This is a genomic window from Desulfocicer vacuolatum DSM 3385, from assembly GCF_900176365.1.
In the GTDB taxonomy this organism is placed as follows: Bacteria; Desulfobacterota; Desulfobacteria; order Desulfobacterales; family Desulfobacteraceae; genus Desulfocicer; species Desulfocicer vacuolatum.
Genome location: NZ_FWXY01000015.1, coordinates 1 through 115,343, shown reverse-complemented (window position 1 = coordinate 115,343; position 115,343 = coordinate 1). Strand labels below are relative to the sequence as shown.

Below are 115,343 nucleotides of genomic sequence, written 5' to 3'. Positions count from 1 at the left end.
TCCCTGTGTACCGGTGGTGGCATGGCCCCTGCCACAATCTTTGAGAGAGTTTAGCAAAGAGTTTTAAAAGATGAATATCAGCAGGATATATTTTTAGGTAGTGCTGCAGCCACATGAGGATCTGTGCAGAAGATGACGAATAATTCTGCTTCTGGAAATGCCAGCTTCATGTAAGTGCAGGACTACCAATTTTTATGATCAGTAGTCAAGTTTGCACTGGGCTCAGACTATTCTGACTTGCCAAAAATCCACAATATGAAGTGGTTTTCTTGAATTTGGAACCACATCATATTGTATGGTGAAATGGTACGAGCCCAGTATCGTCAAGTTCGAATTGAAAATTATTAAGGAGAGTGTCGCGTGAAAGAGGTTGTAATCGTATCGGCATGCAGAACGGCCATTGGAACATTTGGGGGTACCCTTCGTGATGTGTCAGGTGCCCACCTTGGCGCCATTACCATGAAAGAGGCGATTAAACGAGCAGGCATTGATGCTGCCATGATTGATGATGTTCGTTATGGCTGCTGCATGGAATCGGCAGACACCCTGAATACGGCACGGGTTGCATCTCTACTTGCCGGGATACCGGAAACGGTTACGGCTGCCACCATTAACCGGGTCTGTATTTCTGGAATGGAGGCGGTGATTTCCGGTATGGCCATGATTCAGGCGGAAATGGCCGATATTATTCTGGCTGGTGGTACTGAAAATATGTCCAGTGTTCCCTACAGTGTGCCCGGGGCAAGGTGGGGGTGCCGACTCCAGGATCAGACCTTTGTGGACAACATGATCCACCTGCTCCATTGCGGATCAAGAATCTTGCCCCATCCAGAAGAGGGACCGGTGGACGAGACAAAGGTGCCCTTGAGCATGTTTGTGGGAAAACCCTACATCATGGGTCACACCACAGAGTTCATTGCCCAGCATCTGGGAATCTCCCGGGAAGAGATGGATGAAGTGGCCTTAAGGAGCCATAACCTGGCTGAAAAAGCCACCCAGGAAGGGACATTCAACGCGGAAATCGTATCTGTGGAGGTGCCGAGAAAACGAAAAGATCCCCTCATTTTTGACAAGGATGAACATTTCAGGCCTGGTATGACCATGGAGATGCTTAAAGCGCTTCCCCCGGCATTTGTACCAGGTATCGGCAAGGTCACTGCCGGCAACTCCAGCGGCATCAATGACGGGTCAACGGGCATGGTGATCATGTCTGCTGAGAAAGCCGATGAACTGGGCATCACTCCCATGGCCCGCATCAAGGCCATTGGCAGGGGAGCGTGCCATCCTTCGGTGATGGGATTGTCCCCGGTGCCTGCCGTTGAGCACCTCATGGAAAACAGCGGTTTGAAAATTTCTGATTTTGATCTGATTGAAGTCAATGAGGCCTTTGCTGGGCAATATCTGGGGTGTGAAAAAGAGTTGGGCCTGAACCGGGAAATAACAAATATCAATGGTTCTGGCATCGGGCTTGGACACCCTGTGGGGTCCACCGGAGCCAGAATCATGACCACTTTGATTTATGGCATGCAGCGCCGGGGAGACTCTCTGGGACTTGCCACCCTGTGCGGCGGTGGAGGTGTTTCCATGGCCTGTGCTATTGAGATGATATAAAATACAACAGGGCTTCTAAAAATCTATTTTTCGGGTGATGATCGAGGTGCAGGAAGCTGGCGACGGTCTCTATCTGTTGCGTTGAAAGGTGCCGACCTCGGTGCCGCGTTTCGCTTTGCCGTCAATTGATTTTTTTTTGCTGGCCTGCTGTTCTTTACTGCTGACAGCAGGCTCTCACATACCTGTTTCAGGCTTGGTTCTAAGTTGGCCCACTTTGGGTAAAACCGACTATATAGCAATATCTAAATAATTGAAATTTATGATGATATTTGATAATTAGCTATTTGATATATAACCAGTGGGCGAAGTTAGAACCAAGCCCCCTGTTTCCCCTTCCAGGTAATACAGGCGGCCCAGGTGTAGGTTTATCATCACCGGGTGATTGTTCTCTCTCTGTAGAATAATTACACTGGATCTTTAAAAATCGGTGTTCGTTTTTCAAAATTGGCAGTAATGGCTTCTATTTGGTTTTCTTTTCCCATCAATGTCATTTCCAATTGCGATTCTTTTAAAAGTCCTTGGCCTTCGTTGGCACCGTGCCACACCTGGTTGAGCAGTGATTTGGCGGCCCTTACTGCAGTTGGCGAATTTGAACTGATTTCCCTTGCCAGCGACATGGCCTCCTCATGAGGGTTTTCACAGATTCGTGTTACAATGTTTAATCTGGCAGCTTCTTCGCCGTTAATGGTTTTGCCGGTGAAGTAAAGCTCTTTGGCGACATCAATGGGAATAAGATCCCTGAGGTTCTGGGAGGCAGCCATGTCTGGAATAAGTCCCCATTTCATCTCCATGAGAGATAGTTTAGCATCAGGTGTACAAAATCGGATATCGGCACCCAGGGCAATCTGACATCCGCCACCGACGGCAACGCCGTGGATGGCTGCAATGACCGGCATGGGAAGTTTTTTCCAACCGTAAGTGATAAATTGCGGTAAATTAGTGTTGGTATTCTCATATCTTTTTTCAAGATCCTTCAGGTGGCTGGCTTCACCGGTGGTCATTTCTGTGAAACTTGCAAAGTCAAGTCCTGCACAAAATCCCTTTCCTTCTCCCGAAAGTACAACCGCTCGAATTTTTTTTTCCAGGGAAAGCATTTTAATGGCATCCGCCATTGCCATCATCATTTCATAATTTAATGCGTTATATTTTTTCGCACGATTGAGCCTGATATCCGCCACATGATTTTCAATTTTTATGGTGACTAATTTTGACATGAAAAGATTTTCCTCGTTAGATTATAAATTGAAATTTTTTATGCTTCAACATAACACTTACAATTGGCGAGGCTGGTGCGCCCTTGCCACAACTTGTTCTTGAGTCGCATTCACATTATTCCATTGTCCCTATTTCTCCGAAGGTCTTTTTCTTGTTATCATTGATCATTTGTGCAGGCAGGCTACGTCAACATGTTTCTGCACATCTCAACTACCATGGCTTCAAACAACAGGGGAAAATCTCTGTATTCACCTGTATGATTCAAATTTGTTGATTTTAAGAGGTACTGATACCCCCGAAAATAGGGGATATAATATTTAGGTAGATACGATTCCATCGTATTTGAAAGAACCGTCAAATAATAAAGTTATAATTTTCATATAAAACAGTGGCAAGGTATATAGCTGTGTAACCCGCCTTAAATAAAGAGAAATCAATATCGGCACAATATTTGCTTATAAAACAAATTAGTTAAAAACTCAATTAGTATAATCTATAGAATTAAGATCATCAAGATAAAGAGTAACTAAACGTATTTTAAGGAGCAAATAATATGGATTACGACGTGATTATTGTCGGGTGCGGATCGGGTGGATATGAAGCTGCTCTCCTGTGTTCTCAGCTTGAAGGCAAAACAGCGATTGTGGAAGCTGAAGAATTCGGTGGAACCTGCGTTAACAAGGGGTGTATCCCGTCCAAAGTATGGCACAAAGCTACAAAAATATGGACTGACATCAATGAAGGTGAGGCCTTTGGAATCAGCGTATCTGAAAAAAAGATCGACCTGAAAACGGTTATTGACCGAAAGAAGGGCATATCCAGTGACATCAGAAAGGGCATGGAAGCCACGTTGGAAGGCAGCGGCGTTGACATAATTAAAGGAAAGGCGATTTTTAAAAAACCTTTGGAGGTCGACGTTGACGGTATTGTCTATACCGCCGGGAAAATTATTTTCGCAACAGGCAGTACTCTCTCTTTTCCAGATGTTGCAGGAGTAAAAGAGGCGGCCATCACCACAGATGATGTCCTTGAAATGGAGAAACTTCCCGATTCAGTTCTAATTTACGGTGCAGGATATATTGAGGTCGAAGAAGCAGGGTTGCTGAGTGCACTGGGTACCCGTGTTACCCTGGCATTTCAGGGAGCAAGGATACTTGAGAAAGAAGATCACGAAACAAGCCAGAGAATTAGCCAGGTATTAAAGGAACAGGGTGTAAATATAGTTGCCAGGGCCACCCTGGCCTCGGTTGAAAAAAAAGATGACGATTTCATTTTTTCCTTTTCCGGTGCCAAGGATATAATAATTGAGGCAACCCGCATTCTCGTCTGTTCCAGAAAACCACGCGTGGAGGCTATGGGGCTCTGTGACGCAGGAATTGATTTGAATGACGAAGGAGGAATCAAAGTGAATGATCACCTCGAAACTTCAGTCAAAAATGTTTATGCCATCGGCGATGTCACTGGCGGTTGGATGTTGAGTCATGCTGCCTCAGCCATGGGCTTGGTTGCCGCAAAAAACGCCATGGGAGAACACCACAAGTTTCCGTTTAACCTTGTTCCCAGAGGAATCTGGACGATTCCGGAACTGGGTGCAGTCGGGCTTTCAGAAGAAGAGGCGGAAAAGGAAGGGTATGAGGTTGAGGTTGCAAGCTTTCCTTATTCAATGAACGGGCTTGCCATGTGCAGAAATGAACAGGAAGGTGCCGTTAAAATAGTTGCAGATGCAACCCATGGGGAAATTCTCGGGGTTCACATTATCGGCTCCCAGGCAACGGAATTGATCGGGGAAGCGGTATTGGCCATGCAACTTGAAGCAACAGTTCAGGAATTTGCCAAAAGCATGAGGGTCCATCCAACATTTTCGGAGGCTGTAGTTCTGGCAAGCCGCGGGATGGATATATAACTGCAAGGATTACGAAAATCTAACTGCCAGTATCAAAGAACTAAACTATTGAATCGGAAGGATAATACCAGATGGCTACAGAAGTCAAAATGCCCAAATGGGGTATGACGATGAAAAAGGGCAAAATCACTAAATGGATAAAAAATGAAGGGGATCAGGTTGAAAAGGGTGATGAACTTTTTGAAGTCGAAACAGAAAAAATCACCAATACGGTTGAATCCATTACAAGCGGAACGCTGTTCCAGATCCTTGTGCCGGTGGGAGAGAGCGTCCCTGTAAAATCTGTCGTTGCCCTTATTGCCGATGAAGGCGAACAGCTTGAGCGTGTGGAAGCTGGCGGAGCCGGATCTACAGCCGTTTGTGGGGGGGAGTCCGCACCAGCGAAACCGGCAGGACCAATTAAAGCAAGCCCGGCAGCCAAACGGGTTGCAAAGGATCTTGGCGTTGATCTGACTTTGGTCAAGGGAAGCGGCCCGGGTGGACGGATTACCGAAAAGGATATTCAAGAGTATCAAAAAACATTGTCCAGACTGCCCAAAATCACCCCCCTTGCAAAGTCAATGGCAGACAAAGGGGGGATTGATATTTCGGAATTGAGCGGTACAGGTGATGGCGGTAAGATCACCAGGGAAGATATTGAAAAGGCCCTTGCCGGTGCGTCCGATGCGCCAGTGGCCCAGGCACCTGAAGCCGTTTCTCCGGCCGAGACGGCAATGGCGTATTCAGGTATGCGCAAAGCCATTGGCGACAATATGCTTGCCAGTCTTCAGAATGCAGCCCAGCTTACCTGTTTCACTGAGGTTGATGTTACAGAAATGGTGCGGTTCCTTGAGCAGGTTCGAGAGGAACATAAAAAAGATGCAACAATCAAGATCTCGTATAATGACATCATCGTTCTTGCTGTTTCACGGGCTTTGAAGCATCACCCGATCATGAACTCGACCCGTGATGAAGAAGAGATCACTTTTCATCATGACACGAACATGGGAATCGCCGTGGCTGTGAAAGAGGGTCTAATCGTACCTGTGCTTCAGAAAGCCAACCAAAAGGGGCTGATCGAGATCGCAGCCGAAGCCAGGCGATTGGCAAAAAAAGCCAGGGAAAACACCCTTGATATGGACGATATCTCAGGGGGAACATTTACGATTTCAAATACAAGCATGATAGAGGTCGACGGTTTTACGCCGATCCTGCGTCCGCCGGAAACCGGCATCCTGGGGGTTGGCCGGGTAAAAAGAAAGCCTGCAGAGCACAAAGGGGAAATTGCATTGCGCTGGATGATGGTTCTCAGTTTGACCTACGATCACTGCGTTGTTGACGGTGCCCCTGCCCATGCTTTTCTTGCCCATGTGGGCCGGTATTTACAGAATCCGTATTTAATTATGAGCTAAGAGGGTATGGAGATGAGCAGAAACCGTAGTTGCAGCTTGGATATCCGTGATCTGGGAATGACTGCCTATGCAGAGGCGTTCAAATACCAGAAAGAACTGGCCGCTGGCAGGGCCGCTGAAAAATCAGGGGATTGCCTGATACTGACGGAACATTTCCCCACGGTGACCTTGGGACGAAGCGGAAGCACTGCGGATTTGTGTCTGCCTGAATCAGAACTCAAGATGAGAGGAATTGATACTGTTTATGTGGATCGCGGCGGTAAAGCAACCTACCATGGGCCGGGACAATTGGTTGCCTACCCCATAGTCAAGTTGAAAAATCAAGATCTCCATGCCTACCTTGAGAAATTGCTTGGTTCGGTTAAGGCAACCCTTGGGGTATTTGGCATTGACTCGGAAAAACAGACTGGAAAACCGGGTCTGTATGTCGGTGATGCCAAAATAATGAGTGTCGGTATCGCTGTCTCCCAATGGGTGACGTATCACGGCATTGCATTGAATGTAAATAATGATCCATCCTCGTTCAATTGCATTGTCCCGTGTGGTCACCCGAATCAGAAAATGATCTCCATGGCCAATATCCTCGGTCACCCACTGGATATTGAACAGGTAAAGCTGGAGTTTATCAGGCAATTTTCCTGTAGGTTTGAGTATTTTTGCGATCATAATTCAGAAAGGCAGGCGGCACGATGAACGGAACCCGTCATCCCCATTGGTTGGTCCGGAAGGCCTATGATGAGGCATCCATCGAGAAAATGGAATCCATGCTCAACAGTGCATGTCTGGCAACCGTATGCCAAAGTGCTCATTGTCCCAATTTAGGCGAGTGTTTCAGCCGCGGTACAGCCACCTTCATGATACTTGGAACACAATGCACCAGGAACTGCCGGTTCTGCACTGTGGATACGGGGGCACCCTCGCAAATAGATCCTCTTGAGCCGGAACGGATAGCCGAAACGGTTAAAACACTTGGCCTCAAATTTGTTGTGGTTACTTCGGTAACGCGGGACGATCTTCCCGATGGTGGCGCAGCCCAGTTTGCACACACCCTGGAGCAGGTACGCATCCATTGTCCGGGCACGAAAATAGAAGTGCTGGTTCCGGATTTTAAAGGATCCCTGGCATCGTTAAAAACAGTCCTGAACGCCCGGCCGGATATGTTCAATCACAATATTGAAACCGTGCCCCGTCTGTATGAATCGGTAAGACCCCAAGCGATTTACCGGCGTTCTTTGTCCGTACTTGCCTATGCTACCTGGTACAGAGTTCCGGTAAAGTCGGGGTTGATGCTGGGGCTGGGTGAAACAAAAAAAGAGGTGCACAGGGTGTTGAAAGATCTTAAGCGGGTCGGATGCACCCACCTGACCCTGGGGCAGTATCTGGCCCCGTCGGATCACCATTTTCCCATTGACCGGTATGTTTCCCCCGAGGAATTTCAAGACTGGGAAACCATTGCCCTGGAGATGGGGTTTAAAGGCGTTATGTCGGGACCATTGGTAAGAAGCTCATATCTGGCACATACCATGGCCTGAAATAAAATTTAATACGGGTTCAGGAGAGAACTTCTGAATCACTTAAAACAGAAAGAGAGGTTACGTTAATGAATCTTTCCAATGAAGAAAAGGTTGGCATGTTCGCAACCATGTTGCGTATCAGAAAATTTGAGGAGAAACTGGAGGAGCTTGTTCTGACCGGAAACATCTCGGGTTTTGTTCACCTGTACATTGGTGAGGAGGCTGTTGCAACGGGTGTGTGTTCCGCGCTTAAGATTTCAGATTACATTACCAGTACTCACCGCGGTCACGGCCACCTGATTGCCAAAGGGGGAAAAACCGATTTGATGATGGCCGAGCTGTTTGCAAAAAAAACCGGCTATTGCAAGGGTAAGGGTGGATCCATGCACATTGCGGATCTGGAACTGGGAATACTTGGCGCCAACGGTATTGTCGGCGCCGGACCGCCAATCGCTGTCGGGGCTGGTTTGGCATCTAAATATAAGGGCAACGATAATGTCAGTGTCAGTTTTTTCGGAGACGGTGCCTCCAACCAGGGAACCGTGCATGAAGCGCTAAACCTTGCTTCCATTTGGAAGCTGCCGGTCATTTTTGTCATAGAAAACAATTGTTTTGCAGAGTTTACACATCAGGCCGATCATCAATGCTGCAGGTTGGTTTCCGAACGTGCTGAAGGGTATCGCATCCCCAGTGTGGTTGTGGACGGAAATGATGTCCTGGCTGTCTATGAGGCCACCCAGGAGGCCGTAAAAAGTGCCAGGGAGGGAAAGGGGCCGACCATGATCGAATGCAATACCTATCGCATCAAGGGGCATTATGTTGGTGACCCGGAAACATACAGGTCCGAAGAGGAAAGGGCATCATGGCAGAGCGCGGATAAAGATCCTATTTTGAGATTCGAAAAGAGACTGTTGGATGAAGACATCGCTGATCAGAATACCCTGGACAGTATCAGACAAGAGATTCAGGATGAAATTGAAAAAGCGGTTGAGTATGCAAAAGAGAGTCCTGCCCCTGATATTTCCGAGCTTATGAAGGATGTGTATGCATAACAGACGGTTCGTTTAGTTTTGCTCAAACTTACAAATTCCACAAGCGCCGTGTGCGTGCGTGAATGAATGAAAGGAAGGACAAATCAATGGCAACTATGAAATTAGCCGAGGCTATTAATCAGACCATCGTGCTTGAAATGGAACGGGATCCGGATGTGCTTGTTTTAGGTATAGACAACTGTGCCGGTGGGGTTTTAGGTGTAACCGGAGGCTTAAAGGATCGGTTTGGAGAGAACCGGGTTCTGGATACCCCGATTTCGGAAGGTGGGTATCTTGGTGCTGCCGTAGGTGCTGCTGCCGTGGGCTGCAGACCTGTTGTTGAACTGATGTTCGTGGATTTTATCGGGGTCTGCATGGATCAATTGTTCAACCAGGCAGCAAAAATGCGTTATATGTTCGGTGGTAAAGTCAAAATTCCGCTGGTATTGAGAGCTGCAACCGGTGGCGGGGTCGGTGCTGCTGCACAGCACTCCCAGTCACTGGAAGCCTGGTTCATGCATATTCCCGGTTTGAAGGTGGTGTACCCCAGCACGCCTTACGATGCAAAGGGTCTTTTGGCCTCAGCCATCCAGGATGACAATCCGGTTGTATTTCTGGAAAACAAGGCTCTCTATGCATCAGAGGGGGAGGTGCCGACAGAAGCGTACACCATACCCATTGGAAAAGCTGACATCAAGCGGGAAGGTTCGGATGTCACTGTTGTGGCAACAGGTCAGATGGTCGGTAAAGCGCTGATGGTGGCCGAAAAAATGGCTTCAGACGGCGTCAGTGTTGAAGTTCTTGATCCAAGGAGCCTTCTTCCCCTTGATGAAGAGGCGATCCTCACATCGGTAAAAAAGACCCAGCGACTGGTAATCGTACACGAAGAGGTTGCGTTTGCTGGATCCGGTGCTGAAATCGCGGCTATGGTTGCAGAAAAGGCGTTTGATTACCTTGACGCACCCATTAAACGCGTTGCTGCACCGTTTTGTCCTGTTCCTTTTGCAGCCGGACTTGAAGCAGAGTATATACCCAGCGAAAATAGGATTGTTGAGGCGATTAAAGCTATTTTGGAATAGTCGACAATTACTGAAAAAGCCTCTCTTTTATTAAACCGGGGTTCATGACGGCCACATACCCGGAAGGGTGTTCGAGACAGCACCCCGGTTGATAAAAAGAGCATAAACTGGATTTTTAACCTCTGATAGGTCCTTCGGCATAGCCACACAGGCCTGGCATATATCCTGGGTTATGCCTGTACCAGAGATAAAAACGCCAGTGCGGTTTTAAAGGTTCTTATATCAAAAACGCGAAATAGGCAGAATTTTAACTATGAGACGGTTCATCACATCCATTGCACTGTTAGGTGCGTTTTTCATTATCCCCTCCTTGGAGGTTTCGGCATCTTGGTTAATTGACCATGAAAGATTTCATACTTCGGTTCATGGGCAGATGGACTGCCTGGAGTGCCATCAAGACAAAACCGGCACCGGTGACCATCCTGACCCGGGAAGTGTTAATAAAACAGTCCATGCCTTTTTTAATGTTGAACAGTGTGTTGACTGTCATGACAGTGCTCTGGAAGAACTGGAAAGCGGGAACCACGGAAATGGGACAGGTAAAGTGTCCAAAGAGGACAGCAGCTGTATCCAGTGTCATGATCCCCATACCACAATGTCATCCGGCAGTGAAAATATAGATTTTTCAGCGCCTGTCTCTGAAAAATGTGCCGTTTGTCATGAAGTCCAGACGGATCTTCCCCCGGTTGCTGCACAAGAGGCGGTCTGTGCAGAATGTCATTTGATTCCGATCAAGGGAACCGATAAAAGGGCGGCCATGGTTCAGGATCTCTGTTTTTATTGTCATGGAACGGACGGTAAAACAGGGCATCATCCGGTTATTGACGTCCCGGCCTATTCCTCCACGCCCCATTCTGAAATGTCCTGCCTGACTTGTCATCCCTTTTCTGCCGGGTTCAACCATGCCGGGCAACCCACAGCAGATTGTAAAACATGCCATCTATCCCATAATAAAAAAACAATCCGTGACCCCCACGTAACGGTTTCCTGCGAGGCCTGCCACCTTGAAGGCGCATGGGCCGTCAGGGACGGTTTAACAGGTCAAATCTTGGGAAAAACAGTTAAATCGTCAGAAACCCAGGTGCATCATATGGCTTTGCCCGACGATGAAACATCCTGCAGTCGATGCCATTTTCGTGGAAACTCAGTGGGCGCCGCTGCACATATTCTTCCTGCAAAAGGGGTTTTTTGCATGCCTTGCCATTCAGCAACGCTGTCTGTAGAGGATACGGTTTCAATGATAACGCTCATTCTTTTTGCATTGGGTATTGCGGTTCTGGGTACTTATTTGTTTACCGGCTCCCGGCTTGCCGGGCAACAAGGGCAACAGGACCATGGGCACACCAAAGGTTCCGGAATCAAGGATATGATCAAAGTGATGATTGTTGAAGGGCTTTTTCAACGCCGCCTCTTTTTGAGATCCAGAGCCAGATGGATGATTCACAGCCTGATTTTCCATGCCTTTCTATTCCGGTTTTTCTGGGGGCTTTTTGCCCTTGCAGCATCTTCATGGGAATCTCAATGGGGTGGCCTCTCTTTTATGCTGAACAAAAATGACAGTATAACGGCATTGGTATTTGATGTGACCGGGTGCATGATGCTCCTCGGGTTGATTCTTTTTGTTTTTCTAAAGCATTCAAAAATGAAACATATCAACTTTGATGGTTTTCCAAAGCTTGATTGGCCAGCGTTTATTCTCCTTGGTGGTCTGATCGTTGTCGGTTTTGTTTTGGAGGGATTACGTATTGCCATGACCGGGAGTCCTCCAGGTGCCGAATATGCATTGGTCGGGTATTTCATCGGCTGGATACTCCCAGATGTCGATTTTACCGTAATCTATGGCTGGATATGGTATGCCCATGCAATTCTTACAGGATGCTTGGTGGTATATCTTCCCTTCAGCCGTCTGCGCCACATTGTTTTGGTGCCGCTGGCCCTGGCCATCACTGCAAATTCAAAAAAGGGTCATAACAGGCGGCCGCCCCAATAACCGCCATGGGCAGGCCGGGTTGCTTTTACCCGGATTCTTTCCCCGGCAGGGCATGAAAGTCACCCGTTGGTTTTAAACATGGTTCATATGAATAACGTATCATAAAAAAGAGAATAATTGCTGTGGCACACTTTAATATCAAAGAAAAATTACAGATGGAAGCCTGTACCGGTTGTTTGCAATGCGCCGAGATCTGCCCGGCAGTATTGTCAAGCAATGAGATCTGCCTATCCGGCGTTTACCGTCTTGATCAGTTGAAAAAAATTTTTCGATCGGAAAATGGTCCACTTAAATGGTTGTATAAAAATAATGCATTGACCAGCGAAGCCTTGACGGAATTTGCAGATACAGTCTACCGGTGTACGCTGTGCGGCAAATGCCAGGAGGTTTGTCCTGCCGGAATTGAATTAAAAGAGTTGTGGATATCCCTCAGGGAACATCTTGTTCAAAGGGATGCCTGCCCTGAAAAAGTGAACATGATTCGGGACAACCTTGGGGAGAGTCACAATGTCTTTGATGAAGATAATGAGGAGCGGGCCGACTGGGTTGAGGATATGCAGGATGCCCCGGATGACTGTTATATCAGGGAGAGTGCCGATGTCGTTTATTTTACCGGCTGCGTTTCCTCTTATTTTCCCATGGCCCAGAAAATACCCATGGCCACGGTTAAGATTCTTGACAAGGCGGGTATCTCTTTTACCCTGCTGGGTGAAGAGGAGTGGTGCTGCGGCTTTCCCCTGATCGGCGCTGGTCTTAAAGAGCACATTGGAAAGTATATCCGTCACAATATTGAATCAATCAGAAAAAAAGGGGCTGACACGGTGATTTTTGCCTGTCCGTCCTGTTATCAGATGTGGTTGGAATATTATCCGGATGAATTCAAGTTATACCATGTAACGGAATACATGGAGCAACTGATCAAAGAGGAGAAAATTTCCATTAACAGCCTGGATATTACCGTCACCTACCACGATCCCTGTGACCTTGGAAGGGGGGCTGGCGTTTATGACGCGCCAAGGAATGTGATCAAAGCGATTCCCGGCATCCGATTAAAAGAGCTGCCCCGTAACAAAAGCGCCTGTCAATGCTGCGGCGGTGGTGGAAATCTTGAGATGATCGACGCCGCCCTTTCCAGCGGTATTGCAAAACAAAAAGTTGACGAGATTGAGCAAACAGGTGCATCGGTTCTGCTGTCTGCCTGCCAGCAGTGTGTCAGGACTATTAATACCTATGTGAAAAGAAACAAAGTATCTTTGGATGTTATGGATATCACCGAACTCATAGCACAGAATCTTGCCGATTAACCCAAGATTCAAAATCAGGGGGATACCTGATCAGGAATTTTATCGTAAATAGTGCAAGATGATCTGGATGTTTATTAAACCGATACAAAGGAGAGGAACATGGAAATTAAAGATTACACACTGCCCGAAGAGTTATATTATGAACCCAATCATTACTGGGTAAAGGTTGAAGGGGATCTTTTGGTGATGGGGATGAATGATTTTGCCCAGAAGATGGCAGGAGAAGTTGTTTTTGTCCAGCTTCCCTTTGAAGGTAAAAAGTTGAAAGCAGGCAAAAAATTTTCCCAGGTTGAATCGGGAAAATGGCTTGGCAAGGTGTATGCCCCGGTGAATGGTAAAATTGCAGTATCCAACCAGGAGCTTGAAGTCAACCCCGGCTTGATCAACGAAGACTGTTACGGTAAGGGCTGGATGTTTAAAATCCAACCAAACGATATGGGGGAATTGGAAAATCTGATTCACGGACCTGATGCCATAGAGTCATGGATGCTCGAAGAAATAGAAAAATTTGTAAAAGAATAGGGATAAGAGGGCTGAAGCATGAAAACATGGAGATTGCTCGATACGCCCCCGATGACGGCGGCCGAAAATATGGCTCTTGATGACGCCCTGCTTGAGCTTAAGGGGAAAGGCCGATCGCCGAATACAGTGCATTTTCTTCAATTTGCACCCCGTTCCGTTTTGGTTGGTTTTCATCAATCCGTTTCAGAGGAGATCAGAACTGGATACTGCCGTGAAAAAGGCATAGAGATCAACCGCAGGATTACCGGTGGGGGAGCCATCTTTTTTGATGAAAGTCAGATCGGATGGGAAGTGATCTGTGATAAACAGTTTTTTAACCAGTCCTTTGTTACGGACAAACTGTTCAGCATACTTTGCGAACCGGTTGTCACGGCCTTGGACATGCTCGGTGTGAGGGCCTGCTTCAGGCCCAGAAACGATATTGAGATCAACGGCAGGAAAATATCCGGTACCGGAGGCACGGAATCCGAGGGCGCTTTTTTGTTCCACGGTTCTTTGTTGACAGATTTTGATGTTGATACCATGCTCAAAAGCCTTAAAATTCCGGTGGAAAAATTAAGGGACAAGGAAATTGATTCTGTAAAAGAGCGGGTCACCTGCCTGAAGTGGGAACTGGGGTACACGCCGACACCGGAGGAAATAAAGACCGCTATCTGTCGTGGCTTTGAAAGGCACCTGAAAATCAAGTTGGTAGCTGGCGGGCTGACAGATGACGAAAAGCTGCTTTTTCAGAAAAAATTGCCCTATTATCAGTCCAGAAGCTGGATAGACCAGGTCAAACCCCAGTATCACAAACGTGAAGCCTTTCAGGGAATTTATAAATGCAGCGCCGGCCTTATTCGACTTACGCTGGTGGTGAATCTGCTCAAACAGCGGTTGAAAGATATTTATATCACAGGGGATTTTCTCTCTTTTCCATCCAGTGCACTTTTTGATCTTGAATCCCAGCTCAGGGGGATGCGCCTGGACAGGGAACATATCAAACAAGAGATCTGCCAATTCTTCGACCAAGGCAAAATCCGGATACCCGGTATGACTGCCGTGGACTTTATCAAGCCCCTTGAGCTGGCCTTTGAGCAGATCTCCATCACCAAATCCGGGATACCCCTTGAGCACTGCAATTAGATGTGTGTTAGATGAACTTTTAAACTATGTTTTAAAATGTCTGCCTTCCAAGGCAATAATTCAAAATTGAAGAGGATAAATGGGGACTTCGATTAGCAAACAAGTATGCGATATCCTGATCATCGGTGCTGGACCGGCCGGATCTTCTGCGGCCATGACTGCTGCCGTGAACGGTGCCGATGTGCTGGTGGTTGATCAACGCACCATTATAGGGCAACCTGTTCAGTGTGCTGAGTATATCCCTGCCCAGCTGCTCGGAGAAGTCAATCTGGATCCGGATATTATTGTTCAGACCGTCCGGTCCATGAAAACGTTTTATCGCAGGCGTCTTGTGAAAAAGACAGATGCTTTGGGATATATGATTCACCGAGACCTTTTTGACCAGTCGTTGGCAAAAACAGCTATAAAGGCCGGGGCAAACCTTTTGACCGCTGCCCGGGTGATCCGGATGGAGAAAGGCGCTGTCATCATAAAACATAAAAACGGGCCGGAAGAAATTATTAATCCGTCGGTTATTATCGGAGCTGACGGCCCCCTTTCAATAACAGCCCGGTGGATGGGGGCCCAGAACACACATCTCATGGCCGGAATTCAAAAGCAGGTTAAACTGAATGCTCCGATAAATGCCACGGAAATTTATTTTGATCCGTTATTTTACGGTGGCTATGGATGGTTTTTCCCCAAAGGTAAGTATGCCAATGTCGGACTTGCAACCACACGCGGCAATCGAAGTAAATTGGGGAAAATGCTGAATTATCTGATTCATGAACTTGACAAAGAGGGAAAAATCGCAGAGGGGCTACGAAGACCCTGCGCAGGATGGATACCGGCGGGACCGCCGAGAAAGGTGGTCCGTGACAATATGATGCTTGTTGGGGATGCAGCCGGACAGACCCATGCCATTACCGGTGCCGGTATTCCCCAGGCTGTGATTTGCGGCAAAATGGCCGGCAAATGGGCGGCCCGGGCAGTAAAGGCTGATGATAACGGGCTGCTTAACGAGTATGAAAAAGAGTGGCGGGGGCAATTTGAGCGCACCCTTGTTCTTGCCAATTCACGTCGGGTCTATATGGAAGAAAACTGGAACCGCCTGGAAGATATCATGGAACGGTGCTGGGTCGCTTTTAAGGATTATCATGCCACATCTGACTGAAAAATTAAGATCTGCAAGGAAACTGTCCTGGAAATTCCTGGGGCCCAGTATTTCGTTCCATATTCCGGGGATGTTTCATTATGAGGGGGTGGCAGGGAAATACCCGGCCATGTCCATTACCGGCAAAGCGTGCTCGCTTCAATGCGATCATTGCAAAGGAAAACTGCTTGAGTCAATGATTGGGGCAACGAGCCCTTCAAAATTGTTGGAAAAGGCAATGGTCCTTGCCGAAAAGGGAAATCACGGGATTCTGATCAGCGGCGGCTGTGATGCCAAAGGTCGGCTTCCCTGGGATCGGTTTGCACCGGCTATTGAAACAATTAAAAAAGAGACCGGACTTTTTGTTTCAGTTCACAGCGGCATCATAGATACTGATTCGGCCCTGGGTTTAAAAGCTGCCGGTGTTGATCAGGCTTTGGTTGACGTGATTGGTGATGATGGAACATATGAGCGGATTTACGGCCTGCCCTTTGGGGTATCCAAAATTGTCAACACATTGGAAGCCCTGGCAAATGCAGGAATCGATATCATCCCCCATATCGTTTGTGGACTGGATTACGGCCGGATCAAGGGGGAGAGGGAAGCGATTAATATCGTGTCCCGGTTCAATACGCCCCTGGTTGTTATTGTTTCGGTCATGGCCCTGGGCGCAGAGTGGAAAAAATCATGGAAAATGCCAAAAGCCGAGGAGGTGGCAGAAATAATAGCAGATACACGCTTTGCCATGCCAAAAACCCCAATATCGCTGGGATGTGCCCGGGAACGGGGCAATCGGTTGATGGAAACCCTGGCCATTGATGCAGGGGTCAATCGCATGGCCATCCCTTCTGAGGAAGCTGTTTGCCTGGCAAAGGAGTACGGCCTGAGCATCTCCTATCACCCCACATGTTGTTCAGTAATGGCGCTGACGTCTGGCACTGAAGTTGCGAGACAAGATATGGAATCCACATAATTCATTAAGGACTCGTCAGTCATAAGTACTCACCATGGTTTGCTTTTAATCTTGGATAAATCGTTGAAATCATCGGGCTTAAGTCTTGAAAATCCATTTGGTTTGGTATGATGATTTCAAGATGTTATGGGAACTTATTACTCTGGCGTTAAGGAAAAAGGCAATATAAATGATTGGAAAAAAAAGAATGTATAAATTGTTTGCGGCAATGGTTCTCGCCTTGTGCTGTATTTCAACCCCTTATAGTTTTGCGTCCCAAAAATCAGACGGCTTGAAGCATCGGTTTAATGATCCTGCTTTAAATAACGCCATGGGAGCAGACGTCACCTTAGGTGAGGCATCCAATGGCGCGTTGGTTAACCAGACAGCCATTGATAATGCCAAGGCCGTCAAGTACCAGACAACCGAAATCTTTGAACTGTATGATGGTGTATATATTATGCCAGACCAAGTCGTTAATTCCGCCTTTATCATTGCTCCTGAAGGCGTGATTGTTTGGGAAACCGGTGAAAACCTCGGTGACGGGAAGCACTATAGAGAGGAAATTCGGAAAATCACCGACAAGCCCATTAAGGCGGTTATATACAGTCATTCCCACTATACACAGGGTACCTCAGCCCTGATACAAGGTGAATCGGATGTTATGATCATAGGTCACCCCAATCTCAATGAAAATATGAAGACCAGTGGCTTGGGTAGTTATTTTCCGGAATTGGAGCCGTTACAATTGGCCAGGGCCATGCAACAGGTAAATATGTTTTTGCCAAAAGAAGGGCCAGACGCCAAATACGGACTATACCTTGAACTTAATGAAAGGGGGTTTGTGCCTGTCAATACACCGGTGAAAAATGGGCAGATTCTCAATGTTGCAGGTATTGACCTGCAGTTTTTTACCGAAGGGGGGTCAGATACCGATGATTGTACAACCGTATGGATACCCTCTAAAAAATTGGTACTTAATAATTTGGTATGGCCATTTATGCCTAATATCGCCACGCCTCGCGGGTCAAAGTTCAGAGATCCGAGAATTTGGGTAAAAGGCCTTTCTGTCATGCGTGATCTTGAGCCGGAATTTTTAGTCAACCAGCACGCCGTCGCTTTGAAAGGAAAAGAAAAAATACGTCAATTAGTGACGGATTACATGGACTTTTTAAACCTGATCCTGGACCAGACTTTACGTGGTATTTTGAAGGGACTTGGGCCGGAAGAATTACGTGATTTTGTTGTTGTTCCCCCTCATCTTCAAGTCCATCCATGGCTGTTTGAAAGTTATGGTATCCAGTCTTGGATTTCACCGTATATTATGAACTATGCTCTTGGCTGGTGGGATGGTGATGCTGCCACACTTTTTAAATTGCCACCCAAAAATATTGCCGAACGTCTGGTTCCGGCACTGGGCGGACGTGACAAGGTTGTCCGTCTTGCAAAGGATGCTCAACAAAAAAAGGAGTATGCCTGGTCCCTTGAACTGCTTAATTATTTGTTGCGGATATCTGCTGATGATGCCGATGCGCTTGCATTAAAAGCAAATATTATGAGTACGATGGCGTATTCTTCCACATCCTCCATTGCCCGGTCCTATCTGTTAACCCAGGCCCGGTCCATCCGGAAAGAGGGGCCCGCTCCTGTTATCATACCACCGACAAAAGAGCAGATAGCATCCAGTCCTGATAAATTCGTTGATTATTATCGGGTAAGGCTGGATCCCATCAAAGCCCAGAATACAGACAAGGTACTCGCCTTTGATTTTACAGAAAATAATGAAAAAGTTTTTGCCCTGCATATCCGTAAAGGGGTTTGTGAATATATTCCTGATGTGAATGAATATTATCGCCCTGCTGATATCACTCTGAGTCTGGGAAGGCAGTCTTGGGCGAAGCTTTATCTGAACGAAATGAAATTACAGGAGTTGGTAGCGGAAAATGAGATAAAAATCAAGGGGGGGATCAGTGAGGCAACGACCCTGTTGAATTTGTTTGATCTTTTTTAAGAATCGAATCCATAGGGGGAAAGTAAATTGAGCACTGAAATAAAAGAAAGCCCGGCATATCTTAAAACCAGTCTTGCCGCCGCCATGACCCTGGGTTATGAACCCGGCCTGTTTTACCGGAACGCCAGACTATATTGCATAAATCTGCTTCTCACCTATTCTGATGGGTGTGCTGCACGCTGTGCATATTGCGGGTTGTCCGGAGAGCGGCCGGGAAACTATGATGACAAAAGCTTTATCCGCGTGAAATGGCCCGTTTTTCCCCTGGAAGATATCATTGACAGAGTAGAAGAACGGAAGGATCGGGTCAAAAGGTTCTGCATCTCCATGGTGACCCACGCCAGGGCTGTGGAGCACACCCTTGAGATTTCCAAACGGCTTCTGACAAAACTTAATGTTCCTGTTTCAGTGCTTCTGGCCCCCACCCTGATCAAAAAAAATGATCTTGAGGATCTCAAGGCGGCCGGTGTGGATAAAGTGGGCATTGCCATTGACTTGGCCACCCAGGAGCTTTTTGATCGGTATCGGGGCAGAGGCGTTGGCGGGCCACACCGGTGGGATGTGTACTGGAAATGTATGACGGATGCTGTTCAGGTATTTGGTGAGAATAATGCTGGGCCCCACTTTATGGTGGGAATGGGAGAAACCGAACAGGAAATGTGTGAGGTGATTCAGGTGTCCCGTGACATGGGGTGCAGTACCCATTTGTTTTCCTTTTATCCAGAGCCGGATTCCCCCTTGGCCGATCACAACCCGCCGCCCATGGATCAGTACAGAAGAATCCAGCTTGCCCGTTATCTTATTGATGGCAAGAAAGTCACAGCCAGTCAGTTTACATTCAACGGCCGGAACCAGGTGATTGATTTCGGCCTTGATAAATCAACCTTGGAAAAAATAATTCATGCCGGTGACGCGTTCCGTACCAGTGGGTGCCAGGGACGGGACGGTGAAGTCGCCTGCAACAGGCCATTTGGGAACTCCCGGCCCGGCCCTGATATCCGAAACTACCCATTCCCCCCTGAGGCGGAAGATGTTGAACGAATTCGTGCTCAAATGGGGTATTCTAAATGAGTTGCTGTTAAATATCAATTATCCGCCATATTTAAAAGGTTGGCTGTTGAATATGACGACAAAACGCGTTTTGTTGTCAGGCATCTCTTCTATGGTGTGCAAGACGGCATGGTCTGATATTTGCGTATTTGACTTTCAATTGTGGAAAAAAAGTTTTCAGGGGTATGAGAAATGAACGAATCCATCAAGAATATTGACAAACGATCACAGGAGGACGATATGACATTCATGAAAGGGGCTGTATTTTACGGAAACCGGGATATGAGGGTGATTGATATGCCCAAAGCCGCGGCCGGACAAGACGGTGTGTTGATCCAGGTCAAGACAGTAGGCATTTGCGGCACCGATTTACATACCTATAAAACCGGCATGTTCAAAGAAATGAGCATCCCTGCTGATAATGGAGTTCTCTTTGGTCACGAATTCGCCGGCAATGTTGAAGAGATAGGAGCAGATGCCCATCTGGAAGGGATCCAAATCGGTGATCGTGTAACCGGCATAACCTTTGGCGCATACGCAGAGTACTGTAGATGCGGACCTGAACTTTTAGGCGCCCCTCTGGTTTTCAAGCTTCCGGATCATGTCAGCTATGAAGAAGCCGCCACCACTGAACCTTTGGCTGTTTCACTATCTGCTGTTCGGCGGGCAGATCCGAAACCCGGCGAAAAGGCATTGATTATCGGGGCAGGTATGATCGGACTTGGTTGTATTCAGGTGTTAAAGGCTCTTTGTCCCCAGTGCGAGATAATTGTCAGCGATCTGTCCGAAAAACGGCTGAAAATGGCCAAAACCTTCGGTGCCGACCGCACCATTAATGTGGCCAATGAAGATGTGGTCGCAGTGATGAAAGGCGAGGGGGAAGAAAGTGTTTTGTATAACGCTAAGAGCAGCGCCCAGGTGGATATGGTTTTTGAATGTGCCGGTCTGGAAATCACCCTTAACCAGGCCCTGGAAATCACCAAACCCCAGACCGGTCGATTGGTGTGTGTGGCGCTTTACGAGAAGGCTTGCAAGGTCGATGTCAATCAACTGGTTACCAAGAACATAGACATCCACGGCCTTTTTGCCTATACCCCGGATGATATCAAAGACGCCATTGATCTCATGGCTTCGGAAAAAGTCGATCGAAAACCGCTGATCACCCATCGCTTTCCCTTGGCCGATATTAAAGATGCCTTTGAGACCCAGATAAAAGTATCTGAATCCCTGAAAGCAGTGGTTAATTTTTAGACAATGGCTTGATTCAGGGCGTTTTAGAGTGGATTGATATTTTGAATAAAAAGGAGTTTCAATGACAAAAAAAATTGCTTTAGTAACCGGTGCTGGCCAGGGAATCGGCAAGGCCATCGCCCTGCGGTTGTCCAGGGATGGTTTCAATGTGGCAATCAATGATATCAACGGCGTACTGGCCGAGAACGTTGCCAAGGATGTAAGAGAACAGGGGACGGATGCCATTGCCGTGCAAGCGGACATTGCGGTTGCCGAGCACGTTCAGGCCATGGTTGATAAAACAGTTGAGCACTTTGGCAGACTTGACGTTATGGTGGCCAATGCCGGAATTGTGCAGGTCGAGTCCATGCTTGATGTGAGTGAAAGTAACTTTGACAAACTATTTGCCATTAATGTCAAGGGGGTCTTGTGGTGTTCACAATCTGCTGCCCGCCAGATGATCGCCCAGGGGGGAGGCGGCAAGATCATTAACGCGGCCAGTGCCGCAGGACATGCCGGGGTGCCTTTAATGGGAACCTATAGCGCAAGTAAATTCAGTGTACGCGCCCTGACACAGGTGTTGGCAAAGGAGCTTGCCGGTTATGGCATAACAGTAAATGCTTATTGCCCCGGGATAGTGGAAACCCCCATGTGGGAAGAGATCGATGAAAAAATGGATGCGGCAACAGGGGCCGAAAAAGGGGCGTCCATGAAAAGTATTTTGGAGATGATTCCGCTGGGTCGGGTCCAAATCCCGGAAGATGTGGCTAACCTTGTTTCATACTTTGCTTCAAGTGATTCAGACTACATGACTGGACAGTCGGTATTGATTGATGGTGGGCTGTTAATGAAATAGAACCCCATGATTTTGATGCTGGTTTTTAGGGAGTCAGCAGTTTTCAATTTACCGTTTATCCAATGTGTCACTCACAAAATATGGTGGTCTAAATTTTGTATATGGTAAATCAATTAAGATCTGACTCCCTTAGATGAAAATGAAAGGTTTAAAACAAACTACTGCATAGTCAAAGCTAAGATTTAGGATGATACACCTTCCAGACCAGTGTGGCTCTGCCCTGTTCAGGAGCAGTTATCCTAAAATTAAGATTTGACGTTGCACAAAATTTGAAAAGGATAGTTAGCATGAGCCCAAAGACGAAACTATTGCCGAATAGAGTGATCTATCTTATCATACTCACTGTTTTTGCATTTCTGTGGGGTGGATTTCAGCAATGTCATGCAAAAGATGTCCCCCTTTTTTACCGGGGAGACTTTGACAATTACAAGACAACGGCTCCAAACGGGGCCATTGTACATAAAGATTATGCTGACTTCCTTTTTAGCGGCGATTACCATGGCGCAAAAGTTATAGAGGTAACCAAGGGCGTTTGGACGATTACCGGGTACTCCATATCCAATTTTACCTTTATTGAAACGGAAACAGGATTGGTGGCCCTGGATACGGGAAATAACATCGGATCGGGCCGAGAAGCCTTGAAGATGATACGCAAGTATTCCAGTAAGCCCATTATTGCCGTGATTTATTCACATCATCATTACACGGGCGGTACCACTGAGTATCTTAAAGAGGCCGCTGGAGAAATTAAAGTTATCGGGCATCCCGCCCTGGATGATAACCTGCAATCCACCGTCGGTGCTTTAGGCCCCATGCAATTCAGAAGAATCGGCATCCAGTTTGGCTTCTACCTTCCCAAGGAGGGTGAGGACGCCGCCCTGGTCCCCCAGGAACCGCTGTTTGATGACCCGAAACTGAATTTAAGCGGCCATGTACCGGTGAATACCCCTGTAAAGGATGGCCAGTCCATTAATATCGACGGCATGGATTTCACCTTTTACCATGCAGCTTCAGATACACGGGACAGCCTTGTCATTCATGTTCCAAAGTTGGATATGGTTTTGCACAACGCCGCCGTTACTCCGGTGGCATTCCCGCTTTACACCTTGCGTGGAACCTTCTACCGAGATCCGGTGGAAATGATAAGCAGTGTTGACAAAATTCGGGAATTGGATCCGCAATACTTGATCGGCTGTCACGGGCTTCCCACCTTGAATAAAAATGAAACCCGGGATCTAACGCTGGCTCATCGTGACTACATTTCATTTGTCTACAACCAGTCCATCCGGGCACTGAATAAAGGAATGACCCCTGAAGAGATAGTCAATACCATCCGCCTTCCCGAGCACCTGGTCAATCATAAATCATTGATACCGGCTTATATTGATTACGAATACGCCTTCAGAGCCCAATATCGGGGACTTGTGGGGTGGTACGCCGAAGATCCTGCAGACCTTCATCCACCTACCACCCAGGAATTAGGTCAGGTGTTCATCGAACTTGCCGGAGGCATGGACAAGGTCGTCACAAAGGCACAAGAGGCTTTTGATCAAAAGAAATATAACTTGACGGCAAAACTGCTGTCCTATGTTTTAGCGGTGGATCCGGAATATCTGACGGCGAAAAAACTGAAAGCCCAGGCACTTCGATCCATGGCCCAGGCCACCGTATCCGGGATACAGACAAGGAATTATCTGCTGACCAACGCCTTGCACCTGGAAGGTAAGCTCGATATTACCAAACCGCCGAAACACTCGCTTTTTGCCAAACCAAGCCTGGATGGGGTGATGAAAAAAGCTGCAGGCTCCTACGTTAAACTGCTCGAAACAAAAATTGATCCCGTGAAAAGTGCAGATGTTCAGGGGATTGTCTTGATAGCGTTTCATGATATGGACGTCAAATGGGCAGTACATGTCCGGCGCGGTGTTGCAGAGGTTTCATCCAACATCCCAAAGGCGGTTGACGGTACCCTCAGCATGACCCGAAAAACATGGGCAGAAATTCAGATGGGCATCACTGATTTTGACAGGGCGATTTCCGAAGGGGCCATAAAAATAGAGGGAGACAAGGAAAAGGTATCTGCAGTACTGAATTCATTTGGATAACCAGCCAACCAAGGTTTGCAACTTTTAGTGCCTTAATGAAATAAATTTTTGCAAGAAATTATTTCATTAAGGTGTCTTGGAAACTCAGAGCTTATTGATTTACCATTTAACAATCTCTGGTTGTTATTTATCATGGATAAGACCTCGAATAAACGGTAGATTTAAAATTGCCGACTCCCTTGGGATGCTCGGTTGAGTTCGGTAAAAAATAAAGGACTGTGATAAAACGATGATGAAAGATGGCATAAGGTTTGTTAAGGCCGGTGAGTTGAATTTTCGTGTTTTTGTACGGGGGCATGGGGTCCCGCTGCTGCTGTTGCACGGTTTTCCCGATAATCTGGAAATGTGGTCGAAAATGGTTCCTGATCTGGTCGCCGCAGGTTACAAAGTCATTGCATTTGATCAGAGAGGCTTTGGCGGAACAGATGCTCCCCCGGGACGTGCTTGCTATAAAATTGAAAATCTTGTGAATGATATTCCGCGACTTTTAAATGAGTTGGAGATCAAAGGCCCTGTTCATGTATTGGGTCACGATTGGGGCGCCATCACTGGCTGGTGTTTTGCCTTGTTTTATCCGGATATGGTCAAGTCTCTGCTTGCCGTTTCCGTGGGGCATCCCCAGAGCTACGGGAAAGCCGGTTTATACCAAAAGCTCATCAAAGGGTTTTATGTTCTTTGGTTTCAGGCTTCCGGAATGGCAGAATATTATTTACTTCATGGCGGTTTTAAGCGATGGATGCCCAGTCACCCAAAAGGTGAAGAGGTGATCAAGGAAATGTCCAGGCCTGGGCGGTTGACGGCATCGATAAATCTGTATCGGGCTAATTTGCTCGATGTGTTGTTAAAACCCTGGCCCCGATGTCGTGTACCGGTTTTGGGTATTTGGAGCGATGGGGATGATTACCTTACAGAAGAGCAAATGAAAAATTCTGAGAAATACATGGAAGCTGACTGGCAGTATCTCCGGATCAAAGGGGCAGGCCACTGGATTCCATTGGAGAACCCTGCCGTACTGACAAATGAGAGTGTGAGCTGGTTTTCCCGATGGGGCAATGATTGATAAAGTTGAGGGTAGAAATGGATTTAAAGATTTTTGGAACAAAAATCAGCTATACGGACCAGGGAAAAGGGCAACCCGTTTTTTTAATGCATGGAAATCCGGACACACGGCACAGCTGGAATGGGGTTATGGCGTTGCTGGGGGATGAGGTGCGCGTTATTGCGCCGGATTTTCCCGGTTTCGGAGACTCTGACCCACTGCCCGATGAATTTGATTTGGGGCCTGCAGGGATGAGCCGGTTGTGGGAAGCATTTTTCAATGCCCTTGGAATTGACGGACAGATTGTTGTTGCCGTTCATGACATCGGCGGACCGGCTTTTTTACCCTGGGTGACGGAAAACCCTCATCGTGTGCGGGGGCTTGTTATTACCAATACGTTTTTTCAAAAGGATTATCGCTGGCACGAGTGGGCCCGGATCTGGCAAACACCCATTATCGGTTCGCTGGCAATGATGGCCTTAAACAAACCGGTGGTTCGCTGGACCATGAACCGGGGTGGGGGGAATATTCCTGAGTGGTTTGTGGATGATACATACAGTCGCATGCATTCCATCATGCGTAGAACCGTTATCCGGTTTTATCGAGCATATGCAAAGCCCGATCTTATTTTTGACAATTGGGAGGAAACTCTTGGGGCTGCCCTTAAACAAATCCCCTCACAGGTGATCTGGGGAGACAAAGACCCTTATATTCCCAAGGGTTTTGCAGAAAAATTCGGAGTTAGAGTCACCCATTTACCCGAGCATGGGCACTGGGTATACATCACTGAACCCGCCATTGTTGCTGAGATGTTATTGGCATTTGCCCGATAAATCGCCGCGCGCATCCCATGCCTAAAGATGGTCGAAAAAAGCTGTGAACCTTAACCGATCATCTGTTTGATTTCACGTTCATATTGATCTGGATTCCAAGCTTTCTCATCCGTCCCCTCAGCGTGGAAGGGTTCATGTCTAAAAGTTCTGCAGCCCCTCCAGAACCTTCTATTTTACCTTTGGACCTTTTAAGGCTTTCAACAATATGCTGGATCATCATTTCATTCATTGTCAAAAACCGATCAGTATAAAAATTATCCGTTGCAACGGTGTCCTGGCAGGTTTTGTCTGAGGTTTCAGATAAATTGGGAATAACGATTTGCCCCTTTGGGCTGATAATCAGAGCTCTTTCGATAACGTTCTGCAACTCTCTGACATTTCCCGGCCAGTCATAGATTTGGAGTTTCGATAAATTATCCGGTGTTAAAGCCGGAATAGGTGATATGTTCATTTCGTTGCACTTGTTTAGAATGAAGTGTTCGGTCAGATAGTGGATGTCCTGCCTTCGTTTCCTTAGTGGTGGAATGGTTATAGGAAAAACATTGAGGCGAAACCATAGGTCCTGCCTAAATTCCCCGCTATTGATCATGGATTCAAGATTTCGATTTGTCGCTGCCAATATCCGTACGTCTATGGAGACGCTTCTTTCTCCACCCACCCTTTGGAGTGTCATGGTTTGAATAATACGCAGAAGTTTAACCTGAGCCATTAGAGAAAGTTCTCCGACTTCATCCAAAAAAATTGTGCCGCCGTTCGCCTGCTCAAAATATCCGCGTTTTAACTTATTGGCTCCGGTAAAAGCACCTTTTTCATAACCAAACAGCTCGGAATCCAGAAGGCTTTCAGGGATCGCTCCGCAATTGAGACTGATGAGAGGCGTATTTGAACGTGATGATCTCTGATGAATGGCATTGGCAATCACCTCTTTTCCGACGCCGGTTTCTCCGATTAAAAGAACCGGGCTTTGAAGGGGGGCAATCTTCGTGACCTGGGTTAAAACACGCCGAAGGCCGGAACTGGAACCAATAATTCTGGCGTCTTTTAAATATCCCAATCTTTTTTTTAATTCTTGATTTTCAGTTCTCAGGGATTCACGGTAATTGACCGCATCAATCAGGTTGAATAAATATTTAATTATGCCTGAAAAAACAGGGGCGATGTCCGCTGCTGCCCGGACATGTGCTTGTGTGTAACGGTTTTTTCCCAGACAGACTATACCAAGGAGTAAATAACGCCCGGGTTTATGTCCCAATAAAAAACCAATGGTAGAGAACACGCCTGGAATGCCGATATAGTCGGCTACCTCTTTCAAAACTTGGCTTTTACCCGAATCATTATAATAAGGAGTTGTGTTCTCCAGAAGCTGTGCTACTTCATGTCTGGCTTTCGAAGATAGCTTGACAGGCTCATCCACCATCATAACATGTCCTTCTGAATAAATGCATTTGTAGTGTAATACACCTTTTTCACTATCGTATATTGGAATATTCAACATATCAAAGGGGAAATGTTTTTTAAGAAATTTACCGATCTGACTAAATCCCTCATCCACGGAAGTCGTACTAAACACGTTTAACTGAAGGTTGTTGAGTGAATCCTGCATGGTGTCTCCTTGTGGATTATTGGATGCATTCCGTCTCATTGATGGGTACGCCTCATTCGTTTTTGCGATATCGGGTTGTCTTCAGAAGAAGAGCAGAATTTTGCTACTTAAGAAATATTTTCACGTTATTTATCAAGAATTTATTTCGTTAAGGTATTTATTCAGCTGGGCTGTGTTAGGAATTAATAAAACTCTTAATATCCGTCAAATATAAAAGAATTGTCAAATAGGATGAGACTTTATATTGAATTTGACGGATATTGTCAAGGCAAATCTTTATCAGCGTGTGAGTATGCTCATAGAGTCCGGCATATTCTTTGCATTGCTAACTATAAAAATAATGAGTATGAAAAATACAGTGTATAAGGTGGCAGTAAAAAACAACAGGTTTGAGTTTTTGAGCATGTGGATACTGTGTGAGCACTGTCGGTCTTAATAAAGCAGTTGCACGTCAGTATATCTGCAACCTCCCCAAAAAAATTAGATAACTATAGCTTGATTTGAGATAGTCCCAATGTTTTTTTCTAACTCAAAGGCCCCTTTTAGGGGGGGCTGAATCCACCCATTATGCGGATTGCGAGATTTTTTGCCGCCATATTAAATTGGGAAAACATCAACATTCCACTTATCAATGTGGGGCATATGAAAGTATCCTCTGTGACAACAACCATTTACACTAAGGAGGTCTAAATGATGAAGGAAGTTAAAAAGTTATTCTTGTGTTTGGGAGGAGCGCTGCTGTGTTGTCTTTCGACAGCCTCAGGCTCGTATGCATTGCAATTCGAATTCGGCGACAATCTTACCTTGGATTGGGACACGACCATGCGATACACAGTGGCATCACGTTTGCTGGATCCAGATGGCCAGTTGATTGCAAATCCCAATGGGGATGATGGCAACCGGAACTTTGATCAGTACAGCCTGGTTAAAAATCGATTCGATGTAATTACCGAGGGTGATCTCAACTTTGGAGAAGTCGGGTCGTTTTATTCGCTGGGTGTCTTCGCCCGTGCCCGTGCCTGGTATGATTTTGCCTATAACCAGAATAATGACCATAATTCTCCGCTTACCAACAACAGCGTGTCTGTACCCTTTGACGAGTTTACTAATGACACGGAAAAATGGCATGGAAAAAAAGCGGAAATGCTTGATTATTTCCTTTACAGCTCATTTGATATCGCCGGACGCAGTGCCAGTGTGCGCCTGGGGCAGCAGGCGGTGAACTGGGGCGAAACGCTCTTTCTGGTCGGAGGTGTAATGTCTTCCCAAGGGCCGATTGATGCCACAGGTTTCAACCAGCCCGGTGCCGAGTTGAAAGAACTCTTTTTGCCGGTCGAACAGGTCACCGCCCAGGTTGATCTGACGGACACTTTGAGTATCGAGGGGTACTACCAGTGGGAGTGGGAGCCGCATCGGCTCGATGCAGCGGGTAGTTATTTTTCAACCAGCGATATACTTGATGAAGGTGGGGAAAGTTTTATTCTTGTCCCCGGCGCTTTTGCCGCACAGCGTGTTGTCGATGAAGATGCCAACGACAGTGGTCAGTGGGGTGTGGCGCTGCGCTACCTGGCGGAAAACCTTTTCAGCACCGAATTCGGCTTGTACTATATCAATTATCATGACCAGCTGCCGATGGTTGTTGCGGGAGACTTTGTTGACCTGACTGGTGATGGCATTCCCGATGGGCCATCGACTTACCACCTGAAATATGCGGAAAATATCCATCTTCTGGCCGCAAGCTTTGGAACGGTTATCGGTGACACCAACGTTTCCGGTGAGGTGGCTTATCGCGAAAACGTACCGGTGCAGGTTGTGGGTGCGCTGCCAACCTACAAGGAGGCGGAAGTCATCCACTACTCGCTTTCCTGCATTCACCTGTTCGGGCCCAATCCATTTACGGATAAGCTAAATCTCTCTGCCGAGGTGGGTGCTGACCAGGTTATCGGCATGGATAAGGACGAGCTGTTTTCTGATAAATTTGCCTGGGGATTCTCTTTTACGCTTAAGCCGACATGGCAGAGTGTCCTGCCGTCACTGGACATTAGCGTTCCGATCAGTCTTGCCATGGGGATTGATGGTGATTCGGCTCTTGGTGCTTCATTTGTCGAAGATAAGCACAAGATGGGTATTACTTTTGACTTTGAGTATCGCACCAAATACATGTTTCAAGTCGGCTACGTAAATTTTTTCGGTGGCAATGACAGCAATGTCCAAAATGACCGCGACTACATTAGTATGAATTTTAAGTACTCGTTCTGATTTATGGAGATAGGATGTTTAAACACGTAATAATTTGGAGGACGTATTAATGAACCGTATGATATCAGTTATCGTTTGCATCATGTTAGTATTATCTCTGGGGATTGCACACGCCAAAGTAAGTCCTGAAGAGGCGGCCAGGTTGAAGGTTGACCTGACACCGGTCGGTGCAGAGCGTGCCGGCAACGCTGACGGCACCATTCCCGAGTGGACCGGCGGACTCAAAAACCCCCCGCCGCACAAGAAAGGTGAGTGGTTACCCGATCCCTTTGCCGATGAAAAACCGCTGTTCACCATCACCACTGAAAATTACAAGCAGCACGCTGACAAGCTGTCTCCCAGTCAAATTATGATGTTCGAAAAGAAGCACCCGAACTGGAAGATGGATATTTATCCCACGCATCGTGTTGTGAAACTTCCTGACTGGGTCGAGGAGAACACGTACAATAATGCCCTCAATGCCGAACTGGTTGATAATGGCAATGGCGTAAATGGTGCCTGCGGCGGTATCCCGTTCCCCATCCCCCAGTCAGGCGGTGAAATGGTCCAGAATACTTTGATGCGCTTTTGGGGCGACAGCATGAAGTTTTCTAACATTGGCTTCTCGGGGTACAAAAATTCTCCCGGGGTGAAAACCTTTGGCACGGAAGCCATCCTATTCCTCCCCTACTACCAGAAACAAGGTACCGATTGTAATGACTACCTGGTTTATTTCTCCAACCTTTATACGATCCCCTCGCGTCGAAAAGGAGAACGGATTGTTCTCAAAGATGCTCTCAATGCCAGTGAGACCCCCCGCCAGGCATGGCAGTACATACCCGGCCAGCGACGTGTGCGCCGCGCACCGACCATTGGCTTTGATACGCCGGATATGCCCATCACTACCTATGATGATGGATACATGTACAACGGCTCTCCAGAGCGCTACAATTGGAAAATATTGGGCAAAAAAGAGATATACATTCCCTATAACTGCTACAGCCTGGATTCTGCCTATGGGAGAGGCGTGCTGGATGAAAAGGACGTCACGCCGGGCTATCCTGAATCGGATCTGGTAATGCGCTGGGAGCTCCACAGGACCTGGGTGCTTGAAGGAACCGTCAAAGAGGACGAACGGCATATATATTCGAAAAGGCTCTTTTTCGTCGATGAGGATAGCTGGACCATAGCAATCCAAGACCGCTTTGATGCCAAAGGGAATCTCTGGCGGACATCTTTTGGTAATACTTATTTTGATTACGGTGGCTCTAAGACCACGCAGTCTCGACCGATGATAATGATGGATTATCTGTCCGGTGAATACACGCTTTGGTACCTATCCATAAAACCGATGGAAGTGTTGGATTCGCTGCCGGAAGGGTATTTCTCACCGCAGGGGCTCCGTAAAAGGGCCAGAAGATAATTGGTATAAGTTCCTGACTGCGGGTACATATCAACGTTGATGTGTCCTGCAGTCCATTTTAAATCGAAAAATATAAAAATGGGGAATTGGTGTATGTGGTCAGATAAAACAGACGACATGGGAAATTGGGTCTGGTTGCCGCGAACAGGCGGTAAGCTCAAGGCCTGTATGCTGCTGGTAATAATGCTTGCCTTCTGTACAAATGTCTGGGCCTTTGAAGATCCCATGGAATCTACAGCGATCAACTCTTCTCTTGCATCCAACTCTTTATTGCTGGATATCACGTTTTCCGGGGACAGGATCATTGCGGTGGGTGAAATGGGCCACATTATCTATTCGGATGATAACGGACAGAGCTGGCAGCAGGCGGATGTGCCGGTTCGGGTATTGTTGACCTCCGTTGTTTTTCCCGGAGGAGGGCAGGCAGGATGGGCGGCGGGGCATGCCGGCATTGTTTTGTTCAGCAGCGACGCAGGAAAAACATGGGTAAAACAGCTTGATGGTCGCCAGGTCAATCAGATCCTCGTCGATGCGTATAAAACCGCTGTGTCGGAAAAGAAAGATCACTTGGGCAGTGCATCCAAAGAAGAACGGGGCCGACTGCAAGCTGAATTGGAAGAACTGGAATTTCAGCTTTCGGATGCCATGGGTTTTGCCGAGGAAGGGCCGTCACGTGCACTCTTTGATATCTGTTTTCGCAATGAACTGGAGGGGTACGCCGTCGGGCCATTTGGGATGATTATTCAGACACTGGACGGTGGCAAGACCTGGACAAGTGAGGCGCCATCAATCGACAATCCCGATGCTTCCCATTTCATGGCAATTACATTTATCGACAATACTCTGTTTCTTGCCGGAGAGAAAGGATTTATCAGCCGATCCTTCGACGGCGGCAAGAGCTGGGAACGACTTGAAACGCCCTACAATGGGACATTCTTTGGACTCACCGGGGACGCCAGCGGCATCATGCTGGTCGGACTGCGCGGGAACGCTGTTGTTTCGTTTGACCGGGGCAAAAGCTGGTCTACTGTAAAAACGGAGCAAAAGACGACGATGTCGTCGGCAATGATCATCAGTGACGGACGCATCCTCGTCTCCCAATACGCGAAATCCCTCATGGTATCCAACAACGCCCGTACCCGCTTGTCGGCGTTGTCTTGGGTTGCTGGCAAATCCGTCTCATCTTTTGTTCTGGGGCATGATGGCTCTCTCATTACAGTCGGTGTCGGTGGTGTCACTCGCATTATTGATCCTGATTTTTCTGCAAAGGTAAATTGATATGAAAAAACAGAACGATCCAGCAATTGAACAGGATAAAGTTCCGTTTATAGAGCGGCTGGTTTTCGGCAACCGCTTGTTGGTGGTACTTATTTTTACCGCCCTGACCGTTTATTTTGGTTTTCACATGATGAAGCTGAGGCCTGTGGCCAGTTTTGAGCGGATGATCCCTGTTTACCATGAGTTTATCAAAAACGCATACAATCACTCCGATGACCTCAAGGGCCTGGCCAATACGGTGAGGGTCGTTGTCGAGACGACGGAGGACGACATCTTTACCAAAGATTACATGTTGACCTTGCGTGACATTCACGACGCTGTATTCTTTGTAAACGGGGTGGATCGACAAAACCTTCAGTCTCTCTGGGCTTCGGCTGTCCGCTATACCGAAGTGACAGAGGAGGGCTTTGAGGGCGGTACGGTAATGCCCAACAAGTTTGACGGTTCTCCGGAGGCACTTAACGAATTGAGAAACAATATTTTTCGTTCCGGACGGATCGGCTCTCTGATCGCAAACGATTTCAAGTCTACGGCCATTATCGCGCCGTTGTATGGACTCGATCCCCAGACCTCTGAGCCGCTGGATTACCAAGAATTCAGCCACAATCTCGAAACCCAGGTGCGGGAAAAATTCCAGAGCGACACTATCAAAATCCATGTTGTTGGATTTGCCAAGATTGTTGGTGACTTGATCGACGGCGCCACCCGCGTGGGTCTTTTTTTCCTTGCGGCCTTTCTCATTCTGCTGGGTCTGCTCTGGTACAATTCAAAGTGCTGGCGCAGTACACTCATACGCGCAGTCTCGTCCATTGTGGCGGTTGTCTGGCAGATGGGGCTGTTTCAACTGCTCGGCTATGGACTTAACCCTTACTCGATGCTGGTGCCGTTTCTGATGTTTGCCCTCGGTGTCAGCCACGGCATTCAAATGTTCAATGCCATTGTGCAACAACTGGTCAACGGGCATGGCAAACTCATGGCGGTACGACGGGCTTATCGTCAAGTCTATCTGCCCGGGTTGTCTGCTCTGTTTACCGATGGCATAGGGTTTTCACTCCTGTTCATCATTGCCATCGGTGTTATCCGGGACATTGCCATTGGGGCGACCCTCGGTGTGGCCATCGTGGCCCTGTGCGACCTGTGTCTGTTGCCGGTGCTGATGAGCTATGCCGGGATCAGCAGCAAAGCCGTCCATAAAATCGTTAACAGGGACGATAAGGAAAATCTCTTCTGGACATTGATCGCCAAAGTGACCAAACGCCCTTACGCCATTGGGGTGATCCTCAGTGCGCTTTTGTTGTTTGTCGGTGCATCCTATGTGCGCACGGATCTTAAGATCGGTGATCTCGACGCGGGAGCACCGGAACTGCGTGCGGATTCCAGGTACAACCTGGATAACGACTACATTATTAATAACTATTCCACCAGCAGTGACCTGTTGGTTGTCATGGTCGAAACACCCGAAGACAAGTGTACCGACTATGAAACCTTGATCAACATGGAGCGTTTGCAGTGGAAATTGCAAAACACGCCCGGGGTCCAGTCAACCGAGTCCATGGCCAATTTTATCAAGAACTATCTGGCCGGGATGAGCGAAGGCTCGCTGAAGATGTGGTCAATTCCACGTGATGAGACGTTTCTTCGGTATGCGTCGATCAAGGGGCTCTATGAAAATTGGGTTACCCAGAAGTGCAATTTTGCCCCGATCAATGTGTACCTCACAGACCACAAAGCGGAAACCCTGGAACGGGTTGTAGAAGTGGTTAGAGAATTCAGCAGTGAGGTAAGCACAGATGAGGTGCGCTTCCTGCTTGCCGCAGGGAACTCCGGCATTGATGCTGCCACAAATATCGAAGTGGAAAAGGCCAATACGCTCATTACCTGGGTCGTTTACCTGGTCGTCATTACTGTTTGTTTTGTGACGTTCCGCGATCTGCGGGCGGCGATTTGTATCGTTTTCCCGCTTTATATAACCTCGGTTCTGTGCGAGGCACTCATGACCAAGCTGGGAATCGGCATCAAGGTTGCCACATTGCCTGTCATTGCGGTGGGAGTTGGGATCGGTATAGATTACGGCATTTATATTTACAACAAGCTGAAATATTACCTGGATTTGGGCTTTGACGTGCACCGGGCCTATGCCGAAACCCTGAAAACCACCGGTCGGGCAGTGTTTTTTACCGGGGTGACCCTCGGTGTAGGGGTGGCAACCTGGGTGTTCTCTCCCATTAAGTTTCAGGCAGATATGGGCATCCTGCTGATGTTTATGTTCGTCTGGAATATGGTTGGCGCATTATTGGTTCTGCCGGCATTGGCGGTTTTTCTGTGCAAGTCTACAGACGTCAAAACGGATACGGATACAGATACAGATGAAATTGATGCAAAATTTCTTTTGGTTAAAGAAAGTATGAAAAATTAAGTTTTCGAAATATGGTACCTGCCAGATGGGTGATACGTTTTACTTCTCCGCCTGGCAGCTATCTTGGTAAAAAAACGATTACAGAACTAAAATTTTCTAATAAAGTAAAAACGTAAATATTTGCTGAAATTTTTACAAGGAGACCACTATGAAATATTTCCAAGAAATTTGGTTGAAATCGTATGATGAGGGAGTCAAGCCTGAAATCGACATTCCAGAAATAACATTAGGGGACTGGTTTGTAAAAGCATGCAAAACATACGAAAGCAAAAACTGCCTTTATTACATGGGGACAACCATGACTTTTGGTGAACTTTTGGAAAAATCATATAAATTTGCAAAAGGGCTCCAGGAAAAAAAATTTGGTAAAGGGGATTGTGTGGCTGTTTGTCTGCCCAATATTCCACAGTATCATATTGCCATAGTGGGATCTCTTTTGGCCGGTTGTACGGTATCAGGGCTGTCGCCGCTGCTTATGCCGGATGAAATAGCCTATCAATTAAATGATTGTAAGCCCAGTGTCCTTGTTATGCTGGATGGTTTGTTTGATTCCAAGTACATGCCTTTGGCGGATAAAACCACGAGTATAAAAACGGTCCTGGTAGCTGGTGCAATGGATTTTATACCGAATATAACCGAATACCCTTCTGGTAAACCGCTGTCCGGAAAGGATGTGCTTTCGTTTATGAGTTTCCTGGAACAACATTCGGCTTCCTTCGCCCCTGTGGATGTGGCACCGGAGGCTCCTTGTTTTATCCAGTATACCGGCGGAACCACTGGATTGCCTAAGGGTGCAGTCTTGACCCATAAAAACATGGTCGCCGATATTTCAATATTCAAACATTATATGAAATTGGAATCCGAAACAGGTCCCTGGCTCAGTGCGTTTCCTATGTTCCATATAGCTGGATTGTTTTTTTCCAACTGTGCCATGATTTCTGGGGTAACTCAAGCGGTCATTCCTAATCCCCGGGATTTAAACGCTATTGTCGACGCCATAGATGCCTTGAATCCACATGTTATCGGCAATGTTCCCTCCCTTAGTTTCATGCTTATGGAAAATGACGGTTTTAAAAATTTGGATTTTTCCAACCTCAGGTATTGGATCTCCGGTGCAGCACCATTTCCCGAAGACCGCATCAGGGAACTTGAACAGATTATCGGTCCCAAAAAGCTTGTCGAAGTCTGGGGAATGACCGAAACTTGTCCCATGATCACTGTTAATCCTGCCCAAGGAAAGAAAAAAATTGGATCCGTAGGTTTGCCTATATCCAACATACTCTTAAAAGTAGTTGATGTAAACGAGGGTAAATCTGAGGTTCCCTTAGGGCAGGAAGGAGAACTGATCATAAGCGGTCCCACAGTGATGCAGGAATATTTGAACAAAGAAAATGAAACACGAAATACACTCAGGGAACTTGATGATAGGCTTTGGATGTATACTGGAGACGTTGGACGTATGGATGAAAACGGATATGTTTATATAGTTGATAGGGCAAAAGACATGATTAATGTTGGCGGCTACAAAGTTTATTCCAGTGAAGTAGAAGGCAAGTTTTACGATCATCCTGCGATCAGCGTTTGTGCCCTTGTCGGAGTCCCAAATTTGGACCGTCCGGATAGTGAAATAGTAAAACTTGTGGTTAAGAAAAGTGAGGCTTGGAAGAACGAAGCTGATAAAAAGATTCGTGAGGAACTCATCTTGTTTGCCAGAGAAAAAATGGCATCTTATAAAGTGCCTAAAATAATTGAATTCATGGATGAATTGCCCACGACATCGGTTGGGAAAGTAAATAAAAAATCCCTTCGGGTTAATAAAGCCAACAGTTAAAATATTTGGAAACGGCTTGCCGTATTTACCAAAATTTAAATATCAATAACCGCCATGGGCGATTTAGGTGTTTTACCTCGCTTCGCCCATAACAAATGATGATGTCACTCCTTGGGTTTTCAAGACATTCATAAAAAAGCAAGGATAGATAAACATGGTGAAAAAATATTACCGCTCTTTTTTTCCCAAAGTTAGCCGACGGCATGGCATAACAGTCACGAAGAATAAGTGGTAATTAGTAAAATTAATATGGGAAAGGAGGTATTGTGTGACTGGTTATATGGGTAAAGTTTTAATGGTTAACCTATCCGACGCAACATTTCAAGAACAAGAAATAGCAGATTCAATTTATGAAAAATATCTTTCCGGTGCAGGTCTCGGAGGATTTATCCTGTACAATCACATCCCTGCTGATGCCGACCCTCTGGGACCGGATAATATGTTGGGATTTGTTTCCGGGCTTCTGACAGGCACCGGAAGCTTGTTCACCGGACGCTGGATGGTGATGGGTAAATCCCCTTTAACCGGAGGTTACGGAGAAGCCAACTGCGGAGGGAATTTTTCCCCGGCCATCAAACGTTGCGGATTTGATGCTATTTTTTTTAAAGGAATAAGTGAAAAACCGGTATATCTGTATATAAAAAACGGTAGGCCGGAACTTAAAGATGCCAGCCATCTGTGGGGAAAAGATGCCATTGAAACCGAAGAAATCCTGATTGCTGAACTCAAAAAAAAAAGCAAGCCCAGAGTGGCCTGCATCGGGGCAGCTGGTGAAAAAATGTCCTGCATTTCCGGTGTCAGCAATGACCGGGGACGAATGGCCGCCCGGTCCGGGCTCGGCGCTGTTATGGGATCAAAAAAATTAAAGGCCGTGGTTTTAGACGGTAAGAAAAAAATTACGCCCCACAATCGGAAAAAGATTAATGAATTATCTAAAAAATGTAATAAATGGGTCCAGTTTCAGCCCCGACTTCTTTCTGGAAACGGATTTCGTATTCTGGGGGCACTGTTGCGTTTGCTGCCGTTTCAGACGGCTATGGACGGTATGCTCTGGAAATGTATGCTCCGAAAATGGGGAACCATTGCTTCAAACCAATATTCCGTGGAAATCGGTGATTCACCCATAAAGAACTGGGGCGGCTCTAACCTTGATTTCAAAAAAGATCAATCCCACGCGATCAACCCGGATAAAATCATTGAAAGTGAAGTCTCAAAATATCGCTGTTTTTCATGCCCATTGGGATGTGGCGGCATTTGCAAAGGCAAATTTCCCAATGGCGAAACCCATAAGCCGGAATATGAGTCCATCATGGCACTTTCCGGTCTTTGTTTAAACGATAACATGGAAAGTGTATTTCAAATGAATGATCGGCTCAACCGGGCTGGAATGGATACAATTTCTGCAGGTGGAACCATTGCGTTTGCCATTGAATGCTATGAGATGGGCATATTAACCAAAGAAGACACGGGCGGCCTGGAACTGAAATGGGGAGATCCAGACGTTATTATGGCTTTGCTGGACAAGATGATTGCCAGGGAAGGCATCGGTGACATCCTGGCAGACGGCGTCAAGAAAGCATCGGAGAAAATCGGAAAAAGCTCTGAGAAATATGCTGTACATGCCGGTGGACAGGAACTGCCCATGCACGACAGCCGTTTTGATCCGGGGTTTGCTTTACACTATGCGGTGGAAGCGAATCCAGGAAGGCACACCATCGGAAGCCAGTTGTATTATGAGATGTACCGCCTTTGGAAAAAAGACAAGTCCCTGCCCAGACCCAGGCTGATATACCGCAAGAAAAGTAAATATAAGATAACTGAAAATAAAGCCGTTGAAGCGGCTGCCTGTAGTAAATTCATGAATATATTAAACTGTGCTGGCGGGTGTGTTTTTGGTGCGCAGATTGGGGTCGACCGGGTGCCTTTTTTTGAATGGCTTAACGCAGCTACCGGATGGGACAAAACCCCTGAAGAATATCTGGAAATCGGCGATCGTCTCCAGAGCATGAAACAGGCGTTTAATCTCAAGCATGGCATTGACCCACAATCTGTCAGGCCCCATACCCGGGCAGTGGGGCACCCGCCTCAGACAGAAGGTGCTAACAAAAACCGATCAGTTGATATCGATGGGATGATTGAAGAGTATTGGCGGCATTTCAACTGGGATCCTGCAATTGGTAAACCGCCTGAAGAAAAGATATAGCAGCTTTCCAGAGATTTGTCGTTAAAATAGATTCAAGAGAAAGACGGCTCAACAGATCTAACTGATAGCGAAAGGTCGGTTATTTATAAATGTGACCCTTCACTGTTTCATGTGGGTAGCGTATAATTCGGCTTGTCCGCTATCAGAATCAAAAGACAAAATTTTTTAACCGAGAAAATGGGAATGTGCCCTCGTTTCATTGGGTGATTAGGGGACTGGTTCCCCAAATAATCAATAATAAGTCGTTATTATTGATTATTTGGCTTCCACCCTTGTTAAAAATTTTTCAAGATTATTTAATGAATCCAAGTTTTCCGGGATGATCTCATCATCCTTAACTGTAATGTCAAATTGTTCTTCAAGAAATTCGATCAACTCCAGAACACCAGTGCTGTCAATAATTCCTTCTTCAAGAAAAGAAGTATCGCCCTTTAAATTGTCCTCTTCTCCAAATAAAAAATTTTCAATAATAAATTTTCTGATTGTTTTTTTGATTTCATTCATTGTTGAAGTTTTTCCTTTGCGTAACTTACCATTTCTTTATTCTGATCAGAATATATTTTTATTAATCCTTGCTCCCGGGTCATGATGTTCTGGCGCACCATGTTGGCAATTTCCCACACATAGGGATGGAATCCATGGCGCAGTATATGACACTGGTTGGCATATGCATTGATTCGGCAGTTGGATGAATTGCTGTCTGTATCTTCGGGTGATTTCCAGCCCATTTTTTTAAGCTCTTTTTTTATATGGTCTTCATCATAATCAAAAAAGGCCAGGGGGTGAATGTTGTGGGGAAACTTTTCTTTGAATGTTTTGAAGTAACTATCTGGTATAAAATATTGATTCAGTTTTTCTTTTAATTCAAGGGGAAAAGAATTTATCAATACTTTTTGATTGGTCTGAATTAATTGGGGGTTTGTTTTTAATATGGCAGACTGAATAGGAGCTTGTCCCGGGGACCAGCCATATCCAACAAGAGGAATGGACATTTCAAGGGCTGTTTTCAGAACAATGCTTTTAACGATGCCTATACAGGCAGTACAGATGCTGGATGCCCGCATGAGGGTGGTTTTTGAAAAAATATCTTTTTGTGCAGTCAGATTAAACATCGGCTTTATTGCAGCCCAGGGAGGTCTGATTATAAGGGTGTCGATGGCAAGTTTGTCTGTTATGACCTTAATGTTTTCAATGGCAGCAGGTGATACAAAATGATTATCCAGGGTCATGGCAAGAATGCGCAGGTTGTATTGTTCTTTTAAAAGTTTCAGTATATAAGAAGAGTCTTTACCTCCGCTGTAAGCCACAATAATATCATAAACAGGAGCTGTTCCCTTTAAATCATGAACCAGAGCATCAAGGCGATATCTGAAATTTCTTTTTTTTGTTGACGTGTTGGATGTTTGAGAAGAGTCTATCTGTTTCTGGCAATGGTTGCACAAACCATTCTCATTAAATTTAATGCCGGGAAATGTTCCTGGCAGAATGCAACGTTTACAGATTTGTTTTGGAATATTTAGTTGATCTGTAATCACACTATCTCCATATTGAGGTCATTGCCTCGTTCTAAATTATTTAACGGGCTTGGTCATAACATGGGCCATTTTGTAATAAAATTTTAGAGGTTAAAATTAACACCTGTAATTGCAGCGCTTTGAAGTCAATAAGATTTTATTTCACGTATAGTGGCCCAGCTTATGATCAACCCCTATTTAACTCAACTTTCGGTGTTCGCATTTCGTGGTAGGGTCAGGCTTTCGTTATTGACATTATCCAGGCTTTTTTCGTTGGCAAAGGCCTTGGTCGATAACATCAATAACAAAAGCCTGACCCCGTCGGCACACTGAGCCCATCGGTACATTTAAAAATGCCAGCTTTGAAATGAAGCCCGAAAGTTGAGTTATTTAAGCTGCTGGGAAATTATTAATAAATTGAAAATCCAGAAGCTGGGTAGATAAAATTCCAATCAAAGCCATGTTTTCACGTTCACTTAATAGCGTTCCCCCTTGCTTTTGACATTTTTTTACCAACCTGTTTGTTTTTTTATGGTCAAAATAACCAGCATTTTTAATTGCAGTTTCAGACAATAGATCATGGACATACTCATGGGTGGTATTTCCCAGAAAAGCCTGGGTCATGGGAGCGCGATAAGGTTGTTTGGGTCTTTCTATCAGCTCATCAAGAACCATTCCCCGGGCTGAGTGTTTCAGTATGTATTTTTCTGTAATGCCATTCATTCTAAACATTGGAGGCAGGCTTGCAGCAAATTCAACAACCCTGTGATCCAGAAATGGATAGCGGCCTTCAATGGAATTTGCCATGCTCATGCGATCACCCTGGGAGGAAAGCAGATAATTGGATAAAAATATTTTAATTTCACAATATTGTGCTCTTGATAAAGGGTCCCAATCCATGTAATCATCAGGCAGCGTGGTACAGTATCTTTTCACAAAGTCTTCAATGCCCTGTGATTGCTGCTTGAGATTTTCTGAAAAAAAGATTTTTAAATGGGAATTACTCTCCCATCTTTGTATGTGGGAATAAACGGGAGAATTGATGTCTTCCAGGCCTTTTTTGAAAAATTCTTCCAGGAATTTTATGGATTTTGAATTTTTCTGGCTAAAAACATAGGGATATAATTTTTCAAGAAGCCTTGGTCGCAGGCGGGAGTCAGGAAATTTTGCCCAGAAGCGGCGGACCTTGTCTGCTTTGAAAATATTGTATCCCGCAAAGATCTCATCTGCACCTTCTCCGGTCAGGACAACCTTAAAATTATTTTTTTTAACAAGGTTTGATAAGATCAAAAGGGGAGCCGGAGCTGTTCTTAAAATTGGTGTTTCCGTGTGCCAGATGACCTTTGGAAAAACATTTCCGATATCATCGTGGGAACAGTTGATCGTTTTATGATTTGTTCCAAGGTGTTCCACTGCTCTGTTTTGATAGGGGGACTCGTCAAAATTTTTATTTGTAAACCCCACTGAAAAGGAACATAATTTGTTGTTAAAGTTGTTTTTTACAAGGGCACTTGTGTATGTGCTGTCCAGCCCCCCGCTCAAGTATGCTCCCACAGAGACGTCGGCCCTGAGTCGTATACGGGCGGCATCCATGATTAAATGATTCAGCTCATAAGCAAGTTCATCAACGGACTCTTTTCGAAAAGAGGTTTTACCAAAGGGAAGTTCCCAATATTGGTTAAGACTCATCCCCTGTTTTGAAAATAAGGCATAATGACCGGGCTCAAGTTGGAAAATATTTTGAAAAGAGGTTCCATGGGCCATTGTTGACCAGCAGGTGAATAGATCTGATAAATTTTGGGTATCCAGTTTGCGTGGAATTGTCTGGTCTGCAAAAATTGCCTTGATTTCAGAAGCAAAAACAAGCCGGTTGTGGGCATGGAAATAAAACAATGGTCTTATGCCCATTCTGTCCCTCCCAAGCAGAAGGGTCTGGGTCTTTATATCCCATAAAGCAAGGGCAAATTGACCGTTTAGATATGAAAACATTTTTGTATTATATTCTTCATACATGTGCACCAGAATTTCGGTATCTGTTTGGGTATAAAATTGGTGCCCGCGGGACTGCAATTTACATTTCAATTCGGGATAATTGAAAATTTCTCCATTAAATATGACCCATATGGATTGATCTTCATTGTGGATGGGTTGATTGCCGCTGGTAAGGTCAATGATGCTCAAGCGTGTGTGGGCAAGTCCCACAGGGCCCTGTGAGTAAAAACCAGCAGCATCGGGGCCCCTGTGACGCAGATATCCTGCCATTCTATGCAGGGTAGGTTCTTTATCTTCAAAATTTTTGAAATTAACAATTCCAGCGATTCCGCACATTACTTACAACAACTGCCTTTATTGAATATTTATTTAAATGTTTATTGAACTTTATGTTTAAGGTTTGCATTTGTCAATCCTTTTAGCCATATCCTTTACACTCAGCGACATTTGGGCTTTTTGTTTCAGCCCCTTTGCTGATTATTATTGCCTCAACTTTCGGGCTTCATTTCAAAGCCAGCATTTTTAAATGTACCGATGGGCTCAGTGTGCCGACGGGGTCAGGCTTTTGTTATTGATGTTATCGACCAAGGCCTTTGCCAACGAAAAAAGCCTGGATAATGTCAATAACGAAAGCCTGACCCCACCACGAAATGCGAACACCGAAAGTTGAGTTATTGTTATAATAATTTTTTTTCTTGGACATTCCCATCTTCCAAAGTAAATTAAACTTGCCTGAAAACAATATAATAGGTATAGATAAAGTGTTGTTATGAGGTAATGTCCAAAAGACAAATTTTGTCAACTTAACACAATGCGGGGAGGGATGTGCATGGACGAAAAAAGACTGCGCGTATTAATTGCCTATGATGGATCTGATCTGGCCCTTGATGCAGTACGCTATGTGGGAAAGGTGTTTCCGTCGGAAATAACCGATGCTGTACTGTTCTATGTGGGGAAAAACATTCCTAAATCGTTCTGGACCATGGAAAAGGAACTTAATCTGAGCCTGAAAACCTCTGATGTCAGGGCATCCATGGCCACACAGGCCAAGGCGTTTAATGCCTGCCTGGATAAAGCCCAAAATATACTCATTGAAGCCGGGTTTCCTGCCACCTCCATTGAAAGAAAAGTCAAAAATACAGTCCATGGTGTGGTGCGTGACCTTGTGGATGAATCCATGCAGGGGTATAGCGCCGTTGTGGTGGGACGACGGGGACACAGCCGTTTGAAAGATATTCTTGCCGGAAATGTTCCCAACAAACTTCTGGACAAAATCAATACAATTCCGCTGATTGTGGTGGGGGGACTGCCGGACAGCCGAAATTTCCTGGTTGCCTTTGATGGCTCCAATACCATCATAAAAGCCGTGGACCACATGAAAAAAATGCTGGATGCCGCTGCATGTAAGGTTCTCTTATGCCATGTTTCGAAACTCCAGAAAAATGCCGGTGACCTCACAGAAATCGATGATATTGAAGCCAAATTAAATCATTCCAGACAGGAGCTCATGGCTTCCGGGTTTGCCGTTGACAGAGTGGCATGTGAAATTCTTGAAGGTAAGAAAAGCCTTACAGATGCCATCATTGAAAAGGTGGCACAGGGTCAGTTTGGCACCGTTGTGGTGGGTAGAAGAGGGATAAGTGCGTTAAAGGAACTGCTTGGGGGCAGGGTGGGAGAAAAAATATTTAAGCTGGCCCAGCATCTCACCGTGTGGGTGGTCAGGTAAGATATTCGTTTAAGCTTGAATTAAATCCATAATTAGAATGGCTTTTAGTCAAGATTATCACTTGACTTGATAAAAAAAGATATGGTACCAATATCATTTATCTGGTTTTCGTTTAATATCTGATATCCTAAGATCAGAAAAAACAAGAGCATTCATGGCTCAAACCAAATTCGTTTATTCTTGGTTTGAGCCTTTTATTTTGCCTGGGCGCAATATACTCCCTTTGGGGCAAATGCGTGCTTTTGTAATCATATGTGTTACGAGGTATGATTTCAGGTAACCTTCACATTCCCTCAAAACAGCTTGCATTTTTTTTGAGGAGATTCCCGGAAAATAAGGGAATATTTTGAATAACTGTCAAGCAGTGAGTGAAGGCTATCTGATTTTGTATGTTTTTCATGATAAACAATTAAACAAGGTTTTGGAGTAAAAAAACAAAATGGGTTTATTCAGGTTTAAAGGTTTCCCCGGCAAGGGGACGTTTCCCCATGGTATTCATCCACCTGATAACAAGTTCTTTTCCGCCGATAAAGCAATTGAAGTGTTCCCAACACCTGCCAAGGTGCTGCTTCCATTGCTGCAAAATATCGGGGCTCCCTGTGAACCTGTTGTAAAATCAAAACAACAGGTCGCCGTGGGAGAACTTGTGGGTAAAGGCAAAGCCTTTGTATCAGCGGCCCTTCATTCTCCTGTGGCAGGCAAGGTTAAAAAACCTGCCATGGTTACATTGCCCAATGGGCGGCATATGCAAGCCATCCAGATAGCAGCGGATGAAGACCAGAATCCGGGAGAGGTGCTATGGGAAAAATTAAGTGCCAAGGACTGGCCCACGGATTGTATTTCCATCTATGATCCTGCCACCATCTCCAAGGTGATCCATGATGCCGGTATTGTGGGGCTGGGCGGTGCTGCCTTTCCCACCCATGTCAAGGTAATGCCCGATGAAAATAAAATGATCGATACCTTGATGATCAACGGGTGTGAATGCGAGCCATTTCTGACGCCGGATTATCGTCTTATGATGGAAGCCCCCGGGGCCATTGTCACCGGTGCCCTTCTGGCAGGCCGGGCCATTTCCGCCAAGGAGATCATCATCTGTGTGGAGGACAACAAGCCCCTTGCCATTGAAAGACTTCGTCGGATAACGGCCCAGACCGTTATCCGGGTGGCAGTGGTTCAGACCAAGTATCCCCAGGGAAGTGAAAAACAGTTGGTGAAATCTGTGTTGGATCTGGATGTGCCCCTGGGTGGTCTTCCCTCTGATGTGGGTGTGGCCATGAGTAATGTGGGAACCATTGCAGCCATTGGCATGGCGGTTATTAAAGAAGAACCTTTGACCCACAGGGTCATCTCCGTTTCAGGCGGAGGCATTGCCAACCCCAAAAATTTATTTGTTCCCATTGGTGTCAGTGTTGGGGAACTCATTGATTATTGTGGCGGATTGACAAAAGACGCGGCCCGGGTGGTATCCGGCGGCCCCATGATGGGTTTTTCATTTTCCGACATGGACACTCCGGTGACCAAGGGTACCAGCGGTATCACCGTTTTGACCCATGAGGATGTGGACAGGGAAAATGAAACATCCTGTGTGCGGTGCGGTCGATGCGTGGATGCCTGCCCCATGAATCTGGTTCCCACCAAGCTTGCCATGGCTTCCCGGTACAAAAATCCTGCCCTGGCGGTTAAATACAATATCAATGCCTGTTTTGAGTGTGGTTCCTGCACCTATGTCTGCCCGGCCAACATTAAACTTGTCCAGCTGATTCGTACCGGAAAACAGCAGGTTGCGGCGATGAATAAGTAAATTTTATTTGTTGTCGGTTCTATAATTCAAGGAGTGATTAACGTGTCTGAAAAAAATGAAATATCAGGGCAGGGCTTGGGCAGTGACATTGCCATCCATGTTGCCCCTTCACCCCATCTGTCGGATCAAACATTTACGACCCGGCGGATGATGACCGATGTGCTCATTGGTCTTCTACCCCTTGTGGTCATGTCTGTTTATGTGTTTCGCATGTTTGCCGTGACACAGCTGGTGATCTGTGTGCTGGCCTGCATGGCTTCTGAATTTGTTTTTGTGAAAATGAGAAGCAAACCGGTTACCTTAAATGATTTCTCCGCCGTGGTCACCGGCGTGATCCTTGCACTTTCCCTGCCGGGAACTGCCCCGTGGTATGTGGGCGTGCTTGCATCGGTGATTGCCATTGGTATCGGTAAAGTTATTTTTGGCGGTCTGGGAATGAATATTTTTAATCCGGCCATGGTGGGCCGTGCCTTTGTCATGATCGCCTTTGCCAGTGCCATGGGTGCCTCGGCTTACATCAATGCCGACGGCGGCGTTGATGCCATGTCCATGGCAACCCCGCTCACCGCCTTTAAGCAAAGCGGTGTGGCCACCTCCATTCTGGATCTTTTTGTGGGGGTCACCAACGGTTCACTGGGAGAGACCAGCGCCTTTGCCTGTCTTCTGGGCGGCGGATATCTGCTATATCGAAGGACTGCTTCCTGGGAGATTCCTGCCGGTATTCTTTCCACAGTGATTGTGCTTTCCGCATGGGCAGATATGTCAGGCGGGTTTGGCGGTGGGTTTGTCCTGCATCAACTCTTTGGCGGTGCGCTTTTATTTGGCACTTTTTTCATTGCCACAGATCCGGTGTCAAGCCCTGTTACCCCAAAGGGTAAATGGATTTTCGGCATTGGAGCCGGTGCCTTGATCATGGTGATTCGTCTGTTCAGCGGCTACCCCGAAGGTGTGATGTTTGCTGTACTGCTCATGAATGCCATGACGCCGTTGATCAACAGGTGGACCATTCCAAAACCCACAGGGGTGGCATGATCTTCTGGAAATGCTGAAATTCCTTTACACGAAAACATCGATTGCAGGGTCTTGCCGCCATGGACATGGGGGAATAACTGCAATGCCGGTGAACAGGAATTTATAATTCTTTCAATTGCCCTTGGGGCATGCAAGGTAATTAAGACTTATGGACGATACAACATCAGAAAAAAGGGAGCGGTTCCAGAATAATAATCTGCTCCAGGCATGGCTTGTACTGACACTTGCCTTTATTTTCGGTATATCTCTGGCTGGGGTCCAGGCCGCCCTGGGACCTAAAATCGAGGCCAACAAAATAAAAGAGACCATGGAAAAGGTTCCCGAAGTGGTTCTGGGCCTTGAAGCGGCCCAGAAACTTTCAGAATCCGGTGAGGCCTTGAATATCCAGTCCAGAATCATTGAAGTGGACAAAAAGGATAAAAAGAAATTCTACACGGTGTATGAGGCAAGGTTCCAGGACAATGCCCTTGCCGGATGGGTGGCCAAAGCCGGTGGACAGGGATATGCCGACAAGATAGAGCTTCTTGTGGGTATTGATGCCCAGGCAGAAAACATCACCGGGCTTTTTATCCTGGATCAGAAAGAGACCCCGGGTCTTGGAAATAAAATTTCCGATACAGCCTGGCGGAATCAATTTGTTGATAAACCTGCAACAAGTCCCTTGGTGGTGGTGAAGGATAAATCCCAGGGACCGAGCAATATTGATGCCATTTCCGGTGCCACCATCTCTTCTGTGGCCGTGTGCGGTATTATCAATCAAACTGTTTCCGATATTGGCCCGACACTTACTTCAACCAAAAAAGAATAAAGATAAAGGGAAATGACCAATGGCTGATCAACCAACCGCTCTGGAAAGATTTGTCCAGGGCATACTGCCTGAAAATCCCGTCTATCGCCAGTTGCTGGGGATGTGTCCCACCCTGGCGGTGACCAACGGCATGAAACCGGCAATGACCATGGCCTGTTCCGTGGCCTTTGTGCTGCTGTGTGCCAACATTGTCACAAGCCTTATTCGGGGGCTGTTGAAGCCCCATCTTCGCATCGTTGTTTTTACATTAACCATAGCCACCTTTGTAACCATTGCAGACCGGGTTCTTGCCGCCTATCTTTATCAGATGAGCAAAACCCTTGGACCCTATATCCCGTTGATTATTGTTAACTGCCTTATCATTTGTCGATGTGAGGTATGTGCCTCCAAGCAGAATGTATTCACGGCTGCCTCCGATGCCGTGGGACAATCCATCGGCTTTGGCCTGGCCCTGGCCAGCATCGCCATGGTGCGTGAACTTCTGGGAACCGGTGGCCTGTTCGGAATTGCCATACTGCCTACAGCATGGCCAGACTGGGTTATCATGGTGCTTCCTCCCGGTGCATTCATCACCCTTGGACTTCTTCTGGGCTGCGTGAACTGGCTGGAGATGCGCAGGAGCTAAAACGCCGGTAATCGGGTGTGTGGCGCTTTGTTTCTGTATATCAAATACGTTGTCCAGGGGATCTCTTTTGTTAGCGGTCAATGGGGCAACAAATACAGATGAACATTTGGTTTCATACATTTAAGCCGGATCAACAGATGGATTTTTAACTGGAAAGGTTGTTATGAATTATCTTATCGATATTGTGCTCATAGCACTGAGTGCCGCTGTTATAAACAACTTTGTGCTATACTATTTTGTGGGGATCTGTCCCTTTATCGGCGTCTCCAAAAAGGTTGACATGGCCTTTGGTATGGGCTGTGCCGTTACTTTTGTTATTTGCATTGCTGCGTTCCTCAGCTGGAGTATCACCACCATGGTGCTCATTCCCGGGGCACCTGTGTCATCCTTTTTTGCAGGATTTTTCCTGCCTGCGGAAGCGGCATCAAAAATTGATCTCACGGTGTTAAGTTACATTGTGTATATTTTTGCCATCTCCTCCTCTGTGCAGTTTGTGGAGATGTATGTGCGAAAGTTTTATCCTTCGCTTTACAATTCCTTTGGCGTATTTTTACCGCTCATCACCACCAACTGCGCCATTTTGTTTGCCTGTCTGACCATCATGGCCAATGTGGCCGGTGTGGAAAATCCCCAGGACGCCTGGGATCTGGGCCGTTCCATTGTGCTTGCACTGTTTGGCGGCATTGGATTTACCATTGCCATTGTGATCATGTCCGGTATCCGGGAAGAGATTGAACTGTGTGATATTCCCAAACCCTTCCAGGGTGCTGCCATCACCATGATCATCGGTGGTATTCTGGCCCTGGCATTCATGGGATTCACCGGTGTTGATTCCGGTGTTAGAAAAGCCATTACCCCAGCCCCTGCCGAAGGGACGGCTGCTGTCATGACCCTTGATCATGATCATGTTCATCCCTGGGATGCCAGGGTTATTGTGAAGGAGATGAGGTTGTCATGATTGGAATCGTCACCATTGGAATTGCTGCCGGAACCATGCTGGTCATGGCAGTTGTCATGTCGTATATTCTTGGCTGGGCCAATAAAAAATTTCATGTGGAAGTGGACCCCCGGGTGGAGGCTGTCACCGAGGCGCTTCCCGGTGCCAACTGCGGTGGCTGCGGTTTCATTGGCTGCAGTGATTATGCCGTGGCCATAGTGGCCAATAATGCCCCAGTGAATAAATGTCCCGTTGGCGGAGAAGGCTGTGCTGCGGAAGTGGCCACCATCATGGGAGTTGAGGTGGGGGATTCTGTGCCCTCAAGACCTGTGGTTCACTGTGCCGGTCACACCGCTGACAAGGCTGGAAAATCCCAGTACCGTGGAGAACCGCGGTGTGCGGCTGCCCATCTGGTGGCCGGTATCCAGGATTGTACCTTTGGATGTCTGGGGTTTGGTGATTGTGTGGTGGCCTGTAACTACGATGCCATCCATGTCAATGACGGGCTTGCCACTGTGGATTATGATAAATGTGTGGGATGCGGGGCCTGTGTAAAGGCCTGCCCCCGGATGATTATCTCCATGGCGGATTTTAATGAAGATAAAGTCCCTGCCATTCTCTGTTCAAACAAGGACAAGGGAAAAGATGTCACCGGTGCATGTACCGTAGGATGTATGGGTTGTAAGGCTTGTACCAAGGTATCTGACATTATCACCATGCAGGGAGATCTGGCTGTTCTGGATGCATCTGCCTACACCTACGAAAAAGTGGAAGGTGCAGAAAAAGCCATTGAAAAATGTCCCCGTAATACCATTGCTTTTATTGGTAAATAATTTGCCTTGACAGATTTATCTGCCAAATAAAGAAAATGGCAAAATATGATCCCTTTTTCCCATGTTTTTGTTGGGTAACAAGGGGGGAATTATTTTCAATAAGATAGGAACAAATACCCTCTTTGGATTTTATCCAAGGAGGGTATTTTTATTTAATGCTTATGTGGCACCAAGTTTGACTTGTTGGGCTATTTCAATAAAATTACGGTCTTTTATGTGACGATCCCATTTATGTTTCTCTTGTGCACCATCAGGATGCCAGCAATGCAAAATACCCTGGTAAGGGCATTCAATTTTAGGAAGGGTTGGATAAAGTTAAAGGTTGTACACATCCTCACCCTTGATGACATTTATGGATTGTTCCTTGAGTATATTGATGGCTTTGTCAAGATCATCAAAGCGGAATATCATAATGGCATTTTTACCATGGGGATTGGCAAAGGCATACATGTACTCCACATTTACTCCCTGGGCCGTGAGGGGATCAAGTACGTTGTTAAGGCCTCCCGGAGAGTCATCCACCTCAACGGCAAGTACATTGGTCTTGCCAACGGTGAATCCCTCATCCTTTAATGTTTTTTCGGCAATTTCATTATTGTTCACAATGAGTCTCAAGATACCAAAATCAGTGGTATCGGCCAGGGACAATGCTCTGATATTGACATTGGCATCCCTTAAAATGGCGGTGACTTCGGCAAGGCGACCTGCCTTATTTTCAAGAAAAATGGAAATCTGTTCGGCTCTCATCTCTGAAACCTCCTTTGTAACCCATGTACCTTGGGTTCTTTTTTTCCATGGTGAATGTGTCGGCTTACGTTCTGCCGGACACTCTGGTTGATGGAAACATAGAACCCCATGGCTGACGGGGTTTAAAAATGTATTAAGATTTTCGGTTATCAATGACCCGAATGGCTTTTCCCTGACTTCTTTCTATGGCCTTGGGCTCAACCAGTTTTATTTTTGCGGATACGCCGAGATATTCTTTAATATCCATGGATATCTTTTTCTCCATCTCCTGGAGAATTTTAATTTCATCGGAAAACATATCCTGGCCCAATTCCACTTTAACGGTGAGGGTATCAAGATTATCCACCCTGTCAACCACCAGTTGATAGTGGGGCTGGATACTTTTGTTCTTCATCAATACGCTTTCAATCTGGGAAGGAAATACATTTACACCCCGGATGATGAGCATGTCATCGGTACGACCGGAGACCTTGTTCATGCGCACATGGGTCCTTCCACAAACGCAGGGTTCAGGATTTAAAGAGGTGATATCCCTTGTGCGGTAGCGAATGATGGGAAAGGCTTCTTTGGTGATGGATGTAAAAACAAGTTCACCGGTTTCACCATAGGGTAGAGGCTCTTGGGTTTCCGGATCAATGATTTCTGCAATGAAATGATCTTCAAAAATATGGAGCCCTTTCTGGGCTTCACGGCATTCAATGGAAACCCCCGGTCCCATGATTTCACTCAGGCCGTAGATATCCATGGCTTTAAGGTTCAGTTTTTCTTCAAGATCGCTTCGCATGTCTTCGGACCACGGTTCGGCCCCGAAAATACCGCATTTAAAGTTCAAATCTTTGAAAGAGATTCCCATCTCCTCGGCAACTTCAGCAAGGTGGAGAATATAAGACGGGGTACCGGTGAGCACCGTGGGTTTAAAATCACGCATGATGACAATTTGACGCTTGGTATTGCCACCGGATACAGGTATTACAGAGGCTCCCAATCGTTCGGCACCGTAATGAACCCCAAGGCCACCGGTGAACAGTCCATAACCATAGGCATTGTGTACAATATCATTGGATGTGGCACCGCCTGCAGCAAGGCTTCTTGCCATGAGTTCCGACCAGGTTTTTATATCCCTCTGGGTATAGCCCACCACTGTGGGAAGGCCTGTGGTACCGGAGGATGCATGGATACGAACCACGTTTTCCATGGGAACGGCAAACATTCCATAGGGGTAATTGTCCCGCAGATCTTTTTTAACGGTAAAGGGGATTCTTTTAAGATCGGCAAGGGATTTAATGTCCGAAGGTTTTACCCCGGCTTTTTTAAAGCTTTCCTTGTAAAAGGGGACGGTGGCGTAGACACGTTCCAAAGTGGTTTGGAGGCGTCGTAACTGAATTGCCTCCAGGGCCTCCCTGGGCATGGTTTCAAAATCCATGTTAAAAATGGGCATGGTGTACTTTTCTCCTTTTCTATAACTGCCACGGGCAGAGCTTCTTTTGATCCGGTTCTGTCCACAACAAATCTTGAAATACACCTTTGGTTTGTGGAGTATTTCATATAACCGCCACGGGCGGGCCGTATTCTGATCCGGCTCTGCCCACAACAAAGCTTGAAATACATCCCCGGTTTGCGGAGTATTTCATATAAAAACTGCCACGGGCAGATTCTATTTTGATTGGCGTTGCCGGTCTGTGTAAACAGGATCTGTGTTTCTTGTCTGGGCTCTTTTTATCATGGCAGTGAGCATTGACACAACGAAAAATCTAAATACAGATTAAAAATCACCGGTTTCCCTGCGGGGGGAAAATAAAAAGGGCTGTGGGGAAAAAATCCAAAGCCCTTTATTCTTTTTTTTTATATGAAATACTCCGCCAATCAGGGGAGTATTTCAAATTTCGTTGTGGGCGGAACCGAATCAGAATACGGTCCGCCCGTGGCGGTTTATATGAAAAAGGCATCCTCCAAGGCAACCTCAGCAGAGCCGCCCCCCGACGGGCAATAGGAACCGGACAATTGAGCTGTCTACAGTTCCGGTCCGGGCCCATTGCCCGTCGGGGGACGGCGGTATAATACCATTTGGCTCCGCGTCTACGACCCTATATTTGTTGTATCCGACAGGACATGTGGGTTTATATGAAACACTCCGCAGAGCCGGGGCTGCCCGTGGCAGTTATAAGTCAACCCGGTAAATCAGTGGGGCAAATTATTTGAAATAATCTGCCCCGTCTGAAATCACAAAATCAGGATTAAATCCTGGAAGTCATTTTCGTTAATTTTCCAGAGTACCTTTAAACTCTGCCTTTCTTTTTTCAAGAAATGCGCCGGTACCTTCCTTTGCATCAATACTTGCCATGCAGATTCCAAAGGCATCTGCTTCAAACTTACAACCGGTGACAAGATCCACATCTTTACCTGCTGAAATGGCTTCTTTGGCGGCTCTGAGAGAGGTCTTTCCTTTTTTTGCAATGGCTGCGGCCGTTTTCATGACCTCATCCATGAGTGCGTCGGCGGCACATACCTTGTTTGCAATGCCAAGCTCTTTGGCTTCCTGGGCAGATATGGTTTTACCGGTGTAAATAAGTTCCCGTGCCATGTTGGTTCCCACAAGCCTTGCCAGACGCTGGGTGCCACCAAATCCGGGGATGATACCCAGGGTGATTTCAGGAAGACCGAAAATGGCTTTTTCCGAAGCATAGATAAAATCACAGGCCAGGGAAACCTCTGTGCCTCCGCCCAGTGCAAAACCGTTAACAGCTGCAATCACAGGTATGGGAAGATTTTCCAATCGGAAAAATATATTCTGGCCACAGGCGGCAAATTTTTTGGCCTGGAGGGAGTTCATCTGGGTCAGTTGGGAGATATCTGCTCCGGCTACAAAGGATTTTCCGCCGGCACCTGTTAAAATAAGTACCTTGATATCCTGGTCTTCTTCAATCTGGGTGATGGCCGTATTGAACTCTTCAAGCAATGCCTGGTTTAAGGCGTTAAGGGCCTTGGGGCGATTAAAACTGATAACGGCAATGTTGTCCTGGATTTCAAAAATAATGTTCTCAAATGACATGACACTCTCCAATAAAGGTTTGCTTTTTGGGTATTTTCTGTATTTCTCCAAGAGTAGTTTATACAGTTGGTGGAATGATTTCCCCAAAAAGGATTTATCATAACCGTCACGGGTAAATCCTTATTTTGATCTGACCCTGGCAGTCTTTAATATGAAAAACCGTGTGAAGCACAGGTTCTTCAAATTTTGTCATGGGCAGAGCGGGATCAGAACAAGGCCTGCCCGTGGCAGTTATCTAAAGCTCAGATCTTCCAAAGATCATGAGCGCTTCAATCTTCTTTTGTTAACGTCCGCTCAGAGTCTGTTAGCTTTTGCCGGGAGCGGTTTCCTTTATGTAGGCAGCCACACCGTCAATAATGCCATCACATATTCGGTTTTGATAGCTTGACTGGAGGAGACGTTTACATTCCAGTTTGTTGCTTATAAACGAGGTTTCAACCAGAATGGAAGGCATGGAGGCTCCCAGTAAAACATAAAAAGGGGCCTGTTTTACCCCAAGATTGTGAATATTGCTGTATTTTTTTGAAAGCCCGGTGCAGATAGCCTTTTGAACATGTTTGGCCAGCCGCCCGGATTCGTTGATTTTGGCATTTTTCATGAGATCATTGAGAATGGATTGAAGATCAGAGATATTTTTTTTGGAGGTGGCATTTTCCCTGGCTGCCACATTAATGGCCTCATCATCGGTTGCCAGATTGAGAAAATAGGTTTCCACACCGGCAAGTTTTTTATTTTCCGCAGCATTACAATGGAGTGATATGAAAAGATCGGCGTTTTGGGTGTTGGCAATGGCAGTGCGTTTTTCAAGGGATAAAAATTTGTCTTTGGTCCGGGTCATGATAACATTGCATTTTAGCCGTGATTTCATTTTTTTTGCCAGTTTTTTTGCCATGGACAGAACCACGTTTTTTTCCTGGACACCGGCCTGATACCCCCCGGCACCGGGATCTTTACCGCCGTGGCCGGGATCAATAACAATGGTTTTTACCCCCAGGGCCAGTTGGTGAACAAGGGAGTCTTTGGTGGTCCCGTTGGACGGTTTCCTGGGAAGGACATGGGTGGAGGATGCCACCTGCTGTTCTTTTTTTGCCCACACGTCCACCACCACCCGGCAAGGATCTTTCAGGGAAAAGATCTTGTAGTTGTCAAAGGATTTAATATCCATCACCACCCGCACGGATTGAAGATCATGCTGGGCAGCCCTGATTTTGGTTAAAAGGTGATCATTGATGTAAGTCTGTTTGGGGAGTTTTCTGGCCAGGCGGGAGTCTTGAATATCAACAAACAGCCGCTGGGGTTTATTCAAGGTTGTATTTTTTTCCAAAAGGGCGTGGGAAAATTTTCTGTCCTGTTCAAGGTCAATGACCACACGGGTGTAGGAGGGGTTGGACCAGTGGCGGATACCTGTGATCAGTGCATTTGTTCCGGGTTTGTGTGTGGGCTTTTGAACAACCTGCTTTATTGTCTTATATTTCATGGCTTTTTTGTGGGGAATTTTTCCACGCAAAGCTGAGGAAGATACCTTTGGGTCGGGTTTGCCCGCATTTTTACCGGTGAGATCCAGTGAGGTAAGAAGGGCCAGAGCTCTTTTTTTGTAAGCACTGCGGGGATATCGTCGGGTAACCCGCTGTAGAAGATCAATGGCTTCTTGTTTGTCCTGGGTACTGTAGGAGTGTTTATGAAGTTCAAGAAACAATTGCCCTGAACGGTACATGGCTGCGGCGGCCCATTCACTGTTGGGCATTGTTAAAAAAATACGTTGAAATTTATCAATGCATTTCATCCAGTTTTCACGAAATGCCTGTTTTTCAGGACGCTTTTCCAACGCTCTGACGGCACGGTTGCCAGAAAGATATTGTGCCTTTGCCGTGGCAGCATCAAGTTGGGCAGCGGGGGTGATACACCACGCGGTGCTTATCAGAAACAGCAACAGGAAAAATGACTTTATGGCGGGTTTTATGTGCATATGGTTTCTATGTGTGGGGTATCCATTTTTTCTTTTATGGTGTTGAGTAAGTTTAAGGCCTCAATGGGTGTCATTGTGGAGATATCAATGTCAGATAACATTTCAAGGATCTGTTCCTGTTTTTTTTCTTGAAACAGATCCAGCTGGTGGGAGAGGGGTTGTTCTGCTTCTGTTTCCCGGGTGTCGTCCATCTCTCCGGGCAGCAGTCCGTTTTCCACTGCTTTAAGGATGGCTTTTGCTTTGTCAATGACCGTCATGGGAACCCCGGCAAGCCGTGCCACCTGTATACCGTAGCTTTTGTTGGTACCCCCTTTAACAAGGGTCCTCAAAAAAATAATATTTTCCTTGAACTCTTTAACGGCAATGTTGAAATTTTTCACCCGGGGGTGGAGCTGTTCCAGGCGGGTGAGTTCATGGTAATGGGTGGCAAACAGTGTTTTAACCCCTCTGTTTTGAAGGTTGTGGAGATATTCTGCCACAGCCCAGGCAATGCTCAGACCGTCATAGGTGCTTGTGCCCCGCCCGATTTCATCCAGTATCACAAGGCTGTTTTCAGACACATTGTTTACAATGTTGGCGGTTTCCTCCATCTCCACCATAAAAGTGCTTTGGCCCTGGGAAAGATTATCCAGGGCCCCCACCCGGGTGAAAATGCGATCAACAACGCAAAGGGATGCCTTTTTTGCCGGAACAAAGGAGCCGATCTGGGCCATGAGTACACTTAAGGCCACCTGGCGAAGTACCGTGGATTTTCCTGCCATGTTGGGGCCGGTGATGATCATCACCTGGTTTTCATCCATGTCCATGTCAATGGAGTTGGGGACATAACGATCCCCCTGCATGAGCCTTTCCACCACCGGGTGGCGGCCGTGCTCCAGAGAAATGGTCTGATTTTCATTTATTTCCGGGCGGCAATATTGATTTTGCCTTGCCACCTGGGCCAGGGAAAGCAGGCAGTCCACCGTGGCCAGAAAGGATGCCATGGTTAAAATGGCCCCTGTCTTTTTTACAACAAGGGTCCGGACCCGGGAAAAGATTTCATATTCCAATGCGGCCCGCTTGTCCTGGGCTGTGAGTACATCGGCTTCTACTTTTTTAAGCTCATCGGTGATGAATCGCTCGGCATTGACCAGGGTCTGTTTTCGGATGTAATGATCCGGTACTGATGCGGCCTGGATTTTACTGACTTCAATAAAATATCCAAACACCTTGTTATATTTAATTTTAAGGGAGCTTAATCCGGTTTTTTCCTTTTCTTCCAGCCCTTTCCCGGCAATCCACTGCCTGCCGTCCCGGGACATTTCTATGAGTTCATCCAGCTCTTTGCTGTATCCGTCCTTGATCAGGCCCCCTTCATTAAGGGGCAGGGGGGCATCTTCTCTGATGGCTTTGTCAATGGCTGCGGCAAGTTCTGTGAGATCCGATGCCACGGCATCACGGTCCGGGATGGTCACTCCGCTGTACAAAGGAGAGGTAAATTGATTTAGATGGGAAAAAAGACGGGGCAGTTTTAAAAGGGAGTTCTTCAAGGCCACAAGATCCCTGGCACTGCCGTGCCCCATGGAAATTTTACTGCCCAGTCGCTCCAGGTCATACAAGGATTTCAGCTGATCCCGGAGCTGTTTTCTCAGGGGTGCTTTTGCCACCGCCTCTTCCACTGCCGTGAGCCGAAGGTTAATTTCCTGTCTGTCTTTCAGGGGATACCGAATCCAGTGTTTTAATGTTCTGCTGCCCATGGCTGTGCCTGTTTTATCCAGAATACTTAATAGCGTACCTTTTTTGTCCATGGTCTGGATATTTTTTAACAGCTCAAGATTGCGACAGGAGCGATCGTCAATGATGAGATAACTGTTGAGCACATAGGGAAGAAGGGTGGATACATGATCTGTGTCATGGAACTGGGTCTCTTTGACATAATGGATGATGGCACCGGCAGCGCAAATGCCTGCATCAAGATGATCACATCCAAATCCTTTGAGACTTCGGGTTTTAAATTTTTCAATAAGGGTGTGGCGTGCCGTGGCAGGGGAAAAAGCGTCCTTGGATATGTAGGTGATCTGGCGGTGGGAAAAGGCCCGTCGCAGGGGATTTAAAAGCGGTTCCTGTTTGTGGGCTACGCTGATCAGGATTTCGCTGGGATCAATGCGCAGGGCTTCGTCCATGAGTAAATCAGGGATACGGCCGTTTTGGGTCTGGGTTTCTGTGACCTTGAAGGTGCCGGTGGAAATATCAAGACAGGCAAGACCGGCCCGGCCGTCGTAAAGTGCCAGGGCCAGCAGAAAATTATTGGAGCCTTTGTCCAGCAGGGACTCATTTAAAATCATGCCCGGTGTGATAACCCGGACCACTTCCCGGCGTACAAGACCTTTGGCCTGGGCCGGGTCTTCCACCTGCTCACAAATGGCAACTTTGCAGCCGTTTTCAATGAGTTTTGCAATGTAGGTGTCAGCAGCCCGGAAGGGAACACCGCACATGGGAATGGCGTCTGCCTTGTTTTTATTCCGGGAGGTCAGGGCAATTTCAAGGATGGCAGCGGCTTTTACTGCATCCTCTTGGAACATTTCATAAAAATCCCCCATGCGATAAAACAGGATGGCATCGGGATAATTAGCTTTGATGCGCAGGAACTGCTCCATCATGGGGGTATTTTTTTTTTCGGTCATGGCGTCAATCAAAAAGGGATGGAATGGCGATCAGAACTAAGGAATGATCGATCAGGCATCCACCTCCTTTTCCTGGTGTGGTAATTCTATAACGTCCTGTTCTGTATCTTCGGTGTCATCGGATGCAACCCGGGGTTTCTGGTAGGGATCTGCTTCATACTTGTCCAGCTCTTTTTTCAACTGGGCGATTTCTTCAACATGGGCAGCGTTTTCGGCGTTGAGAGCCTTAATCGCTTTTTTGGATTTAAGCTTTAATGAGAATGAAATAAAAGCTGCATAGAGAAGACCGATCAACAGACACCCTCCCATATAGGCCACATTTTGAGCCGGTGGTGCTGTCCAGTGCCAGGTTTCCACACCAAGGCTAAATGACAATGCCTGTTGTGCAAGGAAATACTCTCTGTTTTGATATATCAGCAGCGCAATGAAAATTACAACAATCAACCCCAAAAACAGCTTAAATTTTTTCATTCGACATCTCCGGTTGGTTAGCAAATTAACATAATTTTTTTTATATGAAATACTCCGCAGATCAGGGGTGTATTTCAAGCTTTGTTGTGGGCAGAGCCGGATCAGAATACGGTTCGCCCGTGGCGGTTATACAGAAAGAGCCTGCAAGGCTAACACTCTTTCGTACTTCGTTGTGGACAAACCGAGGCGCAATATGAGGTCTGTCCGCGGCAGTTAGAAGAAAATTCCGGTAAGATTAACGGATTTTCAAGCTTTGTTGTGGACACACCAAAGTCAGAACAAGGTTTGCCCGTGGCCGCCATTGATGAAATGTATCTGGATAATAGATCAACTGTGTTTTTTTTTCAATCAATCTTTTTTCCAGGTATTTGATTTTGCAAAAACACACAAAATGGAAATTCAGGGCTCATTTGAGCTTGAACATCCATGGGTTATAATGATTAATCCCCATGGGAGCAGGAGATGCAAAAAGATCCCAGTTCAGGCGTCTGTTATTAATGGTGTCGGGAACCTCTGTGATGGATATATGAAGGTGACAGGGAATTTTTGATTTTCGGTTGGAGGTGTCTGCAATTGTTCCCAATATATCACCTTTGTTCACAGTTTTTCCCGGGATAATGTCAGGACCGGGTCTTGTATGGGCATAAATTATAATAAACCTGGCGTTGTTCTCCGGGCAGTCCCGGTGGTGAACAATAATAGATTTCCCCAGAAAATCCCGGCAGATATTGAGCACCGTTCCCCGGGCCATGGCAGGCACTTTCAGCTGATCAGTGACCCAGACGGTTTTGTTGTTAATATCCCGGTACATGCCGATGTCCAGGCCTTCGTGGCTGCTTTTTCGATAGGCAAAATCTGCCCACCATTTGGCCCAGGAACAAAGGAGCATTCCCTCATAAAAACACCAGGTTCCTTCATGGCACATGGGCAGGTTATTAGCGGTGGCGAGGGTTTTAAGATAGTTCTTGATTTTAAACCCCTCAGACGGCAACCAGCACAATTTTGTGTGCCATAAGATTAATGTCTTCGATTCGTCCGGTGATTTCCTGGCGATCGCCCAATAATCCCTTTAAAAGAAAGGTGTTTGTTCCCAAGGGAGTGATGGCGGCAACATTTTCCATTATCAGGGTTTCTGTACCGTCTTGTTTTTTTAAAAATACGTTTGATTCGCACATAAGGTGTCTCCTTATATAGATCTATAATATTCGTTGTAAATATTCGGTCAACACCCCATATTCACCTGTTTGGGGCTGCTCACATAACATTGGTATGCCTACGCAGCCCCAAACAGGCGAATATGAGGCACTACCCAAACATTTATTTAACCAAGCCCAATATTTATCACTTGTTGTGTCCATTTCTCCAGGCCCTTTTCCGAGCATGGCAGACTATCTTCCATATCAGGAAAAATCCCGCGTTGCAAGAAAAAGGCAAGGCATAAAAATGCCTTTTTTAAAGGCCCACCAGTTCCATTTCTCCCCAGGCCCCCAGTTTCTTTTTTTTGATGACAATGATGCCTTCAACACCGGGAATTTCTTTTCCCATATCAATGGCCCCTTGAATATCAGATTCATCTTGGACCCTGTTGGCAAGGGCCGTTGCAACGGCATCGGCAAGGGGACAGGAATTTGACAATATGGTGACAGCATCGGCCTTGCCAAAACTTTTGGAATGCCCAATGGTGCCGGAGGATGTGCAAAGGGCAAAGGCACTGTCCCGGGGGGCTATTTTTACCCCTACTTTCATACTCAGGGGGGATTTTCCGGCAAATATGGCAAGGGTGGTGGCGGAATCTGTTTTCAGAAACACATCCCCGCCGTTTTCCACAATTACCTGGTCTGACAAATGTAAAAGAGCTTTTCCTGTGTACTGGGCAACAGCTCCGGCAATGGCCGCCATGGGACCCACCCCGGCTTTTATGGCGGCATCCATCATTTCTCTTACAATTTCAGGGGCATGGGCCATGGGCCGCACAGGAACCAAGGCGGTGGAAAAGTCAGGATGGGCAAAAATATGATTTTCTATGTATCCCCGGCAGGTTAACACAGATTTAACCGCTTCCCGGGTAAGATCTTTTTTGGCTTGGATATGCAGGTTGGTTTCCTTTACTGTGACAGTAAAGGGTGTAAGCCCCTGGCGATTGGAGTGGGCACGATAACCTCTGTTGTTAAACATGCAGCGGCATCTCCATGTGGCAGGGTCTCATGGATGGTGGCACCTGGTTTAAAAAGAATGAATCTGTCATGCCGGAAAGAAAGTCCCTTACGATTTCCGCATGGGTGTGTTTTTCCCGGTATTCCCTGGAAACACCTTTTAAAAATCGACTATATATACTGGATTTTTGGTTGTCATCATCAAGGTCCTTGAGCAGCTTTTCAAACAGGTGATGATAGATGGTTTCAACGGCATTGAGGTGGGATTTAATAAGGGGGTTTTTATAAATGCGATCGTAGTTGAATGTTTTAAATGCCAGCAGGGCTTCAAATATTTTTTCACTGAACCCCACATGGGGGGTGCCCATGCTGTTGGCAATGAGATCTGTGACAAGGGTATATACAATGGTGCCGTTGCTGTTGCCCAGGGTGGATGCGCAAATGGACGGCAGATCTTCCCGGGTGATAAGACCTAAGCGTATGGCATCTTCAAAATCCCTGCCAATGTAGGCAATGGTGTCGGCCATTCTCACCACGCATCCTTCGGAGGTCATGGGCATCTGGTCCGGCTTTTCCGTTTTTTTCATCCATTCAAGGGTGGTGTCAAAATCTGCAAAACTTTTATTTCGAAGGGGTTTGATCTGTCGAAAATGCACTTCGCCGTTGTGGCATAAAATGCCATCCAGGGTCTGCAGGGTGAGATTCCAGCCCCGGCCATGGCGTTCTATGTTTTCCAGGAACTGAATGGACTGTACATTGTGATGAAAAAAGCCTGCCCCATGTTTTTGCGTCAATTGGGAGAGAATGCGCTCTCCATCATGGCCAAAGGGGGGATGGCCTATGTCATGCCCCATGCTCACAGCTTCAATGAGATCTTCATTGAGGCCCAGATACCGGCCAATGGTTCTGGCAATCCTGGACACCAGTTGCACATGGAGGACCCGATGGGAGAGATGATCATTTTTGATCAGGGAAAAAACCTGGGTTTTATCAATGTAACGGGTGTAGGCAAGGGAATTTAAAATCCGGTCGGCATCCACACAAAATGCCTGGCGGTAATCGGGGTCTTGGTGGGTGTTGTCTGTTCTTCTGACGGCATTGTCACTGAATGCCGACAGGGGGGAGCGCTGGTCGTGTTCCCGTTGATCAAGACTTTGTTTCATCCACCCTGTCAGCTCATTCATGGCAGCACCGTTTTTAACTTACAGCTGCTTTGTGATGTTTTCAACAATGGTTTCAAAGGCTTTGGAAAAAGTTGAGTCAGGATTTTCCATGACCACGGGTGAACCGGCATCTCCTGATTTAACCACCTCTGTGTCAAAGGGGATGGAACCCAGAAAGGTCAATCCTTCTTTTTTGGCCATGGCTTCTCCGCCGCCGCTTTTAAAAAGCTCAATGATTTCATTGCAGTGGGGGCATTTAAAGGGACCCATGTTTTCAACAATACCAAGGGTTTTAATCTTGACTGTGCGGCAAAAGGAGATGGACTTTCTTACATCTGCCAGGGCCACTTCCTGGGGGGTTGTCACCACAACAGCCTGGGCATCGGGGATGGTCTGAACCACGGAAATGGGCTCATCACCTGTGCCGGGGGGGGCATCAATGACCAGAAAATCCAGCTCACCCCAGTCCACGGAACCCACGAACTGTTTGATCATACCTGTTTTGGCAGGGCCTCTCCAGATAATGGCCTGGTCTTTATCCTGCATCAGTCCCTGAATGGAAACCACTTTCAGGTTGTCATTGATTTTTTTGGGCAATAAAAGCTGCTGGTCGGGGGCAACATCCAGCAATTCCTTTATGGAAAACATCTGGGCCAGGGAGGGACCGTGCAGATCCACATCCATCAATCCGGTTTTAAAGCCTTTCTGGGCCAGGCTTGCAGCAAGGTTGGCAGACACGCTGCTTTTGCCAACACCGCCCTTTCCACTCAGGACAAAAATTTTGTTTTTAATTTTGGAAAGAGAGCTTTTAATCTGCTCTTCCTGTTGCTGCTGTTGTTTGGCCTGGGGGGACTGGGAAGGACATCCTGATGATTTTTTCTTTGCCTGGTCCACGCTGTCGTAAAGCATAATATTTTTTATCTCCTGGAAAAATTCAATACATGAGTTCGGTGCCGGACACAGAACCCTTCTGAAAAATGGTGTTGTGAGCACCCTGTCTGACATCGGCATTATGACTCATAACTTACAAATAATGATCATTATCCTGATTCTGTCAAGTGAAAGATTTGGGGCTTGTTTTTAAGGGAGATATTGGGGGCAAAGGCGGTGATTTCAAGGACAAGTTTCCGGTTCCGGTTGTCTGTGAAAATTGTTTTTCCGGCAATGGTATATCCGTTAAACGATTTAAATTCATCAAAGTGCAGTTTTATTGCCGGAGGCCCGCCCGAAGCCAGTTGCCAATAATCCACAACCTGTCGGTTTTTATTTAAAAATATCTTTTCCGTGGGGGCTCCCATCCAGTTTTTAAAGATAAGGGTGGAAGCAGTGTCTCCATCCCTTTGCCAGATGACATTTTCTGATCCCCTTAAGGGGATTTTCCCGGTGAGAAGGGCAATGATTTCACCAAGCCTCACCGGCAGGGAGATGATTTTGACAAGGGAGGGGTTGGCCCGGTTTATGGTGTGGGGGGCGTGTTGTCCTGTGTGGGAAACAAGGGTAACAGATTTTCCGTTGGCGGCAATGGTTTCCACCGGAATGCCCGAGGAGAGAAGGGTCATGCGAAGGCACAGGGGCCATTGGGCCACCCAGGCCATGCGATAGTGTTCTGTTTTTTCGTTCCGGGTGAGAATCAGATTCCCCGTTCCCCTGGAGGTCACAATGTCACGATTTGTATCTTGAACTTTTGTGGCCATGTGCCGGGCCTTGATATCTTTTGCCGGTTTTTTGTCCAGGAATGAGCAGCCGGTGCCAAGGCAAAGACACAGCAGGAGAACCATGAACTTACCCGTACATTTAAGCCCTTTTTTCATTGGAAGATTTTGTGCTCCTTTTTTATCTGTTTTTTGGGGGGCAGGGCATCTATTTTTGATTTGATTACGCCTTTTGCCACCCGGGAACGGTTCAAGGCTGTGCGTGGAGAGACAGTTCCACGGTTTTAATTTTATTTATGAGTTCTTTTTTATTGTCCCCGGCTTTTTCCAGGGCCTTTTTATATATTTCCAGGGCTTTTTGGGGCATATTTGCTTTTTGGTAGGCATCCCCGAGATGTTCGGCAATCACGGGGTCATACTCAGATAGTTCAATGGCCCGTTCAAGATATTCAATGGCCCGGAGGTAATCTCCTTTCTGATAATACACCCACCCAAGACTGTCGGTGATGTATCCATCATCCGGGGTCAATGCCATGGCTTTTTTAATCAATGTTTCAGCAAGATCCAGTTCAATGCCAAGATCAGCATAGGTGTACCCCAGGTAGTTCAGGGCTGTGGCATTTTCCGGTTCCAGCTCAATGAGTTGCTGCATGGTTTTAATGCATTTATCTTTGTTACCCCATTTGTCCTGGACAATGCCGTAACGAAAGAGCATGTCGCTGTTTTCCGGGTAGAGTAAAAGCCCTTTATCCAGCATTTCAATGGCTTTTTCATAGGCTTTCTGATCTTCGTAAAGGGTTGCAATGTAGGAGATAATCTCAGAATCATTGGGCAGTTCCCGGTGTTTTTTCAATAAAAATGCCAGGGCCTTTTCCGGCTTTTCATTTTCATTGTAAAGATAGGCAATATGAATAATGCTCTTTTTATAATGTTCTGATTCCGGTTTGATTTTCATGAAATGGGAAATGGCTTTGTTGATCTCTTGTAGGGCATCCCAGGACAATCCTACCATGTAATGCAGGGATGAGTTGTCCGGTGCACCTTTTAAAAGGCCGGTGAATATGATCACCGCATCTTTATATCTTTTATTGCCGATGAATTCCTTGGCCGCCAGCATAAAGGGGCCGGGATCATGCCGGTGTTTTTTCCCAAATGCAGCCAGCTTTGCCTGTGCAGCATCTGTTTGTCCGGTCCGGTAAAGATAAAGGGGCAGCTCAAGGGATGCTCTGATATTCTGGGGATCCATGGCAAGGATTTCTTCATAAATTTGAATCACCCGGGGTGAGGCAATTGTTTGATTCTCATCTTCCTGATCTGACTGATAAATGGAGATCAACTCAAATCTGGGCTCAATGAGATCCGGGTTCAGGGAGATGCTTTTTTTAAATGCTTTTTCTGCATATTCTGTATTGTTTTTCATGGCATGTATTCTGCCAAGAAAAAAATATGCCACATAATCGTCAGGGAAATGCTGGGCCATCTTGGTGTACAGAGAAAACGCCTCATCAATACTTCCCTGCTCCATGTAAAGAGAGCCAAGCACAATGTAAGCGTTCCGGTTATCCGGATCAAGGTGAATAATTTGCTGGTAAATCTCCTTTGCCTGGGTATTCTTTTTCAGCTGAAGTTTTAATTTCCCAAGCAGAGACAGGGCTACAACATTTTCCGGGTGCTCTTTGACCATTTGCTCTGCGGTTTCAATGGCTTTGGAAGGATTTTTGTTCTGGAGATAGAGTACAACCAGCTCCTGGTTAAGATGGACGGAGTCTGGATCGATTTCAATGGCCTTGAGCAGAAAAAAGATGGCCTTATCCCACATTTTTTTTTGTTTGTGGATTTCCGACTGCATATAGAAATAATAAGCAGACCCTTTCTCTTTTTCGGGGACTGTGGCCTTGGCAAGGGGTTCCATGGCTGGTGTCCGGGTGGAAACCGCCGGGGGGGTGCACCCCCCTGCCATGGCAAAGATGGTCAACAGGAGCAGGGGGGGGAATAACGCTTTTTTCATTGTGTTCATTTTTCTTGTATCCCGCTACACCTGGGAGTGGTCATAGGCTGCAAAGTCCGGCATTTCATTTTTAAAATACTCTTTCATTTTCTTTATAATATTGTTTTCAATCTGTCGAACCCGTTCCCGGGAGATGGAGTAGATTTCCCCGATTTCCTGGAGGGTTAGAGAATCATCAGAGAAAATTCTTTTTTCAAAAATATCCAGTTCCCGCTGATTAAGGGTCAGCTTGAACTCATTCACCCGCAGGTGCAGGATATCTTCAATCTCTTTTCTGGCCACCCGCTCTTCTGTGGAGTCTGTTTCCACATTGATAAATTCAATGCGTTCGGTGTCAGAATCATCCCGCAGGGGTTCATCCAGGGAAAGATCCCAGCCGTCCAGCCGTTGATCCATCTCCACAACTTCCTGTTCTGAAACCCCCATGCGTTCTGACAAAAGTTTGGGTCGGGGATCAAAGCCTTCTTCAATGAGTTTTTGTTTCTCTTTTTTCAGGCGGAAAAACAGTTTGCGCTGGCCCTGGGTGGTGCCGATCTTCACAAGACGCCAGTTGTCCATGATAAATTTGAGGATGTATGCCTTGATCCAGAAAGAGGCATAGTAGGAAAATTTTACATTCTTGTCCGGATCAAATTTTTTAACGGCCCGGACAAGGCCGATGTTGCCCTCCTGGATGAGATCCAGCAGGTTCTGCATCCAGATCCTCTGGAAGTCCAGGGCAATTTTTACCACCAGCCTGAGGTTGGAAGTAACCATGATATATGCGGCATCACTGTCGTTATCCTGTTGGATCTTTGTGCCAAGATCTTTTTCTTCCTCCCGGGTCAGCAGTCTGTACCGGTTGATTTCCGCAAGATAGCTTTGTAGCGGATCTGACTTTACAAGGGCTTTTGTGGAAACAGGATTTTTTTTGTCCACTGGGGTGAGGTAGCCCCTTCTAACCGCTGATGCACTACCTTTTATTTTCTTTTTTTTTGCTTTGGGTTTGGTTGCAGCTTTAGGCTTTGCTTTGGCCTTGGTTGCAGCTTTGGGTTTGGCTTTGTCTTTTTTTTTCTCTTTTTGAACCATTCTTTTCTCAACCTTATATTTAGGGCATGATAAAATGACCCTGGAATCCCAATACCGCCTATTCTTAGTGCATCTTTAAGAGGTGACGCACAATTTGTATCATCATAGACCAAATGGGGATAAAATTCGATTAAAAAATTTTTTTTGCAGTGAAAGTTTTTTTTTGTGGACAGATCGGTTAATTTTGATATATACACATCCTGTTTGCGCCAGTAGCTCAGCTGGATAGAGCAACGGACTTCTAATCCGTAGGTCGCAGGTTCGAGTCCTGCCTGGCGTACCATTAAACTCAAGGGTCTTCAGCAAAATTTGTTGAAGGCCTTTTTTGTTTCTCCGGTCAAGCTCCGGGGTTTCTGCTTTATTTCCTTATTTCAATTGGGCTTCTGATCCATCTTTTGAATTTATCCCTGTTCAGAATTTCTCAGCATACCATCTTTCTTGTTTTTTAGCCAGCAGCCCCCGGCGTATTGATGCTTTGTGTGCATGGGTTGCCGGGGGGACATGGTTTTTTATTCCATGGGTGGTCTATTTTTCTATGTCCATGCGTTTTTTGAGGTCCTCCAGCATGGCTGATCCCTTGGGTGTTTTGTCTGCAAGGGCCTTATCTATTTCATTGTCTGTGGTGTCTGTCTGGTCAAGGATCTCCCCATAGGCCGATGCCAATGATTCTTCTTCCTCAACTCTTTCTTTCATTCTCTCCAGCATGGCAACTGTGCCCGATGAGTCTATGGTGGAGAGCTGGGCATTTATTTTTTTTGTGGATGCCGCTGTTTTTGCCCTGGCCTTGAGGGTGATAAGTTCATTGTCATAGGTGGTCAGGGTGGAGCGTAATTTTGACACGCTGGTGTTGATGGTTGCTGACATGGTTTCATGACCTGTTGCCTCATCACTGAGTCTTTTGGCTTCTGATGTCAGCTCTGCCTGTTTTTCCAGGGCCAGGGTTGCCAGTCTTTCTGCTTCTGCTGTGTCCATTGCGCCTTTGCTGGCATTTAGGAGGAGTTTCTTTGCCTTGTTCTCATAGTCCTCTGCCAGTTTTTGTTTTGCATTGGCCTCTCTTCTGGTTCTCATGGCCATGGCTTTTACCTGGGCCAGACTCTCCATGGCTGCTTGGAGGTCTTTTTTGAGATCCCTTATGCCTTGCTCGGTCATTTTTATGGGGTCTTCCAACTGGTCTATTACGGAATTTATATTTGACTGGCCTACTTTTAGAAATCTTTTCAACATGGTGTCCTCCTTTTTGTTGATGTGGTGTATCTCATCCAGCCTGTTGCTGAGGTTTATCAGGGTGTGTTTTGGTCCTGATCAGCTGGGCTGTGTGCCTTTTCAGACTATGTTGGGATAGACTTTATCAACTTGGATGGATATAGCGAGGACGTAATGAGTGGGTTACCGACATGTCCTCCTTGTTGAGGTCGTGGGGAGGTGTTTCTGGCTGTGTTCATTGTCTGGGGAAGGCTTGTAATGGAATTGGAGCCATTTATATTTCCTTTGTGTGGAGCCTTTTAGCGCTGGCTCTTCCTGCTTTCTGTCAGATGTCCGAGCGATTTTTCCACTCGTTATAGTGGCTTTTGATTGCTTCGACATCTGGCTTGTCACCACTATTCAGAGGACACATTAGCTCTTTTCCGGCGAATTCTCCGTAAGATACGAGACATTTTTGTACACGTCGTCACTCAAACCTGTATCGAATCCTTCGATGTAGTTATGTATATTTTGGGGGAGGTTTCCCGCATTTTGTAGCAATTCCAGTTGTTCTTCTGATAGTGACGAGAATTGAAGACTGAAAGTAAGATGCCTGTCTATGGCGTATTTTTGATCGAACAGTGTTTTGATATAGCTGTTGAAATTGAGACAACAAGCCTGAAACAGGGGGCTACTTGTGATAAACGTTTTTCCTGTGACCTATTCTGACCACCAATACAGTCAAAACGTCATCGTCAATAAATGATATAACCCGATAATTCCCGACCCGGTGTCTCCAATGGCCTTTGAGATTTCCCTTTAAAGCTTTTCCTGCCCCAGTCGGATGTTCGGCCCTGTCGTCCATGTAATCCATTATTTTTTTTGCAATAGGTTTGTCCAGTTTTGAAAGCTGCTTTAATGTGGCGGGGGTGTACTTGATTTTATAAGCCAAGGGTCTTCCTTGCTTCGTCTGCTGAAAGGGCTTCCTCACCACTCAATAAAAATTCTTTGTAGGCTTTTTCAGAAAGGTAAATATCTTCCAGCTCTTCAATGTGGCGTGTTAATGCCTCTATAGCATAGAATGATTTTGTGCGGTTTGTTTGTGCTGCCAAGAAATCAAGCCTTGTTTCAAGGTCTTTAGGTAATCTTACTGATAACATGTTGGTGTCTCCTCTATTGACATAACTCTTATACACATGTAATACAGATCCCCTCCTATTTCAAGGTTTGTCTGATCTCTTGTTTAAACCCATTATGCTGGGTAGAATGCCAATGCCCATCTGACAAGTCCTTGGATGCTTATTGAGTTGATGGCTTCCATGTTCAAAGGCCTTCTAATCCGTAGGTCGCAGGTTCGAGTCCTGCCTGGCGTACCATTAAACTCAAGGGTCTTCAGCAAAATTTGTTGAAGGCCTTTTTTGTTTCTCCGGTCAAGCTCCGGGGCTTCTGCTTTATTTCCTTATTTCAATTGGGTTTCTGATCCATCTCCGAATTTATCCCTGTACAGAATTTCTCAGTATACCATCTTTCTTGTTTTTTAGCCAGTAGCCCCCGGCGTATTGATGCTTTGTGTGCATGGGTTGCCGGGGGGACATGGTTTTTTATTCCATGGGTGGTCTATTTTTCTATGTCCATGCGTTTTTTGAGGTCCTCCAGCATGGCTGATCCCTTGGGTGTTTTGTCTGCAAGGGCCTTATCTATTTCATTGTCTGTGGTGTTTGTCTGGTCAAGGATGTCCCCATAGGCCGATGCCAATGATTCTTCTTCCTCAACTCTTTCTTTCATTCTCTCCAGCATGGCAACTGTGCCCGATGAGTCTATGGTGGAGAGCTGGGCATTTATTTTTTTTGTGGATGCCGCTGTTTTTGCCCTGGCCTTGAGGGTGATAAGTTCATTGTCATAGGTGGTCAGGGTGGAGCGTAATTTTGACACGCTGGTGTTGATGGTTGCTGACATGGTTTCATGACCTGTTGCCTCATCACCGAGTCTTTTGGCTTCTGATGCCAGCTCTGCCTGTTTTTCCAGGGCCAGGGTTGCCAGTCTTTCTGCCTCTGTTGTATCCATTGCGCCTTTACTGGCATTTAGGAGGAGTTGCTTTGCCTTGTTCTCATAGTCCTCTGCCAGTTTTTGTTTTGCATTGGCTTCTTTTCTGGTTCTCATGGCCATGGCTTTTACCTGGGCCAGACTCTCCATGGCTGCATTGAGGTCTTTTTTTAGATCCCTTATGCCTTGTTCTGTCATTTTTATGGGGTCTTCCAACTGGTCTATTACGGAATTTATATTTGACTGGCCTACTTTTAGAAATCTTTTCAGCATGGTGTTCTCCTTCTTGTTGATGTGGTGTATCTCATCCAGCCTGTTGCTGAGGTTTATCAAGGTGTGTGCTGACCCTGTTCAGCTGGGCTGTGTGTCTTTTCAGACTATGTTGAGATAGACTTTATCAACTTGGTTGGATATAGCGAGGACGTAATGAGTGGTGAACCGACATGTCCCCCCTTGTGGGGTGGGTTGAGGATTTGTTTTGGGCTGGTTTTTATCGTTACCAGGTAGAGTCCTGGATCAGCTTTTGAAGATATTATATATCTCCCATCAGGTACAGGGAATTGAACCTTCCCTATATATCAACAACGGTAATTTGAAAAGGAGATTATCTTTGAGTAAACCAACATCTTTTACAAGAGAAGACGTGATCCGTATCCAGAGAGCAGCAGCGAGAAAGCATGGTGGAAGTATACCCAAAGGCAGTTTTGCCGCTAAAGCACAAAGCATCTATGACAAACAACAAGCCGACAATAACAATTAGTAGAAATGAGAAAAAAGGAGAACTTAATCATGGCACATGACTCGACTCAAGAAGAATTAGATCTTTGGTCTGATATCAACAACCCGAACAACGACGCAGATATGGATGATTGGGCAGATGCCCATAACCCCAATAATGAGGATTATTTGGACGATTAGCCTTCTCAAATAAAGCCGGGCATTAACATCTTTTCAACTCCATGAGCGGGTGTTAGTGCTGATTTTCCATAAACATAACGGCATGATAATTGTGCCAATAAAGATATCGTTCAAAGAACTCAACAACCCCTTTGTTGTCCATGCCAAACAGTTCCTGGCTTTCATCAACCATCAGCCGATTCAATAGTATTTGAAATATTTTCACATGGGCATACGTATTTCGACCTTGTTCTTTATACAACTCAATATTATTTTCATCTACGTTGTTTGATTTTATAACAACTTCTGATATCGAGTTGACATTCTCCCATGATGGAAGCTGTTTGTCTTTACCCTTTATCCATTTTTGCATCATTCTTTTTTGACTTCGGGTGTCTTTATTTTTGGGGGGAACTCCTAATTGAGGGATAGCAGTGGCAAAGTTATTGATCTCTTTAAATCCACTTAATGCTTTTAATCTATTCAACCATAGTTTTGATGGATTTTGTAAGGTATTTCCTTCATAAAAAGGCAGATAAATCAAAAAAACCAGTTTATCACCGTGCAGATGTTTTGAAAAGTGATGATTGTACTCAATGTCATAAGCAGCAAGCATATAAAACAAAGCATCTACAATGATTCTGCGGAGTGTTATTTGGATATTTCGTATTGCATCATCAGAGTCTTCGAACAAGTTGTCATCGTACATTGTCCATGGGAATTTCCTATCCAATAGAAGATTCATGAACTTTTCAACCTGAATATTTGGTGGCTGAAGTTTGATCTTTTCAATTTCGCACTCAAGATCAGCGTCAAGTTCAAACATCTCTTTTACTATCTGCCTATAGTATCGGGAGTAATCGTCTTGGATACAGTCTAATAGTTTTAACGGATTCAAGGTTGTAAAAGTTTCTGAAAACTCTTCTTCTGATGAAATCATCCTCAATCCTGGAATGTCATCGCAAGAAGAGGAAAGTTTTCCATACGCATTTTTTATTGAGGCCTCACTTAAGGACGTCTTTTTATTTATTGAATTTAGAATGTTTCTACGCTTTATTCCAAAATATTTTTCATCTAAGAATTTGGGAATCTTGGTCGGCTTATCATCTAAGAATATATGGATTGGAATTATTATCATTTTATTTTACATATGTCTCCAAGTTTAACTGGTTGTTCATGATGATTACCTTGTAACTTATTTCTAAAGGGTAGGGGGGGTGGGATAATCATTCATTCTCTATGTTCTTCAGGGTTTTACCATCTTTGGTTTTCCACTCTATCAGACCATTGGCACTTCTTCCCATGACTATACCGGCGGCAGTGGAAGGGCTGGAGAAAAGGTAATCTGACGCTAAGATGAGTTTTCCGTTTTCCTCCACAATGACATTCTGATCCATTAGCCTCTGCCTGAGCTTGAGTATAGATGTCGGGCACGAATCCACATGTTTTTTGCAATGATAGTCCCTTTGAAGACCACAAATCCTTCCGATGTTGATTCTCCTGTGGCGTTAGCGCCTCTTGCAGCATGTATATGAAATTGATGTCCTGTCTTATCTTCCTCTTTCCTTAACTCTTTGAAAAGTTTGTAACCAAGGATGGACACCATCATTGTGGCATTATCTAAGAATTCTTCCATTTCTGCCATGTCTGGCTCTGAGATGGAGGAGAGAGTGGGGACTGAGCTATTGGTGATACCGAATCTATCTGCCTCACATGCCATCGCGTGCATCCTGTGTTCCAGATATTTGATGTGGGCCTTATTCAGGTTATCATCTTTGCTGATGAACACAACAGCTTCATGCCAGAAGTCTTTTTGATTAAGGTGTTGGGTCAGTCTTTTGTAGATATTTTCCGCTTCACCTATGTAGACCACATTCTTTGATGTTCCTTCTTCGTCTCTACCGAAAAGCAGCTAGACCCCGGTGCTATTCAGTTCAGGTCGATCAGAACATTCCTTGATCATTCCTCTGGGGATCTTGTAGGCTTTTCCTGACCAGTTTGACAATTCACAGGCCATTCTTCCGTCCGGGATGCTGTCCATGAGAAAGATTCTGATGGTTTTTCCGAATTTTTTTCTTTGCATGTCGATTCCCTGGACTTAGGCGGTTATGGAAGAAAGCAGGCTCAGACGTTGCTGGACCTACAGTTATTATAGTTGACGTCAAGTAGATTGTTTTCGTTTTTTTGTTATTTTCTTTTTTGACGTCATGGCTTCACGTTCCGCTTTGATACGGTCAAGGAGGGCTGACGCTGGCTCGTCTGTTGGGTCTTGGGGGACAAGTTCTCCCCGGAAGGCTTTGGCAAGGATAGATTTATTCAAAGAACAAATCCGATCTTCACTTGAAATCAAAGATGTACTTATCTTTTCAATGCTAAGAAATCCTTGATCAATTCTTTTAACAATCTTTAGTTGCTCTCCATTGGGGGGTAATGGTATTATAAAATTTTTTAACTTTTTGAAATCAATGCTTTCAACGGTTGTCCCACTTTTTGCACACTGATGCCGAATCTTACCTTCAACTGCTAATGCAGCATAGAGTAAGAATTCAACAGCTAAAGAAGAAACTGGAGTCAAAGCTTTGAGATCTTGGTTTACTGTTGTTTGAACTGTATTTGTACATAGAGGCAAGATTCTTCTTAAGATTCCACTTCTTACAACAAACAGAAGAGATCCCTCTGCTATTATTTTTGCAGATGATTCTTTGACAGCACTTGCTGTGATTTTATCTATGGAATTTGAAACAAATAGTTTTTTCATATCTTTGGGCGTAATCCAAGGGATATTGCCATTTTCCCAGTATGAGGAAACATTCTTACTCGGTGTCCCTCCACCAGACCAAGTTCCAATATCATCAAGTCTTGTCCAACACCATCCCTCCGCCAACTCCGGCAAACCAGTAGCATCAACCGGTTCAGGCACTTTATATTTGGCCTTCCACTTGTCGTTTTTAGGCTCCTTACCTTTGGCCTTCATCTTGGCCAGTTCGGTTTCTTCCCATCTCTTGCGGCGTTCCACTCGGATACGTTCAAGCAGAATAGAAGCGGGCTCGACATCAGGGTTCTTCTTGCGCCATTCTGCGGTCAGATCTCCACGGAAAGCTGCTGCCAGGATTGATTGCCTTAGTTTGTCCAGAAGTGGTTTGGCTGTCTCCAGCGCTTTTTTTGCCTTGTTGCTTTTGGCCTGGAGGGCTTCTATTTTGTCGGCAATGCGTTTTTGTTCGTTGAGTGGGGGGATTGAGATAGAGTTGCTTTCGATGGTTGTTGGGCTGACATTGGGTTGAGCTCCTCCCCAAGCTTGCTCCAATACACCTTCACTTACCTTTTTGATTAAAAATTTCAAGAACCCATTGTTTATGTTTTCTGATGAATACGGAAGGAATCTGCCAACTCGTTGATTCAAAAGTGCAGGTGTATCCAAGTCAAAGATTGCGTTCTTTCCAGTGGTTGCACCGGAAAGCGCCATCAATATATCCTCCTTTTTTAGTTGGACTGTCGGGTGATTTTCCAGTGTTTCTGATGGTAGGAACGCTGTCTTTTCTGAGACTGTTACGTTGCCATCTCGAAGATCTCCTATGCGAATCACAGGTACCCCAGAATCTGTGAATTTTTTTGCTTTGAAAGCATATCCACCTTGAACTTTTACAATATCCCCGAACTTGGAAACGGTCCATCCCGAAGGCAATAGAGATTTGTTTTTACCCATTATAATTCATTTCCATTCCCCAGCATTTCTGATAACTCTTCTATTTCTTCCATTGCTATCCGCAGTTGATCCAAGATCTCAGCAGCGAGTACATCCGGTTTCGGCAGCGCCTCACCATTCCCATTACTTTCATCCTGCAACCAGGAGATGTCAAGATTATCCCCACGGGCTTTGATTTCTTTTCGGGAGAAGCATCTGAACCGACCGTCTTCTCTTTGATCGCTCCTCTTGCTCTTACCCGTGGGATCATCACCAAAAGCATCCTCAAACTCTTTGAAATGTTCTCTGGTCAAAGGTGTTCTTTTGCCAAAGGAGGGCATGTTGGTCCTGAGATCATAGACCCAAACCTTCTTGGTGTTGCCCTTATCGGTTTTACCCCTTGAAAAGAAAAGAACATTGGTCTTTACCCCGTGGGCATAGAAGATTCCTGTGGGAAGTCGTAGAATAGTATGCAGGTTGCATTTATCCATCAGGTCTTCCCGGATATCCTGACCGGTATTATCCTCAAACAGGACGTTATCCGGCAAAACAACCGCAGCTCTACCACCGGGCTTCAGTGCTCTGTATATGTGCTGGAGAAAGGCCAATTGCTTGTTACTTGTGGGAAAGGTGAAGTCGTCCCTGGAGGGCTTACCACCCCCTTTTTTGGTGCCAAAGGGAGGGTTGGTCAGGATCACATCCACCTTGCCAAGGCGGGAACCCGTGGGACTCAGGGTGTCACCGGAGACAATGGGACCTTCAATATCATGGAGGGCCATGTTCATGAGGGCAAGCTTATGGGTATCAGGTACAAGTTCAACCCCGCTGAAAGCCTTTTGCCTCTGAAAGTTTTGTTGAGCCTCTGACAGATCAAAAAGGTCATCAGTTTGATCCTTGATATATTTGTCCGCAACAAGAAGGAAACCACCCGTACCCGCTGCCGGGTCCTGGATCAGTTCACCAGCCTTGGGTTGCACAAGATTGACCATGGTTTGGATGAGAACCCTGGGGGTGAAGTATTGCCCTGCACCGCTTTTCTTTTCATTTGCATTCTTTTCAAGAAGGCCCTCATAGAGATTGCCAAGCCCTTCTTCCCTGGCGCTGTACCAGTCGATATCGTTGATGCTTTGTACCAGTTTTTGAAGGTTTTTGGGCTGTCTCAGGGTGGTGGTTGCATTGGCAAAGATGGCCTGAACTCGGTCAGAACCCTCACTACCAAGACGAACCAGCATGATTCTGTAGAAATCAAGTTGTTCGACCCCATCTTTTTCCTTAAGGTCATCCCATCTGTAGCCTTCAGGGATTTGTATTTCTTTGTCAGTCTCCTTGACCATCTTGAGAAACAAAAGGTAGGTGAGTTCTGTGACATACTGGTGATAGGTGATACCATCGTCCCGGAGAACATTACACAGATTCCAAAGTTTTTGAACTATATCCTGGGTTGTTGCCATGTGTTTCCAATAATCCTTTATGCAAGCAAAAGCTTATGCAGAAGCCGCATCCTGCCAGAGTTCTTCACCGATCTCATCCAGGACCTCTTCCATTTTTCCGTCAAATATCTTGTTGAGCCTGTTAAAACCACCTTGCGTCCTGAACTGCCCTTTGTTCAGGGCCTCTTTGTCCACAATGGTCTCTTTTAAGAGTTGTTTGCCAATGCGGTCAAGCCATTTTCGCTGGGGCTCTTTCCAGGGTCTGCTGGCCAATATCTTTTTGATTGCCCGTTGCACCCTTTCCTCATAGGGGATCAGCGGTGTTCCCAAAGCCATACGCCTTACAAAACCAATGATGGAAGCGGCAATGTCCTCGTTGGTTGCACCCTTCCAGGCAAACCTGAGATTTGTCACAGAATACCCCTCTTTGTCCAGCAAAAACTTGAGCTCCTTTAAGTCTTTACGGGTCAGATCCCTTGGCTTTGTGAGGACTGTCATAAGGGCGGGGATGTGGTTCTTGTTGGTTTTGATATATTCTTCAAAGGATTCAAGATAGTCCTGGGGTTTTTCATGATCTCCATACCCATATTCTACCTCTATCACCTTATCATCATGCTCAGAGATGAGGTATGCTGCATTTTTGATCATGGCTTTGGCATTGTCCAGGAACTCACCAATCTCTGGGAGATCTGAGAACCATTTTTTGGCCTCTGTTCCAGAAGACGACTGGATTTTGGTTATGGCATCTTCTATCCCCATTTGGGTTAAGCCTTTAAAGGTCTCTTTGTCTTCATCCTTGAGATTACGTTTTTTCCGCTGGAGTTTGGCAATTATTTGATCTTTGATCTCATTGAGATGGTCTTCATTGACCGTTGCAGTAAGTTCAGAAATGAGTTGTGTGAAACTGATACTGGGGTTCACAACCACCGGCTTCATGGTGGAATAAGGTTCCAAGGCTTCATAGAGCTTTACGGCATCATATATCTTGAAATGTTCTTTGCCAATATCTTCACAAAGCCTGGTGGCCCTTCCAAGCATCTGTTCATAGAGTATTCTGCTTTTAACTCGTCTTATGAAAACAATGTTGACGATTTCCGGCACATCTATTCCCGTTGTGAGAAGATCAACGGTTACCGCCACTGAGGGGAGTCTTTCGTTTTTATAGCGCCTGATCAAATTGAGCGGTTTGTGGGCAGCGGCTGTTATTTTGACCACAGCATTATCATCCACCTCACCATATGCATCCTTGAAAGCCTTTTTTAACAGATCCACCACCAAATCTGCATGGTTGTCAGTGGCACAGAATATAAGGGTTTTTCCTTCCAGACCCGGATCTATGTGGTTTGCCAATTCCTCACAAACCACCCTGTTGAAAGATTCAGTGATGACTTGGGTATTGAACTTATCTACTTCCATGGTGATTTCATCAGGGGCGTTGACAATGTTTACTTGGTCTGTGGATTTATCGTACACCTGCATCTCATCATCTTTTTCCCAAGTGATTCCCTTGGTATTCAGGTTTGTTTTGATGCCAATAGGAGGGGCATGGTCAATCAAGTAGCCATCAATGACAGCTTGACGGTACGAATAGGTATAGACTGGCTCGCCAAAAATTTCTGTGGTGTGCAGAGCTGGTGTTGCCGTAAGACCGACCTTGACAGCGTCAAAGTGGTCCAGGACCCTTGTGTATTTGGAAATATAGTCCTTTTCACTGCGGAAAACCAGTTCACCTTCTGTCATATCACGGTCAAGGGAGTATCCACGATGACACTCATCCACAACAATGCAATCGTATTGATCAACGGGAAGGGGAGGGGTGTTGTCTGCCGGGAACAAGATACGCCTTACCATTCCCTGGATGGTTGCAACGTGAAGCCTTGTGTCATCCTCTGGCTTGACATCCCCCAGTTCTTTGATGTCATAGATATCAGCAAAGGATTGAAGGTTTTCCAGCTTTACATCATTAAAAGCATCTTGTGCCTGTTCACCAAGGGAGGTACGATCCACAAGAAACAGGATACGCCTGAATCGTTTGGCTTTGACCAGGCGATATGTGAGTCCTATGCAGGTCCTGGTTTTTCCTGTGCCAGTTGCCATGGCAAGCATGATGGCCTGTTTGTCTTCAGAAATTGCCTTTTCCACAGCTTTGATGGCATCTAATTGATAGTCCCTGAGACCCAGGTAGTCAGTGGGTTCTGTTGCAAGCTTTCCCTCAGAGGCTTTTGCATCTATGGTGAGAAGACCTTTGAGTCCTTCTGGGGTGTACCAGCTTTCCAGGCTGCGACCAAGGTTGGTAGATCGTCTGCCATCCAGGAACCAGATACCACTTTTGGTCTTCAGCTGCCTCAGGAAGGGGCGTCCATTGGTCGCAAAGAGAAAGGGGATCTTGTATTTTTCCCATGGCCCACCGGCTGTTTCCCATCCTTCACCAGTTTGAAATTCAATGCTGTACCTTTTTGACTGTTCTATGGCACTGGAAACATCCAGAGCTTTTTTCTTGGCTTCAACAATGGCAATTGCTGTAAGCCCGACAAAAAAGACATAGTCTGCGCGTCCTTTTGATGTTGGCCACTCGCTGATGGCAATATTTTTTCCCTTCTGAGGACGAATTCCCTTTTTGTAAGTAAGATTTTGGGTGTCTGCTTCCCAGCCAGCATCCCTGAGCTGTTGGTCTATGATCTTTCTGGTATCTGCTTCGTTGAGGGCGATTTCCTTGTCAGCCTTGTCAGCCTTTTTCTTGGTATTGGCAAGGTCAACAGGCTGTTTCACGTTTTGTGCGATCAGTTCAGAAATGTATTCCTCATAGAGTTTCTTATCCTCATCCCGTTGTTCCTCTGTCTCTTGGGCAAGGGAGATGGCAGCTGAAAGGTCCTCATATAAGGCTTTGGCCTTTTCTTCTGCAATTTTCCTTTTTTCAGCCGCTTTGATGCCACTTTTTTCTGTTTTGGCAAGCTGTTTTCTGAGTTGATCAAGCTCTTTGGCCAGGTCTGTTTCAGCTTCTTTTGGATTTGGCGGGGGGATGAATGGTCCCAGATTGGCATCAGGTGAAGTAGAAAAGGACTTATGGAACCAGATGGCCAGTTCCCTTGCCATTCTAAGGCAATGAAGGGCTTCACTCGGGTCACCCTTCATTTCATGTACCGCTTGGTTGCCCGTTTTTCTGATGCTGTGCAATATCTGAGTCGCTTTTGGCGTCAGGACACCGTTATCTTCAAGCTTTTGAATGGTTCTGAAAGCATTGTCTTCAGGGGTGATGTTGATCCCTGTTCTTGCGGCAATGTTTTGGGCCAGGAGTTCACCAAATTGTCGCAGTTTGTATAGAGTTGTGTTGGGATCTTCAAAGATGAACCTTTCGGCTTGGATGGCACATTTATACAAGGTTTCGTCATATTCAGCCATGAATGAAAAGTTGGGTGAGACTACAGCAAAATTATTCTTGACCACAGTTTGATTACCCAAGACAGCTCCTCCCATTTTGATCCAGTCCATTGGTTTCAAGGGTCACCGTACTCCTGAATCATGAAAAGATCAAATGGTTTGCGATTTGCGTGGTCGATGTCATCATTATTTTTTGATCATCAACGTTGTCTATATTTCGGTACATTCGCATTTCGGTCTGTTTGCCTACCATCACAGCCACCACCCCTTCAGCCTTCATTATAGCCGTCAGATAACCGTAGTTATTGGTGGATCGTCCCACGTACAGCTCTTTGAGGATGACGGCCCTAAAAGTCTTCTTGGGCGCGGGATCAAATATGCTTTCAGCAGCGCCAAACTCTGACACGGCTGTTGCCAGGTCAATAAAAATAACCAGAATTTTTACAGACATAGAGCAAGGAAAAAATATTGACAAGATTTACACACGTATGTATAAATATAGTTATGAGAAAAGGGGGCACATGAAAAAAAATGAACTGATCAAAAAGATCAAGAAGAAGGGGGCTTTTTTCATCGGTGAAGGTGCTAATCATGAAATATGGGAAAGCAAAAATGGTTATAGATTTACTGTGCCAAGGCATTCAAACGTCAAAGAGATATTAGCCAAAACAATATTAAAACAAGCAGACAAATAAAGCTCAAACGGGGATTATCATGCAACGATATTATGCAATTTTTTATCCAATGGAAGACGAATGGGGTGTCCGGTTCCCAGATGCACTGTCAGTGAATACCAGTGGGAAGGATATTGATGAAGCTCTTGAAATGGCTATGGACGCATTAAGTGCCATGTTGGTTTTTGGACGTAAAGGGCGTGAGTATCAGGAGCCAAGAGGATTTGAGGCAATTCAAGCAGAGGCAAAAGAGGGTGAGCTTGTTTTTCCTGTGACGCCTACGGAAAAAGCAATGGAAGCATACCGCCCTAAAAAGCGAATTAATGTTATGATCCCTGTTGATTTGTTAAATAGAGTTGGCGAAGCTCTTAAAGACCAAAAAGGGCTTGATAGGTCAAAATTCATCTGCAATGCCGTTGAAAAGCGGCTGAATGAAGGCGTTGATGCTCGCTCGTAGATTAACAATGGTTGCAATAGCCAGCGTTAACTCCAACATTAAACAGGTAATTCGTATCAAGGTCTTTGTTTTGCATTGGCTTCTTTTCTGGTTCTCATGGCCATGGCTTTTACCTGAGCCAGACTCTCCATGGCTGCTTGGAGGTCTTTTTTGAGATCCCTTATGCCTTGTTCTGTCATTTTTATGGGATCTTCCAACTGGTCTATTACAGAATTGATATTTGATTGGCCTACTTTCAGAAATCTTTTCAGCATGGTGTTCTCCTTCTTGTTGGTGTGGTGTATCTCATCCAGCCTGATGCTGAACTTTGTCAGGGTATGTGTTGATCCTGTTCAGCGGGGCTGTGTGTGTATTCAAACTATGTTGAGATAGACTTTATCAGCTTGGAAGGATATGGCGAGGACGTAATGAGTCGGTTACCGACATGTCCCCTTTGTGGAGGGTAGTGCATAGTCAAGGCTAAGATTTAGGATGATAGATTGCGAAGAGTATTTCACCACGGCATTTTTGGAAATCGGCAATCCTAAAATCAAGTTTTGACCGTGCAGTAGGAGGAATTTGTCTTTTGGACAACGCAGAGGTCACCGGCCGGGTGATTGATAAAAAACTTTTACATAAGTTATCAAACTTGATAGCTTATGGATTGGAGAATAAAATTTGCGGTCCAAAGGAGCATTAAACTGTAGCGCTGTTATTTATGAAAGGCAGGTCAATCATGGCAGTCGGTAAATCAGTAAATCGTGTTGATGCAATGGCCAAGGTCACCGGGCGTGCAAAATACACCGAAGATTTTTATCATCCGGATATGCTGGTGGCAAAATATTTCAGAAGTAGCATTGCCCATGGCCGGGTGACCGCCATAAATACTAAGAAGGCTGAAAATCTTGACGGTGTCCATGCCGTATTCACCTATAAAGACGTTCCTGAAAATAAATTTCCCACCGCCGGTCACCCCCTGGCCCTGACAGAGGATCATAAGGATGCGGCAGACCGTCTTCTGCTGACCCGGGATGTCCGGTTCATGGGAGATGAAATCGCCATTGTCGTGGCCCAGAACGAACTGGTGGCCAATGAAGCACTCAAACTTATTGAGGTCTCCTATGATGAGTATCAGCCCCTTATCCTTCCTGAAGATATCCTGGAAGAAAATGCAAGGCAGATCCATGAAGGGTCATCCAATATTGTGGGTGAACACACCTATACCTTTGGCAATGACGTGGATCAGGCCTTTGAAAAGGCCGATCATGTGGTTGAGGGCAGTTTTCGCACCGCCATGGTCCAACATTGTCATATTGAAAATCATATTTCCCATGCCTACATGGATGATCTTGATAAGATTGTCATTGTTTCATCCACCCAGATTCCCCATATTGCACGTCGAATTGTGGGAGAGGTTCTCAATATTCCCTTGAGCCGTATCCGGGTGATAAAACCATTTGTCGGCGGAGGGTTCGGCAATAAGCAGGATGTTATTTTAGAGCCCATGGTGGCTTTTTTGACCCTTAAACTGAATGGCAGGGCCGTTCAGATCAACCTGTCCCGGGAGGAATGTATTATCGGCACCCGGACCCGGCACCCCTTTTATATTGATGTTAAAACAGGTGTTATGAATGACGGTACCATTGTGGCCAGGCACATGGATGCCATTTCCATCACCGGCGCATATGCCTCCCACGGCCATTCCGTTGCAGCTGCCGGCGGCAGTAAGCAAAGCTCATTATATCCCAGGGCAGCAACCTCCTTCCATGCACGGACCCTTTATGCCAATACGCCGGTGGCGGGAGCCATGAGAGCCTATGGATCGCCCCAGATCATCTACGCCCTTGAATGCGCCACAGAGGATGCGGCCAGGAAAATAGGCATGGATTCCGTTGAATTCAGGCTGAAAAATGTTGCCCGCCAGGGTGATATAAATCTGTTGTCCGGCAAAGAAATACTCAGCTGCGGCCTTGCCGATTGTCTGATAAAGGGCAGAGACTTTATTGGCTGGGGTGAAAAAAAGAAAGAGTATGAAAAATTTAAAACCGGACCGGTGCGAAAAGGGCTGGGCCTGGCCTGCTTAAGTTATGCCTCGGGCACCTATCCTGTGTGTGTTGAAATTGCAGGTGCAAGAATCGCCCTGAATCAGGACGGCACGGTCCATGTCATGGTGGGTGCCACTGAAATCGGGCAGGGGTCCGACACGGTGGTGGCCCAGATGGTGGCCCAGACCCTCTCTTTTCCCTATGAAAATGTCCTGGTGGTCCAGGCCCAGGATACCGATGTCACTCCCTTTGATACCGGGGCCTATGCTTCAAGACAGGCCTATGTGGTGAGCAATGCCGTGTTCAGGGCAGCTACGGATCTTCGGGAAAAAATACTGGACCATGCCGCAGTCATGACAGATATCGATGTTGCCGGCCTGGATATTGTGGACGGTAATATCGTGGATACCCGTAAAAGCGCACAGGTCATGGATATGAAAACCCTGGCCATTGACAGCTTTTATCACAAGGAGCGTGGCTGCCAGCTTACGGCTGAAGCCTCTTTTAAAGCCACCACAAACGCCCCGGTGTTTGGCTGTACCTTTGTGGATATCACAGTAAACATCCCCCTTTGTAAAATTAAAATCAACCGGATGATCAGTGTCCACGACTCCGGGGTGATCATCAATCCGGTCCAGTCCGGGGGGCAGATCCACGGCGGCGCCTTCATGGGCATTGGAGCGGCCCTTTCCGAAGAGCTGCTCATTGATCCAAAGACGGGATATATATACAATAATAATTTACTGGATTATAAATTCCCCACATTTACCGATGTGCCCCCCATTCACCATGATTTTGTGGAAACATTTGAACCAACTTCGGCTTACGGCAATAAGGCTTTAGGGGAACCCCCCGTGATTTCACCCCCTCCGGCCATCAGAAATGCCGTTCTGGATGCCACAGGACTTTGCATCAACTCTTTACCCCTGTCCCCCCACACCCTGTTCACCGCATTCAAAGACCATGGCCTTATTGATGAAAAAGGAGGCGATAATGTTTGACATTTCAAGTCATAAAAAGGCCGGTTCAGTTAAAGAAGCCATCTCCCTTTTAAAGGAAAACCCCGATGCAAAACTCATCGCCGGCGGCACTGATGTATTGATCAAACTTCGGGAAGGCAAAAAACAATTTTCACACCTGGTGGATATCCATGGCCTCAAAGAGCTGAATTTTATTAAAAAAGATGGGGACAACACCATTGTCATCGGTTCGGGTACAGTCTTTTCCCAGGTGATTGAATCCGATATCATCAATACCCATATCCCCATGCTTGTGGATGCCGCACAAAGTGTGGGTGGCCCCCAGATTCGAAATATCGCCACCATTGGCGGCAATATCTGCAACGGCGTCACCAGTGCTGACAGCGCCTCGCCTTTATTTGCTCTGAATGCGGTAGTATCCGTTAAGGGCTCTAAAGGTAGTCGTGACATTCCCATTGCAGACTTTTACCTGGGTCCGGGCAAGGTGGACCTTAAACACGGAGACGTTCTCACAGCCATTAAAATCTCTTCAGAAAACCATGATCATGCGTTTGGCTGTTATTATAAATATGCCATGCGCAATGCCATGGACATTGCCACCATTGGCTGCGCCGTTAATTTGAAAACAAAAAACGGCAGGTTACAGGATTATCGTATTGCCTTTGGTGTGGCAGGGCCTGTGCCCATGCGCTGCCCCAGGGCGGAAAATATGGCCAGGGGCCAGGCCCTGTCATCCAGGTTGATAGAGGACATATCCCAAGCCGTGACCAAAGAGGTGACCCCCAGAACCTCCTGGCGGGCTTCCAGAGAATTTCGGTTGAATATCATCACCGAACTTGCAAAAAGGGCCACAATCAAGGCATTGAAGCGGGCCGGGGAGGAATTACCATGACAGATGGACATTTCAGACAAATCTCTTTCACTATTAACGACCGGGAAAGGAGACTTAGGGTTGATATCCGGAAATCACTGGCCGAGGTCCTCAGGGAAGATTTAGGGCTTATCGGCCTCAAGCAGGGATGCGGTGTGGGCGAGTGCGGTGCCTGCTCTGTCATGGTGGATGATGTGCTGGTGGATTCCTGCATTTACCTTGCCCTGTGGGCGGATGGAAAACAGATCCGGACGGTGGAAGGTGAAGCCAGGGACGGCAAGCCGTCAAAGGTTCAGCAGGCCTATGTGGATGAGGGGGCGGTTCAATGCGGTTTCTGCACCCCGGGTTTCATCATGGCCACCACCTCTTTTGTGGAAAAATGTAAGGGCAAAAATGTCAGCCCTGGAGATATTCGAAAAGCCCATGCCGGAAATTTATGCCGGTGCACCGGGTACCAGAATATTTTTACGGCCATTGAAAAAAGCATTGAATCCGATTAAGATCGCTGGGTGCTGGGTGCTGGGTGCTGGGTGCTGGGTGCTGGGTGCTGGGTGCTGGGTGCTGGCTGCTGGCTACTGGGTGCTGGGTACTATCGCACCTCACTTTTTCAATATTTGTTGTGGGCAGGCCAAATCCCCAATACGGTCTGCCCATGGCAGTTCTTCAGTAAATGAGAAAAAATGGGAGATGCCCACTTGAAATTAAATAATATTAAAATACGTGATCTTATTATCGGTATCAAGGGAGCGGGCGAGCAGTCATCCGGTATTGCCTGGCGCCTGTTCCAGGCCAATATACAAAACCTGTTCATGATGGAAAAAAATGCGCCCCTGGCCATACGAAGAAGTGTCTCTTTTTGTGAAGCCCTGTACTGCAACACAAAGGTGGTGGAGGGAGTTACAGCAGAAAAAATTGAGGATCTGAACCGGATCAAATCCACCTGGGACAGGCATCACATTGCCGTGCTCAAGGATCCGAAGTGGGATGCCATCAAAAAGTTATCCCCCCATGTGGTGATTGACGCCACCATTGCCAAAAAAAACCTTGGTACATCCCTTGGGGAAGCGCCCCTGGTCATTGGCCTGGGACCCGGATTTGAAGCTGGAAAGGATGTGCACATGGTCATAGAAACCCACCGGGGCCACAATCTGGGGCGGGTGATTTATCAGGGGACCGCCCTGACCAATACCGGTATCCCCGGCAATATTGACGGGTTTACCATGGAGCGGATATTAAGGGCTCCCATGGGCGGCACCTTTGAATCTGAATACGATATCGGCATGGCAGTTACAAAGGGGCAGGTTGTCGCCATGGTGGCCGGACATCCGGTCACGGCTAAAGTTTCAGGGGTAATCAGGGGGTTGATCAAACCGGGCACCCGGGTTGGAAGGGGGCAGAAGATTGGAGATATTGACCCCAGGGGTGAGGTATCATTTTGCCATACCCTTTCTGACAAATCCAGGGCACTTGGCGGGGCTGTGCTTGAGGCGATTTTAAAAATATATAATTAAGGACCGCAAATTTTATAACTTAAACGAAACAGCTTGCCTTTTGGCCCACCTACTGCGTTGCATCAAAGGCCAAACAGGGCCGAGCAGCATACGCCACCAGGAAGACTGTCATGACCGATCTTAACTCCATTTTGGAACTCAAGAAAAAAGGCATCATCTCAATTATCGGGGCAGGAGGAAAAACAACCCTGATGTTCAAACTGGCAAAAGAGCTTGAATCCAGCCCATTGAACCTTAGGGTATTAACCACCACAACCACAAAAATTTTTATGCCTGCTCCTTCTCAATCTGAAAAAATCCTGGTCACACAATCCATTGATACCCTGCTCAAAAAGTTTACCGCTGAATTACAAGATCATCATCACCTGTCTGCCGCCGGCAGGATTGATGAACGTACTAAAAAACTGGTTGGATTTTCCCCTGAAATCATAGATCAAATTCAACAATCCGGCCTGTTTGACTGGATCATTGTTGAGGCGGACGGTGCTGCACGCAAACCGTTGAAAGCCACGGCTGAACATGAACCCGTGGTTCCTGAAACTTCAAAGTACCTCATTATAGTGGCCGGTCTGGATGCCATTGGCCATCCTTTGGACGACACCCATGTCCACCGGGCAAAAATTTTTTCAAAAAAAACCGGTCTTCCCTTGAACAGTCCTGTCACAGAAGCTGCCGTGGCTGATCTGCTTGCCATTGAAATTCGAAAAGCCCAAAACCAGGCCCCTGATTCGCAGTGTGTGGCATTACTCAATAAAGCCGATGATGAGAAAGCACAGGAAACCGGCAACACCATTGCCAACCTGTTAACGGCTGAAAAATGCTTCCATAAAATTGTGGTGGCGGCACTGCAATCAAAACACCCTGTACCAGAAATAGAGGTGTTGCGAAACTGAATTTTCCATGACAAACGGTTTTAATTTTGATTCTTAATGATTACGATGTTTTTTCCGAATTTTTGATTCGGAAGGGGGCTTCTCGACAGAAAAGTTAAAATCTTGGTAGTAAATATCCGGTCGCCACCCCACCTGTCTTTTAAGTTAAATCGTATATTTGTAACATTAAATCCGTCCTTGTTACTTTGCCAATCAACTCCCCCTTTCTGAGCACCGGCAGCAGGGGGACCCCAGTATCAGAAAGAAGCTCCAAAGCTTCTTTAATTCCTTGCCCGGGGCCAATGGTTGGTAGATTCCTTCGCATAAAAGCCTTGACTGGAGAGGCAAATTGGGAAGCGCGTTTGAGTTTACTCATTTCCACTTGACTCAAAATGCCCAGACATTTGCCTTTATCCACAACCAAAGCAGCATGAAGGCGTTCCTTTTTCAGAATGGTGGCAGCTTCTTCTAATTTCGTATCTGGTTCCAGGCAATTTCCCTTATCTGACATAATTTTTTCAACAGTCATTTTGGGGCGATCCATCTCCTGCACCAGATCACACACCCGGGTGTACAAGGTGGATACATCCCCGGATTTGATCATGGCTGACCCCGCAGCGGGGTGTCCTCCTCCCCCAAGGCTTAGAATGATCTGCCCCACATCCAAATCAGGATGCCCGCTTCGGGCAATGACAATGCTGCTATGGCTGTCCAGCTGGAACACCCCAAAAACAGCATCTACTCCTTTGATTTCTTTATATTTGGTGACAACAGGGGCAAGCATGGTTGAGCCACACTCAAGCCCCACATTGCATACGGCCACTTGAAATCCCCCTACGCTGAACACCTCATCTTCTCCCAGCATCTGGGTCAGGATATCAGTTTGGCCATCATCAAATGAGGAAAAAAGATAAGCAGATGCAACGTTTAAATCTGCTCCGTTCTCAAGTAAAAATCCTGTGATGACTGCATCTCTGGGAGTCACCGACGGATAGGACAGATTGCCGGTATCGTCGTAAATCCCAAGAAGAAACAAAGTGGCATGCATGGGTGAAAAGGCACAGTCCCGGGCCTTCATTGTTTCGAGCATTTGGGTGACATTGGCTCCAATATTCTGAATTTGCAGAAAATTTGCTTTAATGTTTCCGCCTTTCATGTGATGATCCCATATCTGAATATTCAGTCCATCCCGATTTTTTAACTCTTTCATGCGATCCAAGCGTCCCCAATTATTGGCATCCACCACAACAAGTTGTTCCACTGCGTCCAATTCAAAACCCTTGCGCGGTACGATATGAAACAAATCCTGGTGTAGTGAAAGAAAGGCCCTTACATTGGGACGAATTTGGCTGGGCAAAATCGCAAGGGTTCCGGGATACAAAAAAGTGGCCGCCACCAAAGAGGCCAAGGCATCAAAATCTGTATTGGTGTGGGTTGTGGCGATACGCATAAAATGATAATTTCCTTTTTAATAATTGCCACGGGCAGATTTTATTTTGATCCGGTTCTGCCCACAACGAAGATTGAAAATGGTATTGGGTGCCGGAAGGGATATTCAAAGTCATTTGACGTGTCAGGTGTTACAGCACCGGCAACGCCCCACCGCTGTGGGGGATATAAGTACCCGAGTGTATGTTTCTTCACATATCTTTCAAAATAAAATATTGAAATATCAATAATATCTATCCAATGAATGTTAAAGAATATATGTGTGGGTACTTATAGAACATTTAGTCCCGAATTTTTTATACGTGTCATTGTTCGGTTCTCCTTTTTAATGGTGCCTTTTAAAATCTTGACAGCATTCTTTTTTATACATATGATGTGTGCGTTTAAAAATTAGGAAATAATCATGAATATTGGAAAAATCAAGCTAAATATTATATTGCCGGTTGAGCTTGTCCAGAAATTCACAAAAATGGCAGGTCCTCGAAAAAGAAGTCAACTGATAGCTGATTCGGTGGCCCTTCGGATTAAACAGATGAAGAACAAACAACTGGATACGCTTTTGGCTGAAGGATATCATACAGAAAAAGAAGAATCGATTAAAATAATAAAAAAATTGAGGCTTTAGACAGGCATGAGCGGGCTGATTATTAATCATGGATATGGTTACAATAAAATCTATTTTTGATAAAGTCACAATGTGGAAGAGAAGTGGACAAAGAGCGCCTCATAAACCGCTATTAATTTTATATGCTTTGTCGCAATGCATCCAAAATAAAACAAGGTTTATCAGTTTTTCTGATGTTGATGAAAAATTAAAGCAACACATATTCGATGGCACCAAGCGGGTGGGCCCGCCAATTGCATTGTCCAGAGGAACTGGATAGGTCAGCAGATATCGTCGGTACTCAAAAATTTTAAGTAATCCTCTCTGCATGGTGAAAAAATCTCAACGGCCACAGAGTCTTCAATTATCTCGGCTTTATGCTTTACATTGGATGGGATGTTCCAGCTGTCTCCGGGATTTAAGAAACATACTTGCTTTATGTCACCCTTCAGCGATACCCCAAAAGATACGCCAAAATGATATTTTTGTATTTTAAAGGAGCTTGAAATTGAAAAGCTGCGCTCACCTTTCAATCAAAAGTTATAACAGATACGCTTCGCATGCTGATGAACTTTTGATTAAACGACTCAAAAACCATTTCAATAGGTTTTAAGGCTCAACAAACCGCCCGTGCCGATTGAAATCGAAGGGCCCGGGGAATGGGCTTTGCCTCTCCCCGGGCAAAAATGTTTTTTTATGGGCGCTTGTTTTTTTTGTTATTCATGGCTTTTATTTTCAAAGCAATGCCTTTCCAACGTTCTTTTTCCACTCGGTCTGCACTTTTAGTTTGTCGGTCAGATAAATATGCCAATTCGCGTTTCATCTTTTGGTAGCTATCCAACCTCTCTTTTTTTATGGATCCTGTGCTTAGTGCTTGAAGCACTTGACAGCCAGGTTCATGCGTATGGCTGCAATCATGGAAACGACATCTCTTGGCAAGGTGTTCAATTTCTGGAAAAGTGACATCCAGCCCCCCTTCATCATCGTAGAAACCGATTTCCCGAATACCGGGATTGTCAATTACCATACCGCCCTGGGGCATCAATATAAGGCTACGGCTGGTGGTGGTGTGTCTGCCTTTTCCCACGCTTTTGCTTATTACCTTGGTGGCCTGAATGCTTTTTCCATAAAAATTGTTCACCAGTGTGGATTTGCCAACACCGGAAGATCCGAGCATGGCAATGGTTTTGCCCTTTGATAAATAGGGTTCTAAAGAACTTAACCCGTATGGATCTGTTGCCGATACCAGGTGCACAGGAACACCAAATGCCACTTCTTCAACTTCACCCACATAAGATTCAGGATCTTGATGAAGGTCTGCCTTGGTAAGAACAATCACAGGATTCAAGCCACAATTATAAACCAGTGTAAGATATCGTTCTATGCGGCGTATGTTAAAGTCATTGTCTATGCCGCTTACGATAAATACCGTGTCAATGTTGGCTGCAATTACCTGTCTTTTGTTAGGCAGTAGATCTTGTTTGCCGTGTGTGCCGGCAGCTCCCCTGGATAAAGCATTTTTTCGTGGTAATACATCACAAATGACTTTGTCCGTTATTATAACCCAATCCCCTATAACTGGAAACAGCGTGTCCTTGTGATAATTGAGTCGTCCTGCCAAGGTAACGAGCATCTCTTTATTGTTCCGGCCAATAAGAAAATTGTTTTTATGTACTCCGATGATTCTGGCTGGAAACATGTTATCACTGGAAATATTGTCAAAATGATTCTGGAAATAAGAATCCCATCCAAACATGGAAAGAAATTGGGACGTATTGTTTGTTTTTTTATTATTTTTGATCATCATTATTCTTTTCGCCGCCTACTGTTTTTTAAAAATTTACAAGCTGTGTGGGTAGCATGTCCTGCCCTGATTTCAAGCAGTATTGCCGTGGCATTTGCAATCCAATAATACAAATTGAAGAGTAAATCCGATCTCTTTGCCTTGGTAAACGCTACGAATAGTTGAGACCCGCACAGATTGAAAATTTGTTGAAAGGAATGATTTCTTGTGGAGAAAAATCATTGATTCATTTATTTTTACAAATTGTTGTGCTTTTTTGTAGGGGTGTTACCTTGAAAAGGCATAAAAATAACGACGGAACGATGGAAAGAAATCTATCCGGTATGGTTGGGAAAAAATGAAATAGATATAACTGCCACGGGCAGACCGTATTTTGATCCTACTCTGCCCACAACAAAGTTGAAATTAACCCACCGCCGATTGGTTATGCCTTTTGTCGGCAACGGTTGACACAATTTCCAATGAACTCATAAAAAACCCTTTTCTTAAAAGTTAAAAAATGATTTCAGCAAATATCATTTTTTTGGAAATTTTGTCAAGTATCAAGAAAGGCTGCTGTCATAAATTTGGTAAAGTTTCAATCTTTCTGGTTTTTTCAGGTCGGTGGTTGTATTAATGGGGTTGAGTACCGGAATTGTTGGAGGAATGATCCGAGATGTGCCAACAGGCAGAAAAAACTTTATTCTTTCAAGGGCACCTGTATGAGTTTCATAGTTACATGAATAACTTTTCACCAATTCAAGGGGGCTGGCAATGATGAAAAATACCATCCTTATCACCGGCGCAACCGGATATCTTGGTTCTGCGCTCTGTGTTGACCTTTGTTGTGATCATAATATTATAGGGTTGTCTTTAAGGACTCCTTCAAAAAGGTTGGTAGCAGCTGCACCTTCTGTTCAATGGGAAAAAGGCGATGTGGTTGAACCGGGTTGTCTTAGCTGCATATTCAAGGCAAGTGCATCACAGGGAAAGCCCATTGACTATGTTATCCATTTTGCTGCGTACACCGATTACGGCGAAAAATGGCATGATGAGTACAGTAATACCAATGTGCTCGGAACCCGGAACATCATTGATATTGCTTGCGAAGCTGGGGTAAAAAGACTTCTTTTTGCCGGAAGCATTGCTGCTTTGCAGCCGCTTCACCCGGGGGAGGCATTGACCGAAAAATCCTCTGTCTATGGAGATATAGCCTATTCCAGAAGCAAAGCCATGGGTGAGCAATTGCTTTTCAACAATTCAGATCGGATGCGGATTGTTATATTGCGGCTGGGGGGTGTGTTTACCGACTGGTGTGAACTGCCCCCTTTGTTCAGCGTAATGAATCTTTGGAGTAAACCGGTTGTGGGAAGAATGTTGCCTGGGCAGGGCAATTCCGGGTTTCCTTATATTCATCGCAAGGATGTGGTTAAAATTGTCAGGAGAATCATTGACCTGGATGACCGCCTGGAGCGGTTTGAAATATTATTTGCATCTCAGTCCGGCTGTACCCTTCACAAAGATTTATTCCCTGCCATTCGACGGGAATGTGGTCCGGGTTTTTCCACCACCCCGGTGAATATCCCCCCGTTTTTTGCAAAAATTATACTGCATGCAAAATATATCATCAATACTCTACTCAAAAAAAGAACCTATGAGCGGGCATGGATGATTAAATATATCGACCATCCGCTCAGAGTTGACACCACTTATTCGAGAAACAAATTAATGTTATCGCCCAGAAAAGATATTGATATACTTACATATTTGCCGATTCTGATGCGCAATTTTCGCCACCATCACCAAACATGGCTAAGACGCAATATTAACAGAAATGATCAAAAATACGATTATTATCCCGATTAATCCAGAGCCTGCAAAGGCGCATTTTCCTTTTGGAAAAAATCCTGGTTATAGATGATTGATTGGCATTTTCCACCTGTCCGTTTCCATGGGTGATCTTGATGGTGGCTGGAATATTAAAAAAAGAGACAGAGCATTGAATTTTAAGAAAAATTATCTATTCATGGGGATTTTGCTGGTGGCTATTATACTCCTGGCTGCCATCACCTGGAACAGCACCCGGATCATCACGGAACGTACCGTTGAAAATCATCAGCAAAGCATTGCTGTTGAACTTGGTAAAACCGTTGAATTGTGGCTCAAACAGCACATGAATATCATTGATGCCACAGGCATTGCATTGCAGGAAATCTCCATTGGTGAGACCCGGGAAACCAAACGGATTTTGCAGGTGGCCACCCGGGCCGGTGACTTTTCAGATGTATATATTGGACGACCCGACGGGATCATTATTTTGGGCTCCCAATGGATTCCACCTGCCGGGTATGATCCCCGCATACGTCCCTGGTTCCGCAAAGCAGTGCTGGAAAATCGTACAGCATTTACCAATCCCTACCAGGATTTGACCACCATGAAAATGGTCATTGCCATTGTCAGACCCCTGTGGATCAAAGATGTTTTTGCCGGTGTGCTCAGTTCAGATATCATCCTGGATACCCTTAAAAAAAATCTTCTCAATGCAAAGATCGGTACCTCTGGCTACTCGTTTATTATTGATGACCAGGGTACCATCCTGGTGCATCCCAATGGTGCTTTTGAGATGACCACCCAATTCCAGAGCTTAAACTCCACATTGTCCAATGTGCTGGAACATTTTAAAAAATCATCCACTGGTTCTTGGCATTATAATATGGATGGAAAAGAGATGATCCTCTCCCATAGGAGTCTGGCTGGATCTCACTGGTATCTTTGTACAACAGTGGAGAAACAAGAGGCGTATACACTGGCCAAAAATACCGCCATGCTGTTTGCCATGGAGATGGTATTTAAGATTCTTGGGGTATTGGCCCTGTTGACTCTGTTGGTTATTTGTGCCAGTGCAGCAGCTTTTTTGATTTCCAGACGACAATTTGACGCCATTGTTGCAAAGCACAAACAGCTTTTGTCGGGTAAAGACAAAGATTTGAAGGGAGAAATAAGCCGTCGTAAAGATATGGAAACCCGTTATCATACCATTTTTAATATGGCAACCAACGGGATTTTGCTGAGCCGAGGCAATGTGTTTGTGGAATGCAATAAAAAATCAACAGAATTGTTTTACATGTCCCGCCGCAGAGTTCTGGGCAAAACCCTGCTTGATTTTTCACCGGAAAGGCAACAGAATGGGCAGGAGAGCCGTTTAATCTTTAAGATGATTAATCAAAAGCTTTGTTCAGACAGACAGCAAAATTTTAAATGGTTTTTTCAACGGGGGGATGGCACTCAGTTTCCGGCGGAAGTGAGCATGAAGCTGCTTCAATTGGGTGGGGATGTGGTCACCCTTTCCAGTATTTGGGATATCTCCAAGCGGGAGAATGCAGAGCATCAGCTGCGTCAGGCCCAGAAAATGGCAGCCATGGGTGAAATGATGAGCTCCATTGCCCATCAGTGGAGACAGCCCTTGAATGCTCTTTCCACCTATGTTGCAAGTTTGATACCTGCTTTTTATAACGGTATGCTCAATCAGGCTTTTGTGGAAAAGATGGTATCTGAGTCCGATGCCCAGATTCAGTTCATGTCATCCACTATTAACGATTTCAAGGAATACTTTAAACCCTCTAAATCAAAACTTGTTTTTGATGTGAACGATGTTGTTGACAGAGCTGTGAATCTCATGAAATTGCAGTTGAGACAAAGCTGGGTGGTTCTTCATATCCATGAAGATGATACAAACAAAAATATTTCTGTGCTTGGATATAAAAATGAGTTTGTCCATGTGCTGGTAAATATTATCTCCAATGCCAGGCATGCCATCAAAGAAAAGCAAAAACTGCTTGGAAATGAGGAAACGCCCGGTCGCATTGATATCACCGTTTCTCAACAGGGCAAAAATCAGGTGCAGATCATTGTTATGGATTCCGGCACCGGGATACCCGGGCATCTCCTGGAAAAGGTATTTACGCCTTATTTTACTACCAAAGGGACTGCTTCTGGGACCGGGATCGGGTTGTACATGGCTAAAATGATCGTGGAAAATGAAATGCAGGGCAGTATTACAGTGGAAAATCACATAAATGGGGCAAAAATAAAAATTACTCTTCCCCTGGCCGATACAGTGGAACAAAGGGATATTCAATGATCAATTTCAGCCATACAGATGTCCATGTTATCATCGTGGATGACGAACAGTCGGAACTGGATGCCTATAGTTTTCTTTTGCAGTCCATGGGGGTCAAACACATTAAAACGGTGAAGGACAGCAGGAATCTCATGGGACTCCTGGAAAGCATTTCCAATGCCATTGTGTTTCTGGATCTGAACATGCCTCATAAATCAGGCCAGGAGGTCCTTGCAGATATGCGGGAACTGTATCCCGGCATTCCGGTGATAATCTGCACAGCCAATTCCGACATTACAATGGCAGTGAAATGCCTGAAGCTGGGGGCCCATGATTATCTGCTCAAACCCATTAATATGAATAGCTTTGGTTCGGCTCTTAGAAATGCATTGGAGATTCAATCCCTGAGAAACGAGGTGATGAGCCTTAAGGGGATACCCCGTGGGGATCATCTTAAATTTCCCGATTTTTTTTCCCGTATTATTACCTGTGATTCAGTGATGCAAGGTATTTTCCATTACATTGAATCCATTGCAGCAAGTGGGCAACCGGTGCTGGTCATGGGTGAAACCGGTGCCGGCAAAGAGCTTATTGCACGGGCCGTCCACGATGTGAGTCAAGTGCCGGGACCCTTTGTGGCAGTGGATGTTTCCGGGTTGGATGATACCTTGTTTGCCGATACCCTTTTCGGTCACGAGAAGGGAGCTTATACCGGTGCGGCAACCCATCGTTCTGGATTGCTTGAAAGGGCCGATAACGGTACCATATTTCTGGATGAGATCGGTGATTTAAGCCGGGTCTCCCAGATAAAACTTTTGCGCCTGCTCCAGGAGGGGATTTACTATCCCCTGGGATGCGATGAACCCAGACAATGCCGGGCCCGCATCATTACAGCCGCCAATAGAGAGCTGAACCGATCCATGGGGCAAGACCATGGCTTTCGCATGGATCTTTATTATCGGTTGAGCACGCATTTGATACGAATCCCTCCCTTAAGGGAACGAAGGGAGGATATTTCTCTGTTGGTTGACCACCTGATCCATGAGGCGGCAAATAGTATGGGCAAAGAAATCACCGCCGTGGATCAGGAGCTTTTGCCCCTGCTCAAAGCCCATCCGTTTCCCGGCAATGTCAGGGAACTGAAAACTTATATATACGATGCCGTGGCCCAGTGCAACACCTCTGAACTGACGGCCCATGCAGTAAAAGATCGCTTGTCCCAAAGCGGGGCCGGTTCACTCATTACCATGGACCAATCTGCATCCCTTGCATCTTTATTTGGGCATTTTCCAACCCTTTCTGAACTCACTGAGTATGCCGTTGACAAGGCACTTGATCTCACTGAGTATAATCAAACCCAGGCTGCAACCCTATTGGGGATTTCCAAACAGGCATTGAGTAAGCGCCTCCAGAAACGAAAAAAAGCTTGCCGGTCAACCAGGGGAGACAATGTCAACCATTGTTGACTTCCGGGGTTGACATGTGTTGTTGTTTTTTCCTGTCTTTGAAGCCATAAAGCCCATTTTTTCTCCATGGCACGTTCCTTGTATATACAGACTTTAAATTCTTTTATTCAATGTACATTGAACATGGCGGACACCCTTCCGGCACGGCACCCCCGTGTTCCCTGGAATTCTTTTACAAGGAGATATTCCCGTTGGGATGCGTGTATCTACAGCTGTATCCGGTGCCGGAAATGAACCTTTTAACCTTTTATGGAGAATAGTTTCATGGACAAAAAGATCTTTTGGAAAAGATGTATGAGTACATTGGCTGTCACCGTTGGTCTGACCCTGACCCTTCCCGGTGCACCCCTGCTTGCAGCAGATAAGGTCGTTAAAATAGGAAATATTATTCCCCTTTCCGGTCCCTCTGCCACTGTGGGTGAGCAGGGAAAAAATGCAAGGGAAATGGCTGTGGCGGAAATCAATGCCGCAGGCGGTATTGCCTCCCTTGGCGGTGCAAAGCTTGAGTTGGTCTATGCTGATTCAGAATCCAAACCTGAAAAGGGTGTGGGAGAAGCGGAACGCCTTATTAATACCGAAAAAGTAAATGTGTTAACCGGATGCTGGAATTCCTCTGTTACCTATCCCACCACCGCCGTGGCGGAGCGCTATGGAGTTCCTTTTCTGGTGCCGGTTTCCGTTGCCGATAAAATCACTGAACAAGGGTTTAAAAATGTGTTTCGCATTGCTGCCAAAGACTCCTGGTGGACCCGGGATCAATTTTCTTTTATCAAAGACATGTCAGCAGAGTTCAATACGGAAATTAAAAAATTGGCCTTTGTCTATGAAAACGGCGATTGGGGTCAGGGTATTGCGGGTAACTGGGTTAAACTGGCAAAAGCTGCGGGATATGAAGTGGTGCTAAATGAACCATATCCTTCAACCACCACAGATTTAAGCCCTGTTGTTCAGAAAATCAAGCGATCCCGGCCCGATGTTCTGATGATGGTTTCCAATGCTGCCGATGCCATTTTGCTCACCAATACCTTGGCGGAATATCGTGTAAGGTTAAAAGCTCTTATCTCTTCCGGCGGCGGCCATGCAGATCCTTCTTTTATCCAGGCTGCCGGAAAAAGTGCCCGGTATTTATTTGATATTGTTGAGTGGGAAACCGATGTGAATAAACCCGGTGCCAGGGAAGCCAACGAAAAATACAAAAAACAATATGGACAGAATCTCACCGGTGAGGCTGTGGATGCCTATCTTGCCATGTATATCATTAAAGATGCCCTGGAAAGGGCTGCCAGTCTGGATCCTGAAAAAATCAGACAGGCCCTGGCCGACACCCAATTGAGCGATGGCCCGGGCATGATTGTTGGTTACGATAAGGTGGTGTTTGACGAAAAAGGTCAAAACAAAGAGGCTTCTTTGGTCATGGTGCAGATAAATGATATTGGTAATGGGCTGGAGCGCATTACCGTCTGGCCTAAGTCTGCCCGACGTGTCGGATATACTCCGGTATTTCCCAAACCCTGATATCGCCCTTCACTTGATGTTTGCTTTTTTGCTGAGTTTTGAGACGGTTCTGGCATGGCGAAAGTCAAAGCTTTGCCGGGGACTGTCTGGATAAAAAAACGGATCATTGAGTGTTCTTCGCTGGTTCGGGGTATGAGGAAACTTATATCCCGGACTTTACCGATCAATGCCTGTCTGGAGGCTTTAAATGCTCTATTTTATTGAAGACACCATCAACGGCATTCTCATGGGATCCATTTATGGATTGACAGCCCTGGGACTGACCATAATTTTTGGTGTACTTAAAGTGATCAACTTTGCCCATGGATCATTGCTCATGGTGGGAATGTATGTGGCCTACTGGGCAGTGGCACTTTCCGGTGTGCATCCTTATCTGGCCCTGGTGGTGGTTATTCCTGTCATGTTTTTGTTTGGATATCTACTTCAGGATATTGTTATCAAGCCTATTTTTAAAGCAGAAAAAGATGTGCGGGAACCGGTGACGGTGATCATCGTCACCACCGGTGTGTGGTATATTCTGGATAACCTTTCCCTTCTTTTTTTCGGTCCCCAATATCGATCCATACAAGATAACCCCCTGCGGGGCAAAATGTTTGAACTGGGAGAAATGCTGATTTCCGTTCCCAAACTCTGGGGATGCGTCACGGCTCTTATTACGGCGGCCGGGGTGTACTATTTTTTTCAATATACCCGTTTGGGAAGGGCCATTCGAGCCACCAGCCTGGACAGGGATGCCGCAAGCCTTGCCGGTATCAATCAATATAAAATTTACAATATCGCCTTTGGGATCGGCACAGCCATCTCCGGCATCGCCGCCATCACCTTGATTCCCTTTTATAACACTTTTCCCACAGTGGGTGTTTCCTTTGATATCAAAGGGTTTATCATTGTGGTTCTTGGGGGGCTTGGCAGCATTGGCGGTGCCATTGTCGGGGGGATTATTGTGGGCCTGATTGAATCGGTGGGCCCGCAGTTCATGACGGCCACTTGGACAGAAGCCATTGTTTACGGATTGTTTCTGCTTGTATTGTTTGTTAAACCTTCAGGACTGTTTGGAGAAAAAAATGACTGGTAATGAAACACTTGCCCCTTTGGACAACTCTTCCGGCAGCAATGCCGGGCCTTTAAGCGTGTCGGGCAGCAAAGTGACAGATCAGGGAGTAAACCCACGGAAAAAATTTGAAACAATTTCCCTTGCAGCTCTGTTACTCATTGCCTTTGGATTGCCCCTGGTCATGAGAAGTCCCACTTATCTTCATATTGTAATTCTAATTTATTTTTATGCGTATCTTACCAGTTCCTGGAACATGGTGGGCGGGTTTGCCGGAGTGTTGCCTCTGGGGCATTCTGTTTTCATCGGTGTCGGGGCTTATACATCCACTATTTTGTCTTTGCAATATGGAATTTCTCCCTGGATCGGGATGCTTGTGGGCGGTGTCCTTTCCATGGGCATCGGAGTGCTCATTGGTCTTCCCACCTTTAAAATGCGGGGTGCCTATTTTGCCCTTGCCACCATTGCCTTTGCCGAAGGTATGAGAGTGATGGTGGAAAACCTTGATTTTTTGGGACCGTTTAATCTTAATGGCCCCCGGGGACTTCAGATTCCTCCTTTGAATTTTGGTTTTTTAAATTTCATGTTCAAGGGAAAGGAACCCTATTACTATATTATCCTTATCATGCTCATCGGGGTACTTGTACTTACCTGGATTATCTCCCGGTCCAAGCTGGGATATTATCTCAATGCCGGTGGCGAAGAGCCCGAAGCGGCAATGGCCCTGGGGGTGAACGTGGCCCGGGCAAAACTCATTGCCATGGCAATGAGTTCTTTTTTAACAGCCCTTGCCGGTACTTTTTATGCCCAGTTTTCTCTTTTTATTCATCCCAAAAGTATCATTTCCCTGGATCTTTCCTTTGAAATTGCTTTTATTGCCCTCATTGGCGGACGGGGTTCCATTGCAGGACCTTTGTTAGGAGCACTGTTGCTTCGGCCGGTGAGTGATTTTTCCCGCATCTATTTTGGAGACGTCTTTCCCGGACTGCACCTGGTCATTTTTGGTGTGATATTGATTCTGGTGATGATCTATCAGCCCCGGGGAATCCAGGAGCCGCTGACCCGGGCGTATAACAGGTTTATTGATCGGTTGAGCAAAGAAGAGCAGGCAAAGGAGGTGTCATGAAAATACTGGAAGTGGAAAAAATGGTGATGCGTTTTGGGGGGCTCACCGCTGTGGATACCTTGGATCTTAATATTGATAAAGGAGAAATTCTGGGATTGATAGGACCCAACGGAGCCGGTAAGTCAACGGCATTTAACTGTATTGCCGGGGTTCATCCACCAACGGAAGGACGCATCACATTCAATGGGGAATACACCAATCAACTGAAACCATGGGATTTATGTAAAAAAGGGCTTGCCCGTACCTTTCAGATTGTGAAACCCTTTGCTTCTAAAAGTGTTCTTTACAATGTAACTGTGGGGGCCTTTGCCACCACGGACAAAAGATCCGATGCTGAAGATAAGGCGATTATGGTACTCAAAGCCTTGAATTTTGAAAATAAGAAGGAGCTAAAATCCGGTGCCTTGACCATTGCTGATCGTAAACGTCTGGAGATCGCCCGGGCCCTGGCAACGGAACCGAAATTGTTGCTTCTGGACGAAGTGATGGCAGGGCTCAGGCCCGGTGAGGTGGATGAACTGGTGGAGATCGTCCAGGGGCTTCGTAATTCTGGGATCACCATTTTTGTCATTGAACATATCATGCGGGCCATTATGGCACTTTCAGATAGAATTGTGGTGATTCAGTTTGGAAAGAAAATCGCCGAAGGCACACCCGGAGAAATCGCATCCAATGAAAATGTTATCAAAGCGTACTTAGGAGAAGAGTATGGCACTGCTTGAAGTGAATGATATAGATGTGTTCTACGGTGATGTTCAAGTTATTTTTGATCTCTCCCTTAAAATCAACGAAGGGGAAGTGGTCAGCATCATCGGCGGCAACGGAGCGGGGAAATCAACCCTTTTACGAACCATATCCGGGTTGCTCAGTGCGGCAAAGGGCTCCATTACCTTTGATGATGAGCCGGTACACGGGTTGCCCCCTGAAGAGATTGTCAACCATGGTATTATCCATGTACCTGAAGGACGTCGCCTGTTTTCATTGATGAACATCAAAGACAATCTTATTGTGGGAGCATATAACCCCCGGGCCCGTTTGCACCAGGCTGAAAATCTTGAGTATGTTTATTCTCTGTTGCCCCGCCTGAGAGAGCGCTCTGCCCAAATTGCCATGACCATGTCCGGTGGAGAGCAACAGATGGTGGCCATTGGCAGGGGACTCATGGGGATGCCTAAGATTTTGATGCTGGATGAACCTTCCCTGGGGCTTGCACCGGTATTGATCAAAGAAATTTTTGAAACAGTGCGTGAAATTGCAGACCAGGGCACCACGGTGTTGATGGTGGAACAGGATGTGAATCATTCTCTAAGTTTAAGTGACCGGGGATATGTTCTGGAGCATGGCCGGGTGGCCATGGAGGGACCTGCCCGGGAACTTTTGGGTGATCCCCACATCAAAGAGGCTTATCTTGGTATTTAAGACGTGCCGGGGTGGGGACAACAACACCCCGGGCCAAAAGCATTACTTGCACCATTGCCTGTATCTCATGCTGGGCAAATTAAGGTGCAATATACGATCTGCCCGTGGCAGTTTATCGGGGGCAGCCCCATGGAAAACATGGAACCCATGAAAGCTGGACAGTGCGGGCGCAATGAAAATTTACCAGAGAAAATATTTTGATGTATAAGTTTTTTCAAACAAAGTTTTCTGCCAATATCTGCGGCTCAGGAAAATCTGCGGATTTGACCGGAGAAAGTCTGGCAAAATGTGATACCATCGATAGCCCAGCTGTTCATAATGGCTGGATATTTCCCGGAGCAATCCAAGGTCTTGTGCGGCTATTTTCACGGCGTCCCTCTGGCAGCGGGAGGCAGCATACAGGTTGGCGATGCGGGGTTTGAATCCGTTTTCATGAAACAGATCCTTGGCTTTTTTGTAATTCTGGTACCTGCTGAAGACATCCAGCTGTGCAAAAACGGGCAAAACAGCACCATAACCTGCAATCAGGGCATACATCAGAAAGTCAAGCCATTGTTGCTGTTGAAATGCTGCCAGGGCCGTCCGGCTGAACGCCACAAGCAAACCAAGACCCAGCAAGGTTGTCATATGAAGTAACAGACCTGTTTTTATGAATCGGACCAGCCGATTATAGTAAATAACAAATGGGTGGATATCTCCACACACTGGTATTTTAAACGCTTTATTTTCCATGATAGAGCCATGTATACCGGAAAAAAGCGCAAGTATAAAGCCATTCATTAATAATGATTCTCCACAGAAAAAAATCAGCCCCGGAGGCATGGGTCGCCTTAAGCGCGCCATGGCCACATAAAAAAATATTTGTCCATTTTATTTTTTTGTTGTATTAGGGCCGGAAAATGGAGGTAATTAATAATGTATATTCTTGCAATGATAGGTCTTTCGGCATTTGCCGTTTCCGGTGTGATGGCAGCCGGAAAAAAAGACATGGATATATTCAGCATTGTTCTGCTGGGAACGGTTACAGCCCTTGGAGGGGGGACCCTTCGGGATATGGTAATTGATGTGAATCCAGTATTCTGGATTGAAGATTTGTCCTATTTATGGATATCTCTTATCGCATCTGCCGTCACTTTTTTTATGATCCGGCTCATGGATTATTTATTCAAGCTGCTGCTTTATTTTGATGCCTTTGGGCTGGCTCTTTTTACTGTCCTTGCCACAGAAAAAACCATTCTTCTGGGTTTTTCCAGGCCGGTGGCCGTATTAATGGGACTGAGTACCGGAATTGTTGGGGGAATGATCCGGGATGTGCTCACAGGCAGAAAAACCCTTCTTCTTTCAAAGGAATTCTATGCCACCCCTGCTCTTTTGGGGGGCATCGTGTTTGCTTTTTTGAATTATTTTTTTCCTGATCATGAATTTAACAGGATTTATGCCATCTGCCTGATTTTTTTTCTCAGGGCCGCTGCCATCCAATGGGGGCTCTATTTTCCTAAGTGGTTGATGTTGAAATAACCTGAACTCTCCTGAATACCTTTACCAACTTTAAACTTAATTTAAAATTTGTCAGCTTCACACCGGTCGTTGTGCAAAGTTCATGATGATTCCCATATATCGGTCTGGGGATAGATCTTCAATATCTCTTTTGTTTCAAGGCCACAGATGGTAAAACCCAATAACGGAAAAACTCCGCAAAAGATAACCGTTTGAAAAGAAACAGCGAGGACCCAATGAACAGAGAACCCACAGCCCCACCCGGAGAAACCTGGGAATTTTTTTCCGCCTGTATCCATTATTTGGGAAAGAGCGCTCTTACCTCCTTGTTCCAAAGGGGGGAGCGGCAGATCGAACGCTGGTCTGCAGATCCTGCCACCTCAGGCAGCCAGCGAAATCCCATTGACAGATACGAGCAATTACTCAAAGGGCTCATGGATAAGGGGCTGGTGGACATTGCCCGTTCCGGGGTGGGAAGACAGGCCCATCTGGTTGGATGCGAACTTGTGGAAAAAGAGATGCCCTCCCCGGACAAAGAGAGCGTTGAACTTGAAATTATTGATGATTTGTCTGCAAAAATTAATTATGACACCATTCTTTTAGATCCCGGATCAACCCAGGAACAGTGTCGTATGGCCATGGAGTCCTTTATCCGTGAGTTAAAGGAAAATTATGTTAAAAAATGCCAGGATAACAACTGGACACCTTGAATGCTCCCCACCTGAATCAAAGACTCGGAAGAGGACTTCTCGGTAAAAAAGTTAAAACTCAAAAAGGGTATGCTTCGGGGAAAAAATGAATTTTATCATCCCATTGCCTGTTTCTCAGTATCGTTAACTCTGGATCTCCGGCCCCATGCAGTATATTCAGTCTATCTTTATTATTGTAGCTAATGTGTTATATGTGTTTTTGGATTTTATCTTGAGATGTTGTGGCAACGCATTTGATTTGTGGAATTAAATACGGTATTGTGCGTTTGTCTGGATAAAACAATCCAAGCTTGAGATCCATGAAGACTAAACATAAGGAGCTTTATATAAATGATAAACAGTGATAGATTGTCACAAAATTTTACCCGCTTTGTTAAGATAGATTCTGTTTCCAGGGAAGAGGCTGAAATGGCAGCCGTGTTAAAGACCATGCTGGAAGACCGGGGTGCCACCGTTGTCATGGACAATGCTGGTGAAGTGATCGGTGGTAATTGCGGAAATCTGGTGGCAAAGTTCAAAGGTACTGTGGATGCCCAGCCCCTTCTTCTTTCCGGGCACATGGATACTGTGGAGCCGGGCCGGGGCATTAAACCGGTGTTGGAAAACGGGGTTTTTAAAAGTGACGGCGCCACCATACTGGGATCCGATGACAAGTCAGCTCTGGCCATTATTTTTGAGGTTCTGGATGTGATACAGGAAAACAATCTGCCCCATCCCCCCATTGAGGTGGTATTCACCGTGGCCGAAGAGGTGGGGCTCATGGGGGCAAAGGCCTTTGATCTTTCCATGATTGATGCAAAGATCGGATATATTCTGGATTCCACGGACCGGGACGGCATTGTCACCCGGGCCCCGGCTGCCAACCGGTTCACCATAAAAATCCATGGCAAGGATGCCCATGCCGGGGCATTTCCTGAAAACGGTATCAATGCCATTTCCGTTGCATCCAAAGCCATTTCCGGGCTTCATCTTGGCAGGATTGATAATGAAACCACCTGTAACATCGGCTTGATAAAGGGCGGCAAAGCCACCAATATCGTGCCGGACCTGGTGACAGTTCATGGTGAGGTCCGAAGCCATGATGAGGCAAAATTAAAAACAGTCACAGAAACCATTCTAAATGCCTTCCATGTCACAGCGGATGAATTTAAGAAAAACCATGGTGATCTTCCCCGGGTGGAGATTGACCTGGAGCAGGATTTTCCTGCCACCCATGTTCCGGATGATCACATTGTGGTGAAACTTGCCTGCAAGGCGGCGGAAAATGTGGGACAAGAGATGGCCATTAAAACCATTGGCGGCGGGGCCGATGCCAATATCTTTTTTGGCAAAGGGGTTGTCACCGGGGTTCTTTACACCGGCATGACCGATGTGCATACAGTGAGGGAATCCATCAAACTTGACGATATGGTGGGAGCCGCAGATCTGCTTTTGGAAATCATCCGCATACACAGCACAGGAGAGGTGGAATAACTTATGATTGCCTATTTTGATATTTTTTCCGGCATCAGCGGTGATATGACCCTGGGTGCTTTTATGGATCTGGGGGTTCCCCCTGAATGGCTGAAAAAACAACTTGCTGCCATGCCCCTTGAGGGCTTTGACATTGTTTGCCGGGATAAGTGGTGCAACGGCATTAAAGCCGTTGATGTCACAGTGACGGAAAAAGTGGCGGTTCATGCCAAAACTTACAAAGATATTCGTTCTTTGATCTCTGCTTCACCCTTTTCCCCCAGGGTCATGGAGCAGAGCCTTGCCGCCTTTAAGAAGATTGCCGTGGCAGAGGCCCGCATCCATGGTTCAGACCTGGATTCTGTTCATTTCCATGAGGTGGGCGGCATTGATGCCCTGGTGGATATTGTGGGCTCTTTTCTTTGTGCTGAATATCTTGGGATCACCCGGGTGCATGCTTCTGCCATTCCCCTGGGACGGGGTTTTGTTTCGTGCAGCCACGGTGTCATTCCTGTGCCTGTCCCTGCCACTTTGGCCATTTTAAAAGGGGTTCCTGTTAAGGCATCGGGCATAAATATGGAAATTGTCACCCCCACCGGTGCGGCCATCATCACCACCCTTGCCAAAAGCTTTGGTGAGATGCCCGGCATGGTTGTGGGTAAGGTGGGTTATGGTTCCGGTAAACGAGAATCAGACACAGGTATTCCCAATCTGCTTCGCATTGTCACAGGAAAGCCCCTGGCCACTGAACCTGATATTTTCCTTAAAAAAGAGACCGTGTGGGTGGTGGAAACCACCATTGATGACATGACCCCCGAGGTGTCCGGGTACCTCATGGACAAATTGTTTGAAGCCGGGGCACTGGATGTTTGTCACATCCCTGTGCAGATGAAGAAAAACAGGCCGGGCACACGCCTGGAGGTGATTTGCCACGAGCCCGGATTAAATGATCTGATGAATTTGATTTTAACCCAGAGTTCTTCCACCGGGGTGCGATTCCACAAGGTTCAAAGGGGGGTGCTCCACCGTGAAATTGTGGCGGTAAATACCTGCTTTGGAAAAATAAAGGCCAAAAAGATTGTTGATCCCGCCGGGGCTGTGCGCATTGTGCCGGAGTATGAGGTGTGCCGCACACTGGCTGAAGAGAAAAAGATTCCCCTGCGGGATGTTTACACAAAGGTGATTGTCAGTGTGCAGGAAATGGCCGGGGAAGGCCCGGGCCATGATCAGGAAAAGGGCCATGGTTCCAATGATACCCCTTCCATGGGTACTGCTTTGTGCCACGATCATTCCCACGGACACGGGCAAGATCATGGGCATCATATTCATGACCGGAACTGTTCCCATGGCCACGACCACGACCACGACCATGATCATGATCATGATCATAGCCACCACCATGACCATGGAGAAAGCCCCCATCCCCCCCATACCCATGCAAAAACAACAGTTCCGGGAAAGACAAATGACGCTTAAACAACGCTTGATTTTATTTGCAGCCACCGGTGGCATGGTGGGATATGCTCCGGTGGCCCCGGGTACCTGGGGAACCCTGGTGGGCATTCCCCTTATATTTCTTTGCAGTGTGCTGCCGCTGTCATGGCAGACTTTTGCCGTGGTTTTGTTTATCATGGGGGCCGTCTGGATTGCCCAGGAGGCTGAACCCATATTTGAAAAAAAAGATCCCGGAGCCATTGTTATTGATGAAATTGCAGGGTATCTGGTGGCCCTGGTCGGCTTGCCTGTGACCTTCACTTCCCTGTTGGCAGGGTTTTTGCTGTTTCGATTTTTTGATATTGTAAAACCGTTTCCAATAAGATATTTTGAGCGTCAATTTTCCGGAGGCGCCGGTGTGGTGCTGGATGATATTTTTGCCGGGCTTTACACCGGGCTTGTTTTGAGACTCTTTTTTTGATAAAAAATAATATTTTACACAATATTGGGGCTGGGAGATAAAATAGATGGTTGAATCAACGGAAAGAGATAAAGCCGTAAAATCGGCAATGAGTCAGATTGAACGACAGTTTGGAAAAGGCTCCATCATGAAGCTGGGCGCACGGGAAGTCCAGGCCGTGCCGGTGATTCCAACGGGTTCCCTTGCCCTGGACAAGGCCCTTGGTGTGGGGGGATTTCCCCGGGGCCGTGTCATTGAAGTGTATGGCCCTGAATCTTCAGGAAAAACCACCCTGACCTTGCATGCCGTGGCCGAGGCCCAGAAACAGGGCGGCATTGCCGCATTTATAGATGCTGAACACGCCCTGGATGTGGCCTATGCCAGAAAACTTGGGGTGGACTGTGATGAACTTCTGGTTTCCCAGCCCGACACCGGTGAACAGGCCCTGGAAATTGCAGACATGCTGGTGAGAAGCGGGGCCATTGACATTGTGGTGGTGGACTCTGTGGCGGCCCTGGTTCCCCGGGCAGAAATTGAGGGCGAAATGGGGGATTCCCACATGGGACTCCAGGCCCGTCTTATGTCCCAGGCCTTGAGAAAACTGACAGCCACCATGTCCAAAACCAATACCACCCTTATTTTTATCAATCAGATTCGCATGAAGATCGGTGTGGTGTATGGCAACCCTGAAACCACCACCGGCGGTAATGCCCTTAAATTTTATGCCTCTGTGAGGCTGGAGATCAGAAAGGCCACGGCCATTAAAGATGGTCAGGATGTCATTGGCAACCGAACCAAGGTAAAGGTGGTTAAAAATAAGCTGGCTCCCCCTTTTAAAACCGTGGAGTTTGACCTCATGTATGGAGAGGGGATTTCCAAAACCGGCGATCTTCTTGACATGGGCGTGAATCTGGAAATCATTGAAAAAAGCGGTGCCTGGTACTCTTTTAACGGGGAACGCATTGGCCAGGGACGTCAGAACGTTAAGGCGTTTTTTCTGGATAATCCGGATCTGTTTGACAAAATTCAACAGCAGGTGAGGGAAAAACTCGGCATTGCTGTTAAGGCCCCTGATGCGCCTGGGACACAGCCTGAAAAATAATAAAATGGGATAATGCCGCCCCCCCCGATGGGCAATGGTCCCGGACCGGAACTGTAGACAGCTCAATTGTCCGGTTCCTATTGCCCATCGGGGGGGCTCTGCTGAGGTTACCTGGAAATTTTATTTTCTAATAACCCACATGTCTTGGCGGACACAACAAATATAGGGTCGTAAATGCGGAGCCAAATAGTATTATGCCGCCGCCCTAAAAAAATCATAATGACAGCGTCTTGAAAGGCGTTTCAAGGAAAATAGCTCAGGAGTACATAATGACAGGTAAAGAAGCACGCAGAATATTTATTGAATATTTTAAAAAACATAATCACCAGGCTGTGAGGAGTTCTTCCCTTGTGCCCCAGGATGATCCGACGCTTTTGTTCACCAACGCCGGAATGGTTCAGTTCAAGCGTGTTTTTACCGGTGATGAAAAAAGAGAGTACTCCCGGGCCGTTACCTCTCAAAAATGTGTCCGGGCCGGTGGAAAACACAACGATCTGGAAAATGTGGGATACACGGCCCGGCATCACACTTTTTTTGAAATGCTGGGTAATTTTTCCTTTGGTGATTATTTTAAAAAGGAAGCCCTGGAGTTTGGCTGGGATCTTTTAACCAATGGGTATGGTCTTGATCCCTCAAAACTGTGGGTTTCTGTTTACCTTGATGATGATGAAGCTTACAATTTATGGCGGGATCACATCGGGGTGCCTGAAGATCGCATTGTTCGTCTGGGAGAAGAGGACAACTTCTGGTCCATGGGGGATACCGGCCCCTGCGGTCCCTGCAGTGAGATTCACATTGACAGGGGAGAGGCCTTTGGGTGTGATGATCCCAATTGTGCTGTGGGGTGTGAGTGTGATCGCTACCTTGAGCTGTGGAATCTGGTGTTCATGCAGTTTGAACGGGATGAGAACGGCACCATGACCCCCCTTCCCAAACCCAGTATTGACACAGGACTTGGGCTGGAACGCATTGTATCGGTGCTCCAGGATGTGCCCACCAACTATGAGACTGATCTGTTTGTACCCATCATGGATACTGTGGAACGGCTCACAGGCAAGAAAAAAACCGACTCCCGGGAGATTGAGGTGGCCATGAAGGTCATTGCAGATCACAGTCGGGCATCTGCCTTTCTTATTTCCGACGGTATTCTTCCTTCCAACGAGGGTCGGGGATATGTGTTAAGGCGCATCATGCGCCGGGCCATCAGGTATGGCCGTCACATTGGTTTGACCCGCCCCTTTCTCCATGAAACCGTTGCCACGGTGTTTGATCTCATGGACGAGGCGTATCCGGAATTAAAGGAGTCTTCGGCATTTATTTTAAATGTGGTGAAAAACGAGGAAATAAAATTTTCCGAAACCCTGGACATGGGATTAAAGCTGTTAAAATCCACCATTGAGGAGCTGGAGCAGGAGAATAAAAAACAGATTCCCGGAAATCTTATTTTCATGCTTTATGATACCTATGGATTCCCCGTGGACATCATCACCGATGTGATCAAGGACACAGACATTACCCTGGACATGGATGGGTATGAGGCGGCCATGGCAGACCAGCGGGCCAGGTCCAAAAGCTCAAAAACCTTTGCCGGGGTGGGGGAGGCATATAAAACACTCACCTCCCAGGGGGTTCGCACAGAGTTCACCGGGTATGACGAACTTTCCACCCGTTCCAAATCACTTCTTCTGGTAAAGGACGGGAAACAGATATCTTCCGTGGCTGCCGGAGATGCCGTGGAAATCGTTACAGAAAAAACCCCTTTTTATGCCGAGGCCGGTGGCCAGGCCGGTGATGCCGGCTGGATTCAGGGAGACAAGGGAAAGGTAAAGATTCATAATACCATGTCTGATCCATCCGGGCTTCGCATTCACCAGGGCAGGGTGGAAGAGGGGACTATGCAGGCAGGCACAGAGTTTGTTTTGACGGTGGATAAAGAACAGCGCTCTTTAACGGCTTTAAACCATTCTGCAACCCATCTGCTCCACGCAGCCCTTAGAAAGGTATTGGGGGACCATGTAAAGCAGTCAGGCTCCCTTGTCACAAATGAACGTCTTCGGTTTGATTTTACCCATTTTTCCGCCATTTCCCGGGAAGAGCTCAATGCCATTGAAGAAGATGTCAATGGATACATCCGGGAAAATGCATCTGTGATCACCACGGAGATGACCATGGATGAAGCTGTAAAATCCGGTGCCACAGCCCTGTTTGAGGAAAAATACGGGGATCAGGTCCGGGTATTGTCCATGGGGGATTTTTCCCGGGAGCTGTGCGGCGGAACCCACACCGATCGCACAGGCAATATTGGCTTTTTCAAGATTATTTCCGAAGGGGGAATTGCTTCGGGCATCCGGCGAATTGAGGCCATGACCGGCCCCAAAGCCCTGGAATACGTGCACCAGAGTATGGCCCTTATCCATGATGTGGCTGCGGCTGTGAAATCTTCCCGGGACGATCTTTTGTCCAAGGTGGAAACCCTGGTGGCAGATAAAAAGGCGGCAGACAAGGAAGTTATCTCCCTGAAGGCGAAAATTGCCTCTAAATCCGTTGACAGCATGGACGATGATATTCGCATGATCAACGGGGTTAAGGTGCTGGCCAAAAAGGTTGAGGTGGAAAATCCCTCCCAGATGCGGGATCTGGCAGATAAATTCAAGCTTAAAATCGGTTCCGGTGTGGTGCTTCTCGGGGCTGAATCCAATGGAAAGGCGTTGTTGATCTGTGTGGTCACAAAGGATATGACAAAGACCTTCCATGCCGGTAATATTGTTAAAACCGCTGCCGGTATTGTGGGTGGTGGCGGTGGGGGCCGGCCGGACATGGCCCAGGCCGGTGGATCTAAACCGGAGAACCTGGAACAGGCCCTGCAATCTGTCTATGCTGCGGCAGAATAACCCATGGGAAAAGTTTTTATATGAAAAACACGTGCAACCCATTGGTTTGTAAATTTTGTTGTGGGCTGAGTAAGATCAGAATAAGGTCCGCCCGTGGCAGTTATATGAACGCGTTGATAAAGCAAATTAACCCGGGGCAGTTACCACAGTCATGACCGCCTATTTTATCAGACGTCTTCTTCTGGTGGTTCCCACATTTGTGGGGATCACCATCATGGTGTTTGCCATCACCCGGTTTGTGCCGGGGGGCCCCATGGAGCGCATCATTGCCAATGCCCGGCAGATGCAGGCCATGGGACCCGGGGGCGGGGGTATGGCAGGCCCGGGGGGAGGCGGGGCAGGGCAGCCGTTGTCCCGGGAGCAGATTGAAAGATTAAAGGTCTATTACGGGTTTGATAAACCGATTCTGACAAGTTATCTGCTCTGGCTTGGCAAGGTCCTAAAAGGTGATCTGGGCCGTTCCACAAGATATTACGACCCGGTGTGGGATATGATAAAAGAGAGAATCCCCATATCCCTTTATTTTGGCGTGCTCACCACCTTGATTGTGTACGGGGTGTGCATTCCCCTGGGCATTGCCAAGGCCATTGGGCATCGGACCCATTTTGATAACATCACCTCGGTGATTATTTTCATGGGGTATGCCATACCCGGCTGGGTGGCAGGTGTGATGATGCTGGTGCTTTTTTCCTCCAACATGGACCTTTTCCCCCTGGGGGGCATGGTATCTGATTTTTTCCAGGAGATGACCCTGTTTGAAAAAATCCGGGACATTGCCTGGCACACCCTTTTACCCCTGCTTGCCTATGTGCTTGGTTCCTTTACTGTCATGACCTTGTTGATGAAAAACACTCTCATGGATAATCTTGGGGCTGATTATGTCAGAACCGCAGTGGCCAAGGGGTTGTCCTTTAAACAGGCGATATTTCGCCATGCCCTGAGAAACAGTCTGATCCCCATTGCCACCCATTTTGGTAATAATGTGTCCATTATTCTCATGGGCTCTTTTCTTATTGAAAAGGTGTTTAATATCAATGGCATGGGGCTGTTGGGATATGAATCTGTGGTGGACCGGGATTACCCCGTTGTCATGGGAATTCTGGTGATATCCTCTTTGCTGTTCATGCTGGGCAATATTTTGTCTGATGTGTGTGTGGCTCTGGTGGACCCCCGGGTGAGGTTTAAATGAAACTAAATCCCCTGACCCTGAAGAAATGGCATCGATTTACCTCCATCAAAAGAGGCTATTTTTCTTTTCTTCTTCTTTTATTATTTATTTTTATCTCCATTTTTGCCGAAGTGTTCATTAACAGCAGGGCCTTGGTGGTGCGATACCGGGGTGAACTCTATTTTCCCACCTATGGTCAGATGATTCCCGGCTCTGCCTTTGGACTGGACTATGAATATGAGACCAATTATCGGCAATTGAAACAAAAAATCGCATTGGAAAAAAGCGCTGGCAATGGTCAGGGCGATTTTGTTCTTATGCCTCCGGTTCCCTATAATGCCTACGAAAATGATCTTAAAGAGGGAACATATCCCCCCTTTGCCCCATCCTGGGAGGATCAACACTATTTTGGCACGGACAATGTGGGCCGGGATGTGCTGGCAAGGCTGGTGTACGGATTTCGCACAGCCATGGGATTTTCTTTGATTCTGCTTTTGCTCAACTATTCTGTCGGCATCAGTCTGGGCTGCTGCATGGGATATTTTGGGGGGAAATTTGATCTTTTTTTCCAGCGTATCCTTGAAGTATGGAGCAATATTCCTTTTTTATACGTGGTGATTATTGTATCGTCCATTGTGGTGCCTGATTTTATGATTTTACTTGTGATCATGGCCTTTTTCGGCTGGATTAACATGACCTGGGTCATGCGCACCATGACCTACCGGGAAAAAGAGCGCGAATACGTTCTGGCAGCCAGATCCCTGGGAGCCTCCCATGCCCGGATTATCTTTAAGCACATTATCCCCAATACCCTTTCCATTATTGTCACCTATGCGCCCTTTGCCATTTCCGGGGGAATTGTGGCATTGACTTCCCTTGATTATTTAGGCTTTGGCCTTCCCGCCCCCACCCCCAGCTGGGGGGAGCTGCTCCAGCAGGGCTGGACCAATATGGATGCCTGGTGGATTTCGTCCTCTGTGGTGGGTGCTTTGGTTTTGACCCTTATGGTGGTGACCTTCACCGGTGAGGCCGTCAGAGAAGCCTTTGATCCCAGGATGTATACCTTTTATTCCTGATTGTTTCCACAATTAGAAAAGGATCATTGTGTTCAGCTATCTGTCTCCCTTTCCCAGCACATGAAGACGCTTTCTATCAAAGTCAATATCCTTGATGCGCAGTCTTACGCACTCCATGAGTCTCAGGCCGGAACCATACATGATTTTTGCCATCAATGCGTGAATCCCTTCAATATGCTGAAAAAACTGCTTTATCTCTTTTTTACCCATTACCGTTGGTAACATGGGCTTTTTCTTGGAACGAATTGGTAGAATTTTTCCTTCCAGGAGTAGATTAAGGACTTCGCGGTATAGGAATATAATGGCATTCAGGGCCTGGCGCTGGGTGGACGCCGACACCTCACCTTTAACTACCAGATCTGATAAAAAACGTTCCACATCCTGGGCTTTTAGATTGCAAGGATGGACGTTTCCACCAAAAAAGCGGATATATCTTAATATCCATTGGCAATAGGTTTGTTCTGTCTGATAAGCGTAACGATGGTATCTCAATGCCTCGCGTACCTGATCCATTAATTTTAATTTTGGATTGGGTTTGAATTTCGGTTGACTTTCCATGTTAAAGGTGATGGTATCACAATAAATGGAAGAATGAAACTTAAATGTCATAGGTGGAAAATGTTTCTTTGTTAGGCCTTTAATATCGTAATAGGCGGAAAACAACACTATCTATTACAGTCAATAGCATGGAAAGTTTCCACTTATTAACGCTGATAGGGTGGACCGCTCCGCGCTCCACCCTATCGGGCCGGGCTGATCAACGCCGTGCACAGGTTCCGCGCTATGCGCTCCACCTATCCACGGCGTTGAAGCCGTCTCCGATTCTCAGCCATGAAAAAAAATAAAAAGACATTTCCTTTCATGGCCTGCGAGTCTCGCGGCTTAACAGCCCGGCCCGTTACATCTCAATTTGCAGGATAGATCAATGCCATGGACATACAAGAATATTTTTCTAAACTAAACACCGAATCTCAAACAATATTCAGCCAAACTATTTCTGACAAAGAGAAACTCGGCACATTACACCACTTATCCTCTTGCATCTATGAATTTGCAGAGTGTCTACCTGACCCACAAGAAAAGAAAATTCTTGTGACAGTTAGCACACAATTAGAGTCTGCAACTTTCAATTTGACTCTGGGATTATACAGGCAAGCATTTGCTTCACTAAGATTAGCCTTTGAGATGGGCTTAGCTGCTATGTATTTCTCTGTAAATAAAATGGAATTGAATGAATGGCTTGATGGTCGTTCGGATATAAAATGGGCGAACCTTGTCGATAGCGAGAATGGAGTGTTGTCTAAACGGTTTGCAAAAGCATTTTTTACTGAATGTTCGGAGCATATAAATAGCTATCGAAAAGAAGCAATATCTAATTATAGAGAGCTTTCCGAATACGTTCATGGAAATAACGAAACGTGGGAAAAGAGTGGACTTAAACTAGAATATAACGAAACCTTATTTAATTTGTATTTTAAACATTACAAATCGGTATGGGAAATAATATTGTTTGCTGCTATATGTCGATACACAAAGCTGTTAAGTGCACCTACACGGGAATCGTTGCAGTTTATCCCAGAAGAGTTTAACCATATATCATCTATTCGGGAATTATTTGGTCGATCATAGGAATCAAAATGAGTGAATTTTATCTTAGAACAGAAAGTATTAAACAAGCAGACATACTTGGTTTGTCAGTGGTAAACGAGGCTGATAGAAAAATATTGAATGCTCTTAAATCAAATGAGCCATGCCTCTTAGAGGGATCTCGTGGAACTGGAAAATCCTTTTTGATGCGCGTTGCTGAATTAGAATTAGAAGATGAAAGCCCCCTGTGTCAGGATAGAAGTCGCCTCAATTGAAAATTTAAACTCTGGGGCATTGAGGTGATTTTATGGTATATCCGATCAAAACAAAAGAGGC

At 46.2% G+C, this 115,343-nt stretch carries 104 protein-coding genes and 1 tRNA gene (1 of these 105 running past the window's edge); 68 read left to right on the top strand and 37 right to left on the bottom strand.

The genetic code is table 11. The features are described 5' to 3' along the window. Window positions 1-54: the 3' end of a thiolase family protein gene (locus B9A32_RS14005; protein ID WP_084070073.1), read on the top strand. The gene continues 1,122 nt to the left of window position 1, outside the view; the window shows 54 of its 1,176 coding nt (coding positions 1,123-1,176); its start codon lies off the left edge, out of view; it ends in the stop codon at window positions 52-54. Between the two features lie 306 nt (window positions 55-360). Then, window positions 361-1,611: a thiolase family protein gene (locus B9A32_RS14000; protein ID WP_084070072.1), complete on the top strand. Its 1,251-nt coding sequence runs from the start codon at window positions 361-363 to the stop codon at window positions 1,609-1,611. Window positions 1,612-2,015: 404 nt separating this feature from the next. On the opposite strand, the gene B9A32_RS13995 is transcribed toward B9A32_RS14000, so the two are convergent. Beyond that, window positions 2,016-2,825, bottom strand: coding sequence for a crotonase/enoyl-CoA hydratase family protein (locus B9A32_RS13995; RefSeq protein ID WP_084070071.1), 810 nt, complete (start codon window positions 2,823-2,825; stop codon window positions 2,016-2,018). Between the two features lie 554 nt (window positions 2,826-3,379). Here B9A32_RS13995 and B9A32_RS13990 point away from each other — a divergent pair. The 19 genes from B9A32_RS13990 (at window position 3,380) to B9A32_RS13900 (ending at window position 25,893) form a co-directional block, all read left to right on the top strand. Further along, on the top strand, window positions 3,380-4,729 hold the full coding sequence (locus tag B9A32_RS13990; RefSeq protein ID WP_084070070.1) for a dihydrolipoyl dehydrogenase family protein: 1,350 nt from the start codon (window positions 3,380-3,382) through the stop codon (window positions 4,727-4,729). A 71-nt stretch (window positions 4,730-4,800) separates the two neighbouring features. Further along, window positions 4,801-6,120: a dihydrolipoamide acetyltransferase family protein gene (locus B9A32_RS13985; protein ID WP_084070069.1), complete on the top strand. Its 1,320-nt coding sequence runs from the start codon at window positions 4,801-4,803 to the stop codon at window positions 6,118-6,120. A 12-nt stretch (window positions 6,121-6,132) separates the two neighbouring features. Beyond that, window positions 6,133-6,813, top strand: a complete 681-nt coding sequence (gene lipB, locus B9A32_RS13980) for a lipoyl(octanoyl) transferase LipB (RefSeq protein ID WP_170923836.1) — start codon at window positions 6,133-6,135, stop codon at window positions 6,811-6,813. Beyond that, on the top strand, window positions 6,810-7,652 hold the full coding sequence (gene lipA, locus B9A32_RS13975; protein ID WP_084070067.1) for a lipoyl synthase: 843 nt from the start codon (window positions 6,810-6,812) through the stop codon (window positions 7,650-7,652). Before lipB ends, lipA begins: the two co-directional genes overlap by 4 nt. Before the next feature lie 68 nt (window positions 7,653-7,720). Next, window positions 7,721-8,686 (top strand): thiamine pyrophosphate-dependent dehydrogenase E1 component subunit alpha, encoded by a 966-nt coding sequence (locus B9A32_RS13970; RefSeq protein WP_084070066.1) that lies wholly within the window; start codon window positions 7,721-7,723, stop codon window positions 8,684-8,686. 86 nt (window positions 8,687-8,772) lie between these two features. Further along, window positions 8,773-9,744: an alpha-ketoacid dehydrogenase subunit beta gene (locus tag B9A32_RS13965; protein WP_084070065.1), complete on the top strand. Its 972-nt coding sequence runs from the start codon at window positions 8,773-8,775 to the stop codon at window positions 9,742-9,744. 253 nt (window positions 9,745-9,997) lie between these two features. Further along, on the top strand, window positions 9,998-11,734 hold the full coding sequence (locus tag B9A32_RS13960; protein WP_084070064.1) for a hypothetical protein: 1,737 nt from the start codon (window positions 9,998-10,000) through the stop codon (window positions 11,732-11,734). Between the two features lie 122 nt (window positions 11,735-11,856). After that, on the top strand, window positions 11,857-13,038 hold the full coding sequence (locus tag B9A32_RS13955) for a (Fe-S)-binding protein (RefSeq protein WP_232367168.1): 1,182 nt from the start codon (window positions 11,857-11,859) through the stop codon (window positions 13,036-13,038). A gap of 99 nt (window positions 13,039-13,137) precedes the next feature. After that, complete coding sequence (locus B9A32_RS13950; protein ID WP_084070062.1) at window positions 13,138-13,560, top strand: glycine cleavage system protein H; 423 nt, start codon at window positions 13,138-13,140, stop codon at window positions 13,558-13,560. Window positions 13,561-13,611: 51 nt separating this feature from the next. Continuing rightward, entirely contained in the window at window positions 13,612-14,685 is a 1,074-nt protein-coding gene (locus B9A32_RS13945; protein WP_084070061.1) for a lipoyl protein ligase domain-containing protein, read from the top strand. Between the two features lie 79 nt (window positions 14,686-14,764). After that, complete coding sequence (locus B9A32_RS13940; RefSeq protein ID WP_084070060.1) at window positions 14,765-15,838, top strand: geranylgeranyl reductase family protein; 1,074 nt, start codon at window positions 14,765-14,767, stop codon at window positions 15,836-15,838. After that, window positions 15,822-16,790: a radical SAM protein gene (locus B9A32_RS13935; protein WP_084070059.1), complete on the top strand. Its 969-nt coding sequence runs from the start codon at window positions 15,822-15,824 to the stop codon at window positions 16,788-16,790. Before B9A32_RS13940 ends, B9A32_RS13935 begins: the two co-directional genes overlap by 17 nt. Before the next feature lie 169 nt (window positions 16,791-16,959). After that, window positions 16,960-18,780, top strand: a complete 1,821-nt coding sequence (locus B9A32_RS13930) for an alkyl sulfatase dimerization domain-containing protein (RefSeq protein WP_084070058.1) — start codon at window positions 16,960-16,962, stop codon at window positions 18,778-18,780. Window positions 18,781-18,807: 27 nt separating this feature from the next. Further along, window positions 18,808-19,851 carry a radical SAM protein gene (locus tag B9A32_RS13925; protein ID WP_232367167.1) on the top strand — a complete coding sequence of 348 codons (1,044 nt, stop codon included), beginning with the start codon at window positions 18,808-18,810 and terminating at the stop codon, window positions 19,849-19,851. Between the two features lie 171 nt (window positions 19,852-20,022). Beyond that, complete coding sequence (locus B9A32_RS13920; RefSeq protein ID WP_084070057.1) at window positions 20,023-21,081, top strand: zinc-dependent alcohol dehydrogenase; 1,059 nt, start codon at window positions 20,023-20,025, stop codon at window positions 21,079-21,081. Window positions 21,082-21,142: 61 nt separating this feature from the next. Next, a complete protein-coding gene (locus B9A32_RS13915; RefSeq protein ID WP_084070056.1) occupies window positions 21,143-21,916 on the top strand; it encodes an acetoin reductase in 774 nt (257 codons plus the stop codon). 287 nt (window positions 21,917-22,203) lie between these two features. After that, complete coding sequence (locus tag B9A32_RS13910) at window positions 22,204-24,021, top strand: alkyl sulfatase dimerization domain-containing protein (protein WP_084070055.1); 1,818 nt, start codon at window positions 22,204-22,206, stop codon at window positions 24,019-24,021. A gap of 229 nt (window positions 24,022-24,250) precedes the next feature. Further along, window positions 24,251-25,081 (top strand): alpha/beta fold hydrolase, encoded by an 831-nt coding sequence (locus B9A32_RS13905; protein ID WP_084070054.1) that lies wholly within the window; start codon window positions 24,251-24,253, stop codon window positions 25,079-25,081. Between the two features lie 17 nt (window positions 25,082-25,098). Next, entirely contained in the window at window positions 25,099-25,893 is a 795-nt protein-coding gene (locus B9A32_RS13900) for an alpha/beta fold hydrolase (RefSeq protein ID WP_139795834.1), read from the top strand. Between the two features lie 58 nt (window positions 25,894-25,951). Here B9A32_RS13900 and B9A32_RS13895 read toward each other — a convergent pair whose 3' ends face one another. Further along, window positions 25,952-27,496: a sigma-54 interaction domain-containing protein gene (locus tag B9A32_RS13895; RefSeq protein ID WP_170923835.1), complete on the bottom strand. Its 1,545-nt coding sequence runs from the start codon at window positions 27,494-27,496 to the stop codon at window positions 25,952-25,954. A gap of 690 nt (window positions 27,497-28,186) precedes the next feature. Between B9A32_RS13895 and B9A32_RS13890 the strand changes: the two genes are divergently transcribed. The 6 genes from B9A32_RS13890 (at window position 28,187) to B9A32_RS13865 (ending at window position 38,885) form a co-directional block, all read left to right on the top strand. Beyond that, on the top strand, window positions 28,187-29,755 hold the full coding sequence (locus B9A32_RS13890) for a DUF1302 domain-containing protein (protein WP_084070051.1): 1,569 nt from the start codon (window positions 28,187-28,189) through the stop codon (window positions 29,753-29,755). 49 nt (window positions 29,756-29,804) lie between these two features. Continuing rightward, window positions 29,805-31,157 carry a DUF1329 domain-containing protein gene (locus tag B9A32_RS13885; protein ID WP_084070050.1) on the top strand — a complete coding sequence of 451 codons (1,353 nt, stop codon included), beginning with the start codon at window positions 29,805-29,807 and terminating at the stop codon, window positions 31,155-31,157. Between the two features lie 93 nt (window positions 31,158-31,250). Then, a complete protein-coding gene (locus B9A32_RS13880) occupies window positions 31,251-32,435 on the top strand; it encodes a WD40/YVTN/BNR-like repeat-containing protein (RefSeq protein ID WP_170923834.1) in 1,185 nt (394 codons plus the stop codon). 1 nt (window position 32,436) lies between these two features. After that, window positions 32,437-34,851, top strand: coding sequence for an efflux RND transporter permease subunit (locus tag B9A32_RS13875; protein ID WP_084070048.1), 2,415 nt, complete (start codon window positions 32,437-32,439; stop codon window positions 34,849-34,851). A gap of 148 nt (window positions 34,852-34,999) precedes the next feature. Beyond that, window positions 35,000-36,682 carry an AMP-binding protein gene (locus B9A32_RS13870; RefSeq protein WP_084070047.1) on the top strand — a complete coding sequence of 561 codons (1,683 nt, stop codon included), beginning with the start codon at window positions 35,000-35,002 and terminating at the stop codon, window positions 36,680-36,682. Window positions 36,683-36,950: 268 nt separating this feature from the next. Beyond that, complete coding sequence (locus B9A32_RS13865) at window positions 36,951-38,885, top strand: aldehyde ferredoxin oxidoreductase family protein (protein ID WP_139795832.1); 1,935 nt, start codon at window positions 36,951-36,953, stop codon at window positions 38,883-38,885. Window positions 38,886-39,140: 255 nt separating this feature from the next. Here the strand turns inward: B9A32_RS13865 and B9A32_RS13860 are convergent, their stop codons facing one another. From B9A32_RS13860 to asnB, 3 genes are all read right to left on the bottom strand, one after another. Continuing rightward, entirely contained in the window at window positions 39,141-39,389 is a 249-nt protein-coding gene (locus B9A32_RS13860; RefSeq protein WP_084070045.1) for an acyl carrier protein, read from the bottom strand. Further along, window positions 39,386-40,420 (bottom strand): adenine nucleotide alpha hydrolase family protein, encoded by a 1,035-nt coding sequence (locus tag B9A32_RS13855; protein ID WP_084070044.1) that lies wholly within the window; start codon window positions 40,418-40,420, stop codon window positions 39,386-39,388. The genes B9A32_RS13860 and B9A32_RS13855 overlap by 4 nt, the downstream gene beginning before the upstream one ends. A gap of 369 nt (window positions 40,421-40,789) precedes the next feature. Then, window positions 40,790-42,727: an asparagine synthase (glutamine-hydrolyzing) gene (gene asnB / locus B9A32_RS13850; RefSeq protein WP_084070043.1), complete on the bottom strand. Its 1,938-nt coding sequence runs from the start codon at window positions 42,725-42,727 to the stop codon at window positions 40,790-40,792. 493 nt (window positions 42,728-43,220) lie between these two features. Between asnB and B9A32_RS13845 the strand changes: the two genes are divergently transcribed. From B9A32_RS13845 to B9A32_RS13815, 7 genes are all read left to right on the top strand, one after another. Beyond that, window positions 43,221-44,117 (top strand): universal stress protein, encoded by an 897-nt coding sequence (locus B9A32_RS13845; RefSeq protein ID WP_170923833.1) that lies wholly within the window; start codon window positions 43,221-43,223, stop codon window positions 44,115-44,117. Between the two features lie 439 nt (window positions 44,118-44,556). Continuing rightward, window positions 44,557-45,921, top strand: coding sequence for an electron transport complex subunit RsxC (rsxC, locus tag B9A32_RS13840; protein ID WP_084070041.1), 1,365 nt, complete (start codon window positions 44,557-44,559; stop codon window positions 45,919-45,921). Between the two features lie 42 nt (window positions 45,922-45,963). Beyond that, entirely contained in the window at window positions 45,964-46,953 is a 990-nt protein-coding gene (locus B9A32_RS13835; protein WP_232367165.1) for an RnfABCDGE type electron transport complex subunit D, read from the top strand. A gap of 148 nt (window positions 46,954-47,101) precedes the next feature. Continuing rightward, entirely contained in the window at window positions 47,102-47,761 is a 660-nt protein-coding gene (locus B9A32_RS13830; protein ID WP_084070039.1) for an RnfABCDGE type electron transport complex subunit G, read from the top strand. A gap of 19 nt (window positions 47,762-47,780) precedes the next feature. Next, on the top strand, window positions 47,781-48,386 hold the full coding sequence (gene rsxE, locus B9A32_RS13825) for an electron transport complex subunit RsxE (protein ID WP_084070038.1): 606 nt from the start codon (window positions 47,781-47,783) through the stop codon (window positions 48,384-48,386). A 163-nt stretch (window positions 48,387-48,549) separates the two neighbouring features. Next, entirely contained in the window at window positions 48,550-49,344 is a 795-nt protein-coding gene (locus B9A32_RS13820) for an electron transport complex protein RnfA (protein ID WP_084070037.1), read from the top strand. Next, complete coding sequence (locus B9A32_RS13815) at window positions 49,341-50,156, top strand: RnfABCDGE type electron transport complex subunit B (protein WP_084070036.1); 816 nt, start codon at window positions 49,341-49,343, stop codon at window positions 50,154-50,156. Before B9A32_RS13820 ends, B9A32_RS13815 begins: the two co-directional genes overlap by 4 nt. 315 nt (window positions 50,157-50,471) lie before the next feature. On the opposite strand, the gene B9A32_RS13810 is transcribed toward B9A32_RS13815, so the two are convergent. Together B9A32_RS13810 and B9A32_RS13805 are read right to left on the bottom strand one after the other, a co-directional pair. After that, window positions 50,472-50,903: an ACT domain-containing protein gene (locus B9A32_RS13810; RefSeq protein ID WP_084070035.1), complete on the bottom strand. Its 432-nt coding sequence runs from the start codon at window positions 50,901-50,903 to the stop codon at window positions 50,472-50,474. A gap of 133 nt (window positions 50,904-51,036) precedes the next feature. Then, on the bottom strand, window positions 51,037-52,341 hold the full coding sequence (locus tag B9A32_RS13805) for a phenylacetate--CoA ligase family protein (RefSeq protein ID WP_084070034.1): 1,305 nt from the start codon (window positions 52,339-52,341) through the stop codon (window positions 51,037-51,039). Window positions 52,342-52,749: 408 nt separating this feature from the next. On the opposite strand from B9A32_RS13805, the gene B9A32_RS21825 reads away from it, so the two are divergent. After that, window positions 52,750-52,893 carry a hypothetical protein gene (locus B9A32_RS21825; protein WP_212637949.1) on the top strand — a complete coding sequence of 48 codons (144 nt, stop codon included), beginning with the start codon at window positions 52,750-52,752 and terminating at the stop codon, window positions 52,891-52,893. A gap of 267 nt (window positions 52,894-53,160) precedes the next feature. Here B9A32_RS21825 and B9A32_RS13800 read toward each other — a convergent pair whose 3' ends face one another. From B9A32_RS13800 to B9A32_RS13785, 4 genes are all read right to left on the bottom strand, one after another. Next, a complete protein-coding gene (locus B9A32_RS13800; protein ID WP_084070033.1) occupies window positions 53,161-53,952 on the bottom strand; it encodes an enoyl-CoA hydratase-related protein in 792 nt (263 codons plus the stop codon). A 304-nt stretch (window positions 53,953-54,256) separates the two neighbouring features. Further along, on the bottom strand, window positions 54,257-55,882 hold the full coding sequence (locus tag B9A32_RS13795; protein ID WP_232367164.1) for an N-acetylmuramoyl-L-alanine amidase: 1,626 nt from the start codon (window positions 55,880-55,882) through the stop codon (window positions 54,257-54,259). A gap of 26 nt (window positions 55,883-55,908) precedes the next feature. Next, the gene (gene mutS, locus B9A32_RS13790; RefSeq protein ID WP_084070031.1) at window positions 55,909-58,581 is read right to left on the bottom strand and encodes a DNA mismatch repair protein MutS; all 2,673 of its coding nucleotides are present in this window, start codon (window positions 58,579-58,581) and stop codon (window positions 55,909-55,911) included. Window positions 58,582-58,632: 51 nt separating this feature from the next. Continuing rightward, complete coding sequence (locus tag B9A32_RS13785) at window positions 58,633-59,052, bottom strand: LapA family protein (RefSeq protein WP_084070030.1); 420 nt, start codon at window positions 59,050-59,052, stop codon at window positions 58,633-58,635. A 44-nt stretch (window positions 59,053-59,096) separates the two neighbouring features. On the opposite strand from B9A32_RS13785, the gene B9A32_RS21820 reads away from it, so the two are divergent. After that, window positions 59,097-59,249: a hypothetical protein gene (locus tag B9A32_RS21820; protein WP_212637948.1), complete on the top strand. Its 153-nt coding sequence runs from the start codon at window positions 59,097-59,099 to the stop codon at window positions 59,247-59,249. A 209-nt stretch (window positions 59,250-59,458) separates the two neighbouring features. Here the strand turns inward: B9A32_RS21820 and B9A32_RS13780 are convergent, their stop codons facing one another. The 8 genes from B9A32_RS13780 to B9A32_RS13745 all read right to left on the bottom strand — a co-directional run bounded on the left by B9A32_RS13780 (window position 59,459) and on the right by B9A32_RS13745 (window position 67,096). After that, the gene (locus tag B9A32_RS13780; RefSeq protein WP_212637947.1) at window positions 59,459-59,977 is read right to left on the bottom strand and encodes a peptidoglycan DD-metalloendopeptidase family protein; all 519 of its coding nucleotides are present in this window, start codon (window positions 59,975-59,977) and stop codon (window positions 59,459-59,461) included. Between the two features lie 55 nt (window positions 59,978-60,032). Next, window positions 60,033-60,227, bottom strand: coding sequence for a CooT family nickel-binding protein (locus B9A32_RS13775; protein WP_084070028.1), 195 nt, complete (start codon window positions 60,225-60,227; stop codon window positions 60,033-60,035). Window positions 60,228-60,504: 277 nt separating this feature from the next. Further along, the gene (locus B9A32_RS13770) at window positions 60,505-61,227 is read right to left on the bottom strand and encodes a UPF0280 family protein (protein ID WP_084070027.1); all 723 of its coding nucleotides are present in this window, start codon (window positions 61,225-61,227) and stop codon (window positions 60,505-60,507) included. Next, window positions 61,220-62,389, bottom strand: coding sequence for a deoxyguanosinetriphosphate triphosphohydrolase family protein (locus tag B9A32_RS13765; RefSeq protein WP_084070026.1), 1,170 nt, complete (start codon window positions 62,387-62,389; stop codon window positions 61,220-61,222). Before B9A32_RS13765 ends, B9A32_RS13770 begins: the two co-directional genes overlap by 8 nt. A gap of 18 nt (window positions 62,390-62,407) precedes the next feature. Further along, window positions 62,408-63,277: an Mrp/NBP35 family ATP-binding protein gene (locus tag B9A32_RS13760; protein ID WP_084070025.1), complete on the bottom strand. Its 870-nt coding sequence runs from the start codon at window positions 63,275-63,277 to the stop codon at window positions 62,408-62,410. 131 nt (window positions 63,278-63,408) lie between these two features. Then, on the bottom strand, window positions 63,409-64,179 hold the full coding sequence (locus B9A32_RS13755) for a hypothetical protein (protein WP_084070024.1): 771 nt from the start codon (window positions 64,177-64,179) through the stop codon (window positions 63,409-63,411). 91 nt (window positions 64,180-64,270) lie between these two features. Next, complete coding sequence (locus tag B9A32_RS13750) at window positions 64,271-66,028, bottom strand: tetratricopeptide repeat protein (RefSeq protein WP_212637946.1); 1,758 nt, start codon at window positions 66,026-66,028, stop codon at window positions 64,271-64,273. 24 nt (window positions 66,029-66,052) lie between these two features. Beyond that, window positions 66,053-67,096: a sigma-70 family RNA polymerase sigma factor gene (locus tag B9A32_RS13745; RefSeq protein WP_084070022.1), complete on the bottom strand. Its 1,044-nt coding sequence runs from the start codon at window positions 67,094-67,096 to the stop codon at window positions 66,053-66,055. A gap of 206 nt (window positions 67,097-67,302) precedes the next feature. Between B9A32_RS13745 and B9A32_RS13740 the strand changes: the two genes are divergently transcribed. After that, window positions 67,303-67,379, top strand: a tRNA-Arg gene (locus B9A32_RS13740). 242 nt (window positions 67,380-67,621) lie between these two features. On the opposite strand, the gene B9A32_RS13735 is transcribed toward B9A32_RS13740, so the two are convergent. From B9A32_RS13735 to B9A32_RS13720, 5 genes are all read right to left on the bottom strand, one after another. Further along, window positions 67,622-68,320: a PspA/IM30 family protein gene (locus B9A32_RS13735; protein WP_084070021.1), complete on the bottom strand. Its 699-nt coding sequence runs from the start codon at window positions 68,318-68,320 to the stop codon at window positions 67,622-67,624. Between the two features lie 390 nt (window positions 68,321-68,710). Beyond that, window positions 68,711-68,965 (bottom strand): DUF3644 domain-containing protein, encoded by a 255-nt coding sequence (locus B9A32_RS22550; protein WP_408607039.1) that lies wholly within the window; start codon window positions 68,963-68,965, stop codon window positions 68,711-68,713. Between the two features lie 4 nt (window positions 68,966-68,969). Further along, the gene (locus B9A32_RS13730) at window positions 68,970-69,230 is read right to left on the bottom strand and encodes a type II toxin-antitoxin system RelE family toxin (protein WP_084070020.1); all 261 of its coding nucleotides are present in this window, start codon (window positions 69,228-69,230) and stop codon (window positions 68,970-68,972) included. Beyond that, window positions 69,220-69,438 (bottom strand): type II toxin-antitoxin system RelB family antitoxin, encoded by a 219-nt coding sequence (gene relB, locus B9A32_RS13725; RefSeq protein WP_084070019.1) that lies wholly within the window; start codon window positions 69,436-69,438, stop codon window positions 69,220-69,222. The genes B9A32_RS13730 and relB overlap by 11 nt, the downstream gene beginning before the upstream one ends. A gap of 457 nt (window positions 69,439-69,895) precedes the next feature. Continuing rightward, entirely contained in the window at window positions 69,896-70,594 is a 699-nt protein-coding gene (locus B9A32_RS13720) for a PspA/IM30 family protein (RefSeq protein WP_084070018.1), read from the bottom strand. 337 nt (window positions 70,595-70,931) lie between these two features. Between B9A32_RS13720 and B9A32_RS21390 the strand changes: the two genes are divergently transcribed. Together B9A32_RS21390 and B9A32_RS22380 are read left to right on the top strand one after the other, a co-directional pair. Next, window positions 70,932-71,081, top strand: coding sequence for a hypothetical protein (locus tag B9A32_RS21390; RefSeq protein ID WP_170923831.1), 150 nt, complete (start codon window positions 70,932-70,934; stop codon window positions 71,079-71,081). A 29-nt stretch (window positions 71,082-71,110) separates the two neighbouring features. Continuing rightward, complete coding sequence (locus B9A32_RS22380; protein WP_269749026.1) at window positions 71,111-71,239, top strand: hypothetical protein; 129 nt, start codon at window positions 71,111-71,113, stop codon at window positions 71,237-71,239. Window positions 71,240-71,291: 52 nt separating this feature from the next. Here B9A32_RS22380 and B9A32_RS13715 read toward each other — a convergent pair whose 3' ends face one another. From B9A32_RS13715 to B9A32_RS21385, 8 genes are all read right to left on the bottom strand, one after another. Further along, the gene (locus B9A32_RS13715; protein WP_084070017.1) at window positions 71,292-72,356 is read right to left on the bottom strand and encodes a hypothetical protein; all 1,065 of its coding nucleotides are present in this window, start codon (window positions 72,354-72,356) and stop codon (window positions 71,292-71,294) included. Window positions 72,357-72,444: 88 nt separating this feature from the next. Further along, on the bottom strand, window positions 72,445-72,615 hold the full coding sequence (locus B9A32_RS21815) for a DUF4357 domain-containing protein (protein WP_212637945.1): 171 nt from the start codon (window positions 72,613-72,615) through the stop codon (window positions 72,445-72,447). Continuing rightward, window positions 72,615-73,091: a GIY-YIG nuclease family protein gene (locus tag B9A32_RS21810; protein WP_212637944.1), complete on the bottom strand. Its 477-nt coding sequence runs from the start codon at window positions 73,089-73,091 to the stop codon at window positions 72,615-72,617. Before B9A32_RS21810 ends, B9A32_RS21815 begins: the two co-directional genes overlap by 1 nt. 39 nt (window positions 73,092-73,130) lie before the next feature. Continuing rightward, complete coding sequence (locus B9A32_RS21805) at window positions 73,131-73,301, bottom strand: hypothetical protein (protein ID WP_212637943.1); 171 nt, start codon at window positions 73,299-73,301, stop codon at window positions 73,131-73,133. A gap of 78 nt (window positions 73,302-73,379) precedes the next feature. Next, window positions 73,380-74,921 (bottom strand): restriction endonuclease subunit S, encoded by a 1,542-nt coding sequence (locus B9A32_RS13705; protein ID WP_084070016.1) that lies wholly within the window; start codon window positions 74,919-74,921, stop codon window positions 73,380-73,382. Continuing rightward, window positions 74,921-76,351: a class I SAM-dependent DNA methyltransferase gene (locus tag B9A32_RS13700; RefSeq protein ID WP_084070015.1), complete on the bottom strand. Its 1,431-nt coding sequence runs from the start codon at window positions 76,349-76,351 to the stop codon at window positions 74,921-74,923. The genes B9A32_RS13705 and B9A32_RS13700 overlap by 1 nt, the downstream gene beginning before the upstream one ends. 33 nt (window positions 76,352-76,384) lie before the next feature. Further along, entirely contained in the window at window positions 76,385-79,789 is a 3,405-nt protein-coding gene (gene hsdR / locus B9A32_RS13695) for a type I restriction-modification system endonuclease (protein ID WP_212637942.1), read from the bottom strand. A gap of 58 nt (window positions 79,790-79,847) precedes the next feature. Then, window positions 79,848-80,159 (bottom strand): hypothetical protein, encoded by a 312-nt coding sequence (locus B9A32_RS21385; protein ID WP_212637941.1) that lies wholly within the window; start codon window positions 80,157-80,159, stop codon window positions 79,848-79,850. A gap of 70 nt (window positions 80,160-80,229) precedes the next feature. Between B9A32_RS21385 and B9A32_RS21380 the strand changes: the two genes are divergently transcribed. Together B9A32_RS21380 and B9A32_RS13680 are read left to right on the top strand one after the other, a co-directional pair. Next, window positions 80,230-80,403, top strand: coding sequence for a type II toxin-antitoxin system HicA family toxin (locus B9A32_RS21380; protein WP_170923829.1), 174 nt, complete (start codon window positions 80,230-80,232; stop codon window positions 80,401-80,403). Between the two features lie 19 nt (window positions 80,404-80,422). Beyond that, complete coding sequence (locus B9A32_RS13680) at window positions 80,423-80,839, top strand: type II toxin-antitoxin system HicB family antitoxin (protein ID WP_084070012.1); 417 nt, start codon at window positions 80,423-80,425, stop codon at window positions 80,837-80,839. Between the two features lie 56 nt (window positions 80,840-80,895). On the opposite strand, the gene B9A32_RS13675 is transcribed toward B9A32_RS13680, so the two are convergent. After that, window positions 80,896-81,093: a PspA/IM30 family protein gene (locus B9A32_RS13675; RefSeq protein ID WP_084070011.1), complete on the bottom strand. Its 198-nt coding sequence runs from the start codon at window positions 81,091-81,093 to the stop codon at window positions 80,896-80,898. 461 nt (window positions 81,094-81,554) lie between these two features. On the opposite strand from B9A32_RS13675, the gene xdhA reads away from it, so the two are divergent. The 5 genes from xdhA to yqeC all read left to right on the top strand — a co-directional run bounded on the left by xdhA (window position 81,555) and on the right by yqeC (window position 87,118). Beyond that, on the top strand, window positions 81,555-83,864 hold the full coding sequence (xdhA, locus tag B9A32_RS13670; RefSeq protein WP_084070086.1) for a xanthine dehydrogenase subunit XdhA: 2,310 nt from the start codon (window positions 81,555-81,557) through the stop codon (window positions 83,862-83,864). Then, window positions 83,857-84,735 (top strand): xanthine dehydrogenase subunit XdhB, encoded by an 879-nt coding sequence (gene xdhB / locus B9A32_RS13665; RefSeq protein ID WP_084070010.1) that lies wholly within the window; start codon window positions 83,857-83,859, stop codon window positions 84,733-84,735. The genes xdhA and xdhB overlap by 8 nt, the downstream gene beginning before the upstream one ends. After that, on the top strand, window positions 84,732-85,214 hold the full coding sequence (xdhC, locus tag B9A32_RS13660) for a xanthine dehydrogenase subunit XdhC (RefSeq protein ID WP_084070009.1): 483 nt from the start codon (window positions 84,732-84,734) through the stop codon (window positions 85,212-85,214). The genes xdhB and xdhC overlap by 4 nt, the downstream gene beginning before the upstream one ends. Window positions 85,215-85,409: 195 nt before the next feature. Continuing rightward, complete coding sequence (gene yqeB, locus B9A32_RS13655) at window positions 85,410-86,225, top strand: selenium-dependent molybdenum cofactor biosynthesis protein YqeB (protein ID WP_232367163.1); 816 nt, start codon at window positions 85,410-85,412, stop codon at window positions 86,223-86,225. Between the two features lie 110 nt (window positions 86,226-86,335). Next, window positions 86,336-87,118 (top strand): selenium cofactor biosynthesis protein YqeC, encoded by a 783-nt coding sequence (gene yqeC / locus B9A32_RS13650; RefSeq protein ID WP_084070007.1) that lies wholly within the window; start codon window positions 86,336-86,338, stop codon window positions 87,116-87,118. Between the two features lie 139 nt (window positions 87,119-87,257). On the opposite strand, the gene B9A32_RS13645 is transcribed toward yqeC, so the two are convergent. After that, the gene (locus B9A32_RS13645) at window positions 87,258-88,547 is read right to left on the bottom strand and encodes a CBS domain-containing protein (RefSeq protein ID WP_084070006.1); all 1,290 of its coding nucleotides are present in this window, start codon (window positions 88,545-88,547) and stop codon (window positions 87,258-87,260) included. Window positions 88,548-88,949: 402 nt separating this feature from the next. Here B9A32_RS13645 and B9A32_RS13640 point away from each other — a divergent pair, with 402 nt between their 5' ends. Further along, on the top strand, window positions 88,950-89,171 hold the full coding sequence (locus B9A32_RS13640; protein ID WP_084070005.1) for a hypothetical protein: 222 nt from the start codon (window positions 88,950-88,952) through the stop codon (window positions 89,169-89,171). Between the two features lie 28 nt (window positions 89,172-89,199). Next, window positions 89,200-89,430, top strand: coding sequence for a phosphorothioated DNA-binding restriction endonuclease family protein (locus tag B9A32_RS21800; RefSeq protein WP_084070004.1), 231 nt, complete (start codon window positions 89,200-89,202; stop codon window positions 89,428-89,430). A gap of 414 nt (window positions 89,431-89,844) precedes the next feature. Here B9A32_RS21800 and rsgA read toward each other — a convergent pair whose 3' ends face one another. Then, the gene (gene rsgA, locus B9A32_RS13625) at window positions 89,845-90,957 is read right to left on the bottom strand and encodes a ribosome small subunit-dependent GTPase A (RefSeq protein ID WP_084070002.1); all 1,113 of its coding nucleotides are present in this window, start codon (window positions 90,955-90,957) and stop codon (window positions 89,845-89,847) included. 612 nt (window positions 90,958-91,569) lie between these two features. Here rsgA and B9A32_RS22545 point away from each other — a divergent pair. The 9 genes from B9A32_RS22545 to B9A32_RS13580 all read left to right on the top strand — a co-directional run bounded on the left by B9A32_RS22545 (window position 91,570) and on the right by B9A32_RS13580 (window position 101,630). Next, window positions 91,570-91,659 (top strand): hypothetical protein, encoded by a 90-nt coding sequence (locus B9A32_RS22545; protein ID WP_139795829.1) that lies wholly within the window; start codon window positions 91,570-91,572, stop codon window positions 91,657-91,659. 48 nt (window positions 91,660-91,707) lie between these two features. Continuing rightward, window positions 91,708-92,799, top strand: a complete 1,092-nt coding sequence (locus tag B9A32_RS13615; protein ID WP_084070000.1) for an NAD-dependent epimerase/dehydratase family protein — start codon at window positions 91,708-91,710, stop codon at window positions 92,797-92,799. 55 nt (window positions 92,800-92,854) lie between these two features. Further along, window positions 92,855-95,074 (top strand): PAS domain-containing sensor histidine kinase, encoded by a 2,220-nt coding sequence (locus B9A32_RS13610; protein WP_084069999.1) that lies wholly within the window; start codon window positions 92,855-92,857, stop codon window positions 95,072-95,074. Continuing rightward, window positions 95,071-96,519 carry a sigma-54-dependent transcriptional regulator gene (locus B9A32_RS13605; protein WP_084069998.1) on the top strand — a complete coding sequence of 483 codons (1,449 nt, stop codon included), beginning with the start codon at window positions 95,071-95,073 and terminating at the stop codon, window positions 96,517-96,519. The genes B9A32_RS13610 and B9A32_RS13605 overlap by 4 nt, the downstream gene beginning before the upstream one ends. Before the next feature lie 294 nt (window positions 96,520-96,813). After that, a complete protein-coding gene (locus B9A32_RS13600; protein WP_084070085.1) occupies window positions 96,814-98,034 on the top strand; it encodes an ABC transporter substrate-binding protein in 1,221 nt (406 codons plus the stop codon). A 187-nt stretch (window positions 98,035-98,221) separates the two neighbouring features. Then, window positions 98,222-99,109, top strand: coding sequence for a branched-chain amino acid ABC transporter permease (locus B9A32_RS13595; protein ID WP_084069997.1), 888 nt, complete (start codon window positions 98,222-98,224; stop codon window positions 99,107-99,109). After that, the gene (locus B9A32_RS13590) at window positions 99,099-100,211 is read left to right on the top strand and encodes a branched-chain amino acid ABC transporter permease (protein ID WP_084069996.1); all 1,113 of its coding nucleotides are present in this window, start codon (window positions 99,099-99,101) and stop codon (window positions 100,209-100,211) included. Before B9A32_RS13595 ends, B9A32_RS13590 begins: the two co-directional genes overlap by 11 nt. After that, on the top strand, window positions 100,208-100,933 hold the full coding sequence (locus B9A32_RS13585) for an ABC transporter ATP-binding protein (RefSeq protein WP_084069995.1): 726 nt from the start codon (window positions 100,208-100,210) through the stop codon (window positions 100,931-100,933). Before B9A32_RS13590 ends, B9A32_RS13585 begins: the two co-directional genes overlap by 4 nt. Continuing rightward, window positions 100,920-101,630, top strand: a complete 711-nt coding sequence (locus tag B9A32_RS13580; RefSeq protein WP_084069994.1) for an ABC transporter ATP-binding protein — start codon at window positions 100,920-100,922, stop codon at window positions 101,628-101,630. Before B9A32_RS13585 ends, B9A32_RS13580 begins: the two co-directional genes overlap by 14 nt. Before the next feature lie 180 nt (window positions 101,631-101,810). On the opposite strand, the gene B9A32_RS13575 is transcribed toward B9A32_RS13580, so the two are convergent. Next, window positions 101,811-102,410 (bottom strand): hypothetical protein, encoded by a 600-nt coding sequence (locus B9A32_RS13575; RefSeq protein WP_139795828.1) that lies wholly within the window; start codon window positions 102,408-102,410, stop codon window positions 101,811-101,813. Between the two features lie 135 nt (window positions 102,411-102,545). Between B9A32_RS13575 and B9A32_RS13570 the strand changes: the two genes are divergently transcribed. From B9A32_RS13570 to B9A32_RS13530, 9 genes are all read left to right on the top strand, one after another. Continuing rightward, entirely contained in the window at window positions 102,546-103,148 is a 603-nt protein-coding gene (locus B9A32_RS13570) for a trimeric intracellular cation channel family protein (protein WP_212637939.1), read from the top strand. 215 nt (window positions 103,149-103,363) lie between these two features. Then, on the top strand, window positions 103,364-103,837 hold the full coding sequence (locus B9A32_RS13565; RefSeq protein ID WP_084069992.1) for a hypothetical protein: 474 nt from the start codon (window positions 103,364-103,366) through the stop codon (window positions 103,835-103,837). 330 nt (window positions 103,838-104,167) lie between these two features. Beyond that, window positions 104,168-105,310, top strand: coding sequence for a M20/M25/M40 family metallo-hydrolase (locus B9A32_RS13560; protein WP_084069991.1), 1,143 nt, complete (start codon window positions 104,168-104,170; stop codon window positions 105,308-105,310). 3 nt (window positions 105,311-105,313) lie between these two features. Then, window positions 105,314-106,765 (top strand): nickel pincer cofactor biosynthesis protein LarC, encoded by a 1,452-nt coding sequence (gene larC / locus B9A32_RS13555; RefSeq protein WP_084069990.1) that lies wholly within the window; start codon window positions 105,314-105,316, stop codon window positions 106,763-106,765. Next, window positions 106,755-107,204, top strand: coding sequence for a phosphatidylglycerophosphatase A family protein (locus B9A32_RS13550; RefSeq protein WP_084069989.1), 450 nt, complete (start codon window positions 106,755-106,757; stop codon window positions 107,202-107,204). Before larC ends, B9A32_RS13550 begins: the two co-directional genes overlap by 11 nt. Before the next feature lie 46 nt (window positions 107,205-107,250). Beyond that, window positions 107,251-108,285: a recombinase RecA gene (recA, locus tag B9A32_RS13545; protein WP_084069988.1), complete on the top strand. Its 1,035-nt coding sequence runs from the start codon at window positions 107,251-107,253 to the stop codon at window positions 108,283-108,285. Between the two features lie 269 nt (window positions 108,286-108,554). Beyond that, the gene (gene alaS, locus B9A32_RS13540; protein WP_084069987.1) at window positions 108,555-111,176 is read left to right on the top strand and encodes an alanine--tRNA ligase; all 2,622 of its coding nucleotides are present in this window, start codon (window positions 108,555-108,557) and stop codon (window positions 111,174-111,176) included. 151 nt (window positions 111,177-111,327) lie between these two features. Then, entirely contained in the window at window positions 111,328-112,365 is a 1,038-nt protein-coding gene (locus B9A32_RS13535) for an ABC transporter permease subunit (protein ID WP_084069986.1), read from the top strand. After that, complete coding sequence (locus tag B9A32_RS13530) at window positions 112,362-113,420, top strand: ABC transporter permease (RefSeq protein WP_084069985.1); 1,059 nt, start codon at window positions 112,362-112,364, stop codon at window positions 113,418-113,420. Before B9A32_RS13535 ends, B9A32_RS13530 begins: the two co-directional genes overlap by 4 nt. A gap of 36 nt (window positions 113,421-113,456) precedes the next feature. On the opposite strand, the gene B9A32_RS13525 is transcribed toward B9A32_RS13530, so the two are convergent. Beyond that, window positions 113,457-114,029, bottom strand: coding sequence for a phage integrase N-terminal SAM-like domain-containing protein (locus B9A32_RS13525; RefSeq protein WP_084069984.1), 573 nt, complete (start codon window positions 114,027-114,029; stop codon window positions 113,457-113,459). 321 nt (window positions 114,030-114,350) lie between these two features. Between B9A32_RS13525 and B9A32_RS13520 the strand changes: the two genes are divergently transcribed. Together B9A32_RS13520 and B9A32_RS13515 are read left to right on the top strand one after the other, a co-directional pair. Further along, on the top strand, window positions 114,351-115,049 hold the full coding sequence (locus B9A32_RS13520; protein WP_084069983.1) for a hypothetical protein: 699 nt from the start codon (window positions 114,351-114,353) through the stop codon (window positions 115,047-115,049). A gap of 8 nt (window positions 115,050-115,057) precedes the next feature. After that, window positions 115,058-115,282 carry a hypothetical protein gene (locus B9A32_RS13515; protein ID WP_084069982.1) on the top strand — a complete coding sequence of 75 codons (225 nt, stop codon included), beginning with the start codon at window positions 115,058-115,060 and terminating at the stop codon, window positions 115,280-115,282. The last annotated feature ends 61 nt before the right edge of the window (window positions 115,283-115,343 follow it).

Coding starts and splice junctions, on each gene's coding strand:
- B9A32_RS22545 (WP_139795829.1), top strand. CDS start 91,570: ATGGGGTTGAGTACCGGAATTGTTGGAGGAATGATCCGAGATGTGCCA.
- B9A32_RS13785 (WP_084070030.1), bottom strand. CDS start 59,052: ATGAAAAAATTTAAGCTGTTTTTGGGGTTGATTGTTGTAATTTTCATT.
- B9A32_RS13525 (WP_084069984.1), bottom strand. CDS start 114,029: ATGACATTTAAGTTTCATTCTTCCATTTATTGTGATACCATCACCTTT.
- B9A32_RS13900 (WP_139795834.1), top strand. CDS start 25,099: ATGGATTTAAAGATTTTTGGAACAAAAATCAGCTATACGGACCAGGGA.
- B9A32_RS13820 (WP_084070037.1), top strand. CDS start 48,550: ATGAATTATCTTATCGATATTGTGCTCATAGCACTGAGTGCCGCTGTT.
- B9A32_RS13885 (WP_084070050.1), top strand. CDS start 29,805: ATGAACCGTATGATATCAGTTATCGTTTGCATCATGTTAGTATTATCT.
- larC (WP_084069990.1), top strand. CDS start 105,314: ATGATTGCCTATTTTGATATTTTTTCCGGCATCAGCGGTGATATGACC.
- B9A32_RS13645 (WP_084070006.1), bottom strand. CDS start 88,547: ATGCGTATCGCCACAACCCACACCAATACAGATTTTGATGCCTTGGCC.
- mutS (WP_084070031.1), bottom strand. CDS start 58,581: ATGACCGAAAAAAAAAATACCCCCATGATGGAGCAGTTCCTGCGCATC.
- rsgA (WP_084070002.1), bottom strand. CDS start 90,957: ATGATGATCAAAAATAATAAAAAAACAAACAATACGTCCCAATTTCTT.
- B9A32_RS21805 (WP_212637943.1), bottom strand. CDS start 73,301: ATGCAAAGAAAAAAATTCGGAAAAACCATCAGAATCTTTCTCATGGAC.
- B9A32_RS13945 (WP_084070061.1), top strand. CDS start 13,612: ATGACGGCGGCCGAAAATATGGCTCTTGATGACGCCCTGCTTGAGCTT.
- B9A32_RS13890 (WP_084070051.1), top strand. CDS start 28,187: ATGATGAAGGAAGTTAAAAAGTTATTCTTGTGTTTGGGAGGAGCGCTG.
- B9A32_RS13600 (WP_084070085.1), top strand. CDS start 96,814: ATGAGTACATTGGCTGTCACCGTTGGTCTGACCCTGACCCTTCCCGGT.
- alaS (WP_084069987.1), top strand. CDS start 108,555: ATGACAGGTAAAGAAGCACGCAGAATATTTATTGAATATTTTAAAAAA.
- B9A32_RS21385 (WP_212637941.1), bottom strand. CDS start 80,159: ATGTCTGTAAAAATTCTGGTTATTTTTATTGACCTGGCAACAGCCGTG.
- B9A32_RS13765 (WP_084070026.1), bottom strand. CDS start 62,389: ATGAATGAGCTGACAGGGTGGATGAAACAAAGTCTTGATCAACGGGAA.
- xdhA (WP_084070086.1), top strand. CDS start 81,555: ATGGCAGTCGGTAAATCAGTAAATCGTGTTGATGCAATGGCCAAGGTC.
- rsxE (WP_084070038.1), top strand. CDS start 47,781: ATGGCTGATCAACCAACCGCTCTGGAAAGATTTGTCCAGGGCATACTG.
- B9A32_RS13845 (WP_170923833.1), top strand. CDS start 43,221: ATGGACGAAAAAAGACTGCGCGTATTAATTGCCTATGATGGATCTGAT.
- rsxC (WP_084070041.1), top strand. CDS start 44,557: ATGGGTTTATTCAGGTTTAAAGGTTTCCCCGGCAAGGGGACGTTTCCC.
- B9A32_RS21820 (WP_212637948.1), top strand. CDS start 59,097: ATGAAATACTCCGCAGATCAGGGGTGTATTTCAAGCTTTGTTGTGGGC.
- B9A32_RS13780 (WP_212637947.1), bottom strand. CDS start 59,977: ATGTGCCATGAAGGAACCTGGTGTTTTTATGAGGGAATGCTCCTTTGT.
- B9A32_RS13880 (WP_170923834.1), top strand. CDS start 31,251: ATGTGGTCAGATAAAACAGACGACATGGGAAATTGGGTCTGGTTGCCG.
- B9A32_RS13775 (WP_084070028.1), bottom strand. CDS start 60,227: ATGTGCGAATCAAACGTATTTTTAAAAAAACAAGACGGTACAGAAACC.
- B9A32_RS13535 (WP_084069986.1), top strand. CDS start 111,328: ATGACCGCCTATTTTATCAGACGTCTTCTTCTGGTGGTTCCCACATTT.
- B9A32_RS13565 (WP_084069992.1), top strand. CDS start 103,364: ATGAACAGAGAACCCACAGCCCCACCCGGAGAAACCTGGGAATTTTTT.
- B9A32_RS13575 (WP_139795828.1), bottom strand. CDS start 102,410: ATGAATGGCTTTATACTTGCGCTTTTTTCCGGTATACATGGCTCTATC.
- B9A32_RS13550 (WP_084069989.1), top strand. CDS start 106,755: ATGACGCTTAAACAACGCTTGATTTTATTTGCAGCCACCGGTGGCATG.
- B9A32_RS13930 (WP_084070058.1), top strand. CDS start 16,960: ATGATTGGAAAAAAAAGAATGTATAAATTGTTTGCGGCAATGGTTCTC.
- B9A32_RS13715 (WP_084070017.1), bottom strand. CDS start 72,356: ATGATAATAATTCCAATCCATATATTCTTAGATGATAAGCCGACCAAG.
- B9A32_RS13915 (WP_084070056.1), top strand. CDS start 21,143: ATGACAAAAAAAATTGCTTTAGTAACCGGTGCTGGCCAGGGAATCGGC.
- B9A32_RS13985 (WP_084070069.1), top strand. CDS start 4,801: ATGGCTACAGAAGTCAAAATGCCCAAATGGGGTATGACGATGAAAAAG.
- B9A32_RS13815 (WP_084070036.1), top strand. CDS start 49,341: ATGATTGGAATCGTCACCATTGGAATTGCTGCCGGAACCATGCTGGTC.
- B9A32_RS13905 (WP_084070054.1), top strand. CDS start 24,251: ATGATGAAAGATGGCATAAGGTTTGTTAAGGCCGGTGAGTTGAATTTT.
- B9A32_RS13515 (WP_084069982.1), top strand. CDS start 115,058: ATGAGTGAATTTTATCTTAGAACAGAAAGTATTAAACAAGCAGACATA.
- B9A32_RS13705 (WP_084070016.1), bottom strand. CDS start 74,921: ATGGGTAAAAACAAATCTCTATTGCCTTCGGGATGGACCGTTTCCAAG.
- B9A32_RS13830 (WP_084070039.1), top strand. CDS start 47,102: ATGGACGATACAACATCAGAAAAAAGGGAGCGGTTCCAGAATAATAAT.
- B9A32_RS13570 (WP_212637939.1), top strand. CDS start 102,546: ATGTATATTCTTGCAATGATAGGTCTTTCGGCATTTGCCGTTTCCGGT.
- B9A32_RS13875 (WP_084070048.1), top strand. CDS start 32,437: ATGAAAAAACAGAACGATCCAGCAATTGAACAGGATAAAGTTCCGTTT.
- B9A32_RS13960 (WP_084070064.1), top strand. CDS start 9,998: ATGAGACGGTTCATCACATCCATTGCACTGTTAGGTGCGTTTTTCATT.
- B9A32_RS13520 (WP_084069983.1), top strand. CDS start 114,351: ATGGACATACAAGAATATTTTTCTAAACTAAACACCGAATCTCAAACA.
- lipB (WP_170923836.1), top strand. CDS start 6,133: ATGAGCAGAAACCGTAGTTGCAGCTTGGATATCCGTGATCTGGGAATG.
- B9A32_RS13810 (WP_084070035.1), bottom strand. CDS start 50,903: ATGAGAGCCGAACAGATTTCCATTTTTCTTGAAAATAAGGCAGGTCGC.
- B9A32_RS13920 (WP_084070057.1), top strand. CDS start 20,023: ATGAACGAATCCATCAAGAATATTGACAAACGATCACAGGAGGACGAT.
- B9A32_RS13800 (WP_084070033.1), bottom strand. CDS start 53,952: ATGTCATTTGAGAACATTATTTTTGAAATCCAGGACAACATTGCCGTT.
- B9A32_RS13735 (WP_084070021.1), bottom strand. CDS start 68,320: ATGTTGAAAAGATTTCTAAAAGTAGGCCAGTCAAATATAAATTCCGTA.
- relB (WP_084070019.1), bottom strand. CDS start 69,438: ATGTTATCAGTAAGATTACCTAAAGACCTTGAAACAAGGCTTGATTTC.
- B9A32_RS13860 (WP_084070045.1), bottom strand. CDS start 39,389: ATGAATGAAATCAAAAAAACAATCAGAAAATTTATTATTGAAAATTTT.
- B9A32_RS13755 (WP_084070024.1), bottom strand. CDS start 64,179: ATGAAAAAAGGGCTTAAATGTACGGGTAAGTTCATGGTTCTCCTGCTG.
- B9A32_RS13950 (WP_084070062.1), top strand. CDS start 13,138: ATGGAAATTAAAGATTACACACTGCCCGAAGAGTTATATTATGAACCC.
- B9A32_RS21800 (WP_084070004.1), top strand. CDS start 89,200: ATGGATATGGTTACAATAAAATCTATTTTTGATAAAGTCACAATGTGG.
- B9A32_RS13770 (WP_084070027.1), bottom strand. CDS start 61,227: ATGTTTAACAACAGAGGTTATCGTGCCCACTCCAATCGCCAGGGGCTT.
- B9A32_RS13995 (WP_084070071.1), bottom strand. CDS start 2,825: ATGTCAAAATTAGTCACCATAAAAATTGAAAATCATGTGGCGGATATC.
- B9A32_RS13870 (WP_084070047.1), top strand. CDS start 35,000: ATGAAATATTTCCAAGAAATTTGGTTGAAATCGTATGATGAGGGAGTC.
- B9A32_RS13580 (WP_084069994.1), top strand. CDS start 100,920: ATGGCACTGCTTGAAGTGAATGATATAGATGTGTTCTACGGTGATGTT.
- B9A32_RS13640 (WP_084070005.1), top strand. CDS start 88,950: ATGAATATTGGAAAAATCAAGCTAAATATTATATTGCCGGTTGAGCTT.
- B9A32_RS13605 (WP_084069998.1), top strand. CDS start 95,071: ATGATCAATTTCAGCCATACAGATGTCCATGTTATCATCGTGGATGAC.
- B9A32_RS13760 (WP_084070025.1), bottom strand. CDS start 63,277: ATGCTTTACGACAGCGTGGACCAGGCAAAGAAAAAATCATCAGGATGT.
- recA (WP_084069988.1), top strand. CDS start 107,251: ATGGTTGAATCAACGGAAAGAGATAAAGCCGTAAAATCGGCAATGAGT.
- B9A32_RS21815 (WP_212637945.1), bottom strand. CDS start 72,615: ATGGATCAGAATGTCATTGTGGAGGAAAACGGAAAACTCATCTTAGCG.
- B9A32_RS13700 (WP_084070015.1), bottom strand. CDS start 76,351: ATGGCAACAACCCAGGATATAGTTCAAAAACTTTGGAATCTGTGTAAT.
- B9A32_RS13940 (WP_084070060.1), top strand. CDS start 14,765: ATGGGGACTTCGATTAGCAAACAAGTATGCGATATCCTGATCATCGGT.
- B9A32_RS21380 (WP_170923829.1), top strand. CDS start 80,230: ATGAAAAAAAATGAACTGATCAAAAAGATCAAGAAGAAGGGGGCTTTT.
- B9A32_RS13680 (WP_084070012.1), top strand. CDS start 80,423: ATGCAACGATATTATGCAATTTTTTATCCAATGGAAGACGAATGGGGT.
- B9A32_RS13585 (WP_084069995.1), top strand. CDS start 100,208: ATGAAAATACTGGAAGTGGAAAAAATGGTGATGCGTTTTGGGGGGCTC.
- B9A32_RS13910 (WP_084070055.1), top strand. CDS start 22,204: ATGAGCCCAAAGACGAAACTATTGCCGAATAGAGTGATCTATCTTATC.
- yqeC (WP_084070007.1), top strand. CDS start 86,336: ATGACCGATCTTAACTCCATTTTGGAACTCAAGAAAAAAGGCATCATC.
- B9A32_RS13595 (WP_084069997.1), top strand. CDS start 98,222: ATGCTCTATTTTATTGAAGACACCATCAACGGCATTCTCATGGGATCC.
- xdhC (WP_084070009.1), top strand. CDS start 84,732: ATGACAGATGGACATTTCAGACAAATCTCTTTCACTATTAACGACCGG.
- xdhB (WP_084070010.1), top strand. CDS start 83,857: ATGTTTGACATTTCAAGTCATAAAAAGGCCGGTTCAGTTAAAGAAGCC.
- B9A32_RS13530 (WP_084069985.1), top strand. CDS start 112,362: ATGAAACTAAATCCCCTGACCCTGAAGAAATGGCATCGATTTACCTCC.
- B9A32_RS13750 (WP_212637946.1), bottom strand. CDS start 66,028: ATGAAAAAAGCGTTATTCCCCCCCCTGCTCCTGTTGACCATCTTTGCC.
- asnB (WP_084070043.1), bottom strand. CDS start 42,727: ATGTGCGGAATCGCTGGAATTGTTAATTTCAAAAATTTTGAAGATAAA.
- B9A32_RS13720 (WP_084070018.1), bottom strand. CDS start 70,594: ATGCTGAAAAGATTTCTAAAAGTAGGCCAGTCAAATATAAATTCCGTA.
- B9A32_RS13590 (WP_084069996.1), top strand. CDS start 99,099: ATGACTGGTAATGAAACACTTGCCCCTTTGGACAACTCTTCCGGCAGC.
- B9A32_RS13745 (WP_084070022.1), bottom strand. CDS start 67,096: ATGGTTCAAAAAGAGAAAAAAAAAGACAAAGCCAAACCCAAAGCTGCA.
- B9A32_RS13675 (WP_084070011.1), bottom strand. CDS start 81,093: ATGCTGAAAAGATTTCTGAAAGTAGGCCAATCAAATATCAATTCTGTA.
- B9A32_RS22380 (WP_269749026.1), top strand. CDS start 71,111: ATGGCACATGACTCGACTCAAGAAGAATTAGATCTTTGGTCTGATATC.
- B9A32_RS13935 (WP_084070059.1), top strand. CDS start 15,822: ATGCCACATCTGACTGAAAAATTAAGATCTGCAAGGAAACTGTCCTGG.
- B9A32_RS13965 (WP_084070065.1), top strand. CDS start 8,773: ATGGCAACTATGAAATTAGCCGAGGCTATTAATCAGACCATCGTGCTT.
- B9A32_RS13990 (WP_084070070.1), top strand. CDS start 3,380: ATGGATTACGACGTGATTATTGTCGGGTGCGGATCGGGTGGATATGAA.
- B9A32_RS13970 (WP_084070066.1), top strand. CDS start 7,721: ATGAATCTTTCCAATGAAGAAAAGGTTGGCATGTTCGCAACCATGTTG.
- B9A32_RS21825 (WP_212637949.1), top strand. CDS start 52,750: ATGAAATACTCCGCCAATCAGGGGAGTATTTCAAATTTCGTTGTGGGC.
- B9A32_RS13560 (WP_084069991.1), top strand. CDS start 104,168: ATGATAAACAGTGATAGATTGTCACAAAATTTTACCCGCTTTGTTAAG.
- B9A32_RS13805 (WP_084070034.1), bottom strand. CDS start 52,341: ATGCCCATTTTTAACATGGATTTTGAAACCATGCCCAGGGAGGCCCTG.
- B9A32_RS13895 (WP_170923835.1), bottom strand. CDS start 27,496: ATGCAGGATTCACTCAACAACCTTCAGTTAAACGTGTTTAGTACGACT.
- lipA (WP_084070067.1), top strand. CDS start 6,810: ATGAACGGAACCCGTCATCCCCATTGGTTGGTCCGGAAGGCCTATGAT.
- B9A32_RS13615 (WP_084070000.1), top strand. CDS start 91,708: ATGATGAAAAATACCATCCTTATCACCGGCGCAACCGGATATCTTGGT.